Annotated in this window: 88 protein-coding genes and 1 tRNA gene (1 of these 89 running past the window's edge); 64 read left to right on the forward strand and 25 right to left on the reverse strand. The window is 61.9% G+C overall.

The annotated features are described in order from the left end of the window. Positions 1 to 277: 277 nt before the first annotated feature. Both ACKUG4_RS03640 and ACKUG4_RS03645 read right to left on the reverse strand, forming a co-directional pair. The gene (locus ACKUG4_RS03640) at positions 278 to 616 is read right to left on the reverse strand and encodes a hypothetical protein (RefSeq protein WP_039773037.1); all 339 of its coding nucleotides are present in this window, start codon (positions 614 to 616) and stop codon (positions 278 to 280) included. Between the two features lie 146 nt (positions 617 to 762). Continuing rightward, positions 763 to 17895, reverse strand: a complete 17133-nt coding sequence (locus tag ACKUG4_RS03645; protein ID WP_445433483.1) for a LapA family giant adhesin — start codon at positions 17893 to 17895, stop codon at positions 763 to 765. Between the two features lie 360 nt (positions 17896 to 18255). On the opposite strand from ACKUG4_RS03645, the gene ACKUG4_RS03650 reads away from it, so the two are divergent. The 12 genes from ACKUG4_RS03650 (at position 18256) to ACKUG4_RS03705 (ending at position 34067) form a co-directional block, all read left to right on the forward strand. Then, positions 18256 to 19608 carry a TolC family outer membrane protein gene (locus ACKUG4_RS03650; protein WP_011331849.1) on the forward strand — a complete coding sequence of 451 codons (1353 nt, stop codon included), beginning with the start codon at positions 18256 to 18258 and terminating at the stop codon, positions 19606 to 19608. 34 nt (positions 19609 to 19642) lie between these two features. Continuing rightward, positions 19643 to 21799, forward strand: a complete 2157-nt coding sequence (locus ACKUG4_RS03655; RefSeq protein ID WP_039773034.1) for a type I secretion system permease/ATPase — start codon at positions 19643 to 19645, stop codon at positions 21797 to 21799. Beyond that, positions 21789 to 23156: an HlyD family type I secretion periplasmic adaptor subunit gene (locus tag ACKUG4_RS03660; RefSeq protein WP_011331851.1), complete on the forward strand. Its 1368-nt coding sequence runs from the start codon at positions 21789 to 21791 to the stop codon at positions 23154 to 23156. The genes ACKUG4_RS03655 and ACKUG4_RS03660 overlap by 11 nt, the downstream gene beginning before the upstream one ends. 370 nt (positions 23157 to 23526) lie before the next feature. Beyond that, positions 23527 to 24423, forward strand: a complete 897-nt coding sequence (locus ACKUG4_RS03665) for a TauD/TfdA dioxygenase family protein (RefSeq protein WP_064592579.1) — start codon at positions 23527 to 23529, stop codon at positions 24421 to 24423. 18 nt (positions 24424 to 24441) lie between these two features. Further along, positions 24442 to 25467 carry an ABC transporter substrate-binding protein gene (locus ACKUG4_RS03670; RefSeq protein ID WP_007957722.1) on the forward strand — a complete coding sequence of 342 codons (1026 nt, stop codon included), beginning with the start codon at positions 24442 to 24444 and terminating at the stop codon, positions 25465 to 25467. Positions 25468 to 25472: 5 nt separating this feature from the next. Beyond that, complete coding sequence (locus ACKUG4_RS03675; protein WP_007957720.1) at positions 25473 to 26333, forward strand: ABC transporter ATP-binding protein; 861 nt, start codon at positions 25473 to 25475, stop codon at positions 26331 to 26333. 20 nt (positions 26334 to 26353) lie between these two features. Next, positions 26354 to 27220, forward strand: a complete 867-nt coding sequence (locus tag ACKUG4_RS03680; protein WP_011331855.1) for an ABC transporter permease — start codon at positions 26354 to 26356, stop codon at positions 27218 to 27220. Between the two features lie 58 nt (positions 27221 to 27278). Further along, positions 27279 to 28196: a LysR family transcriptional regulator gene (locus ACKUG4_RS03685; RefSeq protein ID WP_445433484.1), complete on the forward strand. Its 918-nt coding sequence runs from the start codon at positions 27279 to 27281 to the stop codon at positions 28194 to 28196. 102 nt (positions 28197 to 28298) lie between these two features. After that, positions 28299 to 29834, forward strand: a complete 1536-nt coding sequence (locus ACKUG4_RS03690; protein WP_445433485.1) for an MFS transporter — start codon at positions 28299 to 28301, stop codon at positions 29832 to 29834. Between the two features lie 18 nt (positions 29835 to 29852). Next, positions 29853 to 30923 carry an HlyD family secretion protein gene (locus ACKUG4_RS03695; RefSeq protein ID WP_085613328.1) on the forward strand — a complete coding sequence of 357 codons (1071 nt, stop codon included), beginning with the start codon at positions 29853 to 29855 and terminating at the stop codon, positions 30921 to 30923. Then, positions 30920 to 32431 carry an efflux transporter outer membrane subunit gene (locus ACKUG4_RS03700; RefSeq protein WP_445433486.1) on the forward strand — a complete coding sequence of 504 codons (1512 nt, stop codon included), beginning with the start codon at positions 30920 to 30922 and terminating at the stop codon, positions 32429 to 32431. Before ACKUG4_RS03695 ends, ACKUG4_RS03700 begins: the two co-directional genes overlap by 4 nt. Positions 32432 to 32486: 55 nt before the next feature. Further along, a complete protein-coding gene (locus ACKUG4_RS03705) occupies positions 32487 to 34067 on the forward strand; it encodes a glycosyltransferase family 39 protein (protein WP_445433487.1) in 1581 nt (526 codons plus the stop codon). Positions 34068 to 34111: 44 nt separating this feature from the next. Here the strand turns inward: ACKUG4_RS03705 and ACKUG4_RS03710 are convergent, their stop codons facing one another. Both ACKUG4_RS03710 and ACKUG4_RS03715 read right to left on the reverse strand, forming a co-directional pair. Next, a complete protein-coding gene (locus ACKUG4_RS03710) occupies positions 34112 to 34870 on the reverse strand; it encodes a slipin family protein (protein WP_039773021.1) in 759 nt (252 codons plus the stop codon). Positions 34871 to 34872: 2 nt separating this feature from the next. Continuing rightward, positions 34873 to 35400 carry an NfeD family protein gene (locus ACKUG4_RS03715; protein WP_445433488.1) on the reverse strand — a complete coding sequence of 176 codons (528 nt, stop codon included), beginning with the start codon at positions 35398 to 35400 and terminating at the stop codon, positions 34873 to 34875. Positions 35401 to 35597: 197 nt separating this feature from the next. On the opposite strand from ACKUG4_RS03715, the gene ACKUG4_RS03720 reads away from it, so the two are divergent. From ACKUG4_RS03720 to pgaD, 14 genes are all read left to right on the forward strand, one after another. Beyond that, a complete protein-coding gene (locus tag ACKUG4_RS03720) occupies positions 35598 to 36059 on the forward strand; it encodes an aminoacyl-tRNA deacylase (protein WP_007957669.1) in 462 nt (153 codons plus the stop codon). 129 nt (positions 36060 to 36188) lie between these two features. Then, a complete protein-coding gene (locus ACKUG4_RS03725; protein ID WP_085613325.1) occupies positions 36189 to 36434 on the forward strand; it encodes a DUF2789 domain-containing protein in 246 nt (81 codons plus the stop codon). Positions 36435 to 36522: 88 nt separating this feature from the next. Next, complete coding sequence (locus tag ACKUG4_RS03730; protein ID WP_445433489.1) at positions 36523 to 36768, forward strand: type II toxin-antitoxin system Phd/YefM family antitoxin; 246 nt, start codon at positions 36523 to 36525, stop codon at positions 36766 to 36768. Positions 36769 to 36889: 121 nt separating this feature from the next. Beyond that, positions 36890 to 37318, forward strand: coding sequence for a MarR family winged helix-turn-helix transcriptional regulator (locus ACKUG4_RS03735; RefSeq protein ID WP_039773010.1), 429 nt, complete (start codon positions 36890 to 36892; stop codon positions 37316 to 37318). Beyond that, on the forward strand, positions 37315 to 39378 hold the full coding sequence (locus ACKUG4_RS03740) for an FUSC family protein (protein WP_445433490.1): 2064 nt from the start codon (positions 37315 to 37317) through the stop codon (positions 39376 to 39378). The genes ACKUG4_RS03735 and ACKUG4_RS03740 overlap by 4 nt, the downstream gene beginning before the upstream one ends. After that, complete coding sequence (locus tag ACKUG4_RS03745; protein ID WP_064592598.1) at positions 39375 to 39584, forward strand: DUF1656 domain-containing protein; 210 nt, start codon at positions 39375 to 39377, stop codon at positions 39582 to 39584. Before ACKUG4_RS03740 ends, ACKUG4_RS03745 begins: the two co-directional genes overlap by 4 nt. Further along, the gene (locus tag ACKUG4_RS03750) at positions 39581 to 40468 is read left to right on the forward strand and encodes an efflux RND transporter periplasmic adaptor subunit (protein ID WP_064592600.1); all 888 of its coding nucleotides are present in this window, start codon (positions 39581 to 39583) and stop codon (positions 40466 to 40468) included. Before ACKUG4_RS03745 ends, ACKUG4_RS03750 begins: the two co-directional genes overlap by 4 nt. After that, on the forward strand, positions 40465 to 41907 hold the full coding sequence (locus ACKUG4_RS03755; protein WP_064382679.1) for an efflux transporter outer membrane subunit: 1443 nt from the start codon (positions 40465 to 40467) through the stop codon (positions 41905 to 41907). The genes ACKUG4_RS03750 and ACKUG4_RS03755 overlap by 4 nt, the downstream gene beginning before the upstream one ends. Before the next feature lie 93 nt (positions 41908 to 42000). Further along, positions 42001 to 42636: a hypothetical protein gene (locus tag ACKUG4_RS03760; protein WP_011331886.1), complete on the forward strand. Its 636-nt coding sequence runs from the start codon at positions 42001 to 42003 to the stop codon at positions 42634 to 42636. A gap of 199 nt (positions 42637 to 42835) precedes the next feature. Next, a complete protein-coding gene (locus ACKUG4_RS03765; RefSeq protein ID WP_445433491.1) occupies positions 42836 to 44341 on the forward strand; it encodes a YdgA family protein in 1506 nt (501 codons plus the stop codon). A gap of 256 nt (positions 44342 to 44597) precedes the next feature. Continuing rightward, positions 44598 to 47078 (forward strand): poly-beta-1,6 N-acetyl-D-glucosamine export porin PgaA, encoded by a 2481-nt coding sequence (gene pgaA, locus ACKUG4_RS03770; protein WP_445433492.1) that lies wholly within the window; start codon positions 44598 to 44600, stop codon positions 47076 to 47078. Positions 47079 to 47090: 12 nt separating this feature from the next. Continuing rightward, positions 47091 to 49088, forward strand: a complete 1998-nt coding sequence (gene pgaB / locus ACKUG4_RS03775; RefSeq protein WP_445433493.1) for a poly-beta-1,6-N-acetyl-D-glucosamine N-deacetylase PgaB — start codon at positions 47091 to 47093, stop codon at positions 49086 to 49088. 1 nt (position 49089) lies between these two features. Then, entirely contained in the window at positions 49090 to 50445 is a 1356-nt protein-coding gene (gene pgaC, locus ACKUG4_RS03780) for a poly-beta-1,6-N-acetyl-D-glucosamine synthase (RefSeq protein ID WP_064592607.1), read from the forward strand. After that, positions 50442 to 50975: a poly-beta-1,6-N-acetyl-D-glucosamine biosynthesis protein PgaD gene (gene pgaD / locus ACKUG4_RS03785; RefSeq protein WP_074689361.1), complete on the forward strand. Its 534-nt coding sequence runs from the start codon at positions 50442 to 50444 to the stop codon at positions 50973 to 50975. The genes pgaC and pgaD overlap by 4 nt, the downstream gene beginning before the upstream one ends. Here the strand turns inward: pgaD and ACKUG4_RS03790 are convergent. Further along, the gene (locus tag ACKUG4_RS03790) at positions 50968 to 52497 is read right to left on the reverse strand and encodes an FAD-dependent oxidoreductase (RefSeq protein WP_445433494.1); all 1530 of its coding nucleotides are present in this window, start codon (positions 52495 to 52497) and stop codon (positions 50968 to 50970) included. The genes pgaD and ACKUG4_RS03790 overlap by 8 nt on opposite strands. 139 nt (positions 52498 to 52636) lie before the next feature. Between ACKUG4_RS03790 and ACKUG4_RS03795 the strand changes: the two genes are divergently transcribed. The 5 genes from ACKUG4_RS03795 (at position 52637) to ACKUG4_RS03815 (ending at position 56478) form a co-directional block, all read left to right on the forward strand. Further along, entirely contained in the window at positions 52637 to 53197 is a 561-nt protein-coding gene (locus ACKUG4_RS03795) for a YbhB/YbcL family Raf kinase inhibitor-like protein (protein WP_064592611.1), read from the forward strand. Between the two features lie 89 nt (positions 53198 to 53286). After that, positions 53287 to 54978, forward strand: a complete 1692-nt coding sequence (locus ACKUG4_RS03800) for a vWA domain-containing protein (protein WP_445433495.1) — start codon at positions 53287 to 53289, stop codon at positions 54976 to 54978. 29 nt (positions 54979 to 55007) lie between these two features. After that, entirely contained in the window at positions 55008 to 55589 is a 582-nt protein-coding gene (locus ACKUG4_RS03805) for an RNA polymerase sigma factor (protein WP_039773061.1), read from the forward strand. Next, positions 55586 to 56188: a hypothetical protein gene (locus tag ACKUG4_RS03810; protein ID WP_445433496.1), complete on the forward strand. Its 603-nt coding sequence runs from the start codon at positions 55586 to 55588 to the stop codon at positions 56186 to 56188. Before ACKUG4_RS03805 ends, ACKUG4_RS03810 begins: the two co-directional genes overlap by 4 nt. 20 nt (positions 56189 to 56208) lie before the next feature. Beyond that, positions 56209 to 56478 carry a hypothetical protein gene (locus ACKUG4_RS03815; protein ID WP_445433497.1) on the forward strand — a complete coding sequence of 90 codons (270 nt, stop codon included), beginning with the start codon at positions 56209 to 56211 and terminating at the stop codon, positions 56476 to 56478. 67 nt (positions 56479 to 56545) lie between these two features. Here the strand turns inward: ACKUG4_RS03815 and ACKUG4_RS03820 are convergent. Next, positions 56546 to 56622: transfer RNA gene (locus ACKUG4_RS03820), tRNA-Arg, on the reverse strand. A 443-nt stretch (positions 56623 to 57065) separates the two neighbouring features. On the opposite strand from ACKUG4_RS03820, the gene gabD reads away from it, so the two are divergent. The 3 genes from gabD to ACKUG4_RS03835 all read left to right on the forward strand — a co-directional run bounded on the left by gabD (position 57066) and on the right by ACKUG4_RS03835 (position 61325). Continuing rightward, complete coding sequence (gene gabD, locus ACKUG4_RS03825) at positions 57066 to 58508, forward strand: NADP-dependent succinate-semialdehyde dehydrogenase (RefSeq protein WP_064592619.1); 1443 nt, start codon at positions 57066 to 57068, stop codon at positions 58506 to 58508. Between the two features lie 186 nt (positions 58509 to 58694). Continuing rightward, a complete protein-coding gene (gene gabT / locus ACKUG4_RS03830) occupies positions 58695 to 59972 on the forward strand; it encodes a 4-aminobutyrate--2-oxoglutarate transaminase (protein ID WP_007957613.1) in 1278 nt (425 codons plus the stop codon). A gap of 141 nt (positions 59973 to 60113) precedes the next feature. Continuing rightward, on the forward strand, positions 60114 to 61325 hold the full coding sequence (locus ACKUG4_RS03835; protein WP_163973818.1) for a response regulator: 1212 nt from the start codon (positions 60114 to 60116) through the stop codon (positions 61323 to 61325). 27 nt (positions 61326 to 61352) lie between these two features. Here ACKUG4_RS03835 and ACKUG4_RS03840 read toward each other — a convergent pair whose 3' ends face one another. Beyond that, entirely contained in the window at positions 61353 to 62342 is a 990-nt protein-coding gene (locus ACKUG4_RS03840) for a GGDEF domain-containing protein (protein ID WP_064592624.1), read from the reverse strand. 146 nt (positions 62343 to 62488) lie between these two features. Further along, positions 62489 to 63673: a delta-9 fatty acid desaturase DesA gene (gene desA / locus ACKUG4_RS03845; protein WP_039772978.1), complete on the reverse strand. Its 1185-nt coding sequence runs from the start codon at positions 63671 to 63673 to the stop codon at positions 62489 to 62491. 146 nt (positions 63674 to 63819) lie between these two features. On the opposite strand from desA, the gene dibA reads away from it, so the two are divergent. The 6 genes from dibA to ACKUG4_RS03875 all read left to right on the forward strand — a co-directional run bounded on the left by dibA (position 63820) and on the right by ACKUG4_RS03875 (position 70033). Continuing rightward, positions 63820 to 65739: a phosphodiesterase DibA gene (gene dibA / locus ACKUG4_RS03850; RefSeq protein WP_064592627.1), complete on the forward strand. Its 1920-nt coding sequence runs from the start codon at positions 63820 to 63822 to the stop codon at positions 65737 to 65739. Between the two features lie 190 nt (positions 65740 to 65929). Then, positions 65930 to 66112: a sulfur starvation response protein OscA gene (gene oscA / locus ACKUG4_RS03855; protein WP_039772974.1), complete on the forward strand. Its 183-nt coding sequence runs from the start codon at positions 65930 to 65932 to the stop codon at positions 66110 to 66112. A gap of 139 nt (positions 66113 to 66251) precedes the next feature. After that, a complete protein-coding gene (locus tag ACKUG4_RS03860) occupies positions 66252 to 67265 on the forward strand; it encodes a sulfate ABC transporter substrate-binding protein (protein ID WP_011331904.1) in 1014 nt (337 codons plus the stop codon). A 70-nt stretch (positions 67266 to 67335) separates the two neighbouring features. Then, on the forward strand, positions 67336 to 68154 hold the full coding sequence (cysT, locus tag ACKUG4_RS03865) for a sulfate ABC transporter permease subunit CysT (protein ID WP_007952818.1): 819 nt from the start codon (positions 67336 to 67338) through the stop codon (positions 68152 to 68154). A 13-nt stretch (positions 68155 to 68167) separates the two neighbouring features. After that, on the forward strand, positions 68168 to 69040 hold the full coding sequence (gene cysW, locus ACKUG4_RS03870; protein ID WP_011331905.1) for a sulfate ABC transporter permease subunit CysW: 873 nt from the start codon (positions 68168 to 68170) through the stop codon (positions 69038 to 69040). Positions 69041 to 69043: 3 nt separating this feature from the next. After that, positions 69044 to 70033: a sulfate/molybdate ABC transporter ATP-binding protein gene (locus ACKUG4_RS03875; RefSeq protein WP_064592629.1), complete on the forward strand. Its 990-nt coding sequence runs from the start codon at positions 69044 to 69046 to the stop codon at positions 70031 to 70033. Positions 70034 to 70156: 123 nt separating this feature from the next. Here ACKUG4_RS03875 and ACKUG4_RS03880 read toward each other — a convergent pair whose 3' ends face one another. Beyond that, positions 70157 to 70681: an Mpo1 family 2-hydroxy fatty acid dioxygenase gene (locus tag ACKUG4_RS03880; RefSeq protein ID WP_445433498.1), complete on the reverse strand. Its 525-nt coding sequence runs from the start codon at positions 70679 to 70681 to the stop codon at positions 70157 to 70159. A gap of 85 nt (positions 70682 to 70766) precedes the next feature. Between ACKUG4_RS03880 and ACKUG4_RS03885 the strand changes: the two genes are divergently transcribed. Beyond that, positions 70767 to 71450, forward strand: a complete 684-nt coding sequence (locus ACKUG4_RS03885; protein WP_445433499.1) for a Crp/Fnr family transcriptional regulator — start codon at positions 70767 to 70769, stop codon at positions 71448 to 71450. A gap of 124 nt (positions 71451 to 71574) precedes the next feature. On the opposite strand, the gene uraH is transcribed toward ACKUG4_RS03885, so the two are convergent. Both uraH and ACKUG4_RS03895 read right to left on the reverse strand, forming a co-directional pair. Continuing rightward, the gene (gene uraH, locus ACKUG4_RS03890) at positions 71575 to 71985 is read right to left on the reverse strand and encodes a hydroxyisourate hydrolase (RefSeq protein ID WP_445433500.1); all 411 of its coding nucleotides are present in this window, start codon (positions 71983 to 71985) and stop codon (positions 71575 to 71577) included. 16 nt (positions 71986 to 72001) lie between these two features. Next, positions 72002 to 72484: a GlcG/HbpS family heme-binding protein gene (locus ACKUG4_RS03895; RefSeq protein WP_445433501.1), complete on the reverse strand. Its 483-nt coding sequence runs from the start codon at positions 72482 to 72484 to the stop codon at positions 72002 to 72004. 136 nt (positions 72485 to 72620) lie between these two features. On the opposite strand from ACKUG4_RS03895, the gene ACKUG4_RS03900 reads away from it, so the two are divergent. The 3 genes from ACKUG4_RS03900 to ACKUG4_RS03910 are packed head-to-tail and all read left to right on the forward strand — an operon-like array spanning position 72621 to position 75919. Continuing rightward, positions 72621 to 73301 carry a heavy metal response regulator transcription factor gene (locus tag ACKUG4_RS03900; RefSeq protein ID WP_011331911.1) on the forward strand — a complete coding sequence of 227 codons (681 nt, stop codon included), beginning with the start codon at positions 72621 to 72623 and terminating at the stop codon, positions 73299 to 73301. Next, positions 73291 to 74703, forward strand: a complete 1413-nt coding sequence (locus ACKUG4_RS03905) for a heavy metal sensor histidine kinase (protein ID WP_064592651.1) — start codon at positions 73291 to 73293, stop codon at positions 74701 to 74703. Before ACKUG4_RS03900 ends, ACKUG4_RS03905 begins: the two co-directional genes overlap by 11 nt. Then, positions 74696 to 75919 carry a type II toxin-antitoxin system HipA family toxin gene (locus ACKUG4_RS03910; protein WP_445433502.1) on the forward strand — a complete coding sequence of 408 codons (1224 nt, stop codon included), beginning with the start codon at positions 74696 to 74698 and terminating at the stop codon, positions 75917 to 75919. The genes ACKUG4_RS03905 and ACKUG4_RS03910 overlap by 8 nt, the downstream gene beginning before the upstream one ends. Positions 75920 to 75934: 15 nt before the next feature. Here ACKUG4_RS03910 and ACKUG4_RS03915 read toward each other — a convergent pair whose 3' ends face one another. Then, the gene (locus tag ACKUG4_RS03915) at positions 75935 to 76939 is read right to left on the reverse strand and encodes an AraC family transcriptional regulator (RefSeq protein ID WP_445433503.1); all 1005 of its coding nucleotides are present in this window, start codon (positions 76937 to 76939) and stop codon (positions 75935 to 75937) included. A gap of 100 nt (positions 76940 to 77039) precedes the next feature. Here ACKUG4_RS03915 and ACKUG4_RS03920 point away from each other — a divergent pair, with 100 nt between their 5' ends. Further along, complete coding sequence (locus ACKUG4_RS03920; protein WP_445433504.1) at positions 77040 to 78113, forward strand: fatty acid desaturase; 1074 nt, start codon at positions 77040 to 77042, stop codon at positions 78111 to 78113. A 236-nt stretch (positions 78114 to 78349) separates the two neighbouring features. Here the strand turns inward: ACKUG4_RS03920 and ACKUG4_RS03925 are convergent, their stop codons facing one another. Genes ACKUG4_RS03925 through ACKUG4_RS03935 form a run of 3 tightly spaced genes read right to left on the reverse strand, consistent with a single transcriptional unit; the run spans position 78350 to position 82385 of the window. Then, on the reverse strand, positions 78350 to 79960 hold the full coding sequence (locus tag ACKUG4_RS03925; protein ID WP_064592659.1) for an arylsulfatase: 1611 nt from the start codon (positions 79958 to 79960) through the stop codon (positions 78350 to 78352). Between the two features lie 14 nt (positions 79961 to 79974). Next, entirely contained in the window at positions 79975 to 80790 is an 816-nt protein-coding gene (locus ACKUG4_RS03930) for an ABC transporter ATP-binding protein (protein WP_064592661.1), read from the reverse strand. Next, a complete protein-coding gene (locus ACKUG4_RS03935) occupies positions 80787 to 82385 on the reverse strand; it encodes an ABC transporter permease (RefSeq protein WP_445433505.1) in 1599 nt (532 codons plus the stop codon). The genes ACKUG4_RS03930 and ACKUG4_RS03935 overlap by 4 nt, the downstream gene beginning before the upstream one ends. 309 nt (positions 82386 to 82694) lie before the next feature. Here ACKUG4_RS03935 and ACKUG4_RS03940 point away from each other — a divergent pair, with 309 nt between their 5' ends. Continuing rightward, on the forward strand, positions 82695 to 83708 hold the full coding sequence (locus tag ACKUG4_RS03940; RefSeq protein ID WP_085647921.1) for an ABC transporter substrate-binding protein: 1014 nt from the start codon (positions 82695 to 82697) through the stop codon (positions 83706 to 83708). Between the two features lie 94 nt (positions 83709 to 83802). Here the strand turns inward: ACKUG4_RS03940 and ACKUG4_RS03945 are convergent, their stop codons facing one another. Then, the gene (locus ACKUG4_RS03945; RefSeq protein WP_445433506.1) at positions 83803 to 84723 is read right to left on the reverse strand and encodes a LysR family transcriptional regulator; all 921 of its coding nucleotides are present in this window, start codon (positions 84721 to 84723) and stop codon (positions 83803 to 83805) included. Between the two features lie 180 nt (positions 84724 to 84903). On the opposite strand from ACKUG4_RS03945, the gene ACKUG4_RS03950 reads away from it, so the two are divergent. Next, the gene (locus tag ACKUG4_RS03950) at positions 84904 to 85812 is read left to right on the forward strand and encodes a TauD/TfdA dioxygenase family protein (RefSeq protein WP_074689402.1); all 909 of its coding nucleotides are present in this window, start codon (positions 84904 to 84906) and stop codon (positions 85810 to 85812) included. Between the two features lie 223 nt (positions 85813 to 86035). Here ACKUG4_RS03950 and ACKUG4_RS03955 read toward each other — a convergent pair whose 3' ends face one another. Both ACKUG4_RS03955 and ACKUG4_RS03960 read right to left on the reverse strand, forming a co-directional pair. Further along, a complete protein-coding gene (locus tag ACKUG4_RS03955; protein WP_445433507.1) occupies positions 86036 to 87646 on the reverse strand; it encodes an alkaline phosphatase family protein in 1611 nt (536 codons plus the stop codon). Between the two features lie 190 nt (positions 87647 to 87836). After that, complete coding sequence (locus ACKUG4_RS03960) at positions 87837 to 88781, reverse strand: LysR family transcriptional regulator (protein WP_236188822.1); 945 nt, start codon at positions 88779 to 88781, stop codon at positions 87837 to 87839. Between the two features lie 165 nt (positions 88782 to 88946). Here ACKUG4_RS03960 and ACKUG4_RS03965 point away from each other — a divergent pair, with 165 nt between their 5' ends. The 13 genes from ACKUG4_RS03965 to ACKUG4_RS04025 all read left to right on the forward strand — a co-directional run bounded on the left by ACKUG4_RS03965 (position 88947) and on the right by ACKUG4_RS04025 (position 101875). After that, entirely contained in the window at positions 88947 to 91307 is a 2361-nt protein-coding gene (locus ACKUG4_RS03965; protein WP_074689406.1) for a TonB-dependent receptor, read from the forward strand. A 23-nt stretch (positions 91308 to 91330) separates the two neighbouring features. Then, positions 91331 to 92674 (forward strand): aryl-sulfate sulfotransferase, encoded by a 1344-nt coding sequence (locus ACKUG4_RS03970; protein WP_445433508.1) that lies wholly within the window; start codon positions 91331 to 91333, stop codon positions 92672 to 92674. 181 nt (positions 92675 to 92855) lie between these two features. Next, positions 92856 to 93182, forward strand: coding sequence for a hypothetical protein (locus ACKUG4_RS03975; RefSeq protein ID WP_039764506.1), 327 nt, complete (start codon positions 92856 to 92858; stop codon positions 93180 to 93182). Positions 93183 to 93562: 380 nt separating this feature from the next. Next, positions 93563 to 94375 carry an energy transducer TonB gene (locus tag ACKUG4_RS03980; RefSeq protein WP_236188818.1) on the forward strand — a complete coding sequence of 271 codons (813 nt, stop codon included), beginning with the start codon at positions 93563 to 93565 and terminating at the stop codon, positions 94373 to 94375. 45 nt (positions 94376 to 94420) lie between these two features. Then, on the forward strand, positions 94421 to 95146 hold the full coding sequence (locus ACKUG4_RS03985) for a MotA/TolQ/ExbB proton channel family protein (protein WP_011331927.1): 726 nt from the start codon (positions 94421 to 94423) through the stop codon (positions 95144 to 95146). A 1-nt stretch (position 95147) separates the two neighbouring features. Further along, on the forward strand, positions 95148 to 95549 hold the full coding sequence (locus ACKUG4_RS03990) for an ExbD/TolR family protein (protein WP_003220570.1): 402 nt from the start codon (positions 95148 to 95150) through the stop codon (positions 95547 to 95549). Positions 95550 to 95717: 168 nt separating this feature from the next. Then, positions 95718 to 96299: an alpha/beta hydrolase gene (locus ACKUG4_RS03995; RefSeq protein WP_007952774.1), complete on the forward strand. Its 582-nt coding sequence runs from the start codon at positions 95718 to 95720 to the stop codon at positions 96297 to 96299. Between the two features lie 56 nt (positions 96300 to 96355). Continuing rightward, on the forward strand, positions 96356 to 97288 hold the full coding sequence (locus ACKUG4_RS04000) for a sigma 54-interacting transcriptional regulator (RefSeq protein ID WP_064592681.1): 933 nt from the start codon (positions 96356 to 96358) through the stop codon (positions 97286 to 97288). Between the two features lie 164 nt (positions 97289 to 97452). Further along, positions 97453 to 98250, forward strand: coding sequence for a MetQ/NlpA family ABC transporter substrate-binding protein (locus ACKUG4_RS04005; protein ID WP_011331930.1), 798 nt, complete (start codon positions 97453 to 97455; stop codon positions 98248 to 98250). A 650-nt stretch (positions 98251 to 98900) separates the two neighbouring features. After that, positions 98901 to 99566 carry an amino acid ABC transporter permease gene (locus ACKUG4_RS04010; RefSeq protein WP_007918712.1) on the forward strand — a complete coding sequence of 222 codons (666 nt, stop codon included), beginning with the start codon at positions 98901 to 98903 and terminating at the stop codon, positions 99564 to 99566. Beyond that, the gene (locus ACKUG4_RS04015; protein ID WP_007952770.1) at positions 99547 to 100206 is read left to right on the forward strand and encodes an amino acid ABC transporter permease; all 660 of its coding nucleotides are present in this window, start codon (positions 99547 to 99549) and stop codon (positions 100204 to 100206) included. Before ACKUG4_RS04010 ends, ACKUG4_RS04015 begins: the two co-directional genes overlap by 20 nt. Next, positions 100203 to 101000 (forward strand): amino acid ABC transporter ATP-binding protein, encoded by a 798-nt coding sequence (locus tag ACKUG4_RS04020; protein WP_064592683.1) that lies wholly within the window; start codon positions 100203 to 100205, stop codon positions 100998 to 101000. Before ACKUG4_RS04015 ends, ACKUG4_RS04020 begins: the two co-directional genes overlap by 4 nt. Beyond that, positions 100997 to 101875 (forward strand): transporter substrate-binding domain-containing protein, encoded by an 879-nt coding sequence (locus ACKUG4_RS04025; RefSeq protein WP_011331934.1) that lies wholly within the window; start codon positions 100997 to 100999, stop codon positions 101873 to 101875. The genes ACKUG4_RS04020 and ACKUG4_RS04025 overlap by 4 nt, the downstream gene beginning before the upstream one ends. A gap of 245 nt (positions 101876 to 102120) precedes the next feature. Here ACKUG4_RS04025 and ACKUG4_RS04030 read toward each other — a convergent pair whose 3' ends face one another. Continuing rightward, on the reverse strand, positions 102121 to 103281 hold the full coding sequence (locus ACKUG4_RS04030; RefSeq protein WP_085647930.1) for an AAA family ATPase: 1161 nt from the start codon (positions 103279 to 103281) through the stop codon (positions 102121 to 102123). 144 nt (positions 103282 to 103425) lie between these two features. Between ACKUG4_RS04030 and ACKUG4_RS04035 the strand changes: the two genes are divergently transcribed. From ACKUG4_RS04035 to ACKUG4_RS04045, 3 genes are read left to right on the forward strand one after another with little or no spacing between them, the layout of a single operon-like run. Beyond that, complete coding sequence (locus tag ACKUG4_RS04035; RefSeq protein WP_011331936.1) at positions 103426 to 104529, forward strand: efflux RND transporter periplasmic adaptor subunit; 1104 nt, start codon at positions 103426 to 103428, stop codon at positions 104527 to 104529. Further along, on the forward strand, positions 104526 to 105590 hold the full coding sequence (locus tag ACKUG4_RS04040; RefSeq protein ID WP_445433509.1) for an efflux RND transporter periplasmic adaptor subunit: 1065 nt from the start codon (positions 104526 to 104528) through the stop codon (positions 105588 to 105590). Before ACKUG4_RS04035 ends, ACKUG4_RS04040 begins: the two co-directional genes overlap by 4 nt. Next, entirely contained in the window at positions 105587 to 108640 is a 3054-nt protein-coding gene (locus ACKUG4_RS04045) for an efflux RND transporter permease subunit (protein ID WP_085611215.1), read from the forward strand. Before ACKUG4_RS04040 ends, ACKUG4_RS04045 begins: the two co-directional genes overlap by 4 nt. Positions 108641 to 108666: 26 nt before the next feature. Here ACKUG4_RS04045 and ACKUG4_RS04050 read toward each other — a convergent pair whose 3' ends face one another. Further along, positions 108667 to 109296, reverse strand: a complete 630-nt coding sequence (locus ACKUG4_RS04050) for a class I SAM-dependent methyltransferase (protein WP_445433510.1) — start codon at positions 109294 to 109296, stop codon at positions 108667 to 108669. Positions 109297 to 109513: 217 nt separating this feature from the next. On the opposite strand from ACKUG4_RS04050, the gene ACKUG4_RS04055 reads away from it, so the two are divergent. Beyond that, positions 109514 to 110917: a hypothetical protein gene (locus ACKUG4_RS04055; protein WP_445433511.1), complete on the forward strand. Its 1404-nt coding sequence runs from the start codon at positions 109514 to 109516 to the stop codon at positions 110915 to 110917. Positions 110918 to 110947: 30 nt separating this feature from the next. Here the strand turns inward: ACKUG4_RS04055 and ACKUG4_RS04060 are convergent, their stop codons facing one another. From ACKUG4_RS04060 to ACKUG4_RS04080, 5 genes are all read right to left on the reverse strand, one after another. Continuing rightward, positions 110948 to 111592, reverse strand: coding sequence for a methionine ABC transporter permease (locus ACKUG4_RS04060; protein WP_007952752.1), 645 nt, complete (start codon positions 111590 to 111592; stop codon positions 110948 to 110950). After that, on the reverse strand, positions 111582 to 112706 hold the full coding sequence (locus ACKUG4_RS04065; protein WP_445433512.1) for a methionine ABC transporter ATP-binding protein: 1125 nt from the start codon (positions 112704 to 112706) through the stop codon (positions 111582 to 111584). The genes ACKUG4_RS04060 and ACKUG4_RS04065 overlap by 11 nt, the downstream gene beginning before the upstream one ends. 2 nt (positions 112707 to 112708) lie before the next feature. After that, on the reverse strand, positions 112709 to 113518 hold the full coding sequence (locus ACKUG4_RS04070) for a MetQ/NlpA family ABC transporter substrate-binding protein (RefSeq protein WP_007952748.1): 810 nt from the start codon (positions 113516 to 113518) through the stop codon (positions 112709 to 112711). A 67-nt stretch (positions 113519 to 113585) separates the two neighbouring features. Then, positions 113586 to 114938 (reverse strand): LLM class flavin-dependent oxidoreductase, encoded by a 1353-nt coding sequence (locus tag ACKUG4_RS04075; RefSeq protein WP_085611211.1) that lies wholly within the window; start codon positions 114936 to 114938, stop codon positions 113586 to 113588. Continuing rightward, a protein-coding gene (locus ACKUG4_RS04080; protein ID WP_064592705.1) for an SfnB family sulfur acquisition oxidoreductase crosses the window boundary here: on the reverse strand, positions 114938 to 115343 show its 3' portion. The gene runs 788 nt beyond the window's last position; only the last 406 of its 1194 coding nucleotides appear in the window; the start codon falls outside the window, past its right edge; it ends in the stop codon at positions 114938 to 114940. Before ACKUG4_RS04080 ends, ACKUG4_RS04075 begins: the two co-directional genes overlap by 1 nt.

Genomic DNA, 115343 nt, shown 5'->3' on the forward strand with positions numbered 1-115343 from the left:
GCACCTCCTGACCATGATTGATACCTGTAAACCATGTCCCCGGTCTCAAACGTAAAGGATGTACCCGGTCTTTACCCACCCTAGCCCTCTCCCGGAGGGAGAGGGGACCGACCGAGGTGTCTGGCGCTATCCATCGACCTGAAAAATCGAGTCGATTATGGATTCAGCGAAGCTCTTTCACGTCGGCGTACTACCCCAATATTCCACGGTCTGCTCCCTCTCCCTCCGGGAGAGGGCTGGGGTGAGGGCTGGCTTTTGATCTGTACTTACAGGCAAATCAGATCAACCCACCCTCATCCTCATCGATCAACTGACTCAATCCGCCCAGCGCTTCCCGAGCCTGGGTCCGGTCCATCAACTTGGCCTGGGCCGCCGGCGGCAGGTCGGTGACGCGGATCACGCCTTTCTGGGTCAGCACCTGAATCAGGTCGTCGAGTACCCGGATCATTTCCAGGTCGCTCTGCTTGAGCTGTTTGAGGCTGTTTTCCACCGCCTCGTTGGCGTACCAGGCCTGGATTTCGTGGTGGTCGGCCGGCAGCGTTTCCGTGGCCTCGGCGTAGGCCGCAGCTTCCACGCGAATCAACTGACCCTGCGCATCGCGTTGCACGTAAAACATTGAGCATCCCTCGGAAATGGACCAGCGTCATGCTGTCAGCAGCATAGCCAACTGCGCGCGAGTATGCGGTGCGCCGACGAAATCGTCACCGGTTCAAGCGCTGCAAACGTGACGGCCGCCCCAGTGGGGCGGCCGTTGTTCACGCATCAGCTGTTGTTGTGGTCGACCTTGATGGTCGGATCGCTGCCGGCAATCAGGTTGTGAATGTTGGCCGTGGACCAGTTGTTGCCTTCCAGTTTGATCGTCACGTCCGGTGTGGCGGCTGCGGCATCGCCCGAGTTGAACTTGCCGCCCGAGCTGACTTGCAGCGACGACACGCCGTCGACCGTGGTGATCTTCAGGAAGTTGTCGATGGTGCTGCCGGTCTCGCCCTGCAACAGGTCACGCAGGTCGATGCGGTCGCCTTCGCTGGCCTTGAAGTCCTTGATCACGTCGTTGCCGGTGTCGCCTGCCTTCCAGACGAAGGTGTCGGCACCGGAACCACCGATCAGGATGTCGTTGCCCTGACCGCCGATCAGCGTGTCGTTGCCGGTGCCGCCGAGCAGGATGTCATTGCCCTTGCCACCGTCGAGCAGGTCGTTGCCGCCCGAGCCGAACAGAATGTCATTGCCCGCGCCGCCCAGCAGCGTGTCGTTGCCGTCGTGGGCACCGGACACATCGAACGCCTGATAGTGCTCGGTGATGTACTGGTGCACGTTGCTGGTGGTGACTTTGCTGACGTCGACCCCGGTTTCCTTGGCCACGAACGCCTGCATTGCCTGATAACCCTCGCCGGCAATGCCGTTGAAGCTCACCAGGTCGCCGAACAGGATGTCGTTGCCGTCGCCACCGCTGACGGTGTCGTTGCCCGGCATCGTCGCTTCGGTGTGGCCGATGATCGAGTTGGCCAGGTCCTTCGGATCGATGTTGGTCTGCGGCGTCTTGTCCGAATCGTACGGTTTCAGGTCGTTGAGGCTGACACCACTGTTGATGCCGATGGCCTCCACATTCGACAAACCGTTGAGCAAGGCGAAACCGCTGCTGGCGTTATCGGTGGTCGTGGTCGTGGTGCTGCTGCCGTTGCCCGCCAGACTCGAGATCTCGTAGGTACCGTCACCCTGAGCGTGGATGGTACCCAGGCTGTTCCAGCTCCAGCTGCCGTTCTTGTACGTCTGCAATACCACGGCGCCGGCAGTGTTGATACTCAGGTAGTGGGTGTTGTCGATGTAGGTGCTGAAGCTGTCGCCCAGTTTGTAGTTGCTGGTCTTGACCACGTCATCGAGTTTCACATTGCCGTACAGCGTCGGGTTGGTCTGCTCGTTGCTCTGGTAATAGGTAGGCTGGCCGTCGGTGATGAAGTACGTAAGGTTCTTCGCCCCGGTGTTGGCCACCGCTTCAGCGCTCTGGAAGAAGTTCGCCGTGGCCTTGAACACGTCCTCGTAGTTGGTGCCGCCGCCGGACGACATCGAGTCCAGCACGGCCTTGAGCAAGGTCAGTGCGTTCGGGTCGTTGAGGTTCACCGACACCGACTTGTTGACCTGGGTGTCGAAGTCCACCAGGAAGATGTTCACCGTGCCGGAGTTGCTGCCCAGGCTCTGCTTGAGGGTGTTGAACACCGACGTCAGCGAGTCCTTGGCGGCGTTGATCGACGAGGCGCTCATACTGCCCGAGCTGTCGACCATGAACGCGATGTTGTAGTTGGTGCCCGGCACCACGGTCAGGCCGCCGATGTCGGCGACCATGATGTCGTTGCCGTCGGTGCCGGTGACGGTGTCGTCAGCCGAAGTGGCGACCACCGCGTTGTACACCGCTGGCACCACGGTGACCGGGATGGTCGCTGTGGTGCTGGCCGAGCCGCCTACCTGCTCGGTGGAGGTCGAGGTCACGGTCAGGTTGAACTGGCCGTTGTAGTAGGTCGGCGGGGTCACGGTCAGGGTGCCGAGGTTCCAGCCGGTGACGTTGGCGTCGCCGCTGGTGGCGGTCACGGTGAAGCTGTGGCCTGCGCCGTCGCTGAGCACCGAGCCGACCGGCGCACCGCTGATCTTGATGCTCAGGGTTTCCGAGCCGTCGGTGTCGGTCAGCGCGGTGCTGATCGACGACAGTTTCACCGTGGTGCCTTCGGCGCCGGTGTTGAGCTTGTAGCCGTCGTAATAGCCTTCGCCGTTGCTGCCGTGCAGATCGGAGACGGTTACGCCGGCATTCACCAGATCCTGCACGCCGGTGTAGATCGGCACGCCGGCACTGCTCAGGTCGATCGGTGTGCTGCCGTTGACCGACAGGTTGACGTCGTAGCTGCCCGGGCCGCTCTGGTTGTGGTGGTAGATGTCCAGGGTGTAGTAGCCGCTGGTGGTCGGGGTGAACGAACCGTTGAGGTTGCCGCCCGCGCCCCACGTCGTGGACGCCACGCTCTTGCCGCCGATGGTCACCAGCAGGCTGTCGTCACCGGTGCCGCTGAAGGTGTAGGTCTTGCCGGCTTCCAGATAAATCAGGCCCGAGGTTTTCGACGCAGTGCCGGCGGTTACGCTGCCGTCGGACTGCACGTTGTTCACGGTACCGCTGGTGTTCGGCTTGCCGGCACCGTCGATCACGTTTTTCAGGGTGGTCGAGTTGGCGCCGCTGCCGTCGGTGCCCAGGCCCGACAGACCGGTCCAGACTTCCTTGATCAGCCCGGTGGACTTCACGCTGTTGTCGGCCACCGACAGGGTCGGTGCATCCGCCACCGGGGTGATGTCGATCTTGATGGTGCCTGTGTTGCCCAGCAACTGGCCGTCGGTTGGCTGGAATTTGATCTGCGCGTAGTCGGCCTGATTGTTACCAACGCCAGTGCCACCGTAACCGTTCACACCCGACTCGTTGGCATCCGGCAGGAAGCGCAACTTGCCGGCGTCGATGTCAGCCTTGCTGAAGGTCTGGTTGGTGGCGACGTCTTTCCAGGTCGAGCCGTCCAGGTACTGCAGTTTGCCTTCGCCCGGCAGCTGGGTGATTTTCACGCCCAGGCTGCTGGCTGGGCTGTCGACGTCGCTGACGCCGAAGGTCGACCAGCCGAGGATCAGCGGGGTGTCTTCGGTGCCGGTGACGTTGACCGGTGCAGCGACCGGCGCATCGTTGACTGCCACCACGTTGACCGTGGTGGTCGCGGTGTTGGAGTAGTTACCGCCATCGGTCACGGTCACGGTGATGATCCGTGGCACGGTGCTCGGGTCTTCACTGCTGTTGGTGAAGCTGATGTTCTTGATGGCCTGCATGTAGTCGGCGAGCGTCGCGTTACCCGACAGGGTCAGGGTGACGGTGCCGTTGGTGCTGTTGGCGTTGATGGTAATGCCGTTGACGCTGTTGCCCAGGTTCAGCGCATCGCCGTCCTGACGGTTGGTCAGCACGACGGTGGCGCCGGTCAGCATGGTGCTGTCCGGGTCGGTGATCTTGATGTCGGTGTCGGCAATCGACACGCCTGCGCCCGGGGTGTTCTCGGTGAAGGTCACCTTGTAGTCGGCACCCGTTGCACCGCTGGAGTTGTTGGCGTCGAGGTCGATGACCGGCGGTGCATCGTTGTCGATGATCGAGGTGCTGACGCTGCCATTGGTGCTGCTGACCGCCAGGTTTTCGAAGTTGCCACCGGTGGCCGAGTCGATCTTGACCACGAAGTTTTCGGTGCCTTCGGTGATCTTGTCATCGATGGTGGCGACGTTGAACTGCGCACTGCTGGCCCCCGCCGGGATTTTCACGGTGTACACGCCGGTGAAGTCCGAACCGTCGGCGGCGGTGCCGCTGTAGACGATTTTCAGGGTGACTTCGGTTTGCGCCGGGTTGGTCAGGCTGACGGTGTAGGTTGCGGCCTGGCCTTCGGTCACCGAGGTGCTGCCGGTGATGCTGACGGTGGTGGTGTCGATGGTATCGGTGACGCTGGTCACGGCCGGTGTGTTGCTGGTCACCAGGTTTTCGAAATTGCCGCCGGTAGCGTTGGTGATCGTGGCCTGTACGTTGCCGGCGTCTTTGTAGACGTCATCGGCTGGCGCAGGAACGGTCACGGTGCCGGTGGTTTTGCCGGCTTCGATGGTGATCACCGAACCGTTGCTCAGGGTCACGGTCACTGGCGAGCCAGCGGCGTTGGTCAGAGTCGCGGTGTAAGTGATCGAGCCACCTTCGGCCACGGTGCCGGTCGCGCTGAGCGACAGGTTGGTGGTGTCGATGGTGTCGGTGACGGTGGTCGAGACCGGCGTCTTGTCGGCCACGAGGTTTTCGTAGTTGCCGCCAGAAACGTTGGTGATCGAGTTGGTCAGCGGTGTGTGGCCGGTCAACGCGTCGTTCGGCGCGGTAGTGGTGACGGTGCCGGTGGTTTTGCCGACTTCGATGGTGATCGACTGACCGTTGGCCAGGGTCACGGTCACAGGCGAGCCTGTCACTGGCGCGCCGACGGTCGCGGTGTAGACCACGTTGCCACCTTCGGCCGCCGTCGTGGTCGCGGTCAGCTTCACGGTGGTGGTGTCGATAGTGTCGGTGACGCTGGTCACGGCTGGTGTGGTGCTGGTGACCAGGTTCTCGAAGTTGCCGCCGGTGGCGGACTTGATCGTCGCCTGCACGTTGCCGGCGTCTTTGTAGACGTCGTCAGCTGGCGCAGGAACGGTCACGGTGCCCGTGGTTTTACCGGCTTCGATGGTGATCACCGAACCGTTGCTCAGGGTGACGGTCACTGGCGAGCCAGCGGCGTTGGTCAGGGTCGCGGTGTAGGTGATCGAGCCACCTTCAGCCACGGTGCCGGTCGCGCTGAGCGTCAGGTTGGTGGTGTCGACGGTGTCGGTCACGGTGGTGCTGACCGGGGTCTTGTCGGCCACCAGATTCTCGTAGTTACCGCCGCTCACGCCGGTGATCGCGTTGGTCAGCGGCGCATGGCCGTTGAGCGCATCGTTCGGCGCGGTGGTGGTCACGGTGCCCGTGGTCTTGCCGACTTCGATAGTGATCGACTGTCCGTTGGACAGGGTCACGGTCACAGGCGAGCCAGTCACTGGCGCACCTACGGTAGCGGTGTAGGTGACGGTGCCACCCTCGGCCGCTGTTGCGGTTGCGGTCAGCTTCACGGTGGTGGTGTCGATGGTGTCGCTGACGCTGGTCACGGCTGGCGTGGTGCTGGTTACCAGGTTCTCGAAGTTGCCACCGGTGGCGTTGGTGATCGTTGCCTGTACGTTGCCGGCGTCCTTGTAGACGTCATCGGCTGGCGCTGGAACGGTCACGGTGCCGGTGGTTTTACCCGCTTCGATGGTGATCACGGCGCCGTTCGACAAGGTCACGGTCACTGGCGAACCAGCAGCGTTGGTCAGGGTCGCGGTGTAGGTGATCGAGCCGCCTTCGGCCACGGTGCCGGTCGCGCTGAGCGACAGGTTGGTGGTATCGACGGTGTCGGTGACGGTGGTCGAAACCGGGGTTTTATCAGCCACCAGATTTTCGTAGTTACCACCGCTCACACCAGTGATCGCGTTGGTCAGCGGTGCATGACCGGTCAGCACGTCGTTCGGCGCGGTGGTGGTCACGGTGCCGGTGGTCTTGCCGACTTCGATGGTAATGCTCTGGCCGTTCGAAAGGTTCACGGTCACAGGCGAGCCAGTCACTGGCGCACCTACGGTAGCGGTGTAGGTGACGGTGCCGCCCTCGGCCGCTGTTGCGGTTGCGGTCAGCTTCACGGTGGTGGTGTCGATGGTGTCGGTAACGCTGGTCACCGCTGGTGTGGTGCTGGTGACCAGGTTTTCGAAGTTGCCGCCCGTGGCGTTGGTGATCGTGGCTTGCACGTTGCCGGCGTCTTTGTAGACGTCATCGGCTGGTGCTGGAACGGTCACGGTGCCGGTGGTTTTACCCGCTTCGATGGTGATCACGGCGCCGTTCGACAAGGTCACGGTCACTGGCGAACCAGCAGCGTTGGTCAGGGTCGCGGTGTAGGTGATCGAGCCGCCTTCGGCCACGGTGCCGGTCGCGCTGAGCGACAGGTTGGTGGTATCGACGGTGTCGGTGACGGTAGTCGAAACCGGGGTTTTATCAGCCACCAGATTTTCGTAGTTACCGCCGCTCACACCAGTGATCGCGTTGGTCAGCGGTGCATGACCGGTCAGCACGTCGTTCGGCGCGGTAGTGGTCACGGTGCCGGTGGTCTTGCCGACTTCGATGGTAATGCTCTGGCCGTTCGACAGGTTCACGGTCACAGGCGAGCCAGTCACTGGCGCACCTACGGTAGCGGTGTAGGTGACGGTGCCGCCCTCGGCCGCTGTTGCGGTTGCGGTCAGCTTCACGGTGGTGGTGTCGATGGTGTCGGTAACGCTGGTCACCGCTGGTGTGGTGCTGGTGACCAGGTTCTCAAAGTTGCCGCCAGTCGCGTTGGTGATCGTGGCTTGCACGTTGCCGGCGTCTTTGTAGACGTCATCGGCTGGCGCGGCGACGGTCACGGTGCCCGTGGTTTTACCGGCCTCGATGGTGATCACGGCGCCATTGCTCAAGGTCACGGTCACCGGGGTGCCCGCAGCGTTGGTCAGTGTGGCGGTGTAGATGATCGAACCGCCCTCGGCAACCGAATTGGTGGCGCTGAGGGTCAGGTTGGTGGTGTCGACCGTGTCGGTGACGGTGGTCGAGACCGGCGTTTTGTCGGCCACGAGGTTTTCGTAGTTCCCGCCAGTCACGCCGGTGATCGCGTTGGTCAACGGCGTGTGGCCGGTCAGCGCATCGTTCGGTGCGGTGGTGGTGACAGTGCCGGTGGTTTTGCCCACCTCGATGGTGATCGACTGACCGTTGGACAGGGTCACGGTGACTGGCGAACCGGTCACAGGAGCGCCCACGGTGGCGGTGTAAGTGACAGTGCCGCCTTCAGCCGCCGACTCGGTGGCGGTGAGTTTCACCGTGGTGGTGTCGATGGTGTCGGTGACCTGGGTCACGGCCGGAACAGTGCTCGGAACAAGGTTCTCGAAGTTGCCACCGGTGGCGGTCGAAATGGTCGCCTCGACTTTGCCGGCGTCTTTGTAGACGTCGTCCTTCGGCGCGTCGACGGTCACGGTGCCGGTGGTTTTGCCGGCTTCGATGGTGATCACCGCGCCGTTCGACAAGGTCACCGTCACTGGCGAGCCAGCGGCGTTGGTCAGGGTCGCGGTGTAGATGATCGAACCGCCCTCGGCAACCGAATTGGTGGCGCTGAGGGTCAGGTTGGTGGTGTCGACCGTGTCGGTGACGGTGGTCGAGACCGGCGTTTTGTCGGCCACGAGGTTTTCGTAGTTCCCGCCAGTCACGCCAGTGATCGCGTTGGTCAGCGGTGTGTGACCGTTCAACGCATCGTTCGGCGCGGTGGTGGTGACGGTGCCGGTGGTTTTGCCGACCTCGATGGTGATCGACTGACCATTGGCCAGGGTCACGGTCACAGGCGAACCGGTCACCGGTGCGCCAACAGTCGCGGTGTAAGTAACGGTGCCGCCCTCAGCCGCCGACTCGGTCGCAGTCAGTTTGACCGTGGTGGTGTCGATGGTGTCGGTGACCTGGGTCACGGCCGGAACAGTGCTCGGAACAAGGTTCTCGAAGTTGCCACCGGTGGCGGTCGAAATGGTCGCCTCGACTTTGCCGGCATCTTTGTAGACGTCGTCTTTCGGTGCATCGACGGTCACGGTGCCGGTGGTTTTGCCGGCCTCGATAGTGATGACCGCGCCGTTGCTCAAGGTCACGGTCACCGGAGTGCCCGCAGCGTTGGTCAGTGTGGCGGTGTAAGTGATCGAACCACCCTCGGCTACCGAATTGGTGGCGCTCAGGGTCAGGTTGGTGGTGTCGACGGTGTCGGTCACGGTGGTGCTGACCGGCGTTTTGTCGGCCACGAGGTTTTCGTAGTTGCCGCCAGACACGCCAGTGATCGAGTTGGTCAGCGGCGTATGGCCGTTGAGTGCATCGTTCGGCGCGGTGGTGGTGACGGTACCGGTGGTTTTACCGACCTCGATGGTGATCGACTGACCATTGGCCAGGGTTACGGTCACAGGCGAGCCAGTCACTGGCGCGCCAACAGTCGCGGTGTAAGTGACGGTGCCACCTTCAGCGGCCGTTTCGGAAGCGGTCAGCTTCACGGTCGTCGTGTCGACGGTATCGGTGACTTCCGTTACGGCTGGAACGGTGCTCGGAACCAGGTTCTCGAAGTTGCCACCGGTTGCGTCCTTGATGGTCACTTCGACCTTGCCGGCGTCTTTGTAGACGTCATCGGCTGGCGCGGCAACGGTCACGGTGCCGGTGGTCTTACCGGCTTCGATGGTGATGACAGCGCCATTGCTCAAGGTCACGGTCAGCGGGGTGCCGGCCGGGTTGGTCAGGGTCGCGGTGTAAACGATCGAGCCGCCTTCGGCCACGCTGTCGGTCGCGGTCAGCGACAGATTGGTGGTGTCGACGGTGTCGGTGACGGTGGTCGAAACCGGGGTTTTGTCAGCTACGAGGTTTTCGTAGTTACCGCCGCTCACGCCAGTGATCGCGTTGGTCAACGGCGTGTGGCCGTTCAACGCATCGTTTGGCGCAGTGGTGGTCACGGTGCCAGTGGTTTTACCCACTTCGATGGTGATCGACTGACCGTTGGCCAGAGTCACGGTCACAGGCGAACCAGTCACTGGCGCGCCAACAGTCGCGGTGTAAGTAACGGTGCCACCTTCAGCCGCCGACTCGGTGGCGGTGAGTTTCACCGTAGTGGTGTCGATGGTGTCGGTGACTTCGGTCACGGCCGGAACCGTGCTCGGCACCAGATTCTCGAAGTTGCCACCGGTGGCGGTCGAAATGGTTGCTTCAACTTTGCCCGCATCTTTGTAGACGTCGTCTTTCGGTGCGTCGACGGTCACGGTGCCGGTGGTTTTGCCGGCCTCGATGGTGATCACGGCGCCGTTCGACAAGGTCACGGTCACCGGAGTGCCGGCCGGATTGGTCAGGGTCACGGTGTAAACGATCGAACCACCCTCGGCTACCGAGCCAGTTGCGCTCAGGGTCAGGTTGGTGGTGTCGACGGTGTCAGTCACGGTAGTGCTGACCGGGGTTTTGTCAGCCACGAGGTTTTCGTAGTTACCGCCAGTCACGCCAGTGATCGCGTTGGTCAGCGGCGCATGGCCGTTGAGCGCATCGTTCGGCGCGGTGGTGGTCACGGTACCCGTGGTTTTACCGACTTCGATGGTGATCGACTGACCATTGGCCAGGGTCACGGTCACAGGCGAACCGGTGACAGGCGCACCGACAGTCGCGGTGTAAGTAACGGTGCCGCCTTCCGCCGCCGACTCGGTCGCGGTCAGTTTCACCGTGGTGGTGTCGATGGTGTCGGTGACGTTGGTCACGGCCGGAACGGTGCTTGGCACCAGGTTCTCGAAACCACCGCCAGTAGCGGTCGAAATGGTTGCCTCGACTTTGCCGGCGTCTTTGTAGACGTCGTCTTTCGGTGCATCGACGGTCACGGTGCCGGTGGTTTTACCGGCCTCGATAGTAATGACGGCACCGTTCGACAGGGTCACGGTCACTGGGGTGCCGGCCGGGTTGGTCAGGGTCGCGGTGTAAGTGATCGAACCGCCCTCGGCCACCGAATCGGTGGCCGTCAGGTTCAGGTTGGTCGTGTCGACAGTGTCCGAAACCGAGGTATTTGCCGGTTTGCCGTCGACCGCCAGGTTTTCGTAATTGCCACCGGTGGCCTTGTCGATGGTCACGCTCAGCGAGCTGCCGCCCGCCAACGGGCTGTTCGGCGCGACGAAATTCACGGTGCCGGTGGTTTCGCCGACGGCGATGGTGATGGTCTGGCCGTTGGACAGGGTCACGACGAGCGGCGAACCGGTCACTGGCGCCGTCACGGTCGCGGTGTAGACCACGGTTTCGCCTTCGGCGACGTTGGCGGTGGCGGTCAGCGACACGGTGGACGTGTCGATGGTGTCATTGACGGTGGTGACCGCCGGGGCGGTGCTGGTGACCAGGTTCTCGAAGTTGCCACCGGTGGTGGTCGAAATGGTCGTCTCGACTTTGCCGGCGTCCTTGTAGACGTCGTCCTTCGGTGCATCGACGGTCACGGTGCCGGAGGTTTTACCGGCCTCGATGGTGATCACTGCGCCGTTGCTCAAGGTCACGGTCACCGGAGTCCCGGCGGCGTTGGTCAGGGTCGCGGTGTAGGTAATCTGGCCACCTTCGTTGACTTCCGGCGTGGCGCTCAGGGTCAGGTTGGTGGTGTCGACGGTGTCGGTCACGGTGGTGCTGACCGGCGTTTTGTCGGCCACCAGATTTTCGTAGTTACCGCCGCTCACACCGGTGATTGCGTTGGTCAGCGGTGTGTGACCGTTCAACGCATCGTTCGGCGCCGTGGTGGTGATGGTACCGGTGGTTTTGCCGACTTCGATGGTGATCGACTGACCATTGGCCAGTGTCACGGTCACAGGCGAGCCAGTCACCGGAGCGCCGACGGTGGCGGTGTAAGTGACAGTGCCACCTTCAGCCGCCGACTCGGTCGCAGTCAGTTTGACCGTGGTGGTGTCGATGGTGTCAGTGACTTCTGTAACGGCCGGAACAGTGCTCGGCACCAGATTCTCGAAGTTGCCACCGGTTGCATCTTTGATGGTCACTTCGACTTTGCCGGCGTCCTTGTAGACGTCGTCTTTCGGCGCATCGACGGTCACGGTGCCGGTGGTTTTGCCGGCCTCGATAGTGATGACCGCGCCGTTGCTCAAGGTCACGGTCACCGGGGTGCCCGCAGCGTTGGTCAGTGTGGCGGTGTAAGTGATCGAACCACCCTCGGCTACCGAATTGGTGGCGCTCAGGGTCAGGTTGGTGGTGTCGACGGTGTCGGTCACGGTGGTGCTGACCGGCGTTTTGTCGGCCACGAGGTTTTCGTAGTTGCCGCCAGACACGCCAGTGATCGAGTTGGTCAGCGGCGTATGGCCGTTGAGTGCATCGTTCGGCGCGGTGGTGGTGACGGTACCCGTGGTTTTACCGACCTCGATGGTGATCGACTGACCATTGGCCAGGGTCACGGTCACAGGCGAGCCGGTGACAGGTGCGCCAACAGTGGCGGTGTAAGTAACGGTGCCGCCCTCAGCCGCCGACTCGGTCGCAGTCAGTTTCACCGTGGTAGTGTCGATGGTGTCAGTGACTTCGGTAACGGCCGGAACAGTGCTCGGCACCAGGTTCTCGAAGTTGCCGCCAGTTGCATCCTTGATGGTCACTTCGACCTTGCCGGCGTCTTTGTAGACGTCATCCTTCGGCGCATCGACGGTCACGGTGCCGGTGGTTTTGCCCGCTTCGATGGTGATGACGGAGCCGTTGCTCAACGTCACGGTCACTGGAGTGCCGGCCGGGTTGGTCAGGGTGGCGGTGTAGGTGATCGAGCCACCTTCGGCCACGGTGCCGGTCGCAGTCAGCGTCAGGTTGGTGGTGTCGACGGTGTCAGTCACGGTGGTGCTGACCGGAGTCTTGTCGGCCACCAGATTTTCGTAATTGCCGCCGCTCACACCGGTGATCGCGTTGGTCAGCGGAGTGTGACCGTTCAACGCGTCATTCGGCGCATTAGTGGTGATGGTGCCAGTGGTTTTGCCGACTTCGATGGTGATCGACTGACCATTGGCCAGGGTCACGGTCACAGGCGAACCCGTCACTGGCGCGCCAACGGTGGCGGTGTAAGTGACGGTGCCGCCTTCAGCTGCCGATTCGGTTGCAGTCAGTTTGACCGTGGTGGTGTCGATGGTGTCAGTGACGTCGGTAACGGCCGGAGCAGTGCTTGGCACCAGGTTCTCGAAGTTGCCGCCAGTTGCATCCTTGATGGTGACTTCGACTTTGCCGGCGTCCTTGTAGACGTCGTCTTTCGGCGCATCGACAGTCACGGTGCCGGTGGTCTTACCGGCCTCGATGGTGATGACGGAGCCGTTGCTCAGCGTCACGGTGACTGGCGTGCCGGCAGGGTTGGTCAGCGTTGCGGTGTAAACGATCGAGCCGCCTTCGGCCACGGAACCTGTCGCGCTGAGGGTCAGGTTGGTCGTGTCGACGGTGTCGGTGACGGTGGTCGAAACCGGGGTCTTGTCGGCCACCAGATTTTCGTAGTTACCTCCAGACACGCCAGTAATCGAGTTGCTCAGCGGGGTGTGACCGTTCAACGCATCGTTCGGCGCGGTGGTGGTGATGGTGCCGGTGGTCTTGCCGACTTCGATGGTGATGGTCTGACCGTTGGCCAGAGTCACGGTGACCGGCGAGCCAGTCACCGGAGCGCCAACAGTTGCGGTGTAGGTGACAGTGCCGCCCTCAGCCACCGACGTATCGGCGCTCAGCTTCACGGTCGACGTATCGATGGTGTCAGTCACTTCAGTGACGGCCGGAACAGTGCTCGGCACCAGATTCTCGAAGTTGCCGCCGGACGCATCCTTGATGGTCACTTCGACTTTGCCGGCGTCTTTGTAGACGTCATCGGCCGGAGCCGGAACGGTCACGGTGCCGGTGGTTTTACCCGCTTCAATGGTGATCACCGAGCCGTTGCTCAGGGTCACGGTCACTGGCGTGCCAGCCGGATTGGTCAGCGTGGCGGTGTAAACGATCGAACCGCCTTCGGCCACGGAACCTGTAGCGCTCAAGGTCAGGTTGGTGGTGTCGACGGTGTCGGTGACTGAGGTCACGGCCGGCGTCTTGTCGGCGACCAGGTTTTCGTAATTGCCGCCGCTGGTGCCGTCGATCTTCACGCTCAGCGTGTTGCCGCCGGCCAGTGCATCGTTCGGTGCGGTGTAGTTGACGCTGGCGCTGCTGGCGCCGACCGGGATGGTGATGGTCTGGCCGTTGGACAGGGTCACGACCACCGGCGAGCCGGTCACCGGTGCGGTGACGGAGGCGGTGTAAACCACCACGCCGCCTTCAACGGTGCTGGCCGTGGCGCTCAGGGAAACGGTGCTGGTATCGATGGTGTCGGTGACGTCGGTCACCGCCGGGGTCTTGTCGACCACCAGGTTTTCAAAGTTGCCGCCGGTGGTCTTGGTGATGCTGGCATCGACTTTGCCGGCGTCCTTGTACACGTCGTCGCCCGGTGCGGCGACGGTGATGGTGCCGGTGCTCGCGCCTTTGGCGATGTTGATCACCGCGCCGTTGCTCAGGGTCACGGTCATGGCCGTGCCGGCCGGGTTGGTCAGGGTCGCGGTGTAGACGATCGAACCGCCCTCGGCGACCGAACCGGTGGCGCTCAGGCTGATATTGGTGGTGTCGACGGTGTCGGTAACCTTGGTCACCACAGCCGTACGGTTGGCATCGACCTGTTCGAAGTTGCCGCCGCTGTGGCTGGCAATCGCGGTCTGCACCTTGCCGCCATCGATGTAAGGCGTGTTGGCCGGCGCAGGGAAATTCACCGAACCGCTGGTGGCACCGGCGGCGATGTTGATGACCGCGCCGTTGGCCAGGGTCACGGTCATGGCGGTGCCGGCCGGGTTGCTCAGGGTCGCGGTGTAGGTGATCTGGCCACCTTCGCTGACGGTGTCGCTGGCGCTCAGGGTCAGCGTGGTCTTGTCGATGGTGTCGTTGACCGTGGTGCTGACCGGCGTCTTGCTGACGTCGAGCTTCTCGAAGTTGCCACCGCTGGCATCGGTCATGGTCACGGTGAGCTTGCTGACATCCTTGTAGACGTCATCGCTCGGCGCCGGGATGGTCACCGAACCGCTGGTCTTGCCGGCCTCGATAACGATGGTCTGGCCGTTGCTCAGGTTGACGGTCACCGGCGTCTGCGCGGCGTTGGTCAGGGTCGCGGTGTAAGTGATCGACGTGCCTTCGAGCACATAGCTTTCGGCGCTGAGGGTCAGGTGCGTGGTGTTGATGGTGTCGGCGACGTTGGTCACCGCTGGCGTCGGGTTGGCCACCAGGTTTTCGAAATTGCCGCCGGAAGTGTCCTTGATGGTCACTTCGACTTTGCCGGCGTCTTTATAGACGTCATCGGCCGGGGCTGGAACGGTCACGGTGCCGGTGGTTTTACCGGCTTCGATGGTGATGACGGAGCCGTTGCTCAACGTCACGGTTACCGGGGTGCCGGCCGGATTGGTCAGGGTCGCGGTGTAGACGATCTGCCCGCCCTCGTTGACGTTGCCGGTGGCGGTCAGCGATACGGTGGTGGTGTCGACGGTGTCGGTGATGGTGGTGCTGACCGGCGTTTTGTCGGCCACGAGGTTTTCGTAGTTACCGCCGCTCACACCGGTGATCGAGTTGGTCAGCGGTGCATGGCCGGCCAGTACGTCGTTCGGCGCCGTGGTAGTCACGGTGCCGGTGGTTTTGCCGACTTCGATGGTGATCGCCTGACCGTTGGCCAGGGTCACAACCACAGGCGAGCCGGTTACCGGGGCGCCCACCGTCGCGGTGTAAGTAACGGTACCGCCTTCCGCCGCCGACTCGGTCGCGGTCAGTTTGACGGTCGAGGTGTCGATGGTATCGGTGACCTGGGTCACGGCCGGCGCAGTGCTTGGCACCAGGTTTTCGAAGTTGCCACCGGTTGCGCCGGTGATGGTCGCTTCGACTTTGCCGGCATCCTTGTAGACGTCATCGGCAGGCGCTGGAACGGTCACGGTGCCGGTGGTCTTGCCGGCTTCGATGGTGATGACCGCGCCGTTGCTCAAGGTCACGGTCACCGGCGTGCCGGCCGGATTTGTCAGCGTCGCGGTGTAGATGATCGAGCCGCCCTCGGCCACGGAATCGGTGGCGCTCAGGGTCAGGTTGGTGGTGTCGACGGTGTCAGTGACGGTGGTCGAAACCGGAGTCTTGTCGGCGACCAGATTCTCGTAGTTGCCGCCGCTCACGCCGGTGATCGCGTTGGTCAGCGGTGCGTTGCCGGCCAATGCGTCGTTCGGTGCGGTGGTGGTCACGGTGCCGGTGGTCTTGCCCACTTCAATCGTGATGCTTTGGCCGTTGGCCAGGGTCACGGTGACCGGCGAGCCAGTTACGGGCGCTCCAACTGTCGCGGTGTAAGTGACGGTGCCGCCCTCGGCCGCCGACTCGGTAGCGGTCAGTTTGACGGTGGTGGTGTCGACGGTATCGGTCACGTCGGTGACGGCCGGAACGGTGCTTGGCACCAGGTTCTCGAAGTTGCCGCCGGTGGCGTCCTTGATGGTCACTTCGACTTTGCCGGCGTCTTTATAGACGTCATCGGCAGGCGCCGGAACGGTCACGGTGCCAGTGGTTTTACCCGCTTCGATGGTGATGACGGAGCCGTTGCTCAACGTCACGGTCACCGGGGTGCCCGCAGGATTGGTCAGGGTCGCGGTGTAAACAATCGAACCGCCCTCGGCGACAGTGCCGGTGGCGCTAAGGGTCAGGTTGGTGGTGTCGGAAACGTCGGTAACCGTGGTCGAAACCGGGGTCTTGTCGGCCACCAGATTTTCGTAATTACCGCCGGAAACGCCGGTGATCGAGTTGGTCAGCGGTGCGTTGCCAGCCAATGCGTCGTTCGGCGCGGTGGTGGTCACGGTGCCGGTGGTTTTGCCCACTTCGATGGTGATGGTCTGACCGTTGGCCAAAGTGACAGTCACCGGCGAACCGGTGACTGGTGCGCCAACCGTTGCGGTATAAGTAACGGTGCCGCCTTCTGCAACCGAAGTATCAGCCGTCAGTTTGACCGTCGACGTGTCGACGGTGTCAGTCACTTCGGTGACAGCGGGAACAGTGCTTGGCACCAGATTCTCGAAGTTGCCGCCGGTGGCGTCCTTGATGGTGACTTCGACCTTGCCCGCGTCTTTGTAGACGTCATCGGCCGGCGCCGGAACGGTCACGGTGCCGGTGGTTTTACCGGCCTCGATGGTGATGACGGAGCCGTTGCTCAACGTCACGGTCACCGGGGTGCCGGCCGGATTGGTCAGGGTTGCGGTGTAGACGATCGAGCCGCCTTCCGCCACGGAACCGGTGGCGCTCAGCGACAGGTTGGTGGTGTCGATGGAGTCGGTGACGGTAGTAGTCGCTGGCGTCGTGTTCGGCACCAGATTCTCGAAATTGCCGCCGGTAGCGCCGGTAATCGTGGTGCTGACGGTGCCGCCGTTGTTGTAGACGTCATTCGGCGCGGTCGGCACGTTGACGCTGCCGGTGGTCTGGCCGGCGCCGATAGTGATGGTCGAACCGTTCGACAGGGTGACGGTCACCGGCGTCTGCGCCGGGTTGGTCAGGGTTGCGGTGTAGGTGATCTGGCCACCTTCGACCACGGTGCCGGTGGCGGTCAGAGTCAGATTGGTCGTGTCGACCGAATCGACGATCGTGGTAACGGCCGGTGTCGGGTTCGGCACCAGGTTTTCGAAGTTGCCGCCCGTGGCACCGGTGATGGTGGTGGTGACGGTGCTGCCGTTGTTATAGACGTCATTCGGTGCGGTCGGCACGTTGACGGTGCCGGTGGTCTGGCCGGCGCCGATAGTGATGGTCGAGCCGTTGGACAGGGTCACGGTCACCGGCGTCTGCGCCGGGTTGGTCAGGGTCGCGGTGTAGGTGATCTGACCGCCTTCGGTCACGCTCGGGCCCGCCGTCAGGGTCACGGTGGTGGTGTCGATGGTGTCGGTGACCTGGGTCGTGGCCGGGGTGGTCGGCGGGGTCACGGTGATGCCGTTGCCGCCGGTGGTGCCGGTGACGGTCACGTCGATCTGGGTCGGGTCGTTATAAACAGTGTCGTTCGGCGCCAGGGGCACGTTGACGGTGCCGGTGGTGGAACCGGCCGGAATCACGATCACCGCACCGTTGGACAGGGTGATGGTCAGGTCGGTCAGCGGCGCCTGGGTCAGCGTTGCGGTGTACACCAGCACGCCGCCGGCTTCGGTGATGCTCGGCGTGGCGCTGAGGCTCAGGGTCGATTCGCGCAGGGCATTGGCGTTGGTGTCGGTGGTCTGGCCGCCGGTGATGTTCTGCGCGGCCTGGCCGGCAGCGTTGATGCCCGCAGTCGGGAAACCGATGGTTGGGTCGACGCGGCCGGCGGTCGCATCGAGCATCACGAAGCTGTGACCGCCGCCGGCGGCACCGCCAGTCCCCGCGGCGCTCGGGCCGGCAGCGGTGGCATCAAGAGCGGTGGTCGGGTCGACGCCCGCGGCGATGGCTTGTTGCAGTTCTTCTACCGACGGCGCGGCTTGCGCGGTGGCTTCGGCCAGGTCGGTGCTGGAGTCCGGGGTATCGGCGCTCCACTGAGTGTCACGGCCCAGATCGATCGTGCGGCCATCGGCCAGTTCCAGGGACACGGCGCCGGAAACGCCGGTGTCGACCTGATCGCCGGCAAACAGCCGGTCGCCTTCAACGAGTACGCGACGGACGCCCTCTGGGGACACCACGAAAACCTGACCGACAATGCTTTTGACGATGGCAACAACACTGCTCATTGAAGACTCTCCGGGTGTCACGTTCAGTTGACTTCCATAGACCTGATGGCTGTCTGCGCCGATTCAGTCTGGACGTACTTTTAAAAAAAAGATGAAGCAAAGTTGACGCTGCTGCTCGTCAATATTTTGGCTAGATTCTTTCGCTATTAACTTTATGCCAAACTATTGACCTTCTGGGTGCCATCCTAAACAATCGTCCCAGTAATGTCACATTGATATTTATGCGGCGACCTGCCCTTCAGCGTGTGATCCAGTTCCGGTTTTAAACTTTCCGACATACGGTCATTCCGGTTGCCATCTTCCGACGCAGCTCACCAATTTGCTGTGATTCAAGACAAGAAGTTCTGGGAAATCTTTACCATGCGTTCGCACCTGTTCAAGGCTCTACCCTTCGCTCTCGCCGCCTCTTTCGTACAAGCACAATCCTTACCAGAAGCCATGCAGCAGGCGCTGGATGTCCATCCGGAAATCCAGGCAGGGGTCAACAGTCGGCTGGCCGCGGATTATCAATTAAAGGCTGCAAAAGGTGGATACCTGCCCAAGGTCGATCTGCTGGGCGGTTATGGTCGTGAAGGCACCGACAGCGTGACCACCCGCGCCAATGGTGGCGGCAATCACTGGGAAACCCTGAACCGCAGCGAGTCAAGTTTACGTCTGTCGCAAATGGTTTTTGACGGTTTTGCGACGTCCAGCGAAGTCGGGCGTCAACAAGCCACCGTCAACTCCCGCGCGTATTCCCTGCTCGGCACTTCCGAACGCACCGCGCTGACCGTGGCCCAGGTTTATCTGGATGTGCTGACCCGTCGCGAATTCGTGCGTCTGGCCGAAGAAAACCTCAAAAGTCACCAACGCATCTACGACCAGATCCAGCTGCGCACCCAGCGCGGCGTCGGCAGCGGGGCCGACCTCGATCAGGCCGAAGCGCGGATGGCCCAGGCCCGCAACAACCTGATCACCGAGCAGACCAACCTCGCCGATTCGGAAACCAACTTCCTCAGCGCTGTCGGCCAGATGCCCGATCAGTTGGAGCGTCCGGCGCCGTTCATGGCGATGATGCCGGCCAACCTGAATGAAGCGCGCCAGCAGATGCTGGAAAACAGCCCGATCCTGCGTTCGGCCGAGTCCGATATCGCCGCGGCCGAGAAGCAATACGAGACTGCCAAGTCGACCTTCTACCCGCGCTTCGACGCCGAGCTGGGCCGCACTGCCGACAACGACCTCGACGGCCAGAACGGTCACAACAACGAATGGCAGGCCATGTTGCGCATGCGCTTCAACCTGTATTCGGGCGGCAGCAACAAGGCGGATCTGGAATCCAAGTCCTACCTGTCGAACCAGGCGCTGGATATCCGCAACAACGCCTTGCGCCAATTGAATGAAGAACTGGGCCTGGCCTGGAACGCCCTGAACAACGCCAACGCCCAGGTGCCGATCGCTCAGCAGTACGTTGATCACAGCACCTCGGTGCGCACTGCTTATCAGCGCCAGTTCAGCCTCGGCGAACGGACCCTGCTGGATTTGCTCGACAGCGAAAACGAGCTGTTCACCGCTTCGCGGCGTCTGGCTGAAATCAAAAACATTCAGTTATTTACTCAGTATCGAATCAAGGCGACCATGGGCGAATTGCTCAAGAGCCAGGGAGTGGTCGCACCCTTGGCATCCGTTGTGCAGAACGACGTGAAGCCCAAGGTCCAGCTGCCTGGGATGAATTGAGTTGTCCCTTTTCAACTGCTAAAGAGTGTCGAGCGTGGAATCAGAAGTCAGTCGAGTTCATCTCAGTCATGATCCACGCGCGTTGCACGACGATCCGTTACTGGATGGTCTGCTCGCTCTTTGCATGCTCCACCAGAAACCTGCCAGCGCGGCGATGCTGACCACCGGCCTGCCGTTGCCCAAACAACGCCTGAGTGTCGAGCTGCTGCCCCGTGCAGCGGCGCGCGCCGGGCTGCAAGGGCGGGTGCTGCAGCGCAAGCTTGAAGAAATTCCGGCGATTGCCATGCCGGCGCTGTTGCTGCTCAAGGATGGCCGCAGTGCCGTCCTGCTCGGCTGGCAGGGTGAGAATGAAGCACGGGTGCTGCTCAGCGAAAGCGACGGCGGCGAATCCCTGGTCAGCCGCGAGCTGCTGGCCGACGACTACACCGGCAAAGTGTTCTTCGCCCAACCCCAGCACAAATTCGACGTCAACCACGGCACGCTGATCCCGCGTGCGCGCTCGTGGTTTCGCGACACCCTCAAGCGTTCGCGCTGGCTGTACGCCGACGCCATCGCCGCCAGTTTCCTGATCAACATCATCGCCATGGCTGCGCCGCTGTTCGTGATGAACGTCTACGACCGCGTGGTACCGAACCAGGCCGAAGCGACCCTGTGGGTGCTCGCGCTGGGCATCACCGGCGCCTATCTGTTCGACCTGATCCTCAAGAGCCTGCGCAGCCTGTGCCTGGATCTGGCCGGCAAGAAAACCGACCTGATCATCTCCGCCACGCTGTTCGAACGCATCGTCGGCATGGCCATGAAATACCGCCCGGCGCGGGTCGGCAGCTTTGCCCAGAACATTCATGAGTTCCAGAGCCTGCGCGACTTCCTCGCCTCGCTGACCCTGACCAGCCTGATCGACCTGCCGTTCACCATCCTGATCTTCATCGTCATCGCGATTCTCGGCGGGCATCTGGTGTGGATTCCGGTGCTGGCCTTCCCGATTGCGCTGCTGATCGGCTATGCCTTGCAGAAACCGCTGGTGGCAACCATGGAACGCACCATGGCCCTCGGCGCCGAGCGTCAGTCGAGCCTGATCGAAACCCTCGCCGGCCTCGACGCGGTGAAGGTCAACAACGCCGAAAGCGAACGCCAATATCAGTGGGAGCAAACCATCGGCACCCTCAGCCGCCTCGAGCTGCGGGTGAAAATGCTCTCCGGTCTGGCGATGAACATCACCCTGCTGATCCAGCAATTGGCCGGGGTGATCATGATCGTCTTCGGCGTGTACCAGATCATCGCCGGCAACCTGAGCATGGGCGGCCTGATCGCCTGCTACATGCTCAGTGGCCGCGCCCTCAGCCCGCTGGCGTCGCTGTCCGGTCTGCTGACCCGTTACCAGCAGGCGCGGGTGACCATGACTTCGGTCGACCAGATGATGGAGCTGCCGCAAGAGCGCAATTTCGAAGAGCGCCCGCTGAGCCGCAAGGTGCTGCAAGGCGCGATCGAATGCCGCCAGCTCAGCTTCACCTACCCGGAACAACAGAACCCGGCGCTGAAGAACATCAACCTGGTGATCCGTCCCGGCGAGAAGATCGGCATCATCGGTCGCAGCGGCTCGGGCAAAAGTTCGCTGGCGAAATTGCTGGTCGGCCTCTATCAGCCGGATGACGGCGCATTGCTGGTGGACGGCGTCGACATCCGCCAGATCGACGTCAGCGAGCTGCGCTACAACATCGGCTACGTGCCGCAGGACATCCAGCTGCTGGCCGGCACCCTGCGCGACAACCTGATTTCCGGCGCTCGTTACGTCGAAGACGAACTTGTCCTGCAGGCCGCTGAACTGGCCGGCGTCCACGAATTCGCCCGACTGCACCCGCAGGGTTATGAGCTGCAAGTCGGCGAGCGCGGGCAGAACCTGTCCGGTGGCCAGCGCCAGAACGTCGCGCTGGCCCGGGCGCTGTTGCTCAATCCGCCGATTCTGTTGCTCGACGAACCGACCAGCGCCATGGACAACACCGGCGAAGAACGCCTCAAGCAACGCCTCGCGGCGGTGGTGGAAAACAAGACCGTGGTGCTGGTGACGCACCGGGCATCGCTGCTGTCGCTGGTCGATCGCCTGCTGGTGGTCGACCGTGGGCAGATTCTCGCCGACGGCCCGAAAGCGGCCGTCATGGAAGCGTTGAAGAAGGGGCAGATCAGTGTTGCTTAAGTCGGGTTTCAAGGATTCGATCCGCCGCTACTTCAAGGGCTCGGCATCGCTGCAGGGCCAGCCGCTGCCAGAGGTCAACAAGGCCTTGATCGAGGACGCGCCGCGCGTGGTGCGGCTGACGATCTGGGCGATCATCGGTTTCTTCGTGTTCCTGATGCTGTGGGCCAACTTCGCCGTCATCGACGAAGTGACCAAGGGCGACGGCAAGGCGATTCCCTCGTCGAAGATCCAGAAAATCCAGAACCTCGAGGGCGGGATCGTCTCCGAGCTGTTCGTCAAGGAAGGCCAGATCGTCGAGGCCGGCGCGCCGCTGGTGCGTCTGGATGACACGCGTTTCGCCTCCAACGTCGGTGAAACCGAGGCTGATCGCCTGTCGATGCTGCTGCGGGTCGAGCGCCTGAGCGCCGAGGTCGATGACCGGCCGCTGAATTTCCCCGAGGACGTGCTCAAAGCCGTGCCGGGTCAGGCCAAGAGCGAAGAGTCGTTGTACATCAGCCGTCGCCAGCAACTGCACGACGAGGTCGGTGGCCTGCAGGAGCAGTTGATCCAGCGCCAGCAGGAGCTGCGCGAATTCACCTCGAAGCAGGCGCAATACCGCCAGCAACTCGGCCTGCAACGCCAGGAAATCAACATGTCCGAGCCGCTGGTGGCCCAGGGCGCGGTATCGCCGGTGGAAGTGCTGCGACTCAAGCGTGCCGAAGTGGAAACCCGTGGTCAGCTCGACGCCACCACCCTGGCGATCCCGCGCGCCGAATCGGCGATCAAGGAAGTACAGCGCAAGATCGACGAGACCCGCGGCAAATTCCGCAGCGAAGCCCTGACTCAGTTGAACGAGGCGCGCACCGACCTGAACAAGGCCCAGGCCACCGGCAAGGCGCTGGAAGACCGGGTCAGCCGTACGCTCGTCACCTCGCCGGTGCGAGGTATCGTCAACAAGATGCTGGTCAACACCATCGGCGGCGTGATCCAGCCGGGCAGTGACCTGCTGGAAATCGTACCGCTGGACGACACCTTGCTGGTCGAAGCGAAGATCCGCCCACAGGACATCGCGTTCCTGCATCCGGGCCAGGAGGCCACGGTGAAGTTCACCGCGTATGACTACACCATCTACGGTGGCCTGAAGGCCAAACTTGAGCAGATCGGCGCCGACACCATCACCGATGAAGACAAGAAAACCACCTACTACGTCATCAAGCTGCGCACCGAACGCAGCCATCTCGGCACTGACGAGAAGCCGTTGCTGATCATCCCGGGGATGGTGGCGTCGGTGGACATCATCACCGGCAAGAAGACCGTGCTGAGCTATCTGCTCAAGCCGATCATCCGGGCGCGGGCCGAGGCGTTGCACGAGCGTTGATTCTATTCGAGGCTGATGGCCTCATCGCGAGCAGGCTCGCTCCCACATTCGATCTGAGTCGAACACAGATTTTGCGTTTACTGGAGATCAAGTGTGGGAGCGAGCCTGCTCGCGAGGCGTCTGTCGGAACAACACATTCCGTCCAGAAGTGACACAAATGGTCACTCACCATCCAGTCTATTCCTAAGCATTCGCCATATCGTTATTCGTTAACAGTATTTAAATTCCGCTTCTTATAGCTATAAAGTCAGCCTCCTGCGTACCTGCCGACCAATCGGCGCGCCGCACGACACGAACCAACACGCAATCCAGCGTGAGTTTCTGATCGACGCGCGCGCCATCGAGCGCGCCGTGCGTGGGAGATTGATTGATGTCCGCAGCTACTGCTACCCCAAGCGCCGCGACTGCCGCGCCGCAAACCTTCGAAGTCCGCCCGTTCAGCGGTGCCGTCGGCGCCGAGATCATCGGCCTCGATCTGACCCGTCCGGTCAACGATGAAGACTTCGCCCGCATCCACCGCGCGCACCTCGATCACCACGTCGTGGTGTTCCGCGACCAGCGCATCACCCCGCAACAGCAGATCGACTTCAGCCGCCGCTTCGGCGTGTTGCAGATCCACGTGCTCAAGCAGTTCCTGCTGGCCAATCACCCGGAAATCCTCATCGTTTCCAACATCGTCGAAAACGGCCAGAACATCGGCCTCGGCGATGCCGGCAAGTTCTGGCACTCGGACCTTTCCTATAAAGAACTGCCGAGCCTCGGCTCGATGCTGCACGCCCAGGAACTACCGTCCGAAGGCGGCGACACCCTGTTCGCCGACATGCACAAAGCCTGGGACAGCCTGCCCGACGCGCTGCGCAAAGCCGTTGAAGGCCGCTCGGCTGCGCATTCCTACACCGCGCGCTACAGCGAAACCAAATTCGAAGGCAACTGGCGCCCGACCCTGACCCCGGAGCAACTGGCCCAGGTCGCCGAGGTCGTGCACCCGGTGGTCCGCACCCATCCGGAAAACGGCCGCAAGGCGTTGTTCGTCAGCGAAGGCTTTACCACCCGCATCGTCGGCCTGCCGGAAGACGAGAGCAAACAGCTGCTCGACGAGCTCTACGCCCACAGCGTGCTGCCGCAGAACATCTATCGCCATCAATGGCAGCCCCACGACATGGTGTTCTGGGACAACCGCTCGCTGATCCACCTTGCCGCCGGTTGCCCTGCGCACCTGCGCCGCAAGTTGTATCGCACCACCATTCAGGGCGATGCGCCTTTCTGATTTGCCGGAGATCCGATCATGTCCAAACGTCTTCCATTCGCACCGCTGGCGGCGGCCATCGGCCTCGGTTTCAGCCTGATCGCCGGCAGCCTGGTGGCGCCGACCGTGGCCCACGCCGAAGGTGAGATCCGCATCGCCGAGCAGTTCGGCATTGTTTATCTGTTGCTCAACGTGGTGCGCGATCAGGGACTGATCGAGAAGTACGGCAAGCAGGAAGGGCTCGACATCAAGGTCGACTGGACCCAGCTGTCCGGCGGCGCGGCGGTCAACGATGCGTTGCTCTCCGGCTCCATCGACATTGCCGGCGCCGGTGTCGGGCCGTTGCTGACGATCTGGGATCGCACCCACGGCAAGCAGAACGTCAAAGCCGTGGCCTCGTTGGGCAACTTCCCGTACTACCTGGTCAGCAACAACCCCAAGGTCAAAACCATCGCTGACTTCACCGAGAAGGACCGCATCGCGGTGCCGGCGGTGGGCGTTTCGGTGCAGTCGCGCTTCCTGCAATACGCGGCGGCCAAACAGTGGGGCGACAAGGAATTCAATCGCCTCGACAAGTACACCATCGCCGTTCCGCACCCGGACGCCACCGCCGCGTTGATTGCCGGCGGCACCGAACTGACCGGGCATTTCTCCAACCCGCCGTTCCAGGATCAGGCGCTGGAGAATCCGAACGTCCACGTCGTGCTTAATTCCTATGACGTACTCGGCCCGAATTCGCCGACCGTGCTGTTCGCCACCGAGAAATTCCGCAACGAGAACCCGAAAACCTACAAGGCATTCGTCGAAGCGCTGACCGAAGCCGCACAGTTTGCGCAGAACGATAAAGGCGCGGCGGCCGATACATACATCCGTGTGACCAAGGCCAAGATCGACCGCGCAGCGTTGCTGAAAATCATCGACAACCCGCAATTCGAATTCAGCGTCACGCCGAAAAACACCTACCCGCTCGCCGAATTCCTCTACCGCGTCGGCGCGATCAAGAACAAACCCGAATCGTGGAAGGACTACTTCTTCCAGGACGCCAAACCGTTGCAGGGGAGCTGATCGACATGAACGCCCCTTTGCAAGGCCACGCGGCCAGCAACCCGATCGCCACTGCGCAAGCGCTGTTGGCGGTCGATCAGGTCAGCCTCGAATACCGCACGCCGCAGCGCGTCGTGCGGGCCACCCATCAGGTCAGCTTCGAAGTCGATCAACAGGATCGCTTCGTGCTGCTCGGTCCTTCCGGCTGCGGTAAATCCACCTTGCTCAAAGCCGTCGCCGGGTTCATTGCACCGTGCGAGGGCGAGATCCGTCTGCAGGGCCAGCGGGTCGACGCGCCGGGACCGGACCGGATCGTGGTGTTTCAGGAGTTCGATCAACTGCCACCGTGGAAAACCGTCAAACAGAACGTGATGTTTCCGCTGCTGGCTTCGCGCACGCTGAAGAAAAAGGAAGCCGAGGAGCGTGCGCTGCACTATCTGGAAAAGGTCGGTCTGGCCGCTTTCGCCGATGCCTATCCGCACACCTTGTCCGGCGGCATGAAAGCGCGGGTGGCGATTGCCCGGGCGCTGGCGATGCAGCCGAAAATCCTGCTGATGGACGAGCCGTTCGCCGCGCTGGATGCCCTGACCCGACGCAAGATGCAGGAGGAATTGCTGCTGCTCTGGGAGGAGGTGCGGTTCACCTTGCTGTTCGTCACCCACTCGATTGAAGAAGCGCTGGTGGTGGGCAATCGGATCCTGCTGTTGTCGCCGCATCCGGGCCGGGTGAGGGCGGAAGTGCACAGTCATCAATACGATTTGCACAGCCTCGGCGGTGTAGCGTTTCAGGAATCGGCGCGGCGCATTCACCGGTTGCTGTTCGATGAAGGACAGTCGCCGGAAACCGAGCGCGAACTGGATTTCACCGATATCCGCATCGCTTATTGAGCCGCCTGGAGGATTGCCCGATGAGCCATTCATCATCCGTACGTCAAGAATTCGAAAACGATCTGCAACCGCTGACCAGCGTCCCGGTGGAGCGCGAGCTGCCGCTCGGCCAGCGCCTGTGGCAACAGGGCTGGCTGCGCAAAAGCGTGATCCTGATTTTGCTCGCCGTGCTCTGGGAGGTTGTGGCCCGGGTGCAGAACAACGACCTGCTGCTGCCGAGCTTCTTGCAGACCAGTCACGCGCTGTATGACGGCCTGCTCAGCGGCGAACTGCTGGGCAAGGTGTGGATCTCGCTGGTGGTGCTGATCAAGGGTTACCTGATCGGCATTGTCCTGGCCTTCGCCCTGACCACGCTGGCGGTTTCGACCCAGGTTGGTCGGGACTTGCTCAGCACCCTGACCTCGATGTTCAACCCGCTGCCGGCGATTGCCCTGTTGCCGCTGGCGTTGCTGTGGTTCGGCCTGGGCCAGAACAGCCTGATTTTCGTGCTGGTGCATTCGGTGCTGTGGGCGTTGGCGTTGAACACTTACGCCGGGTTTCTCGGCGTCTCGGAAACCCTGCGCATGGCCGGGCGCAACTACGGTTTGAAGGGCATGCGCTTCGTGCTGTTCATCCTGATTCCGGCAGCGCTGCCATCGATCCTCGCCGGGCTGAAAATCGGCTGGGCCTTCGCCTGGCGCACCCTGATCGCCGCCGAGCTGGTGTTCGGTGCCACCAGCGGTAAGGGTGGTTTGGGCTGGTACATCTTCCAGAACCGCAATGAGTTGTACACCGACAAGGTGTTTGCCGGTCTGGCGGTGGTGATCCTCATCGGTTTGCTGGTGGAGAACCTGGTGTTCGACACGCTGGAGCGGGTGACGGTGAAGCGCTGGGGGATGCAGCGCTGATTTTCTGATCTGCTAGCATTGCGTGCGAATCAATCCTGATCAGTCACGAGTGCTCAGCATGCAACTCCCGGACATGAACCTGTTGGTCGCCCTCGACACTTTGCTCGACGAGGGCAGTGTGGTCGGCGCCGCGCGGCGGATGAACCTCAGCCCGGCGGCCATGAGCCGCACCCTGACGCGGATTCGCGAAGCCATTGGCGATCCGATTCTGGTGCGCGCCGGTCGCGGTCTGGTGCCGACGCCCAAGGCCCTGGAGCTGCGCGAGCAGGTGCGCGATGTGGTCGAGCAGGCGGCGTTGCTGTTTCGCTCGGCCGATGCCGTGGAGCTGGGCACGTTGCGCCGGCGCTTCAGCATTCGTGCCAACGATTTTTTCGTCGGGGTGTACGGCGGCAAGCTGTTCGACACCCTCGATCAACTGGCGCCGCACTGTGAGCTGCGCTTCGTGCCCGAGGGTGACGGTGACGATGAAGCCCTGCGCGAAGGGCGGATCGATCTGAGCGTGAGCAACACACGCCCGGTGACGCCGGAAGTCAAAGTGCAGAACCTGTTTTCCACCCACTTTGTCGGTCTGGTGCGCGAGGATCATCCGCTGCTGGATGGCGAGATCACGGCCGAACGTTACGCCGGTTTTTCCCACATCAGCATGTCCCGCCGGGGCATCGCCCGTGGGCCCATCGACACCGCTTTGAATGCCCTGGGGCTGGAGCGGCGGGTGGCAGTGATTGCGCCGAGTTTCCACGCGGCGATGTTTGCCCTGCCAGACTCTGACCTGATCCTGCCAGTGCCCAAGGAAGCGCTGCTCAGCGTGCGGCGGCTGGGCTTGAAGCTGCGCTCGTTCAATCTTCCGGTCCCGTTGCCGACCCTGATGCTGACCCAGGCTTGGCACCCGCGTTTCGACAAGGATCCGGCCCACCGCTGGCTGCGTGAAACCCTCAAGACTTGCTGCGACGAAACCTGGCTGGCGGCGCAGCCCTGACGATTGCGTCTGGCGCACTTATAAGCTGCCAATAAGTCAATTTTCGTCAGCACTAAGCCCTACTAACATGCTCCGGTATTTTTCCCTCCGGAGTTTGCTTGCATGACATCCCTGACGGTCACGGCGCCGATCGCCGCAACCGCTCCGATGGCAGCCGCGCCACCGGTGTTCGGGGCGCGGATCATCATCGGTCTGGTCGGCGTGCTGCTGGCGGTGCTGGTGTCGGGTCTCAACGAGATGGTGACCAAGGTCGCCCTGGCCGACATTCGTGGCGCCCTGAGCATCGGCTACGACGAAGGCACCTGGCTGGTCGCCGGCTACACCGCGACCTCGGTGGCGGCCATGGCATTCGCGCCGTGGTGCTCGGTGACCTTTTCCCTGCGTCGCTTCACCCTGTGCGCCATCGGCGTGTTCACCCTGCTCGGGGTGCTCTGTCCGTTCGCCCCGAACTACGAAAGCCTGTTGCTGATGCGCATCCTGCAAGGCCTGGCTGGCGGCGCGTTGCCGCCGATGCTGATGACCGTCGCGCTGCGATTCCTGCCGGCCAACATCAAGCTTTACGGTCTGGCCGGTTACGCCCTGACCGCGACGTTCGGCCCCGGTCTCGGCACGCCGCTGGCGGGGTTGTGGACCGAGTACGTCGGCTGGCAATGGACGTTCTGGCAAATCATCGTGCCGTGCCTGATTGCCATGGCGATGGTTGCCTGGGGCATTCCACAGGATCCGCTGCGCCTGGAGCGCCTCAAGTCGTTCAACTGGAAAGGCCTGCTGCTGGGCTTTCCGGCGATCTGCATGCTGGTGATCGGCCTGTTGCAGGGCAATCGCCTGGACTGGTTCGAATCCAACCTGATCTGCGCTTTGCTCGGCGCCGGTTCGCTGTTGCTGGTGGCGTTTCTGATCAATGAATGGTCGCAGCCAATCCCGTTTTTCAAGTTGCAGATGCTCGGCATCCGCAACCTGTCGTTCGCCCTGATGACATTGGCCGGCGTGCTGGTGGTGCTGCTGGCGGTGGTGCTGATTCCATCGAGTTATCTGGCTCAGGTGCAGGGTTACCGGCCGGTACAGACCGCGCCGATCATGCTGATCGCGGCGTTGCCGCAGTTGATCGCGCTGCCGCTGGTGGCGGCGCTGTGCAACCTGCGCTGGGTCGATTGCCGCTGGGTGCTCGGCGTCGGTTTGAGCATGTTGACCCTGTCGTGCCTGGGCGGCTCGCAACTGACCTCGGAATGGATTCGCGACGATTTCTACGTCCTGCAATGGCTGCAGATTTTCGGCCAGCCGATGGCGGTGCTGCCGCTGTTGATGTTGTCGACCGGCAGCATCCAGCCCCAGGACGGGCCGTTCGCCTCGGCCTGGTTCAACACCGTGAAAGGCTTGGCGGCGGTGGTCGCCACCGGCGTGATCGAAGCACTGACCACGGCGCGCCTGCATTTTCACTCGACGATGCTGGTCGATCGCCTCGGCAACTCACCGCTGGCCGCAAGCAATGACCCCGGCCTCGCCCATCGTCTGCACGAACAGGCGGTGGTGCTGACTTCCTCGGATCTTTATCTGTGCATGGCCGGCGTCGCGGTGGCGCTGATCCTGCTGATTTTCTGGCTGCCGACGCGGATCTTTCCGCCGCGCGCGCCGACCTGACTGGAACAGAAGGTTTTTATGACGACTCAAGCAAAGCAAAAACTCGCGGTGGCCGTAGCCGCTGCGCTGGCGGTTGGTGTGCTGGTGTATCTGGCGATGCCCGGCCTGTTCGGCAAACGCACCCAGCAGAACACCAACGATGCGTTCGTCTCTGCCGACTTCACCCTGGTGGTGCCGCGTGTGGCCGGATTCATCAAAGAGGTGCTGGTGGAAGACAACCAGCAGGTCAAGGCCGGGCAATTGCTGGCGCTGATCGATGACCGCGACCTGCGCGCCGCCGCCGAAGCCGCCGATGCGCAAACCCTGGTCGCCCGCGCTCAATTGCAGAACGCCAAGGCCACGCTGGAGCGCCAAACTTCGGTGATCGCTCAGGCGCAGGCGTCGGTGGTTTCGGCCAAGGCTGAAATGGCTTTCGCCCAGCAGGAATTGAACCGCTACAACCACTTGGCCGGCGTCGGTGCCGGCACCGTGCAGAACGCGCAGCAGGCGCGCACCCGGATTGATCAGGCTTCTGCGCGGCTGGACACGGCCACCGCGAAACTGGCGGCGGAACGTAAGCAGGTCGAGATTCTGACGGCGCAGCGCGATGCCGCCGAAGGCAGTTTGAAGCACGCTCAGGCCGCGCTGGAAATCGCCAGTTTCGAGCTGTCCTACACGCGCATCACCGCGCCCCAGGACGGCATGATCGGCGAGCGCGCCGTACGGGTCGGCGCCTATGTGACGCCGGGCAGCAAACTGCTGGCGGTGGTGCCGCTGAAACAGGCCTATGTGGTCGCCAACTTCCAGGAAACCCAGCTCACCGACGTGCAGCCGGGGCAGGACGTGGTCGTGCGGGTCGACAGCCTCGGCGGCGAAGCCCTCACCGGCCGTGTCGAAAGCATCGCCCCGGCTACCGGCGTGACCTTCGCGGCGGTCAAACCGGACAACGCCACCGGCAACTTCACCAAAGTTGTGCAGCGGATTCCGGTGAAGGTCCTGTTGGATCCGGGCCAGCCGCTGGCCGAACGGCTGCGAGTGGGGATGTCGGTAGAGGCGAGCATCGACACCGAAAGCTCGGCCACCTCGGTGCGTGAGGTGACGCAGCGATGAAGCGCTTTCAGTCCATGACGGTTGTCCTGAGTCTGTCGGCGTTGGCGGCGTGCACCGTCGGCCCGGACTTCCAGAAACCCGAAGCCACCCGGATTGCCGAGTGGGCAAAACCGTCAAAAAGTGCCCCCAGCCAGGCCGTCAGCGAACCGTTGAACGAGCGCTGGTGGGAAGTCTTTCACGACGCACAGCTCTCGGCCCTGACTCAGCGCGCCTTGCGCAGCAACCTCGACCTGCAACTGGCCAGCAGCCGCCTGCAACAAAGCCGCGCTGCCCGTCAGGTGATCAGCGCCGACCGCTATCCGACGACCGCCGCCACCGGCAGCTACGCCCGCAAACGCAACAGCGGCGAAGGCTTGAACGACCCGTCCGGGCACAACGGCGATTCCGCCTTCAACCTGTGGGATGCCGGTTTCTCCGCCTCCTGGGAACTGGACTTCTGGGGCCGTGTGCGCCGGGAAACCGAAGCGGCCGATGCCAATCTCGAAGTCGCGGAAAACGACCGTCGCGGTGTGCTGCTGGCGGTGCTCGCGGACACCGCGCAGAACTACATCCAGCTGCGTGGTGTGCAGAACACCCGCGCGGTCACCGAGCAGAACCTCGACGTGGCGCGGCACAGCCTGAAGCTCTCGCAACTGCGCCTCAACGATGGCGTGGCCACCGATCTCGACGTCGCCGAAGCCGCCGCGCAGGTGGCGGCCATCGAATCGCGCCTGCCGGCGCTGGAGCAACGTCAGGCGCAACTGATCAACGCCATCAGCCTGTTGATGGGCGAACCGCCACAGGCCTTGGCTCAAGAGTTATCCACAGACGCGCCGGTGCCGCAGTCGCCATTGACCGTCGCCATCGGCCTGCCGTCGCAACTGGCCGAACGCCGCCCGGACATTCGCCAGGCCGAAGCCCGGTTGCATGCCGCCACCGCCAACATCGGCGTGGCCAAGGGCGATTTCTATCCGCGCATCACCCTGTCCGGCAACCTCGGCTCGCAAGCCATGCAACTCAGCGATTTCGGTTCCTGGGGCTCTCGCGCCTTCGGCATCGGCCCGCAGTTCAGCCTGCCGCTGTTCGACGGCGGCCGCTTGCGCGGCATGCTGCAACTGCGCGAAGCCCAGCAGCAGGAAGCGGCGATCGGTTATCAACAGACCGTCCTGCGCGCCTGGCACGAAATCGACGACCAGTTGACCGCCTACAACGCCAGCCAGCGCCGCCGCGACAGCCTCGCCGAAGCCGTGCGCCAGAACCAGATCGCCCTGCGCACCGCGCAACAGCAATACGTCGAAGGCGTGGTCGACTTCGTCAACGTCCTCACCGTGCAAGGCGCACTGCTCGCCACCCAGGAACAATGGGTGGAAAGCTCCACCGGCGTTTCACTGGCGATGGTCGGGCTGTACCGGGCGCTGGGTGGGGGATGGGAGTCGGTGTACCCAGACGAGAACCGGACCGCCGTGTTGCCGGGTGTCGCGAAAGCGCCAGCCGGCGTCGACGATTCTGCTGTGGCTGACCTAAAGTGATGAGCAGGTTGGCGCGTCATACTCTCGTGGCGCAACGGCGCGGCAAGAGGAAACAATGGCGGTTAACAGAGTCACGCCAATGGGCGACACGCAAGATCCCTTTGCCGCACCCGGCTCCTGGTTCGGCAGTCTGCGCTGGGTGCGCTGGGTAAAACACCATTGGCTGTGGCCGATCCTCGCGCTGGCGGCGTTCGTGCGTTTTTATGACCTGACGGCGGCGGCGATCTGGGGCGATGAAGGGTCCAGTCTGCTGTTGGCGCGCTATCCGTTGAGCGAAATCTGGAAGCACGCAGCCTTCGATGTGCATCCGCCGCTGTACTTCATACTGCTGCATGGCTGGATCGAGCTGTTCGGTGACGGCATCTTCGCGATCCGCTGCCTGAGTGCGCTGGCCGGCATCGCGGCGGTCGGGTTGGGCGTCTGGCTGGTGGATCGCCTGGCCACACGCCGGGCCGCCTTCATCGCCGGTCTGTTGCTGGCGCTGCTGCCGACAGCGGTGCGCTACAGCCAGGAAGTGCGCATGTACGCGTTGCTCGGAGGACTGTTGCTCGCCGCGAGCCTGGCGCTGGTTTACTGGATCAGGCGCCCCCAGCGAAACCGCTATCTGGTGATTTACGCGTTGTTGATGAGCGCGGCCTTCTACACCCACTACTTCGCCGTTCTCGCGGTTTTGTGTCACTGGCTCTACCTGATCGCGATCCGCGTACAGCGCGGTTATCGATTCCGCCATATCCAGCGTTGGAACTGGTGGCTGGCGAACCTGGCCATCGTCGTGCTGTACCTGCCCTGGCTGCCCAATCTGTTCGACTTGATGCAGCACATGGAACAGCTCAGGGCCGGCGGCGATGTCGGCTGGGAGCCGGCCGTCACCTTGAGTTCGCTGCCGTCGATGATCTGGTCGTGGTTGATTCAGGACGATGGCGATACGTTACCGCTGCTGACGTTCGCAGCGTTGCCCCTGGCATTGCTGGCACTGGCGGCTGTCGCGGTGATGCGCGATCGCAGCGTGTCGCGCGGCAGTATGCTGTTGGCGCTGTACACCGGACTGCCGCTGCTGCTGGTATTTGCGGTGTCGTTCATCACGCCGGTCTTCGTCGAGCGCTATTTGACGGCGTACGCCCTGGGGTTGCCGATGCTGGCGGCGTTGGCCATTGACCGTTTGTACAGCCACGCACGGTTGCTCGCTTTGGCGGTGTTGTTCTCACTGATCGGCGTGGAACTGCTCGGCGTGAACAACAACGCCACCGTCGACAGCGATGATCAGTTCGACCGCGTGGTGAACTACGTCAATCGGCATTTCCTGCCGGGCGATCGTATCGTCACCAGCGACATGCTCTGGTACTTGAGCTACGTCTATTACGACCGCAGCGGTGCGCAGGTGCGCCTCTTTACTCCGCCGACAGCAGACGGCCGTTCGACACAACCGAATGAGTACGGCTTCGGCACACTGGTGAGCCGCGACGTCTATCTGGACAGCCTCGCACAATTGCCGGGGCATGGACGGGTCTGGCTGGTCGGGACGTTCGGCGCTGCGGAAGAATTCTCACCCTTACCCGCCACCTGGCAGCCCGGCGCCGAAGTCCATGCCGGCGGCGCCAACGCACGCCTGTTCATCCCCCAGCCACCACTCGACTAAAGCCGCACCTCTATAGACGCCGCTGCCGACTGCGAGCTTTTGCCTCAGGATTTACCTGACAAATCTGCCATGCCCTTGAGCAGTTCGATCGGCAACGGAAAGACGATGGTCGAGCTCTTGTCGCCGGCAATCGAACTCAAGGTCTGCATGTAGCGCAGTTGCATGGCGCCGGGCTGGCGACCGAGCATTTCGGCGGCCTGCATGAGTTTTTCCGAGGCCTGCAATTCGCCTTCGGCGTGGATCACCTTGGCGCGCCGTTCCCGCTCGGCTTCGGCCTGCTTGGCGATGGCGCGCACCATCGATTCGTTGAGATCGACGTGCTTGATCTCGACATTGGCGACCTTGATTCCCCAGGCGTCGGTCTGGGCGTCGAGCACTTGCTGGATGTCGATGTTCAGGCGTTCGCGTTCGGCCAGCAGTTCGTCCAGCTCATGTTTGCCGAGCACCGCGCGCAGGGTGGTCTGGGCCAGTTGGCTGGTGGCCATGAGGAAGTCTTCGACCTGGATGATCGCTTTCTGCGGGTCGAGCACGCGGAAGTACAGCACCGCGTTGACCTTCACCGACACGTTGTCGCGGGTGATCACGTCCTGCGGCGGCACGTCGAGGACGATGGTTCGCAGATCGACCCGGACCATTTGCTGCACCACCGGAATCAGCAGGATCAGCCCCGGCCCTTTGACCTGCCAGAAGCGTCCGAGCTGGAACACCACGCCGCGTTCGTATTCGCGCAGGATGCGGAACGTCGAGCCGGCCAGGGCGATCAGCAACAGCAGCAGCGCGACAAAACCGATTTGCAGACCCATGATCACTCTCCGAGCGGTGCCGCGTCAGTCGCGGCCACTTGCAGCAACAGACCCTTGCGCCCGACCACCCGCACCGGTTGCCCGGTGTGCAGCGGTGTGGCGCTCAGCACCTGCCAGCGTTCTCCTTGCAACTGCACCCAGCCGTTGCGGCTGTCTTCCGGTTGCACCACCGTCACCGCCGTGACACTGCCGAGCAGGCCGGCATCGCCGCTGACCGGTTGGCGCGGTCGGGTTTTCAGGGCGCGGACCAGCAGCGCGATCAGCAACAGGGCGCTGACCAGGCCGAGGCCGATCATCATCGGTACCGGCAGTTCGGCGTTGCTCAGGATCAGCGCGCCGATCACAAACATGACGATGCCGCCGAGGCCGATCACCCCGTAGTTGGGCAGCGCGGCTTCGGCGATCAGAAACGCGATGCCCAGGGTGATCAGCCACAGACCGACCGGGCTGACAGCGGTAAACGGGGTGTCTGCCGCAACCACCGATTCACTCAGCAGCAACAGGGCAAACGCACAGCAACGGATGTTCACGTGACCCTCCGCGAGAGTCAGGGGTTGTTCTTACAGTCTAGTTGAGGCTGTGGCTGGATGAATTTTGATCAATTCTCCCCGCCCCGCCAGTGGGCGGATTTCCCGGTGTGCGCGGCCGACGGGACTAGACTTTGAAGGACAGCCACAGCGTTTCATTACCGTCCGCCGCGCAGCGTCGGCGGGCACCGAGGTGCATCATGCGTATGGCCAAGAAAGTGCAGAGCAGCCTCAACCGGGCGCAATGCGAATATGACATCGTCACCCACCCGCACTCGTCCAGCAGCCTGGAAACGGCGCGGGTCTCCGGGATTGCCGCAGAACGGGTGGCCAAATCGGTGATCCTGGACGACCGTCACGGGCACTACCTGATGGCGGTGCTGCCCGCCAGCCGACACCTGGACTTGAGCAAGGTGCGCAGCAGCGGCGAATGGCAAATCACCCGCGAAAGCAATCTGGCGCACATTTTCGACGACTGCGAACGCGGCGCCGTACCGCCACTGGGCGATTCCTATGGCCTGGACATGGTCATCGACCCGCTGCTGACCCGGCAGAAAGACATCTACCTGGAAGCCGGCAACCACAACAACCTGCTGCACATGAGCATGCCCGAGTTCCTGAAAATGGTGCCGCATGCGCAGGTGCGGGAGTTGAGTCAGTAGCTTTTTTAGCGTCTGTGCCGACGCCAATCGCGAGCAAGCCCGCTCCCACAGGTTCTGCGCTAAACCTGTGGGAGCGGGCTTGCTCGCGAAAAATCTTTCACACCCTATAAATCTCGCAGGAGTTCCGACATGGAAAACCCGACGCACAGCCTCCCATCCCTGTTCAAGCAACTCGGCCTGGACAACGACCCGGTCAGCATCGACCAGTTCATCGCCACCCATTCCCCGCTCAAACCCGAACTGCACCTGTGCGACGCGTTTTTCTGGAGCGAGAGCCAGGCGGATTTCCTGCGGGACGAGATTCTCGATGATGCGGATTGGGCAGAGGTGGTGGATCAGCTGGATGTGATGTTGAGGAAGGGGCGGGGCGCTTAGTCAGCGTAAAATTTCGTCACAGGATATCCTCAATCGCCCTCTCTATCTGGGGTAGCTTCCGATTTCAAAGAAGACTGGAAGCTGAAAAATGCAAAGATTCCCCCCGGTAAAAATGATCAGTGTCGAGGCTTTTAAAGAAAATTTTGATGCGGTAATCGAGGACGTCAAATATGAGCCAGTCGTTTTACAAAAGCACAGTCAAGTTTTAGCTGTCCTGCTTTCCGCATCATTGTATGAGGCGGTTATTGAACGGCTGGACGATCAGTATTTGGCGTTGATCATTCACTCGCGACGCAATGAAATTGGAAAACCCATCGAGCTGGATCAACTGTAAAAAACCTTCGAGGAGATTTGTTTCAAAACTTGACTGAATTTCCCCTCCAATGCGATATTGATAGTTAGCAAACTAACAGTGTGTGCATTCCCTCGTGCCGAATAACCTCGACGCTCTCCAGATGAACATCAGCAGTGCCATGGTGGTGGCCGCCAGGCATTGGCGGAAGATCTGCCAGACCACGCTGGTCAACTATGGAATTTCCGAAGCCTGCGCCGTCCCGTTGTTGATGATCGGGCGGTTGGGCGAGGGTGTGCGCCAGGTGCAGGTGGCGCAGGCGGCGGGGATGGAGTCGCCGTCGCTGGTGCGCCTGCTCGATCAGTTGTGTCACGCCGGGTTTGTCTGCCGCACCGAAGATGCCCAGGACCGTCGCGCCAAATGCCTGAGCCTGACCGACGCCGGCCGTGAGCTGGTGCAAGCGGTGGAGGCGCAACTGGTACGTCTGCGTCATGAAGTGCTCGAAGGCATCGACCAGCGCGATCTGGAGGCTACGCTTCGAGTACTGAGAGCTTTTGAGGCGGCCACTCCGCCAACGGTGATCAATCCGTGAACGGGTTCTTTTCCGGCATGCCCCCGGCGCGGGACTGGTTCTACGGGGTCCGCACGTTTGCGGCCTCGATGACCGCGCTGTACATCGCCTTGCTCATGCAGATGCCGCGTCCGTACTGGGCGATGGCCACGGTGTACATCGTTTCCAGCCCTTTCCTCGGCCCGACCAGTTCCAAGGCGTTGTATCGGGCGATCGGCACGTTTCTCGGTGCGGCGGCGGCGGTGTTGTTCGTGCCGATGTTCGTCCAGAGCCCGTATGTGCTGGTGGTGGTCATCGCCTTGTGGACGGGTATTCTGCTGTTTCTGTCCCTGCATTTGCGCACCGCCAACAACTACGCGCTGATGCTGGCCGGCTACACCTTGCCGTTGATCGCCCTGCCGGTGGTGGATAACCCGCTGGCGGTGTGGGACGTGGCCGAGTCGCGGACCGAGGAAATCTTTCTCGGCATCGCCGTAGCGGCGGTGGTCGGCGCAATGTTCTGGCCACGACGCCTGGCGCCGGTGTTCAACGACGCCGTGGGCAAATGGTTCGCCGACGCCACGACCTACAGCCTGAAATTCCTCAGCCGCGACGTGCAGCCCGAAGAGGTCGCAGCCCTGCGCATGGCCATGGTCGGCAGTTTCAACAGCCTGGAGTTGATGATCGGCCAGTTGCCGCACGAAGGTGCGCGGCCGCAAACCGTACGCAACACCAAGGAACTGCGCGGCCGGATGATTCACCTGCTGCCGGTGATCGATGCCCTCGAAGATTCGCTTTACGCCCTCGAAAGGCGCACGCCCGAGCTGGTGGAAAAGTTCGCACCACTGCTCACCGCGACTCGCGAATGGCTCGGCCACAAAGACGCCGATCTCGACCGCTGGCAAGCCCTGCGGGATCAGCTCGAAGCGCTGCAACCGAGCGCCGAAGCCCTGGAAGATCGCAAACAGTTGCTGTTTTCCAACGCGCTGTATCGCCTCGGCGAGTTCATCGATCTTTGGCAGGACTGCCGCAGCCTGCAGGACGCGATTCTGTGCGAACGTCAGGACAGCTGGCGCGCGGTCTATCGCCACTGGCGCCTTGGGCGTCTGACGCCATTCATCGACCGCGGGCTGATGCTGTATTCGGTGGCCTCGACCATTCTGGCGATCATCGTTGCCTCGGTGTTGTGGATCCTGCTGGGCTGGACCGACGGCGGCAGCGCGGTGATTCTGGCGGCGGTGTCATGCAGCTTCTTCGCCTCGATGGACGACCCGGCGCCGCAGATTTACCGGTTCTTTTTCTGGACCGGAATGTCGGTGCTGTTTGCCAGTCTGTACCTGTTTCTGGTACTGCCGAACCTGCATGACTTTCCGATGCTGGTGCTGGCGTTCGCGGTGCCGTTCATCTGTGTCGGCACCCTGACGGTGCAGCCACGCTTCTACCTCGGCATGCTGCTGACGCTGGTCAACACCTCGTCGTTCATCAGCATTTCCGGTGCTTACGACGCGGACTTCTTTGCCTTCGTCAATTCCAACCTGGCGGGCCCGATTGGGTTGTTGTTCGCGTTTATCTGGACCCTGATCGCCCGGCCGTTCGGCGCCGAACTGGCGGCCAAGCGCCTGACCCGTTTCAGCTGGAAAGACATCGTCAGCATGACCGAACCCGCGAACCTCGCCGAACACCGGCAACTGGGTGTGCAACTGCTCGACCGTCTGATGCAGCACCTGCCGCGTCTGGCGCTGACCGGGCAGGACACCGGCATCGCCATGCGCGAAGTGCGCGTAGGGCTGAACCTGCTCGACCTGCTCGCCTACACACCGCGAGTGACGGGCGCGCCGAACGCGTTGCTCAAGCAAGTGGTGGCAGAGGTCGGCGAGTATTTCCGGGCCTGCCTCAAGGCCGGCGAACGCCTGCCGGCGCCAAGCGCCTTGCTGATGACCATGGATCGCACCCGCCGTGCGCTCAACGGCCACGGCGATGAAGAAACCCGGCTCAATCTGTTGCACGCCTTGAGCGGTTTGCGCCTGGCGCTGTTGCCCGGCGTGGAATTCGTTTCCAACGCAGAGCCCGAAGAACCGCTGCCCGAAGGAGCGCCCCTATGATCGGTGATCTGGATATCAGCGGCATTTTCCTGCCGACCCTGCTGGTGTTGATGGGCATCACTTATGTGTTGTTTGTGTTGGTACACGGCGTGCTCACACGCCTGCATTTCTACCGTCTGGTCTGGCACCGGGCATTGTTCAACGTGGCTCTCTACGCCTTGATGCTGTACGGCGTGGATTCACTCAGTCGATACCTGATGACATGAAAAAACCGTTTCTGACCCTCGGTCGCGTCGTCCTGACGCTGCTGATCGTGACTTTCGCCGTCGTCGTGGTCTGGCGCATGGTGATGTATTACATGTTCGCGCCCTGGACCCGCGACGGCCACATTCGCGCCGACATCGTGCAGATCGCCCCGGACGTGTCCGGGCTGATCCAGCAGGTCGAAGTGAAAGACAACCAGTTGGTGAAGCGCGGCCAGGTGCTGTTCAGCATCGACCAGGACCGTTTCAAACTGGCGCTGCGCCAGGCCAGGGCGGCGGTCGCCGATCGCGAAGAAACCCTGGCTCAGGCGCAGCGTGAAGCCAAGCGTAACCGTGGTCTGGGCAATCTGGTGCCGGCCGAACAGCTGGAAGAAAGCCTGTCGAAAGTGGCCCGCGCGCAATCGGCCCTGGCCGAAGCGCTGGTGGCGGTGGACAGCGCTCAGCTCAACCTCGATCGCTCGGTGATCCGCAGCCCGGTGGACGGCTACGTCAACGACCGTGCGCCACGCTCGCAGGAATTCGTCACCGCCGGGCGTCCGGTGTTGTCGGTGGTCGACAGCAATTCGTTCCACATCGACGGCTATTTCGAAGAAACCAAACTCGACGGCATCCACATTGGGCAATCGGTGGATATCCGCGTGATCGGCGACCGCGCCCGCTTGCGCGGACATGTCGAAAGCATCGTCGCCGGTATCGAAGACCGCGACCGTTCGAGCGGCAGCAACCTGCTGCCCAACGTCAATCCGGCGTTCAGTTGGGTGCGTCTGGCGCAACGGATCCCGGTGCGCATTGCCTTCGACGACGTACCGGATGATTTCCGCATGATCGCCGGGCGTACCGCCACTGTGTCGATCATCGACGATCAACCGCAGGAGCCCGCCAAATGAGCAGGGCTCTGATGATCGCCGGTTTGGGCATGATGCTGTCGGCCTGCTCGATGGTCGGGCCGGACTACCACGTGCCCGAAGACGCGGCGATCCAGCGCAAGGATTTCCAGGGCGACCTGGCGGTGGCCGGCAAACCGGTGGTGTCGGCCCCGGTGCCGGCGGACTGGTGGCGGCTGTACCAGGATCCGCGTCTGGATCAACTGGTGCAGCAGGCCATGGCGTCCAACACCGATCTGCGAGTGGCGGCGGCGAACTTGTCGCGGGCCCGTGCGCAGGTCGATGAAGCCGAAGCGGCCGGTGGCTGGAGCGGCGGCGTGAAGATGGGCGCGCAACGCTTGCAGGAATCCGGCGAGGCGTTCCTGCTGCCGGAGAAAGTGCCGGTGGCCAACATCGGCGATATCGGCATCAGTGCGTCCTATCAGTTCGATCTGTGGGGCACGTTGCAACGCGGGATCGAAGCGGCGAAGGCCAACGCCGACGCGACCCAGGCCGCGGCCGATACCGCGCGCATCACTCTGGTCGCCGACGTGGTGCGGGCCTACACCCAGGTCTGCGCGGCCAACGAAGAACGGGAAATCGCCCAGCATTCCCTCGACCTGCAATCCCAGAGCACCACCCTGATCCAGCGCCTGCGCGATGCCGGGCGTGGCGACGAAACCCAGGTCACCCGTTCGCAGACCCAATTCAAATCCCTGCGCGCCGACATGCCGCGTTATGAGGCGGCGCGGCAGGCCGGGTTGTTCCGGCTGTCGATGCTGCTGGCCAAGCCTGTCGATCAACTGCCGGCCGGCACCGCGACCTGTGCCGAGCTGCCGAAAATCGCGCAACTGGTGCCAGTCGGTGACGGCGCCGCGCTGCTCAAGCGTCGGCCGGACATCCGCCAGGCCGAGCGGCGTCTGGCGGCCGCGACCGCCGGGATCGGCATCGCCACCGGCGAGCTGTACCCGGACATCAGTTTCGGCGCGACGATCGGCACCGTCGGCATTCTGGATAACCTTGGCAAACCCTCCACCAACCGCTGGGGCTTCGGCCCGTCGCTGAGCTGGAGCGTGCCGACCAACGGCGCCCGGGCCCGCATCCGTGAAGCCGAAGCCACGACCCAGGGCGCGCTGGCGCATTTCGACGGCGTGGTGCTCAACGCCATCCGTGAAACCCAGACCGGCCTGTCCCAGTACTCCGCGCTGCTGCAACGCCGCGATGCACTGGCCGATGCCGAGCAGTCGGCGAAACTGGCGGCGGATCAGACACACCGCTTCTTCCAGGCCGGCCGCGAGTCGTTCCTCGCCGACCTGCAGGCCACCCGCACCTACACCGATGTCACCGCGCAACTGGCCGCCGCCAACACCCAGGTTGCCATGAGCCAGATCGATTTGTTCCTCGCCCTGGGCGGCGGTTGGGAAAGCGGACGAACGCAAGCCTCGAGCGCCAGCAAACCCTGAGGCCGTTGCTATGCTTTGAAGTATTGAAAGGGCGCCCCGAACCAGGCGCCTTTTCAGTGCACATCGCTAGCGCAGGTCTAGGGGAAACCAATAATGAAAAACCCTTACGCTCTTGGCTTCTGGTGCGCCCTGGTAGCCCTGGTGCTGCTGTCGGCCACCTACTTCTACGGCATCATGCTGGCCCACCAGATCGACAAGGCAATGGTCTTTCTCGACAGCACCGTGGCGCTGATCGCGGTCATGGCGATCGTGGTCGTGGCGTCGGCGCTGGTGCAGACCCAGCGACTCAAAAAACGCCAGCTTGAGCAAAGCAAGACGCTGCTGCTGATCTGGGACACCAAAGTCGCGCTGCGCAAAGTCGAAACCGTATTCGACCGCTACTTCTGGGGAGGCTACTGGCAGCCGGGGCGTACCTTCGCCGAAGTCATGGGCGAGCTCACCGGCACGCCGCTGGAAAAAAGCCTCGAAGCCCTGAAAAAACAATGTCTGGCCCTCGACCGACAAGTCGCCGGCGACGGCTGGCACTGGCTCAACAACGCCCGCGAACTGTCGGACGTCGCCACAGCCATGGCCCGCGAGCGTTATCAACTGGATTTCTGCGACCCACGCAGCGACGGGCCGGGCGGAGCGGTGATCGACCGGGATTTCGAAGTGCTGGTGTACACCTGGACCGCGCGGCTGAAAAGCTTCGACCATCAGCTGGACGAGATCGAGGTTCAATACTCCTGAGCCCGAAAAGATCGCCGAACCCGGCGATCTTTTTGTTTGTCCATGTCTTGTCGACATTCTTTAACCTTTAAACATTGGGCTGCCAGGCGCACCCGGTGCTAATCTCCACCGCTAAATTCAGCGGAGTCGCGCCACGGCCCGGTCACGGGTTCAGGGAAGACGACCACACTTTCAGCCACGGAAATCGATCAGGTCATTCATGAATAAATCAGCAGGCGTGCTTCTCGGAATTGTTGTGGCCATTGGCGCCATCAGCGTAGGCGGGGCCTGGTACACCGGCACCAAAATCGAAGGCGTGCTGAACAACGCCGTCGCCAATGCCAACAGCGAGTTGCAGACCGCCATGGCCGGCTCCAACGGCAGTGCGTCGCTGGAACTGGTATCGCTGGAGCGCAACACCTTCAGCAGCACCGCGCACTATCGCCTCAAGGGCGAGGGTGAAATGTTCGGCGAAGCGCCGGTCGAGCTGCTGTTCGTCGACCACATCGAACACGGCCCGCTGCCGTTCTCGCGTCTGGTGTCGCTGAAATGGCTGCCGGTCATGGCCACCAGTCACTTCGAGCTGGAAAAGACCCCGATCACCGAAAAATGGTTTGCCGCCACCAAGGGCGCGGCGCCGCTCAAAGGTGTGGTCAACATCGGCTACGACCAGTCCACCACCGGCAACCTCGAACTGCTGCCACTGGAAACCGCGCTGGATGACAAGTCGAACCTGAAGTTTTCCGGCTTGAACATGGATATTTCCGCCAGCGCCCAGGCCCAGAAGGTCAAGGCCGACGGCTACATGGACAGCCTGCGCCTGACCACGGTCGCCGAAGACCAGACCCCGGTGCAGATCGAACTCAATGGCCTGACCCTGGCCAGCAACCTCGCCAAGAGTACCTACGGCTATTACACCGGCGAGAACACCCTGGAGCTGACCAGCAGCAAGACCACCTTCGGCGCCAAGCAGTCGGTGCTGGGCGTGAAGAACTTCGAAATGAAGAACCGTACCGAAGAGAACGGCAGCAACGCCTCCGGCCGTGCCGACTACAAGGTCGCTGAAGTGACTCTCAACGACAAGAAGATCGGTTCGGCCAACCTGGCCATGAGCCTGAAGAACCTCGACATCCCGTCGGCCATGTCGCTGATGCAGATCTATCAGACCAAGCTGCAGCCTTACGAAAAAGCTGCTGCCGAAGCCACCGCCGCCGGCCTGCCGGCACCGGAGCTGAACCTGACCGAGGCCGAGTCGACCCAGGTCAAGGCCGACCTGCAGAAACTGCTGGCCGCCGGGCCGCAACTGGCGCTGGAAGACCTGTCGCTGAAAACCGCCAACGGCGAAAGCCGGGCGAATCTGGTGCTTGATCTGACCAAGCCTGCATCGATGGACCTGCCACCGGATCAACTGGGCAAACAGTTGATCGCGCTGCTGGACATCAATGTGTTGGTGTCCAAGCCGATGCTGGTCGACCTGCTCAGCGTGCAGGCGCAAATCGATGGCCAGACCGATGCCAAGGCCATCGTCGACCAGGCCAGCGCTGGCGCCGACATGTTTGCCGGCATGGCCGTCGGTTCGCAGCTGGCGACCCTGGATGGCACCAACGTTGTCACCAAGCTGCATTACGCCGCCAATCAGGTTGAATTCAACGGCCAGAAGATGACCGTCGAGCAGTTCGTGGGCTTCCTGATGAGCAAGTTCGGCAGTATCGAACAGCCTCAGTAAACGCCTCGCGCGTCACCGAAACGCCCGGCCTCTGCACCCGCAGACGCCGGGCGTTTTGCTGTCTGGCATCCGGGTCAACGGTCAGCCGGGGCCAGTCCTCGTCACGAATCTGAACAATTATTGTGTTCTGAATATTGATCTACGCTTGCGTGCAAGACTGCTTGGATAGCTTGGCCAGGTGATCTACTTGGCCTCCGTTACGAATTGGGCAAGGGGGGGCACTGCTACCCGGCTGGCCATGTAAGGATGCTGACGAATGCCGCGTATTGATGGTCCTGTATTACATCGTGGTTTACGCCCTTTGTTTCGAGTCGCGCTGTGCAGCCAGTTGCTCTGGCCGGCGTTCGCGTTCGCCGCCACGGCCTACGATCAAATGGTGCTCGACGCCCGGGCCGGGCATTACACACCCGCGCTGACCGTTTTGCGTCAGGTGCCGCCGGCCCAGGCCACCACCGGCCAGGTCAGCGATCACCTGCAAATCGCCGGTTGGGCCGGACTTGATGCGGAAGTGGTGCAGGTCTACGAGACCCAGGGTCGTGGCCGCGCACTGCCGGTTCAGGCGCTGACCGCCACCGCCCGGGCCTACCGCAACCTCAAGCGCTGGGATCAGGCGATCCAGGTCTACAACCAGGCCCTGACCCTGGAGCCGGACAACGCCGACCTGCAACTCGGTCTCGCGCTGACCCAGGCCGACTCCGGCAAGCCTGACGAAGGGGTGATCCGCGCCCGTTCGCTGGTCGCCGCCAAACCCGATGATCCTGCTCGCCGACTGGCGCTGGGCTACGCCTTGAGTCGCGCCGGCAAGCCGTACGACGCGCTGTTCGAATACGACCAGGCCTTCATGCGCGCCGGCAACAAACCCGAGGTCGCCCGCGAATACGTGGTCGCCCTGCAAAAGGCGCGTCTGCCGGAGCCGGCGCTGCGGCTTGCCAGGCAGCGTCCGGGGTTGATCGATCCCGTCACCTTGCGTCGACTGGAAGGTGATCTGGCCGCCGAACGCGTGCGCCTGGCCGAACTGGCCACCCGCAGCGAAAAAGAACGCTACGTGATCGCCGACCGCGCCCTGGCCGACTACGACCAGTTGCTCGCCACCTGGACCCCGGACGCCAGCGCCCACGATGACGTGACCCGCTGGCGCATCGACCGCATGGGCGCACTCAAGGCCCGGGCGCGCACCGCCGAAGTCATCAGCGAATACCAGAAGCTGCAAGCCGAAGGCGTGAAGATCCCGACCTACGCCCTGCGCTGGGTGGCGGCGTCCTATCTGGATCAGCGCCAGCCGGAAATCGCCACCGATCTTTACCGTCAGGTGCTGGCGGCGCCGGACGCCGATGTCGGCGACCGACTCGAAGACACCACGGCGCTGTATTACTCGCTTCTGGAAAGCGACCGCGCCGAAGAGGCGCGCAAGGTTGCTGAGGATCAGGCCAAGGCGCAGAAGCCGCGTGTCGAACTCAAGGGCTTGCCGATCGGCAACCCCAACGACGAATGGATGGACGCCCAGCAACTGGCGGCACAGGCCGGCACCTATGGCTCCGACCTGCCTCACGGTGAAGAGCGTTTGCAGACCCTGGTGGATCAGGCACCGGGCAACATCGGCCTGCGCCTGGCCCAGGCCGATCTGTACCTGGCCCGCAACTGGCCGCGCCGCGCGGAAAACCAGCTCAAGGAAACCGAAAGCATCGCGCCGCGCGACATGGGCCTGGAAGTCGCGCAGGCCCGCACCGCCATGGACCTCCAGGAATGGCGGCAGATGGATGCGCTGACCGATGACGTGGTGGCGCGTTTCCCCGACAACCGTCAGGTCCAGCGTCTGGCCCGTGAACGTGAAGTGCACGACATGTCCGAGCTGCGCGTCGAGGCCTACGGCGGCAAGGCCAACGGCGGCAGCGGTGGCGATGCCGGCGCGGTCTCCGGCAGCCGGGATTTCGGTATCCAGACCACCCTTTACAGCCCGCCGATCGATGAAGACTGGCGAGTGTTCGCCGGGGCCGGATACGCCACTGGCGATTTTGCCGAGGGCACCGGCCACCACCGCTTCCAGCGTGTCGGCCTGGAGCGTCGCACCCGCGACATGACCCTCGAAGCCGAAGTGTCGAATCATTCCTACGGTTTCGGCGACAAGCAGGGCGCGCGTCTGGCGATTGCCCGGGATATCAACGACCACTGGCAATACGGCGGCAGCCTTGAATACCTCTCGGCCGAAACCCCGCTGCGGGCATTGAACAGCGACATCAAGGCCAACGGCGGCAGCGGTTTCATCCGTTGGCGCGGCAACGAGAGCCGCGAGTGGCGGCTGGCGGTCAGCCCGTCGCACTTCAGCGACGGCAACAACCGCGTCGAAGCCTTGCTGACCGGAAAAGAGGGCGTCTACAGCGCGCCGAACCTGCAAGTCGATGCGGGCCTGGAAGTGGGCACCAGCCACAACTCAAAGTCCGATGACGTGCCGTACTTCAACCCGAAGTCGGACTTCAGCGTCATGCCGCTGCTCAACGTCAATCACGTGCTGTACCACCGCTACGAAACCGCCTGGAGCCAGCAGTTCCAGGCCGGAGCGGGCACTTACAGCCAGCGTGATCACGGCACCGGCGGCATGGCATTGCTCGGTTACGGCCAGCGCTACGCCTGGAACGACGTGTTCGAGGTGGGCGGTTTGTTCAGCGTGATCAACCGGCCCTACGACGGTGACCGGGAAACCGATCTGCGTCTGCTCGTCGACCTCACTTTCCGCTTCTAGAAGAGTTTGAAGATGCCTTTGATTTCGCGTTTCTTCCTTCTGCTGGGAGTGCTGCTGGTCAGCGCCTGCGCCCAGCAAGCCCCGGCCTTTGCGCCGCCGTCCGAGCGACCGCTGGCAGCCAATGAAAAGCCCTGGCCGAAAAACCACGTGCTGGGCATTGCCTACCACGATGTCGAAGATCGTGACCCCGATCAGGCGGTGGTGGCGGTGCGTACCGAGCGCCTGCTCGAACAGCTCGCCTGGCTGCGGGAGAACAACTACAAACCGGTGACGGTCGACCAGATCATGGCCGCGCGCCAAGGCGGGCCGGAACTGCCGCCCAAGGCAATCCTGCTCAGCTTCGACGACGGTTACTCAAGCTTCTACACCCGAGTGTTGCCGGTATTGCGCGCCTACAACTGGCATGCGCTGCTGGCGCCGGTCGGTACCTGGATCGATACGCCGCTGAACCAACCGGTGGATTTCGCCGGCACGCCGCGTCCGCGCTCGGACTTCCTGACCTGGGCTCAGGTGCGGGAAATCTCGCAATCGGGCCTGGTGGAAATCGCCGCCCACACCGATGCCAATCACAAAGGCATTCTCGCCAATCCGCAAGGCAACCTGCAGCCGGCGGCCGCGACCCGACGCTACGATCCGGTGAGCAAGCGCTACGAATCCGAAGCCGATTTCCAGGCGCGGATCCGCGCCGACGTGCAAGCGATCTCGGAGAAAATCCGCAAGAACACCGGTAAGAAACCGCGCGTCTGGGTCTGGCCTTACGGCACGGCGGACGGCACGTCGCTGACCGTGGTCAGCGAAGAGGGCTATGAAATGGCCCTGACCCTCGATGACGGCCTCGATGCCCTCGACAACCTGATGAGCGGGCCGCGTTTCCTGGTGGCTTCCGACCCTGACGGCGAGCACTTCGCCAACAGCGTGGTCGGCGTGCAATCGGATTTCACCATGCGCGTGGTCCACGTCGATCTGGACAACGTCTACGACCCGGACCCGGCGCAGCAGGAAATCAACCTCGGCAAACTGATCCAGCGCATGGCCGACATGGGCGCCAACACCGTGTTCCTGCAAGCCTTCGCCGATCCGAAGGGCGATGGGCTGGTGCATTCGCTGTACTTCCCCAACCGTCATCTGCCGATGCGCGCCGACCTGTTCGACCGCGTCGCCTGGCAATTGCGTACCCGGGCTCACGTGAAGGTCTTCGCGTGGATGCCGGTGCTGAGTTTCGAGCTGGATTCGAAGTTGCCACGGGTGACGCGCTGGGATCCGAAGACCGGCACGACCGCGGTCGACCCGGATCAATACAAACGCCTGTCGCCGTTCGATCCCGAAGTGCGGCGGATCATCGGCGAGATCTACGAAGACGTGGCACGCCTGACTTCGGTCGACGGCATTCTCTACCACGACGACGCAGTGCTTTCGGACTTCGAAGACGCCAGCCCGCAGGCACTGAAGGCTTACGCCGCCCAAGGCTTGCCGGGCTCGATCGCCGCCCTGCGTGACGATCCGGCAGCGATGCAGCGCTGGACGCGGTTCAAGAGCCGTTACCTGATCGACTTCACCAACGAACTCACCGCCAAGGTGCGCGCGATTCGTGGCCCGCAAGTGCTCACCGCACGCAACATCTTCGCCGAGCCGGTGCTCAATCCGCACAGCGAAGCGTGGTTCGCGCAGAACCTCGACGACTTCCTCGGGACCTACGACTGGACGGCGCCGATGGCCATGCCGCTCATGGAAAAACAGACCCATGCGCAATCCGGCCCGTGGCTCGAAGAGCTGGTGGCGAAGATCAAACAGCGCCCTGGTGCGCTGGACCGCACGGTGTTCGAACTGCAAGCCCGAGACTGGACGAAAAAGGACCAGGCCGACATCGACGGCGCACAACTGGCCGACTGGATGAGCCGCCTCAAGCGTCAGGGCGCCACCAGTTTCGGCTACTACCCGGACAACTTCCTCGAGAACCTGCCGGACCTGAAAACCGTGCGGCCTGCGCTCTCCAACAAATGGAACCCATGACATGCTGGATAGACTGCTGGCCCTGCTTGTTCTGGCGATCGTCCTCGGCGTCCCGCTGGGGCTGATCTTCCTGGTCACCGGGCAATTCCTGATGGACTTCGTGTTCTTCTACCCGCTGTTCATGTCCGGGTTGTGGATTTCCGGTGGCCTGTATTTCTGGCTGCACTGGGAACGGCACTGGCCGTGGAAGGACGACACCCTGCCGCCACCGCTGGAAGGCGAACCGCTGATTTCGATCCTGATCCCTTGCTACAACGAGGGCGACAACGCCGCCGACACCATCCACGCGGCGCTGGCGCAGCATTACCCGAACATCGAAGTCATCGCGATCAATGACGGCTCCAAGGACAACACCGCGCAAGTGCTGGATGCGCTGGCCAAGGAAGACCCACGGCTGCGGGTGCTGCACCTGGCGGAAAACCAGGGCAAGGCCGTGGCCCTGCGCATGGGCGCCATCGCTGCGCGCAGCGAATATCTGGTGTGCATCGACGGTGACGCGCTGCTGGCGCCGAACACCGCCGCTTACCTTGTGGCGCCGATGCTCGACAACGCACGACTGGGTGCGGTGACCGGCAACCCACGGATCCGCACACGTTCGACTCTGGTCGGGCGGGTTCAGGTCGGCGAGTTCTCGTCGATCATCGGGCTGATCAAGCGCACCCAGCGGGTGTTCGGGCGGATCTTTACGGTGTCGGGTGTGATCGTCGCGTTCCGCCGCACCGCGCTGAACCGGGTTGGCTACTGGAGCCCGGACATGATCACCGAAGACATCGACATCAGCTGGAAGCTGCAACTGGACCACTGGAGCATTTTCTACGAGCCCCGTGCCCTGTGCTGGATCCTGATGCCGGAAACCCTGCGCGGTCTGTGGAAACAGCGTCTGCGCTGGGCCCAGGGCGGCGCCGAAGTGCTGTTCAAGAACATTCGCGGGATCTGGCAGTACCGCCACCGTTACCTGTGGCCGCTGCTGTTCGAATACTGCCTGTCGACCGGTTGGGCGTTCACCTTCCTGTTGTCGGTGATCTTCTGGGCCGTCGGCAAGTTCGTGGTCATGCCTGAAGCCATTGCGGTCGATCACCTGATGCCCCCGGCGTTCACCGGTCTGCTGCTGGCGTTTGTCTGCCTGGTGCAGTTCGCGGTCAGCATCATCATTGACCGTCGTTACGAGCCGGGCCTGGGCAAGACCATGTTCTGGGTGGTCTGGTATCCGATTGCGTTCTGGTTCGTCAGCCTGCTGACCACGCTGGTCAGTTTCCCCAAAGTCTTGTTCGGCCAACACCAGAAGCGTGCGCGCTGGGTCAGTCCCGACCGGGGTATCAAGCCGCTCGGGGACGATGAAGAGGAGGTTATCAAATGAAAATCATCCGAACCCGCCAACGGCCGTTTCTGGTGGTGGTCGATGCGTTCTTCACCGTGCTGGCCTGGATCGGCCTGCTGTATCTGCTGGCGCGCGGTCTATGGCCGCTGATCGAGACCCACGAAGGCGGGCCGCGCATCGACAATTCGGCGTTCGAAGCCCTTGGCACCTTGCAGATTTACCTGTGGGTGGCGCTGGTCAACGCGGTGATCCTGATCGGCTGGGCGCGCTATCAGCAACGCAAGAGCCGAAGCTTCGCCCAGCGCCGCCTGCCGTCCCCGGTGGTCGACGATGAAGGGCTGAGCCGCAGCTTCAAATTGTGTGACGAGCGCTTTCAGAAATTGCGCGGCCCGGGCGTGATGACCATCCACAACGATCAGGACGGCGACGTCAGCCATGTGGTGCCGCATCTGTGGCCGGTTCAGCCGCAAGAGCTGCCACCACCGCTGGCCCCGCTGGAGCATCCTCGGGTGATATTTCTGCACGCCGAGGACGACGACAACCGCGAGCCGCTGAACCGGATCACCTGACGGCGCGAATCAGCCGCCAGGCTTCATCCATCGGCAGCGGTTGTTTCATGCGCTCGGCCAGCAGCGCCATCGCCCGTTCCTGCTCACAGGCCACCGCCGCCGCCACCACGCCTTTGTTCCCGAACAGCCCGATAAACGGTGGCTGTTCGGGTTCGCCGATAAATTCGACCGCATCCCACGCCTCGGCGTGACCGAGATAGTCGTAGTTGCGGCCGAAATGCCAGGTCCAGAAATACGGCACGTCGAGGTAATGCTCGTCGCCACCGAGCAGGTTGGCGGCGGCGATCCACGCGTGCTGCTGGGCCAGGCGCCAGTGTTCGATGCGTTGTGGTTTGCCGTTCAACGGGAAGGTGGCGATATCGCCAATCGCCCACAGGTCGTCAGCCACGCGCAGGCTGGCATCGACCAACAGTGATTGATCGTCCTCGCGCGGCAGGTCGCCGAAGGCTTCGGTGGCCGGATGCACGCCGATTCCCGCCAACACCAGATCCGCCGACAGGCGCAGGCCGTTGTCGAGCAACACCGCCTCGACCTTGCCGTCGCCGGTGATCTCCCTGGCTTCGTGATCGGTGATGAATTTCACGCCGTGTTCTTCATGCAGTGCCCGGATCGCCTTGCCCACGGCTTCACCGAATTGCGCCGCGAAGGGAATCTCGTGACGCGCCAGCACCGTCACCTCGAGACCGTGCTGGCGCAGGGCCGAGGCGCATTCGAGCGCAATGAAACTGTCACCGATGATCACCGCGCGCTGGCCCGGCTGGGCGGCGTCCATGATGGATTGCGCCTGGGCTTTGCAGCGCAGGACAAATACTTGAGGCAGGTCGGCGCCGGGTAGTTCCAGCGTGTTCGGCGTTGCGCCGGTGGCCAGCACCGCCGCGCTGTAATGCAGTGTGCGGCCATCGCTCAGGTGAAGGGTTTTGGTATCGGCATCGAGCCCTGTGACCTCGCCTGAAACCCGGTTGATGTGCTGTTCGCGGTAAAAATCGTCATCGCGCAGGGGCGGGGTTTCCGCCGACGGCATTTCCCCGGACAGCACGAATTTGCTCAGCACCGTTCGGTCGTAGCCGGCGTCCGGCTCGCGGTCGATCAGCACGATTCGCCCGCCGAAGCCTTTTTCCCGCAGGGCGGCGGCGCAGGCCGTTCCCCCGGCACCGGCGCCGACGATCACAAAGGTGCGCGGGTCGTCCTGCGGCGGGGTGTGCGGATCCGGCAGCGGCTGGTCATCGACCCACACCTCGTCGCCGCGCAGTTCCAGCGGATAACGCTTGAGGCTGTCCAGCGCCGGTGGCTCGCACAACGCGCCATCTTCGGCACGAAAAGCTGCCTTGTGCCACGGGCAGATCAGCCGGCCGTGGCACAACGCTCCTTCCGCCAGCGGCGCGCCGGCGTGCGGGCATTGCCCCTGAAAGGCACGCAACTGGCCGGCGGCGCGCAGCAGGACGATCTTGCAGTCGCCGATTTGCACCTCCAGCCCACGGTCTTCAGGCACATCGGCGAAACGGGCGACACGGTGCAGGGTCATGGTCGTGCTCCTCACAGGCATTTCTCATACGAGTTTGGGCCGCATTGCGAGGTTCAGCCATTTGCCACTGCCACGGCACGAACGGTACGGCTATAGTTTGCAGGCCGACGAAGGCCCAACTGCACAAGGTGCTCCCGGAATGACCCGATTGACCTCTCTCAACCCTTGGCTGGCGGCCGTTGCCGTCGCCCTTTGCGTGCAGTTTCCGGCGCAGGCCCAGGAGCGTTTCACCCTCAGCATTCCCGGCGTGTCGGATAACCGCCTGTTCACCTCGGCGGCGGCCAGCGATGCGGCCGGCTGCGGCGGCAAGAACCAGTCGCCGGCCCTGAGCTGGAACGCCGGCCCGAGCGGAACCCTGAGCTACGCCATCGTCATGCACGATCCGGACGGCCAGAAAGGCGCGGGTGTCGATCACTGGATTCACTACGGCATCAAGGCCACGACCCGGCAGATTGCCGCCGGCGTTGGCGCCAAATCGGCCCTTGAAGGCGTCGGTGGCACCAACAGCAAAGGCACCACCAGCTACGTCGGCCCGTGCCCACCGGTGGGCGACAGCGCGCACCACTACATCATCCAGATCTACGCCCTGGATCTGGCCCCGGACGCCTTGCCCGCCGGCCTGACCCGCGCCCAGCTGATGGAAAAAATCAAAGGCCACGTGCTGCGCAACAGCAGTGCGGTGCGGCGTTATCACCGCTGAAAAAAATTTTTGGCGAGGTTTAACCCGAACGCAAAGGGCTGCCCGTCTCAGGGGATGAATGGATCAATTCTTCCCCGAGGTCAGCCCCCATGTCCCTTCCTTCCACGCTTCTGCGCCCCCTTGCTGCCAGTGTGTTGCTGGTGGTTGCCGGTTGCGGCGTTTCCTCCAGCCCGGAAACCACCGTCATGCCACCTCCGGCGCAGACTGAACTGAAATCTTCCGTGCAGCCCGAAGTGGTCATGGCCGACAGCGCGATGGCCAAACGCAGTGTACGGGCGGCGCCGATCGCCAGTTTTGCACCGCTGCCGGCCGCTGAAAGTTATCCACAGGGCTATCGCGACGAACAGCGCGAGCAGTACGCCAAGCTGGCCGACAACCCGATCCACAGCGTCGCCGAAACCCCGGTCTCGACCTTTAGCGCCGATGTCGACACCGGCGCCTACGCCAACGTGCGGCGACTGCTCAATCAGGGTCGACTGCCGCCGGAAGGCGCGGTGCGCCTGGAAGAGATGGTCAATTACTTTCCCTACGACTACGCGCTGCCGAGCGATGGCTCGCCTTTCGGCGTGACCACCGAACTGGCCGCTTCACCGTGGAACCCGCACACCCGCTTGCTGCGCATCGGCATCAAGGCCTCCGACCGCGCGGTGGCGGAACTGGCCCCGGCCAATCTGGTATTTCTGGTGGATGTCTCCGGCTCGATGGACCGCCCCGAAGGCTTGCCGCGGGTCAAAAGCACCCTGAAGTTGCTGGTCGATCAATTGCGCGAGCAGGATCGGGTTTCGCTGGTGGTGTATGCCGGCGAATCCAGAGTGGTGCTGGAGCCGACTTCCGGACGTGAAAAAACGAAAATTCGCACAGCCATCGAGCAATTGACCGCTGGCGGCTCGACTGCGGGTGCTTCAGGCATCGAGCTGGCTTACCAGATGGCGCAGCAGGCGTTCATCCCCAACGGCATCAACCGCATCCTGTTGGCCACCGACGGTGACTTCAATGTCGGCATCAGCGACTTCGACAGCCTGAAACAAATGGCTGTGGATAAACGCAAGACCGGCATATCCCTGACCACCCTGGGTTTCGGTGTGGATAACTACAATGAACACCTGATGGAACAACTGGCCGATGCCGGTGACGGCAACTACGCCTACATCGACAACCTGCGCGAAGCGCGCAAGGTGCTGGTGGATCAACTCGGTTCGACACTCGCCGTGGTGGCGAAAAACGTCAAGTTGCAGGTCGAGTTCAACCCGGCGCAGGTCAGCGAATACCGCCTGCTCGGTTACGAGAACCGCGCGTTGAAGCGTGAGGATTTCAGCAATGACAAGGTCGATGCCGGTGAAATCGGTGCGGGCCATACGGTGACGGCGTTGTATGAAATTGTCCCAACAGGCGAGAAGGGCTGGCTGGAACCGCTGCGTTACGGAAAAACCGATGCTGTGGTTTCCGAGAAGAAAGGAGAATTGGCAATGCTGCGCGTGCGATATCAAAAGCCTGAGGGAGGGAAAAGTCTGCTGATCGAGCGGCCGATTGCCAGTCAGGTTGCGTCCGCCAGTGAAGACCTGCGCTTTGCTGCCGCCGTCGCCGCGTTTTCCCAGCAACTCAAGGACGGCCGCTACACCGGCGAATTCAGCCTCAAGGACACCGAAGCCCTGGCCCGAGGTGCACGCGGCGATGACCGCTTCGGCCTGCGCAACGAGTTCGTGCAACTGGTGGAACTGGCGCAGAGCCTGCGTACGTCCACGGCCTCCAACGCAATGTCCACCGAGCGACGGATTGAATAGTGAGCCGCCTCAAAGGCTTCATCACCCAGCTGTTTGCTTCTGCAGACAGCCTTGAGGCCAGCAGCGACGAATCGCTGCTGGCCCGTTATCGCGAGGGTGACGGCAAGGCGTTCGAGATCCTGTACGCTCGTCATCGGCAGAGTCTTTACCGGTTTCTGCTCGGTTTGAGCGGCAAACCGGAACTGGCCGACGAGGTTTTTCAGGAGACCTGGCTGAGCCTGATCCGCAGTGCCAGTCAGCCACAAGGCCGGGCGACCTTTCGTACATGGTTGTTCCAGATTGCCCGCAATCGCCTGATCGACCACTGGCGCAAACACGGCGCCCGGCAACCGCTGCATGACAGCTACGACGAGCAATTTCACGCCGTCAGCGACGACGCCTCCGATCCCGAACAACTGCTCAACCTCAGCCGCGACAGCCAGCGCCTGGAGAGCGCCCTGCAATCCTTGCCCGCCGACCAGCGCGAAGTGTTCCTGCTGCGCGCCCATGGCGACCTCGACCTGGCGCAAATCGCCAGCCTCACCGAAACACCGCTGGAAACCGTCAAGAGCCGCTTGCGCTACGCCCAGCAAAAACTGCGTCGGCTGCTGGCCGAGGAGGTACTGACATGACGGACGCCCGCCCGACACCCGAAGAGCAAGTGCTCAAGCATGTGCGCGAACAGCACAACGCCGAGCCGCCGGCGCATCTCGATGCGCTGATCCTCAACGCCGCCCACCGTGAGACTCCGGCACCACGGCAAAACCTGTGGCAACGCTGGCTCAAGGCCTGCCAGAAGCCGCGCTACCAAGTGGCTTTTGCCAGTCTGGTCGGCATCGCGCTGATGCTGTCGCTGGTGCAGCGTGCGCCGGAACCCGTGGCTCAATTCGATTTCGCCCCTGATGCCAAACCGGCCGCGCCTGGGGTCCGCCAGGAGGCCCGATCGCTGTCGGCTCCTGCCGGCGCACTTTCCGCGCCAGCTCCCGCGCCGATGGCGGAAATGGCCGCGCCGATGCAGAGCGAATCGATCAGCGCCGACACGGCGGACGAAGCCAAGGTCAGCAAGCGCGCCGCCGCCCCGGTCAACGGTCTCGACGCGCAACTGCGCGAAGTCCTGCGCCTGCGCGAGTCCGGCCAGTCGCAAGCGGCCGACAGCCTGTTCAACAACCTGCACAAGCGCTATCCGAACGTGAATCTCGACCTGCGGCTGGAAAAAATCCGCAAGAACTGACTGTATCAGCCATCCGCCATTTGGCATTGACCCGCAAAAACGCGCACTATCGGGTCATTGCCGATGCGCTGGAGGATGCCGTGGCCCAAAAAATCGACCGCATCGCCCAAATGCTCAACTGCCCGGTCAAGGGTGAGGAACTGCGGCGGGCAGTGACAGAGAGTCGCAAGGAGTTTCTTCTGGCCAAACAGACCGAAGAGGATCTGGAGGACGACGTTCTCGATGATGACTTGATCGAGGACGAAGAAGACGATGATGAATATGACGAGTTTGACTGGACGACGGAGTGAGTCGCCAGCCAGCAGATACAAAAAAGCCCCGGACCATCACAGTCCGGGGCTTTCTCGTTTAAATCAATGGCGCACCAGGCGGGATTCGAACCCACGACCCCTGCCTTCGGAGGGCAGTACTCTATCCAGCTGAGCTACTGGTGCAGCGGGCGACATCATACCTAGGTCGGCTCGGGGCGTCCATGCCGGGTTTTGGCGTGGTTTGTCAGTGCAAGTGTCGGTTTGAAAACCCTGCATTCCATAAAGCTGTAACGTCCTGCAAAAGGCTCGCTTGGCGCTTTGGAGAGGCTGATCTATGGTTTCCCTGCAACCGGGGCTCCTTGTACGTTGATCTGAAATGTTCAGCAATTGCGGCGTTTTTGTTCTTTTTTTCGAACGCCCTATTGTCCTTCAACCCCTTTGAACCTAGGATTCGTTTGAGATTTCAAACGCTCCTGATCCAGGTGCTGAGCCGCACGCGTTTCGAGTCGTGCGCTATTCATGTGCCAGCCCGGTGAATGATTTCCCTGACGGCAGCCTTGCGAGGCGCCTTTCTACAATCATAATTTTGCTCCGCGCCTTGCGCGGTGCTGTTAAGGAAAGCCGACATGCAGCTTAAAGACACCCAGTTGTTCCGCCAGCAAGCCTTCATCGATGGCGCATGGGTCGACGCGGACAACGGTCAGACGATCAAGGTCAACAACCCGGCCACTGGCGAGATTCTGGGCACCGTACCGAAGATGGGCGCTGCCGAAACCCGCCGCGCCATCGAAGCCGCCGACAAGGCGCTGCCGGCCTGGCGTGCACTGACCGCCAAGGAGCGTGCAGGCAAACTGCGTCGCTGGTTCGAACTGATGATCGAGCACCAGGACGACCTCGCTCGCCTGATGACCCTCGAGCAAGGCAAACCACTGGCCGAAGCCAAGGGCGAAATCGTCTACGCCGCTTCGTTCATCGAATGGTTCGCCGAAGAAGCCAAGCGCATTTACGGCGACGTGATTCCTGGCCACCAGCCGGACAAGCGCCTGATCGTGATCAAACAACCGATCGGCGTGACCGCTGCCATCACCCCGTGGAACTTCCCGGCGGCGATGATCACTCGTAAGGCAGGTCCTGCGCTGGCCGCCGGTTGCACCATGGTGCTCAAGCCGGCTTCGCAAACGCCGTTCTCCGCATTCGCTCTGGCCGAACTGGCCCAGCGCGCCGGCATCCCTAAAGGTGTGTTCAGCGTGGTCTCCGGCAGCGCCGGCGATATCGGCAGCGAGCTGACCAGCAACCCGATCGTGCGCAAACTGTCCTTCACCGGCTCGACCGAAATCGGTCGTCAGCTGATGTCGGAATGCGCCAAGGACATCAAGAAAGTCTCCCTGGAACTGGGCGGCAACGCGCCGTTCATCGTGTTCGACGACGCGGATCTGGATAAGGCCGTCGAAGGCGCGATCATTTCCAAGTACCGCAACAACGGCCAGACCTGCGTCTGCGCCAACCGTCTGTACATTCAGGATTCGGTCTACGACGCGTTCGCCGAGAAGCTGAAAGTGGCAGTCGCCAAGCTGAAGATCGGCAACGGTCTGGAAGAAGGCACCACCACCGGCCCGCTGATCGACGAGAAAGCCGTGGCCAAGGTGCAAGAGCACATCGCTGACGCCGTGAGCAAAGGCGCGACCGTTCTGGCCGGTGGCAAGCCGATGGAAGGCAACTTCTTCGAGCCGACCATCCTGACCAACGTGCCGAAAGACGCGGCGGTGGCCAAGGAAGAAACCTTCGGTCCGCTGGCGCCGCTGTTCCGCTTCAAAGACGAAGCCGAAGTGATCGCGATGTCGAACGACACCGAGTTCGGTCTGGCCTCGTACTTCTACGCTCGCGACCTGGGCCGTGTGTTCCGTGTGGCTGAAGCCCTGGAATACGGCATGGTCGGCGTCAACACCGGGCTGATCTCCAACGAAGTCGCGCCGTTCGGCGGCATCAAGGCCTCGGGCCTGGGTCGTGAAGGCTCCAAGTACGGCATCGAAGATTACCTGGAAATCAAATACCTCTGCCTGGGCATCTAAGCCTCGGTAGAAGATCGCTGTAAACGCAAAGGGCACGAGAGCGCTGTCCCTTTGCGTCGTTTCAAACCGGAATTTTCTCTGCGGCCGGGAACGCCGTGCCAGTCGATCATCGCATGCTGCCACCGCCGATTCCTCCCGCTTTATCCTTGAACCACGCCGCCCGATGAGCGGCGAATGAGGACTGTAATGAGCAAGACTAACGCTGAACTGATGGCCCGTCGTACCGCAGCTGTTCCACGTGGTGTTGGCCAGATTCACCCGATCTTCGCCGAGTCCGCGAAGAACGCGACAGTGACCGACGTTGAAGGTCGTGAATTCATCGACTTCGCCGGCGGTATCGCCGTACTGAACACCGGCCACGTGCACCCGAAAATCATCGCCGCCGTGACCGAGCAGCTGAACAAGCTGACCCACACCTGCTTCCAGGTTCTGGCTTACGAGCCGTACGTCGAGCTGTGCGAGAAAATCAACGCTCGCGTACCGGGCGACTTCGCCAAGAAAACCCTGCTGGTGACCACCGGCTCCGAAGCCGTTGAAAACGCCGTCAAGATCGCCCGTGCCGCCACTGGCCGCGCTGGCGTGATCGCCTTCACCGGCGCTTACCACGGTCGCACCATGATGACCCTGGGCCTGACCGGTAAAGTCGTGCCTTACTCGGCCGGCATGGGCCTGATGCCAGGCGGCATCTTCCGCGCGCTGTACCCGAACGAACTGCACGGCGTGAGCATCGACGACTCGATCGCTTCCATCGAACGCATCTTCAAGAACGACGCCGAGCCGAAAGACATCGCCGCGATCATCATCGAGCCTGTGCAGGGTGAAGGTGGTTTCTACGTTGCGCCGAAAGAATTCATGAAGCGTCTGCGTGCCCTGTGCGACCAGCACGGCATCCTGCTGATCGCTGACGAAGTGCAGACCGGCGCTGGCCGTACCGGCACCTTCTTCGCCATGGAACAGATGGGCGTTGCTGCCGACCTGACCACCTTCGCCAAATCCATCGCTGGCGGCTTCCCGCTGGCCGGTGTGTGCGGCAAGGCCGAATACATGGACGCCATCGCGCCAGGCGGCCTGGGCGGCACCTACGCCGGTAGCCCGATCGCTTGCGCCGCGGCCCTGGCCGTGATGGAAGTGTTCGAAGAAGAAAAACTGCTGGACCGCTGCAAGGCTGTCGGCGAGCGTCTGGTTACCGGCCTGAAAGCCATCCAGGCCAAGTACCCGGTGATCGGCGAAGTCCGTGCCCTGGGCGCCATGATCGCGGTCGAGCTGTTCGAAAACGGCGACAGCCACAAGCCAAACCCGACCGCCGTCGCGGCTGTCGTGGCCAAGGCGCGTGACAAGGGCCTGATCCTGCTGTCCTGCGGCACCTACGGCAACGTGCTGCGCGTCCTGGTACCGCTGACCTCGCCGGACGAGCAACTGGACAAAGGCCTGGCGATCATCGAAGAGTGCTTCTCGGAGCTGTAATCCGTAGCACCGTGTGATCGGATCGACAAAAAACCCGCTTCGGCGGGTTTTTTCATGCCTGGAGAAACACTTGCGCGGTTTTCAGGTTGTACCGAAACGCCAGCATTGGCTAAGGTTCAAGCATTGCAAGGGAGGGCGAGCATGACGGCCGTCGATTTACCCGCTGTACCGAGAGTCCTGATTGCCGAGGCCGACCCGTGGTCTCGTGACCTGCTCAAACAAGTGTTGCTAAATGTGCGCTGCGATGCGCGGCTGGATCTGTGCGCCGATGGCCAGGAGGCAATGACGCTGCTCAGCGAAGTGCCCTATGACCTGGCGATCGTCGACTGGGAGTTGCCCGGCGTCGATGGCTTGAACGTGTTGCGCAGCGTGCGCCAGCGCAAACGCAACCCGCCGCTGCCGTTCATTCTGATGAGCAGTCGCAACGACAGCGCCAGCGTGCGCGAAGCCTTGCCGCTGGCGCCGACCGCCTACCTGGCCAAACCCCTGAACATGGAAAGCCTGACCGAGCGTTTGCAGGGACTGCTGCTGAACGCCGGCGAAGAAGTGTTCTGTGAAGTACCGGCCCTGGCGCCGGGCATGACATTGTCGGTGTTCCTCGAACGCCGCCGCGAGCAGGCCGACGGCGCGCCGCTGATGACCGACGTGCAGGTGGCGGTCAAGCGCAGCCTCAATCCCAACGGCCTGGATCTGAAGCTGCTGGAAGAGGAAATTCGCACCGACCCGCAGATCACCGCCGTGTTGATCGCCGCCGCCAACAGCGCCGCCCAGCACCACGGTGCGCCAGTGCAGACCCTGGCCCAGGCGCTGCATCGTCTGGGCACCGGTCAAAGCATGAACCTGATCCTTGGTTTGGCACTCAAGCGCAGCGCCCGGCTCAGCGACCCGTGTCTGGCCGACTACGCCGAGCGCTATTGGGGCCTGTCGCTGCACACCGCCGAGTACGCCCGCACGCTGGCGCGGCTGCTCGATCTGGATCAGGAGCGCTGCTATTGCGCCGGGATGCTCCACCGCCTCGGTGATCTGGCGTTGTTGCGTTGTCTGCAGGAGTGGAAGCAGGCTGGCGGCGAGCTGGATGAGCTGGAGGAAGTCGGCGATGCGCTGGCCGAATTCGGTGCGGCGTATGGCTCGGCGCTGCGCACTCGCTGGCGTTTGCCGTTGGAGCTGCGCGAGCTGATTGCCTCGGTCTACCAGCTCGGTGGCGGGGTGTATTCCCGCGAGGCACTGGTGATGAACATGGCGGCGCAGATGGCGCGGCTGACCGAGCATGAAGGCGTCGAGGAACTGGCGAAGAGCCGCACGGCGCGCTTGCTTAAAATCGGCTTGCCGGAGCTGATACGGATGCGCAAATAGCGGTTTGATTGCGCATCCAGTCTTGAATCAGGCGGAAATGATCCGGTTCTTGCCCTGGCGCTTGGCCTCGTACATCGCCGCGTCTGCGCGGGCGAACAGGGTGTCGAGGCTTTCATCTTCCGGGGTGAGGCTGGTCAGGCCCTGGCTGACGGTGATACCGAACGTCTGTTCACCATGGTTGAAACTCAGCCGCTGGATTTCCCGTTGTAGCCGTTCGGCCACCTGCATCGCCATGTCCGGCGCACAGCCCGGGAAAACCGCAGCGAATTCCTCACCGCCAATCCGTCCGAACAGGTCTCCCCGGCGCAATGATGCTCGCCCGCATTCGGCGATCCGTTGCAGCACGTTGTCGCCCTCCGGGTGGCCGTAGGTGTCGTTGATCACTTTGAAGTCATCGATGTCCAGCAGCAGGAATGCCATTTGCGCGCCTTGCAGGCGGGCTTGTTCAAATTCCCGGTGGGCGCATTCGAAGAAGTGTCGGCGATTGCTGCTCTGGGTCAGTACGTCGGTGGTGGCCAGGCGTTGCAGCTCGGTTTCCATTTGCTTCTTGTCGGTGATGTCTTCGGCGATGCCGACGATGATCACCGGTTGCCCCGGTTCGTCCTGACGATTGATGAAGCACTTGTCGCTGACCCAGCGAACCTGGCCGTCGGCGGCGATGATCCGGTATTCGCGGTCTTCCACGGCGCCTTTGTGCAGCACTTCGGCGAGGCTGCGTTCGGCGTATTCCAGATCATCCGGGTAGATGCTGTCGCGCCACTGGTTGTAGTCGGCCAGCAACAGGCCGGCGGAACGACCGAAGATTCGCTCGTAAGCGGGGCTGACGTACAACACCTGACGGGTTTCCCAGTTGAAGGCCCAAAGCACGGCGTTGACGCTGACCAGCAGTGAACTGAACAGCTGCTCGCGTTCGCTGAGCCGGGCGACTTCGCCCTGGGCGTGCATCAATGCCATCAGGGTTTGCGCGGCCTCGGGCCACTGGGGAGGGGATGAGTCTTTTTGATTGTTGTTGACCATCGACACGAATCTCAAAGGGCGTGCCGAACAATCGACAACGGCCACGGGAAAACCCGCCGGGGGTGGCGAAGTGTCTTTGAGATAGGGGATCGACGGTGAAGTTCCGAAGGGTGCGCACGGGAACCGGGCGCACCGATCAACGGCACTCAGGCGGCGACAGGGCGCAGCGAGTAGGTTTTCAACTGGTCAGCGAATTCGCGCAGGGACTGGATGCCGCTGGCCTCGGCCTCGTGTACCCATTCCTTGATGGCGGCGAGCATGTCGTGGCCATTTGCGCTGGTCTTGACCCAGATCTGCTGCAGGGCCAGACGTTTCTCGTAGATTACCTTCAGCGCCTGGCTGTGCTCGAGCATGTTCTGGATGCGCGCGTGGTGGCGATCTTCCAGCAGGCTGGTTTCCCGCGAGAGCAGGCGTTTGGCCCGGTGGAACTGGTGGCGTACCGAATGATCGACCTTGGCCAGTTCCTGCTTGACCAGTGGCCCGATCACCAGCTTGCGGTACTGGGCCATGATCTGGAAGCGGTTGTTGAGGATCGCCATGGCGGTGTCCATGTCCAGGCTGCCCTTGCCTTCGACGCGGTGGGCGATCGGCGCGACCCGCTGCACTTTGGCCAGACGCAGGAAGCTGAAGACCTGGATCCACGCCCAGCCGAGGTCGAACTCCCACTTCTTGACCGACAGCTTGGCCGAATTGGGGTAGGTGTGATGGTTGTTGTGCAGTTCTTCGCCGCCGATCAGGATGCCCCACGGCACCAGATTGGTCGCCGCGTCGCGGCATTCGAAGTTGCGGTAGCCAACGGCATGGCCCAGACCGTTGACCACACCGGCCGCCCAGACCGGAATCCACATCATCTGGATCGCCCAGATGGTGATGCCGATGGTGCCGAACAGCAGCAGGTCGACGACGGCCATGATCGCCACGCCCAGCAGCCGGTAGCGGCTGTAGAGGTTGCGCTCGATCCAGTCTTCGGGGCAGTTCTTGCCGTAGATGCGCAGGGTTTCCGGGTTCTGCGCTTCTTCGCGGTACAGCTCGGCACCTTTGCGCAGGACGGTGGACAGACCCTTGACGACCGGGCTGTGCGGGTCGTCTTCGGTTTCGCATTTGGCGTGGTGTTTGCGGTGGATGGCAGTCCACTCGCGGGTGTTCTGCGCCGTGGTCAGCCACAGCCAGAAACGGAAGAAATGCTTCAGCCCGGCATTCAGCTCCAGGGAGCGATGGGCCGAGTAGCGGTGCAAGTAGACCGTGACGGCAACGATCGTCACGTGGGTCATCACCAGGGTGACGGCGACCAGCGACCAGGCCGACAAGCCAAGAAAACCTTCGTACCACATAGGCTATAGGGCCCTCGATAAAGAAAAAACAGCCGTTGCATTATCACCAAGCACACAGATAAAACCAGTCGCCCTTTCAGATAAGAGATGGCTGGATGTTTCTTGACCTATAATCCCGACATTTTTGTAGGGACATGGACGGCCGAATGTCTGCCACTTACCGCGATGCCTTGCGTGCAGCGCTGCTTTACCTGGTCCTTGCCGTGGTCTGGCTGCAAGGTACTGGTTATTTATTGAACAGTTTCTTCGATAGCTCTGACGAGTTGCTGCGCTGGCAACTGATCAACGGCTACCTGTTCGTGGCGCTCAGCGCCGGGTTGATCTTCCTGGCCCGGGCGCGGCTGTTCGAATGCCTGGGCATCGGCGCCCGATTGCGTGAACGCCAGGCGGATCGCGAACGCCTGCGTCAGGCCGCTGCGGTATTCGATTGCACCCGCGAAGGCGTGCTGGTCACGGACCGGCAGGGGCTGATCGTGCACGTCAATCGCGCCTTCATGGAAATCACCGGTTATCAGCGCGATGAAGTCATCGGCCAGCAGCCCAGCCTGTTCAAGTCCGGGCATCATCCGCCGGGGTTCTATCAAGCGATGTTCGCTTCTTTACAGGCGCGGGACGAATGGAGCGGCGAGATCTGGAACCGGCGCAAGAGCGGTGAAATCTACCCGCAATGGCAGACGATCCGGGTCATTCGTGACGATGACAACCGGCTCAGCCATTACGTCGCGGTGTTTTCCGACATCAGCGCGATCAAGGATTCCGAGCACGAACTCAAGCACCTGGCCCACCACGATCCGCTGACCGACCTGCCCAACCGCCTGCTGTTCAGCGACCGCGCCGAACAGGCGCTGGCGTCGGCGCAGACCCACAAGCGCGGCTGCGCGCTGCTGATGATTGATCTGGACCATTTCAAACTGATCAACGACAGCCTCGGCCACACCATCGGTGACCGTTTGCTCAAGGCCGTCGCCGCGCGTTTGCAGGGGTTGTTCGGGCCGGGCATCACCCTGGCGCGGCTGGGCGGCGATGAATTCGCGGTTCTGCTGGAAAGTTGTCCACAGCCGGCACAGGCGGCAGCGCTGGCTCAGCGTATTCTCGATGCGCTCAAGGAGCCGTTCTGCCTCGACGGCCATGAACTGTTCATCAACGCCAGCCTCGGCATCAGCCTGTTTCCCAGCGATGCACTGAGCGCCGAACAGCTGTTGCGCAACGCCGATGCGGCGCTGTTCAAGGCCAAGAGCAGCGGCCGCAATGGCTACGCGCTGTACACCGAAGAGCTCACGGCTCACGCCCAGCAGCGGGTCGAAATCGCCTTCGAGTTGCGCCGCGCACTGGAGCAGCAGGAACTGCGGGTCTACTACCAACCGGTGCACGACCTGCAAACCAGTCGCCTGATCGGCGTCGAGGCGCTGGTGCGCTGGGAGCATCCGCAGCGAGGCCTGGTGTCGCCGGCGGAGTTCATCCCGATTGCCGAGCGTACCGGGCTGATCTCGGAAATCGACGCCTGGGTCATGCAGCAGGCCTGCCGGCAGATGTGCCAATGGCAGCAGGCCGGGGTGGTGCTGTCGTTTGTCGCGGTGAACGTGTCCTCGCGGTTATTCGCTCGCCGCGAGTTGTATCAGCAGGTGGCGCAGGTGCTGCACGAGACCGGCCTGGATCCGGCCTATCTTGAGCTGGAAGTCACCGAAAGCGCGGTGATGGACGATCCGGAAGTCGCGCTGGAACAGATGCACCGTCTGCGCGAACTGGGCATTCGTCTGGCCATCGATGACTTTGGCACCGGTTATTCGTCGCTGCTGCGGCTCAAGCGCCTGCCGGTGCAGAAGCTCAAGATCGATCAGGGTTTCGTCGCCGGCCTGCCGTGGGACGAGGACGATGCGGCGATTGTCCGGGTGATCATCGCCCTGGCCCGCAGCATGGGCATGCAGGTGCATGCCGAGGGCATCGAGCAGGTGGAACAGGCGGCGTTCCTGCTGGAGCAGGCCTGTGATCTGGGGCAGGGCTACTGGTTTGGGCGGCCGGTCCCGGAAGCGCAAGTCGACTGGAACCGGGCGCCCTTGATCGGTTGATGACGGCGTACGGCGGGTTTGCCGGCGGGCAAATCCGCCGCAAACCCTTGCTGCATCACATAATGTTTTCCAGTTATATAAACATTCTTAAATAGTCTTTTTAAGAATATCCGCGCCTCTCTTATATTGCTCCCACGCCGAACGCAGTGCCGCCCACTGCCAGGCATATCCCATACAAAGGAGCAGCACCATGAGCGCATCCCTGCGTAGCGTTGACGGTCAGGACGAAAGCACCATCCTGCGTGAAATCCAGAGCGCCTTGCGCGACCTGCGTTTCGGCGCGGTGGAAATCACTGTGCATAACGCCCAAGTGGTCCAGATCGAACGCAAAGAGAAATTCCGCTTGCAGCAACCGGGCAACAAACCGAGCTGAACCCAGAAAGATTCCAGCCTGCGCCCGCTCTTGCCGGGGATCAATGCAAGAGTGGGCGCAGGCGGTGATCTTTACAGGCAACCCGATTTTCGCAATCCATAAGAAAAAGCCACCACCAAGAATTCCAGGAGCTTTCACCATGTCGTCGATTCGCCGTTACGCTTTGGCCGCCCTGGCCAGTGCTGTGTTTGCCGGTTCCGCGGTTGCCAAGGATTACGAACTGCTCAACGTGTCGTATGACCCGACACGCGAGCTGTATCAGGATTACAACGCCGAGTTCGTGAAGTACTGGCAGTCGGAGCACGCCGGCGACACCGTGAAAATCCAGCAATCCCACGGCGGTTCGGGCAAGCAGGGCCGTGCGGTGATCGACGGTCTGCGCGCCGACGTCGTGACCCTGGCCCTGGCCGGCGACATCGATGAAATCGCCAAGCTCGGCAAGACCCTGCCGGCCGACTGGCAGAAGCGTCTGCCGGACGCCAGCACTCCTTACACCTCGACCATCGTGTTCCTGGTGCGCAAGGGCAACCCGAAAGGCATCAAGGACTGGGGCGATCTGATCAAGAATGACGTCTCGGTGATCACCCCGAACCCGAAAACCTCCGGCGGTGCACGCTGGAACTTCCTCGCGGCGTGGGCCTACGGCCTGAAAGCCAACGGCGGCAACGAAGCGAAAGCCAAGGAATACGTACAAACCCTGTTCAAACACGTACCGGTTCTGGACACCGGCGCCCGTGGCTCGACCATCACCTTCGTCAACAACGGTCAGGGTGACGTGTTGCTGGCCTGGGAAAACGAAGCCTTCCTGGCGCTGAAAGAAGACGGCGGCAAGGACAAGTTCGACATCGTCGTGCCTTCGCTGTCGATCCTCGCCGAACCACCAGTGGCCGTGGTCGACAAGAACGCCGAGAAGAAGGGCAACGAGCAGATCGCCGAGGCCTACCTCAAGCACCTGTACAGCCCGGCCGGTCAGGAAATCGCGGCGAAGAACTTCTACCGCCCGCGTGACAAGGACGTGGCTGCCAAGTACGCCCAGCAGTTCCCGAAACTGGAACTGGTGACCATTGACAAGGACTTCGGCGGCTGGAAAACCGCACAGCCGAAATTCTTCAACGACGGTGGCGTGTTCGACCAGATCTATCAGGCGCAGTAAGTTTCAATAGCCTAAAACGAGCCCCGGATTTATGTTCGGGGCTTTGCGCGTTCTCAAACCAAGGACTTTTATGTCGCGTCGTATCTCCCCCGTCATACCCGGCTTCGGGCTGACGCTGGGCTACACCTTGGTGTACCTCAGCCTGATTGTGCTTATCCCGCTGGCGGCGATGTTCGTCCACGCCGCCCAACTCACCTGGGATCAGTTCTGGACGATCATCTCCGCGCCCCGCGTGCTCGCCGCATTGAAGCTGAGCTTCGGCACCGCACTGTGCGCCGCGATCATCAACGGCATCATCGGCACGTTGCTGGCCTGGGTGCTGGTGCGCTACACGTTCCCGGGGCGCAAGGTGATCGACGCGATGATCGATCTGCCATTCGCCCTGCCGACCGCCGTGGCCGGTATTGCGCTGACGGCGCTGTACACCCCGACCGGACTGGTCGGGCAGTTCGCCGCCGACCTCGGTTTCAAGATCGCCTACACCCCACTCGGAATCACCCTGGCGCTGACCTTCGTGACGCTGCCGTTCGTGGTGCGCACGGTGCAGCCGGTGCTGGCCGACATCCCGCGTGAAGTCGAAGAAGCGGCGGCATGCCTCGGTGCCAAACCGTTGCAGGTGTTCCGTCACATTCTGCTGCCGGCGCTGTTGCCGGCCTGGCTGACCGGTTTCGCCCTGGCGTTCGCCCGTGGCGTCGGCGAGTACGGTTCGGTGATATTCATCGCCGGCAACATGCCGATGAAAACCGAGATCCTGCCGCTGCTGATCATGGTCAAGCTCGACCAGTACGATTACACCGGCGCTACCTCCATCGGCGTGTTGATGCTGGTGGTTTCCTTCGTCCTGTTGCTGCTGATCAACTTGCTGCAGCGGCGCATCGAAACCCCATAAGGAGGCGCGAACCATGTCCCAATCGTCTATTGCGGCCGCTTCCTCGGCCAACGCCGCCCGCCGTGGCAGCGCCACTTCGCGGCGGATCCTGATCGGCCTCGGCTGGCTGATTTTCTTCCTGTTTCTGCTGCTGCCGCTGTTCATCGTGGTGTCGCAGGGATTGAAGAACGGCCTCGGCGCATTCTTCACTGCGATCTTTGAACCGGATGCCTTGTCGGCGCTGAAACTCACCGTGATCGCGGTGCTGGTGTCGGTGCCGCTGAACCTGGTGTTCGGTGTCAGCGCCGCGTGGTGCGTGAGCAAGTACTCGTTCCGCGGCAAGAGCATGCTGGTGACGCTGATCGACCTGCCGTTCTCGGTATCGCCGGTGATCGCAGGTTTAGTCTACGTGCTGATGTTCGGCGCCCAGGGCCTGTTCGGGCCGTGGCTGCAGGATCACGACATCCAGATCGTCTTCGCCCTGCCGGGCATCGTGCTGGCGACGATCTTCGTCACCGTGCCGTTCGTGGCCCGTGAGCTGATCCCGCTGATGCAGGAACAAGGCACTCAGGAAGAGGAAGCCGCGCGCCTGCTCGGCGCCAATGGCTGGCAGATGTTCTGGCACGTGACCGTCCCCAACATCAAATGGGGCCTGATCTATGGTGTGGTGCTGTGTACTGCGCGGGCCATGGGTGAGTTCGGTGCGGTGTCGGTGGTTTCCGGGCACATTCGCGGGGTGACCAACACCTTGCCGCTGCACGTCGAGATCCTCTACAACGAATACAACCACGTGGCCGCGTTCGCTGTGGCGAGCCTGTTGCTGATCCTGGCGCTCTTCATCCTGCTGCTCAAGCAGTGGAGCGAAAACCGTATCAACCGCCTGCGCGCCAGCGCCGCGGAGGAATAATTCATGTCGATCGAAGTGCGTAACGTCAGCAAGAATTTCAATGCGTTCAAGGCGCTGGACAACATCAGCCTGGACATCCACAGCGGTGAACTGGTGGCGCTGCTCGGCCCGTCCGGCTGCGGCAAGACCACCCTGCTGCGCATCATTGCCGGTCTGGAAACCCCGGATAACGGCAACATCGTGTTCCACGGCGAGGACGTGTCCGGCCACGACGTGCGGGATCGCAACGTCGGTTTCGTGTTCCAGCACTACGCCCTGTTCCGCCACATGACCGTGTTCGACAACGTCGCGTTCGGCCTGCGCATGAAACCGAAAAACCAGCGCCCGAACGAAAGCCAGATCGCGACCAAGGTTCACGAGCTGCTGAACATGGTGCAACTGGACTGGCTGTCGGATCGTTATCCGGAGCAACTGTCCGGCGGCCAGCGTCAGCGTATCGCCCTGGCCCGCGCCCTGGCGGTAGAGCCGAAAGTGCTGCTGCTCGACGAGCCGTTCGGTGCTCTCGACGCCAAGGTGCGCAAAGAGCTGCGCCGCTGGCTGGCGCGCCTGCACGAAGACATCAACCTGACCTCGGTGTTCGTCACCCACGACCAGGAAGAGGCGATGGAAGTGGCTGACCGCATCGTGGTGATGAACAAGGGCGTGATCGAGCAGATCGGCTCACCGGGCGACGTCTACGAAAACCCGGCCAGCGATTTCGTCTATCACTTCCTCGGCGATTCGAACCGTCTGCATCTGGGCGATGACAACCACGTGCTGTTCCGCCCGCACGAAGTGTCGCTGTCGCGGCATGAACTGGAGGATCACCACGCCGCCGAAGTCCGCGATATCCGGCCGCTGGGTGCGACCACGCGGGTGACGTTGAAGGTTGAGGGCCAGGCTGATCTGATCGAGGCGGAAGTGGTGAAAGACCACGATAGCCTGACCGGGTTGGCCAAGGGTGAGACGTTGTTCTTCAAGCCGAAGGTCTGGCAGAAAGTCGCCAGCCTTTGATCTCGCTCGTTCCCACGCTCTGCGTGGGAACGCCGCTATGGACGCTCCGCGTCCACAGTGACGCGGAGCGTCACGGTATGCATTCCCACGCAGAGCGTGGGAACGACCGAGCCGGGCAGTGGTTCAGACCGCCGCACGATTCGGATTGACCCGCACCACACCCGCTCGCGCCTCGATCTGCTCTTTCAGCTCATGCCGCATCCCGAGCATGAACGCCAGTTCGGCCACCACAAACAGCGGCCCGACAATCAACCCGCTCAAGTCATCGACAAACGCCGGTTTGCGCCCTTCATAGTGGTGCCCGACAAACTGGATCACCCAGCCAATCACAAACATCGCCAGACCGCTGCTGAGCCAGACCATGGTGCTCTGCTGCGCCAATACATGCCCGGCCCAGACCGACAGCCCCATCAACACGGTCATCAACACCCCGAGTTTCAGCTCCAGGCGCAGGTAAAACCATGCCGAAGCAAGGGCGGCAATCACCGCCGGGGAAATCCACAAACTGCCCACCGACCATTCCGGCCGCGACAACAGCACGGCCACCGCCACCACAATCAGCGGAATCCCGATAAAGTGGCTGGCGATGTTGCGCGGGTCACGGTGGTAAGCGGCGTATTGACTCAAATGATCGACGAGGCTTTTCATTGTTGTTCCTCCTGTAGGGTGATCGAATCATGCCCCGGGTTCACGGCTCGCTCTGTCAGGCAGGCGACAATCTTTCGGAGAACGCATGGATAAGGTCTGGCGCGATCGCCTGCTGACCGGGCAATGGTTCAGTCATCTGCCCTCGTCCTTTCAGGATAGTCTGCTGGCGGCGGCCCGGGAGCGGCGGCTGACGACGGGGCAGCGGCTGTTCCAGCGCGGCGATGCGCCGTGCGGGCTGTACGCGGTGCTCGACGGCGCGGTACGCATCGGCGCGGTCAGCGAGCAGGGCAAGGAGGCGTTGCTGAGTCTGGTGGAGGCGCCGCACTGGTTCGGCGAAATCTGCCTGTTCGACGGGCAGCCGCGCACCCACGATGCCTACGCGGTCGGGCCCTGCACGCTGCTGAACATTCCCCAGGCCACACTGCTGCAACTGCTCGATGAGCGCCCCGTTTACTGGCGACATCTGGCGTTGTTGATGAGCCACAAACTGCGCCTGACCTTCATCAACCTCGAACAGCTGAGCCTGCTGCCGGCCCCGGCACGTCTGGCTCATCGCTTGCTGATGATCGCCGAGGGCTATGGCGAACTGGACCCGCCGCGCCGCGTGCTGCAACTGCCTCAGGAGCAGTTGGCGTCGATGCTGTCGCTGTCGCGGCAGACCACCAACCAGATCCTCAAGGAGTTGCAGGGGCAGGGGATTATCGGCTTGAGTTATGGCGAGATCGAAATCCTCGACGCTGTGCGACTGCGCGCGCTGGCGACCCTCTAAAAGACACCGACAATCTCTTGTGGGAGCTAGCCTGCTAGCGATTGCGGTCGATTAGCCAACATAGAGGTGGCTCACAGATCTAATCGCTAGCAGGCTAGCTCCCACAAGGAGTCTTGCGACCTTCTTATGAACCGCGATAAGTGGAGAAACCATAAGGGCTGAGCAGCAGCGGAATGTGATAGTGCTGGTCCGTCTGCTTCACTTGAAAAATCACCGGAATCTCCGGAAAAAACGTCTCGTGCTTCGCCTTCTCGAAGTACTCGCCAGTCTTGAACACCACCCGATACTCACCGGCCACGAACGGTTTGTTCGCCGGGAACAGTTCGGCGATCCGTCCCTGTTCATTGGTGGTGCCCTGCGCCAGTGGCTGCCAGTCCTGGCCGACATGACGTTCCAGCGTCACGTTGATGCCCGGCGACGGCAGGCCGTTTTCCAGATTGAGTACGTGTACGCTCAGCGGGTTGCCGGCGGCCAGCGCCAGGCTCGAAAAGGCGCTCAATCCAAGCGCGGTGAAAGTCATGCGCAGTGGGGTCATGGTGATGTTCCTCGGTTCAAGTACGGTTGATGGACAGGCCGACGATTTCGGCGGCCTTGATTGCGCAGGTTTCGTCCTGTTCGCCACCGCCGGAACCGGCCACGCCCATGGCGCCGACCAGTTCTTTCCCGGCAAACAACGGGATGCCGCCGCCGAGTAACAGCAACTCATCGAGGGTGTTGAGGTTGGCGGTTTCCGGGTTGTTGCGGGCGCGCTCGGCGAACAGTCGAGTCGGGGTTTTCGTCGACAGCGCGGTGTAGGCCTTGCGTTGGCTGGCGGCGGTGTTGTGCGGGCCGATACCGTCGCCGCGCAAGGTCACCAACAAGTTGCCGCCACGGTCGAGCACCGACACCGTGCCGGTGCAGTTTTCCAGCGCTGTGTCGGCCAGCAGCCGAGCAGTTTTCAGATCGAGATCGGCGTGACGGGGCAGCTCAGGCGCGGCGATTGCGGCGGTGCCGAAGCTGATTGCCAGGCTGGCGATCAAGTATTTAGCGGTCATGGGCAGGCTCCTGAAGCGAAGGCCACCACCTTATCCGCCGGACCCCGTCGAAACCTCGTCAGTCGGATTACAAGTTTGTAATGGGCAACACGGTCGAAGGAGCCTAGCCTGTGTCTCTGATCAATCGAGGTGTGCCATGCGTTTGCTGGTCGTAGAAGATGAAGCCAAAACCGCGAACTTCATCGCCAAAGGGCTGGGAGAGTCGGGTTTTGCCGTGGACGTGGCGCTGAATGGCCTCGACGGTCGCTACTTTATTGAGCAGCAGGAATATGACCTGATCATCCTCGACGTGATGCTGCCGGGCCTCAACGGCTGGCAACTGCTGCAGCTGATCCGCCAGCGCGGCGCCACGCCGGTGCTGTTCCTGACGGCGAAGGACGCCATCGAAGACCGCGTGCGCGGCCTCGAACTGGGGGCCGATGACTATTTGCTCAAGCCGTTCGCCTTCGCCGAATTGCTGGCGCGGGTGCGCACGTTGTTGCGGCGCGGCCCCCTGCGTGAAGCCGAGTCGTACAACATCGCCGATCTGGAAATCGACGTGCTGCGCCGCCGGGTCAGCCGGGGCGGCCAGCGCATCGCCCTGACCAACAAGGAATTCGCCCTGCTGCATCTGCTCGCCAGCCGTCAGGGTGAAGTGCTGTCGCGCACGCTGATCGCCTCGCAGGTGTGGAACCTGAATTTCGACAGCGACACCAACATGGTCGAAGTCGCGGTGCGCCGGCTGCGTTCGAAAGTCGATGATCCGTACATGCCCAAGCTGATCCATACCGTGCGCGGGGTCGGCTATCAACTCGAAGCGCCCGACGATGCGCGCTAGATCCATCGCCTGGCGCCTGGCCCTGGCGTTCGCCGCCGTCTGTGCGTTGGTACTCAGCGCGATTGGCGTGTTTCTGTATCGCTCGCTGGCCTCGGAAATCGCCTGGCGCGACGACATGGCGTTGCTCGGTCGTCTGGAACAGGTGCGCGCGCTGCTCGCCGACAGCGACAGCCTCGACGCCTTGCAGGCGCGGCCACGGCTGTACCAGAACATGCTGGGCAACCTCGACAGTCTGCTGCTGGTGCAACGCGCGGACGGCTCGAATGTGATCACGATCAACCCTCGCCAACGCGCACTGCCGCCCGTGCAGGCCATCCCCCGGGATCAACCGCCGCAACGCCGCGATGTGCTGACCTGGCAGGCGGCGGACGGTGTCGAGCTGGCCCTGTTGTCAGGTCAGGCCCAAGGGCCGAACGGTGAAGCGCTGATCGTGATCGCCGGCAAGGTCTTGAGCGAACGCGAGCAGATGCTCGGCAGCTATCGCCTGCGCTTGTATCTGGCCGTCGGACTGGGTGCCGTGCTCGCCTTCACGCTGGGCCTGGTGCTGTTGCGCCGAGGTTTGCGGCCTCTGCGCAAGCTGAGTGAAGCACTGCGCGGCATCGACCTGCGCAGCCTCGACCAACGCGTTCCCACCGCCGGCACGCCGGCGGAATTGCTGGAGCCGGTACACGCGTTGAACGGCATGCTCGTACGGCTGGACGACGGCTTCCAGCGCCTCTCACAGTTTTCCGCCGACCTCGCCCACGAAATCCGCACGCCCCTGCACACTTTGCTCGCGAGCAACGGCCAGGCACTGAATTACCCGCGCAGCAGCGCCGAGTATCAGGAAGTGCTGGCGTCGAACATGGAAGAATTCGAACGGCTCAAGCGCATGGCCGAGAACCTGATGTTTCTCGCCCGCGCCGAGCAGGCTGAGCGAGCGCTCGATCTGCGCACGCTGGAGCTGCACCAAATCGGCGAAGAGTTATGCGACTACTTCGAAGCCCTGGCCGACGACCGCGGAATCCGTCTGGAAAACACGTTCAGCGGAGAATTGCTGGCGGATCAGCAACTGCTGCAACGCGCCTTGGGCAACCTGTTGGCCAACGCCGTACGCCATGCTGATGCCGGCTCGGTCATCAGCCTGCGCCGACGCGATGAGCCAGGCCTGTGCTGGCTGCAAGTGCACAACCTCGGCCCGGTGATCGCGGATGAGCATCTGGGCAAACTGTTCGACCGCTTCTACCGCGTCGACCCGTCCCGCGCGGAGCGGGGAGACTCCGGCGGATTGGGACTGGCAATCGTGCAGTCGATCATGCAATTGCATGGTGGGCGGGTGCGGGTGAGTAGTGAAGTTGAGGGAACAGTTTTTGAGCTTGGTTTCCCTCTTGAGGTACCGAGGAGGGTGAATTCTCATGATTGATTTGATTCGGAGTTTGGAAATCACCGTCGCCGGTAGCTCCGTAGGGACACTCGTTCGTGGGCAGTCCGGCATGGAGAGCGTGTTCAGATACTGTGAGGGCGTGAACGCTGAGAATGCTGTTTCGCTAACGATGTCAGCTCGGATGGAAAACTACGGCTGGGAGCGAGGTGTTCATCCGATTTTCGAGATGAATTTGCCAGAAGGGGTATTGCGCGATGAATTGATTCGACGCTTCGGCGAAGCAGTTCGTGACTTCGATGCTTTTGCGTTGCTGGCAATAGTGGGTTCAAGTCAGCTAGGACGGCTGGCAGTAGCCTGCGAATCGGTCACAGATCATCAGCCCGAAACGTTATTGTCCGATCTTTTGATACATGACGGCGTTCATGGCTTGTTTGACAATCTGTTGCACAAACATGGCCAGTATTCCGGTGTTTCAGGCGTGCAGCCTAAGGTGTTGGTACGCGATGGTGTGACAGCCGCTCTTTACCCGATTCACCGAGGCTCCACACATCTGGTCAAAGCCTTCCGTCCCGAAGAGTTTCCTGAGCTGGCGACCAACGAGTACTTCTGTATGCGCGCCGCAGCGCTTAGCGGACTTGAAGTGCCAAAGTTTGAATTGAGTGAGCAGGGCAAGTTTCTGGTGGTCGAGCGTTTTGACCTGACTGAGCATGGCTATCTGGGTTTCGAGGACTTTTGCGTACTCAATGGCTGGCCTTCCAGAGCCAAATACGATGGTTCTTACGAAGGCGCTGCCCGACAGATCAAAGCCTTTGTTTCCCCTGCGCTGTTGAGTCAGGCGCTGGAAGCTTTTTTCAAGATCGTAGCGCTGTCAGCGGGACTGAAAAACGGCGATGCGCATCTGAAGAACTTCGGTGTTCTGTATGACCATTGCGGCGCGGAAGCTTCGATCCGGCTGGCCCCGGCTTACGACATCATCACCACATCGGTTTACATCAGGAACGACAGCCTGGCCTTGCTGTTGGGCGGGTCGAAGGCATGGCCCAAGTACAAGGCGCTGATGCGCTTCGGCCGTACGGCGTGCAATCTCACTGAAGGCCGGTGCAATGAACTACTGCAGCAGGTTGTTCATGGCATGCAGACGGCGATGGCGGAAATGCTTGAGCATTGCCGAACCCATCAGTCGTTCGCCGAGGTAGGTACGGCAATGATCGAGCAGTGGGAGTCCGGGATTGAGCGCAGTCTGACCAAGGGTTGAGCGACCCATTTGCGCTCAGCGCAACTGATCCCGAAACTGCCCCGGCGTCATCCCGGTCCAGCGTTTGAACGCACGGCTGAAGCTGCTGGTATCGGCAAATCCCAACAGGTAACTGACCTCGCTCAGCGAGCATTGCGGATCGCGCAGGTGCAGCAGTGCGAGGTTTTCGCGGCTTTCATTCAGCAGGGTGTCGAAGCGGCAACCCTCGTCCGCCAGATGCCGTTGCAGGCTGCGCAGGCTCAGGTGCAGGGCCTGGGCGATGCGTTCGGCGCTGGGTTCGCCTTCGGGCAGTTGTTCTTCGATGGCGTCGCGTACCTTGCGCTCCCAGGTCAGCGGTTTGAGCTGGGCGAGGGTGCGTTTGAGCACCGCTTCGTTGTGCTCGGCCAGTTCCGGGTTGGCGTCGTCGAGGTGACTGTCGAAGTCGGTGAGGGCGAATTCGATCCGGTCTTCTTCGGCGGAAAAGTGCACCGGCGAGCGGAACACCTTGTGCCATTGATGCGCATCGACCGGTTCCGGGCGACGCAGGTACACCGCCAATGGTGCGTAGTCGCGACCCAGGCGATTGCGGCAGGTGCGCACGTAGATGGCGGCAAAGGCGTCGATGGCTTCGAAGGCCGGGGCCGGATTGCCGGCCGGGATTTTCAGGCGAAAGCGGTAGCGGTCCTCGGTGCGGGTCAGCTCCAGTTCCAGCGCGTCGCTGACCACCTGGTGATAACGCACGATCCGCTCGAACACTTCCCGCAGGCTGCCGCTGGCCACCAACGCATAGCCCAGTGCGTGAAAGGTCGTGGGGCTGACGAACCGCGACACCCGCAAGCCGATTGCCGGATCGCCGCTGACCTGCACCGCGATTTCCCACAGGCGCGTGGTGGCGGACAACGGATAGCGGGCGTTCGGGTCATCCATCAGTTGCGGATCGAGCCCGGCCTGCTGGCACAGGGCAGTGCTGTCCAGCCCCAGCGCGTCGAGTTGCTTGCGCAGGGCACGGGTCCAGCTGGCGAGAGAAGTCGGTTCCTTCATGCTGATTGGCGCTTCCGGTCAACAGGTTGGCGTTCTCGGCTACCGCGTTTGGAGTCCGCGCGGGGCAGGATGCGAACATCAATAACCAGAGGATGGAAGCATGGACCGTACTTCTGCAAGTCCCCAGCGACACAATGCTGCCCAGCGATCAGCGCATATTCGCGAAGTGGTGCTGGCCAAGGGCGTGGAGCTGCGCGAGCGCTACCCGATTCTCAAGCATCAGGATGCACTCGGCGCCGGGATTCTCGCCTTTGCCCTGGCCGGAATGATCGGTTCGGCGGCGCTGTATATCAGCGGGCACATGGCGTGGTGGGCGTGTCTGCTACTCAACGCGTTTTTCGCTTCGCTGACCCATGAGCTAGAGCACGACCTGATCCACAGCATGTATTTCCGCAAACAGCGCGTGCCGCACAACCTGATGATGGGCCTGGTGTGGCTGGCGCGGCCGAGCACGATCAACCCGTGGATTCGCCGCCATCTGCACCTCAATCATCACAAGGTGTCCGGCACTGAAACCGACATGGAAGAACGGGCGATCACCAACGGCGAGCCTTGGGGTTTTGCGCGGTTGCTGATGGTCGGTGACAACGTGATGTCGGCATTCATCCGCATGCTCCGGGCCAAGACCTGGGCGCACAAGTTCAGCATCATCAAGCGCACGCTGAAGGTCTACGCGCCGCTGGCGCTGGTGCATTGGGGGGCGTGGTATGTGTTTCTCGGATTCCATGCGGCCAATGGCGTCGCTTACTTGATGGGCTCGCCGATTGAATGGTCGGCGACCACGCTTTCAGTGATGCAGGTGATCGACATCGCCGCCGTGGTGATCATTGGCCCGAACGTGTTGCGTACGTTTTGCCTGCACTTCATCAGCTCCAACATGCATTACTACGGGGATGTGGAACCGGGCAATGTGCTGCAGCAATGTCAGGTGCTGAATCCTTGGTGGCTGTGGCCGTTGCAGGCGTTCTGCTTCAACTTCGGCAGCAGTCACGGGATTCATCATTTTGTGGTGAAGGAGCCGTTTTACATCCGTCAGCTGACGGTGCCGGTGGCGCATAAGGTGATGCGGGAGATGGGGGTTCGGTTTAACGATTTCGGGACGTTCGGGCGGGCGAACCGGTTTGTTCGCAAGGAGAATGAAGGGTTGGCGGGTAAGGCGATCGAGGTGAACTGACTTTGTGTTTTCGGCTGGAGATCCAGCCCTCACCCTAACCCTCTCCCGGAGGGAGAGGGGACTGATTGGGGGATATTCGGGAGATACACCGACTTGAAAGTGCTTTACCGAATCCACAATCAACTCGGTTTCTCAGGTCGATGTATAGCGAAAGACACCTCGGTCAGCTCCCTCTCCCTCCGGGCGGTCCGACGTTTCGGGAGGGCTGGGGTGAGGGAGGGCTTTTGATCCTGCCCTCAATCCGGCTGAAACGGCGACTCACTCAAAATCACGCCGGTCTCCTCCACATACCGCTGCCAATGCTCGATCAGCGCTTCAAGCTTCTGCGGCTGACTCGACGCCAGGTCATGAATCTCCCCCGGATCACTCCCGAGATCGTAAAGCTGCCAGGTCGCCGGCCCCACCGGCCCGGGAATCCACACCGCCTTCCACTGTCCCTGCCGAATCGCCCGGCGTCCGAACAGTTCCCAACCGGTGACGGTGTGTTCGTCATGCACCTGCGCTGTCTCGCCGGACAAAAAGCCCAGCCACGATTTCCCGCGCAACGGCGCCACCGGTTTGCCGTGCCATTGCTTGCCCGGATGGCGCACGCCGGCCAGATCGAGGATGGTCGGCGTGATGTCCATCACCGTGCCGAAACCATGGCTGATCTGTCCCTTCAGCGGCAGTTGCGGATAGTGCAGCAGCGCCGGAACGCGAATGCCGCCCTCGGTGGTGAACGCCTTGAACAGGCGTGACGGCGCAGTCGCCACCTGCGCCCAGTTCGGCCCGTACCAGACATAGGAATTGGCGCGGCCGATGTTGTCGAGGCTGTTGTCGTAATGCTGGCTCAGATACGTCATCAGCTCCGGGCCGAATTTCGGAAAGGCTTCCAGCAGCGCACCTTCGGCACCGTTGTCGGACATGAACAGGATGAAGGTGTTGTCGAGCTGGCCCTGCTGACGCAGGTAGTCGACGACGCGGCCGATGTTCCAGTCCATGCGCTCGACCATCGCGGCGTAGACTTCCATCGCCCGGGCGGAAATGCGTTTTTGTTCATCGCTCAGCGCGTCCCATTGCGCGGTCAGCTGGATCAGCGGGTGCGGTTCGACATCCGGTTCGATCAGTCCCAGCGACTTGAGCTTTTCCAGACGCTCGAGGCGCAAGACTTCGGGGCCCGCGTCGTAGCGGCCACGGTATTTTTCGACGATGTCGGCGGGCGCCTGCAACGGCCAGTGCGGTGCGGAAAATGGCAGGTAGGCGAAGAACGGTCGGCTCTGGTCGCGCTCCTTGAGGTACTGCAACAGCTTGTCGCCGAACGCGTCGGAGGAATAGAAATCCTTGGGCAATTCGTCGATGAACGTGTCGTCCTCGATGTACAGCGCCGGGGTGGATTTCAGCAGGCCTGGTGTGTGCTCATCGTAGGTCGGTTCGAAGCCGTAGTGGTTGGCCGCGCCGGGAAGCAGCGAGAACGAACGCTCGAAACCACGGGCGTGGGGCGCCAGTTCGGCGGTCAGGCCCAGGTGCCATTTGCCGCTCATCAACGTCTGGTAACCGGCCTCGCGCAGCAACTCTGGCAACGCGACGACCCGATCGTTGAGGTAACCCTCGTAACCCGGTTTGCCGATCAGCTCCGGGGTCAGTGCTTCGGCCATGGTGCCGATGCCGGCGATGTGGTGGTCGGTGCCGGTGAGCAGCATCGAGCGGGTCGGCGAGCAGGTCGGTGCGGTGTGAAAATCGGTCAGGCGCAGGCCATTGTTGGCCAGGGCATCGAGGTTCGGCGTGGCGATTTCCCCGCCGAACGCGCCGATGTCGGAAAAACCGAGGTCATCGGCCAGAATCACCAGAAAGTTGGGACGTTGCGGCATCGACAGGCTCCTGTTCAGCAGGCAATAAACGACAGCGGCAGATCGCGGATCTGCACCGGTGCGCTCGGTTGGTAATGGTCGTCACTGGTCAGTTCATGCAGCAGTTCTTCGCGCAGCTGATGGAAGTCGAAACTGCTGCGCTGGCGCGGATGGGGCAGGGCGATGTCCACCACCCGCTTGATCCGGCCGGGGCGCGGTTCCATCACCACTACGCGGTCGGCGAGGAAAATCGCTTCCTCGACATCGTGGGTGACCAGAATCGTGGTGATCTTTGCCCGCTCGCGAATCGCCAGCAGTTCGTCCTGCATCTGCTGGCGGGTGAGCGCGTCGAGGGCGCCGAAGGGTTCGTCGAGCAGCAGGATCCGTGGGCTTGCCACCAGCCCGCGAGCAATCGCCACGCGCTGGGCCATGCCGCCGGAGAGTTGATGCGGGTAGGCGCGGGTGAAGTCGCGCAGGCCCACCAGCTCGATGAAATCGTTGATGCGTTGCTGCTTTTCGGAGGCAGCCAGCGGTTCGTTCACCAGGCCCAGGCCGATGTTGTCGGCTACGGTCAGCCACGGGAACAAACGGTGTTCCTGAAACACGATGCCGCGCTCGCCGCCGATGCCGCTGACGGCTTTGCCGTCGACGCTGATCTGCCCGCGAAACTGCGTGTCGAGGCCCACCAGCAAGCGCAGCAAAGTGGATTTGCCACAGCCGCTGGAGCCGACGATGGCGACGAATTCGCCCTCGGCGATGTCGAGGTTGAATTCGCGAATCGCTTCCAGTTCGAAACCGTCGACGTCGAAGGATTTGCCTACATGGTTGAAGCTGACAATCGGTGCGTTCATGCGTGTCTCCAGCGGGTGGCGCGGATTTCCAGGCGTTGGCCAATGAGGTTGAGCAGGGCGCCGGTGAGGCCGACCAGCAGCATCCCGGCCATGATCAGGTCCATGCGCAGCAGTTGTTGGGCGCCGATCATCTGGCTGCCGATGCCGCCGTTGGACGGCATGAAATATTCGGCGCCGATGGTGCCGAGCCAGGCGTAGATCAGGCTCAGGCGCAGGCCGGCGAAAATCCCCGGTGCGGCGCCCGGCAATACCAGTCGACGCAGGCGCTGAGTGAGGCTCAGGCGCAGCACCTGCGCGGCTTCGTTGAGTTGCGGCGAGAGGTTGGCGACGCTGCGTTGGGTCGCGACAAACAACGGAAAGAACGCGGCCAGGGCGACGAACACCCATTTCGCCAGTTCGCCCAGACCGAACCACGCGGTGAGCAGCGGCACCCAGGCGAAAATCGCGATCTGGCGCAGGGCGGCGAGGGTCGGGCCGAGTACGCGTTCGCTGGTGCGTGACAGACCCAGCAGCAAACCCAGCACGAGGCCGAGGCCGCCGCCAATCAACAAGCCGCCGAGGGTGCGGCCCAGGCTCAGTGCCATGCCGGAGATCAACGTGCCGTCGAGCAATCCGTTTTTGGTTGCCTCAAGCACAACCCATGGGCTGACCAGAATGTTGGCATCGATCCATTGCTGGTCGACCGCCAGTTGCCACAACGCAAACAGCGCCAGTGGCAGCAGCCATGGCTGCACGCGCTGCCAGCCTTCGTAGCGTGGGCCGCGACGAATTTCCGCCGTGGCCGGGTGCGGCCAGTGCACCAGTTTTTTGTCCAGCAGACCGATGCCGCGATCCATCGCCACGCCGATCAGGCCGATTACGACGATGCACACGAAGACGATGTCGAGCATGAACAGCTGTCGCGCCCAGACCATCAGGTAACCGATGCCTTCGCTGGAGGCCAGCAGCTCGACGGCGAGCAACGAGGTCCAGCCAGCGGCCAGCGCCAGACGCACGCCAGCCATGAACGCCGGGAGGGCGGCGGGCAGCACCAGTCGGCGGATCAACAGTCGTGGCGGCAAACGTAAAACAGCGGCGGCTTCGCGCAGCTTGGGTTGCGCATCGCGCACGCCGACCAGCGTATGCAAGGTCACCGGCACCACGATGGCCTTGATCAGCACCACCAGTTTCAGCGTTTCGCCGATGCCGAAAAACACCATGAACAACGGAATCCACGCCAGCGTGGGCACCTGGGCCAGGCCGGCGAACGTCGGGAAGATCAGGCGTTCGAGGCGACGGCTGAAGCCCAGCGCCGCGCCGAGCACCGCGCCGGCGCTAACACCCGCCAGCAGTCCCCAGAACAACCGTTGCAGGCTGATCCACAAATGACTCCACAACTCGCCCTGGGACAGCTCGATCGCGCTGCTCCACACCAGTGAAGGCGCGGGCAGGATCTGTTCGCTCATCCATTGATTGCGCGCCGCCAGCCACCACAGGGCGAACAGGGAGAGGGGCAGCAGCCACGGCAGCACACGCTGGCCAAGGCTTGGCCATGAGCGCAGTGCTTTCAGCGGTGGTGCGGGCAGCGGCAGGCTGAGCAGGGATTGTCGGGCCATGGTGACCTCCGTTGTCGGGTTGCAGGCAGGCCTGCCTTCATGGAAGTGCGGTATGCAAATTTGATATATAAAAATTCAATTCAATGCTATTGGGAGATAAGCCAGACCATTTAAGGCCTCCAGCCCATGCGCATCCAATGCATTCGGAGAATATTTTCGATGCTCTGCATGCATATCGATCTACAGGCCCTGTGGACTCTTGCTTAGCGTTTAAAGCTATAAAAATGTGCTTTTTAAGTATTTAAACGTTGATACGGAATGTGCCTACTTTCGGCTCCTCAACGCCCGTCGTGATCAGGAGCCGTACCCATGAACCTTCCCTTCAAACGTGTCATCAGTCTGTTTGCCGCGCCGGCGCTGGCGGGTCTGCTGGCGTTCTCTGCCCAGGCCGACGAGCTCAAGGAAATCAGGATTGCCGTGCCTGATCTGAGCGCGGGTACTCAACACAGCGGCGGGGGCATCGTGGACGTGCTGCGCGATCAGCAGATCTTCGAAAAGGCCTTCGCCGATCAAGGCATCAAGATTCAGTGGAGCTTCTTCAAGGGCGCTGGACCGGTGATCAACGAAGCGTTCGCCAATGGCCAAGTGGATCTGGCCTATCTCGGAGATCTGGCGGCCATCATCGGCAAGTCCAACGGACTGGATACGCGCCTGCTCAGCGCCAGCGCTCGGGGTGTTAAGCAATATCTCGGCGTGGTGCCGGGCTCGGGGATCAAGACGCTGCAGGATCTCAAAGGCAAGCGCGTAGCGATCTTCCGGGGAACTGCGACCCAGTTGTCGTTCGATGCGGCGCTGGCCAGCGTCGGTTTGAGCGAGAAGGACGTGAAGGTGATCAACCTCGATTTCAACGCAGCGGTAGCGGCGCTGGCGGCGAAGCAGATCGATGCGTCGTGGGGCAGTTCCGGGCTGACCGCGTTGCAGGCCAAAGGCCTGGCCGAGTTGCCGCTTAACACCAAAGACCTTGGCGGCGCCGGCAGTGTGCAGTCGGTGCTGGTGGGGACTGGCAAGTTTGTCGATGGGCATCCGGAAGCCGTGGCAAAACTGCTCAAGGCGCAGCAACAGGCAGTGGAGTGGTTGACGCAGGACAGCAACAAGGACGCCTATGTGCAGCTTGTGTCGGGGCTGGCGAGCTATCCACCGGTGATCCTCACCCAGGATCTGAAGGATCAGAACCTGAGCGAAGTGTTCCCGTCGACACTGGATCCGCTGTTCCTTCAGAACCTGCAGGGCAAGGTGGACCTGGCGGCGCAGCAGAAGCTGATTCGCAAGCCGTTCAAGGTCAACGAGTGGGTGGCGCCAGAGCTGGCGGCTGCGAAGCTTTGAATTTTTAGCGCCAGAACAGACCTCATCGCCAGCAGGCTGGCTCCCACAATTGGATGCATTTCATGTGGGAGCCAGCCTGCTGGCGATGACGACCTCAAACCGCGACGCTGATTTCCTGTTTATCCACTGCCTCCAACGTCTCAATCATCGCCCGCGCTGCCGGCGACAGCCGGAATCCCGTCCGGCTCACAATCCCGCACCGCGCATTCATGCTCTCCAGGTTCTGCGGCAGATTGCGCCAGTGCAGCAGCGCCAGCGAGCCCTGGGCAATATCCTCGACGAACGCCTCTTCAGTACCGACGCCGATCGCGTTGGATTGCAGCACCACTTTCACCAGCGCCGGAAAGTGCTCGGTCTCGATGGTCGGCGAAAAGTCGATCCGTCCGCTGAGATTCGCCAGCAATTTGCGAATGCCCGGCGGGATCAGCGTGGTCGCCAGCGGATAGTCGAACATGTCGTTGGTCGACAGGCTTTCCTTGGCCAGCAGCGGATGCCCCGGCCGGCAGAAAAACACCCCGCGCTTGGGCGTCAGCGGCTGGGTCTGGAAGTTCGGGTCGGACTCGAAATGGCGAATGTCGGCGATAAAGAATTCGATCTCCTCGCGGCTCAGGGCGCGGCTGAGCTTTTCCCAGTTATCCACCTGAAAGCAGGTACGTACTTTCGGGTGCGCATTGATGAATTGCGCCACCGCGTCCGGCACCAGTTTCACCGCCGGCGCCGGGCCGCAACCGAAGTGCAGTTCGCCGGCATCGAGCTTGGTCATCTGCGTCACCTCGGCGCTGAGCAATGCCGCGCCTTGCACCAGGGTCAGGGCGTGTTGCAGCACCACCTGGCCTTCGGGCGTGGGGCGCAGATCCTTGTTGCCGCGATCCACCAGCACGCAGCCGAACTCCTGCTCCAGCCCTTGAATGCTGCGGCTGAACGCCGGTTGAGTGATGCCCATGGCGTCGGCCGCGCGGACAAAACTGCGGTGTTCGTTGAGGGCGATGAAGTAGCGCAACTGGCGAAGATCCATATGCTTTTCCGGCATCCTAAAAATAGCTCGAAGGCATTTGCGACGAGGTTGCTTGAGGTTTTAAATGCAAGCTCTTATTCCGTCAACGAAGCATGTGAATATCTATTAGATGTAAATGGAATATAGATAGAGCGTTGTTTCGCTGCCGTCCAACCGCAAGCAGTCGATGAGGGTCTACCCATGAGCAATGCCGCACTCGCTGTAAAACCCGCTGTCCACACGCTGGACATTCATCCGGTGGCCGGTCGTATCGGCGCCGAAATCCGTGGCGTGCAGCTGTCCGGTGAGCTGGATGCCGCGACGGTTGAAGCCATTCAACAGGCGCTGATCCAGTACAAGGTGGTGTTCTTTCGCGAGCAGACCCAGCTCGACGATCAACGTCAGGAAGCCTTCGCGCATCTGCTCGGCGAGCCCGTAGCGCATCCGACCGTGCCGTCCCGCGAGGGCACCCGTTATCTGCTGGAACTCGACGGCGCCGAAGGGCAGCGCGCCAACTCCTGGCACACCGACGTAACCTTCGTCGATGCCTACCCGAAAGCCTCGATCCTGCGCTCGGTGGTGGCCCCGGCGTTCGGCGGCGACACCCTGTGGGCGAACACCGCGACCGCGTACAACGAACTGCCGACCGAGTTGCGCGAGCTGGCGGACAAACTGGTGGCTGTGCACAGCAACGAATACGACTACGCCGCCGTGAAGCCGGACGTGTCGGCGGAGAAGCTCGAGCGCTATCGCAAGATCTTCACCTCGACCGTCTACGAGACCGAGCACCCGGTGGTGCGTGTGCACCCGATCAGCGGCGAAAAGAGCCTGCTGCTGGGGCATTTCGTCAAACGCATCAAGGGCTATTCCCAGGCCGATTCGGCGCACCTGTTCGGCTTGCTGCAGAGCCATGTGATCCGCCAGGAGAACGTCGTGCGCTGGCGCTGGAAGGCCGGTGATGTGGCGATCTGGGATAACCGTTCGACGCAGCATTATGCGATTGATGATTACGGCACTCAGGATCGTGTGGTGCGTCGGGTGACGCTCAAAGGCGAAGTACCGGTCGGGGCGAATGGGCAGCGTAGCCAGACCATCAAAGGGCGTGAGTAAGAGCAGAAGATCAAAAGCCCCTCACCCCCCGCCCTCTCCCGGAGGGAGAGGGAGCTGACCGAGGTGTCTGGCGCTATACGTCGACCTGAAGGATCAAGTCGATTATGGATTCAGCAAAGCTCATACAGGTCAGCGTAAATCATCAATATCCCGCGATCGGTTCCCTCTCCCTCCGGGAGAGGGTTAGGGTGAGGGGGCTCTTGCTCTTGCCTTCGCTTGATCTCTACCAAACGCCAATCTGAACGAGCTTCTCGGTCTCGGGTTCGCCATAGCGAAACCGCTGCCCGCGCAAATCAATCTCCTGATGACTGATCGTCGTGCGGCGCTTCAACCCGCGCACCCATTCGAACAGATACCCCGCATGCTCCTCGCGCACCGCCGCATACGCCGGGTCCGCGCCCAGATCCTGCAGCTCCTGCGGGTCATTCAACAGATCAAAAAGCTGCGGTCGGAAGCCGTCATACGCCAGGTATTTCCAGCGCTCGCTGCGCACCATGGTCATGCGGCAACGGTCGATCGGCTGGCTCAGTCGTTCCCGTGCCGGGGCCTGGAAGGCGTAGTCGTATTCGCTGATCGCATAGCGACGCCAGTCAGGGTTTTCACCATGCAGCAGTGGAATCAGCGAGCGACCTTCCAGGCGATGCTCCGCCCCCGTCACGCCCAGCGCTTCGAGAAAGGTCGGCACGCCGTCGATGGTTTCCGCCAGGCGTTCATCCACCGTGCCCCGTGTGACATCCGCTGCCGCACGCGGGTCGCGCACGATCAATGGCACGCCCACCGCTTGTTCCAGCAAAAACTCCTTCTCGCCCAGCCAGTGATCGCCCAGGAAGTCGCCGTGATCGCTGGTGAACACGATCAGCGTGTCCTCCCAGCGGCCGTTGCTTTGCAGGAAATCGAACAGCCGCCCCAACTGATCATCGACCTGTTTGACCAGGCCCATGTACGTCGGGATCACGTTCAGTCGTACCGGATCTTTGGAGAAATTCAGGCTTTCCTCATGCTGGCAAAAGGCCTGATAGACCGGGTGGTCGCTTGGAGAGGCATTACGTACCGGTTTGAGAATCGATTTCGTACTGTACAAGGTGTGGTACGGCGCCGGTACGATGTAGGGCCAGTGGGGTTTGATATAGGACAGGTGCAAAAACCACGGTTTTTCACCTTGCTCACCGATGAAGTCGATGGCCCGATTTGTAGTGTAGACAGTCTCTGAATGTTGCTCGGGAATTCGCGCCGGCAAATGGGCATTGCGCATTTTCCAGCCGCTGAGGATTTCTCCGTTGTCCCCTTCGGCCGCGTTGGCCCAGTCATGCCAGGGGTTACGCCCTTCGAAACCCTGCTCGCGCAGGTAGTGGGTGTATGGCGCGGATTCGCGTTTGTCATCGAACAGCGGGTCGTCGGGAAAGATGCCGTCGTGACGAAAGTACGGCTCGAAGCCGACTTCGTTCAGCACTTCGGCCTGGGCGCTTTCCGGGTTGATCGACAACCGCTGCAAGGCATCCACGTTAGCCGTGGCGTGGGTCTTGCCGACCAGCGCAGTACGAATGCCGTGGGGTCTCAGGTAATCGCCGATGGTCAGTTCTTCAAGCGGCAGCGGCACGGCGTTCCACGCCACTTGATGACTGCTGACATAGCGCCCGGTGTAGGCCGACATCCGCGACGGCCCACAAATCGTGCCTTGGGTGTAGGCACGGCTAAAGCGCACGCCGGCCGCAGCCAAGCGATCGATGTTCGGGGTGTGCAGGTGCGGGTGGCCGTAGCAGGACAGGTAATCGCGGCGCAGTTGATCGCACATGATGTACAGCACATTGCGCACGGGGTTTTGCGGGTTGGACATGGGGTTCACCAGTCAGGAAGACAGGCGAGGTTTTTCGCTTTCGGCGAGGGTGTTCGGCAAGTGCATTCGGGGAATGGGTTTCATGCAGGAAATGCATCGGCGCCTGCACAGGCCTCTTCGCGAGCAAGCCCGCTCCCACAGGAGTACGCGTTTCAAATGTGGGAGCGGGCTTGCTCGCGAAGGCGGAGTGTCAGACGGCAAAATTCTCCAGTGAACACACTTCTTCATCCACCGCATCAATCGCCTTGATCTGCTCGATCATCGCCTCGGCCAACGGTGATAACCGATACCCGGCGCGGCTGACGATTCCATAACGGGTGTAAAGCTCCTCCAGATCATCCGCCAACCCTTCGACCTTCAAACACACCAACTCACCCCGGGCCTGATGCAGTGCATCCGAATAGGCGCCAACGATGCCGATCGCATCGGAGCGCAACACCACGCCGAGCAGGCTGGCGCTGTTCTCGCACTCCACATTCGGAATGAAATCCGGGCGGCCACTGAGGTCGACGATGACCTTGCGCAGATTCGGCGGGCGAATGCTGACGGCCAGTGGATAACTCATCAATTGCTCGGCCGTGACCCGATCCGATGCGGCCAGCGGATGCCCGGCGCGGCAGCAGAAATGCCATTTGCGTGGTCGCAAGCGGTGGGTCAGATAATCCGGGTCCGCCTCGAAGTGCCGAGTGTCGGCGACGAAGAATTCGAACTCCTCGCTCAGCAGTCGCTTGCTCAGGCTCTGCCAGTCATCGACCTGGTAATGCACCCGCGCTTTCGGGTAGCGGCCGATGAAGCTGCCGATCGCGCGCGGGATCAATCCCGCTGCCGGTGCCGGGCCACAACCGAAGCGCAATTCCCCCGCCTCCAGCCCGTTGAACTGGCTGATCTCGTTGGCCATCTGCTGCGCGCCGCTGACCAGTCGCCGCGCGTGTTCAAGCAGCACTTGGCCCTGTTTGGTCGGCGGCAATTCCTTGCGCCCGCGATCCACCAACTGGCAACCGACGCTGTGCTCCAGCGCCTGAATGCTGCGGCTGAACGCCGACTGCGACAGGTTCACCGCCTGCGCGCCGGCGACGAAGCTGCGTTGTTCGGCAAGGGCGATGAAGTGTCTGAGTTGGCGCAAGTCGATATGCATTTTTCACATAAAAAATATCCGGGAAATGCATTGGATATGCATTAGGTCGACTCCTTATAAAGGCAATCTCTTATGCAGTAAATCTTTGTAAAAACATAAATAAATAACTTAAAAGAATATGCGGCACGGAAGATGTCTGCGTGTCTTTTGACCAGGAGCAGTCCCATGAGTCCGTTGAACCTCGCTTCACCGCCGCCGCCACGACGGCTCAAACGTCTGCCTCTGGCCCTGTTGCTGGCGGGGAGTGCCAGTTGGACTCACGGCTACGCCGCTGAGACAGAAACTCCCGCGCCGGCACCGACAGGCAAGACCGCGACCGCCACGTCGCAACTGGAAACCGTGACCGTCACCACCCGCCGCCGCGAAGAAAGTTCTCAGGACGTGCCGACGCCCATGAGCGTGGTCAGCGGCCAGACTCTGGAGACGCAAAGGGTCTACCGGATTCAGGATCTGCAGCAACTGGTGCCCAGCGTCAACGTCGCCTACATGCATGCGCGCCAGTCCAGCGTGTCGATCCGGGGCCTGGGCAACAACCCGGCCAGCGATGGTCTGGAAGGCAGCGTCGGGCTGTACATCGACAACGTTTATCTGGGTCGCCCGGGGATGGCGGTGTTCGACCTGATGGACATCGAACAACTTGAAGTCCTGCGCGGGCCGCAGGGTACGTTGTTCGGCAAGAACACCACCGCCGGGGTGATCAATATCAGCACCCGTGCGCCGAGTTTTACCCCGGAGCGCAGCATCGAGACGTCGGTCGGCGAGGACGGTTATTTCCAGACCAAGGGCACGCTTTCCGGGCCGCTCAACGATCAGTTGGCCGGACGCATCTCTGCCTATCGCACCCGCAGCGACGGTGACATCAAGAACGAATTCAACGGCCATGATTTGAATGGCGGCTCCCGCGACGGCTTCCGGGCGCAACTGCTGTTCAAGCCCAACGAGAATTTCAACCTGCGCTGGATCGGTGATTACAACGAAGAGGATTCCAGCGCCGGCACCCGCGTGCTGTACAACACCGGGCCGACCATCAATGGCGTCAATCTCTACTCGGCCCGCGCCGCCGCTGCCGGCGCGACGCTGGTCAACGGCTCGCACCGCAAGGTCAATCTGGACAACGACCAGCACGTCACCGTCCATCAGGGCGGCACATCGGTGGAGGCCAACTGGACCCTGCCGAGCGACTTCACCCTGACCTCGGTCAGCTCCTACCGTTTCTGGAATTTCACCCCGCGCAACGACGATGGCCTCAATGTGCCGGCGACCTACAACGCCGGGGTGTCGGTGGAAGACAAGCAGTACTCCCAGGAATTTCGTCTGGCATCGCCCAAGGGCGAGTTCTTCGATTACGTCCTCGGCGCTTATTACTTCGGCTCGGATCTGGACAACAAATCCTTCGCCTATTACGGCCCGCAGGCAGACATCTGGAACGGCACGCCACGGGGCGCGCTGGCCAACGTCAACAGCGTCGGCCGTGGCCATATCAAGACCGACAGTTTCGCGTTGTTCGCCCAAGGCACCTGGCACCTGACCCCACGTCTGGATTTCACCGCCGGGGTGCGTGGCACTTATGAAGAGAAGAACGCCTGGGTCAATCGTGATGCGCCGGTCGGTGGCGCCGCTGTCACGGGTGCCGCCGCCACCGCGCGACGCGGCCGCACCGGCGCCTACGATTCCGGCGACCTGAATCAGTACAGCTCCAGCCCGTCCGGATTGCTCAACCTCAGCTATCGCTTCACCGACGATCTGCTCGGCTACGCCACGTTGTCTCACGGCGAGAAATCCGGCGGAGTCAACCTCGTGGTGGGTTCGGCACCGACCGCCGGCGCCGACTCTTTGCTGATCGGCACCGAGCGCGCCAATAACGCCGAACTCGGCTTCAAGAGCACGCTGTGGGATCGGCGTTTGCAGCTCAACGCCAACGTGTTCTGGACTCAGGTCAACGCCTACCAGACCAACGCCTACGACGACGTCAACCGTGTGCAATACCTGACCAACGCCGGCTCGGTGCGCTCGCGCGGGGTGGAATTCGAAAGCACCCTGATCCCGCTGCGCGGCCTGACGCTGAACTTCAACGGCTCGTACAACGACGTCAGCTATCTCTCCTACAAGGACGCGCCGTGCCCACCTGAAGTCAGCCAGGCACCGGGTGCTCCGGCCTCTTGCGACCTCAGCGGCCATCAGGTGGTCGGCGCCTCGAAATGGATCGGCAATGCCAACGGCAAGTACGAATGGAATCTGGATAACGGTCTGCAACCTTACGTCACCGGCAGCTACGCGTTCCGCTCCAAAGCGGTGGGCACGGTCGAAGATTCCGACTACGGCCAGATCCCGAGTTACGCAGTGGTCAATCTCTCCACCGGCCTGCGCGGCGATTTCAATCAGGGTCAGTGGGATGTCTCGCTGTGGCTGAAAAACGCCTTCGACAAAACCTACTACACGACCCTGTGGACCGGTGGCAACGGCGGCTATGAAGGTCTGCTCGGCACGCCGCGCACCCTCGGCGTCACCGGTCGCTACGACTTCTGATCGACCCTTCAAGGAGCTGCATCATGTTGCGCATCAAAACCGCTTTACCGGTGTTGTTGTCCGGCGCAGTGCTCAGTGCCGGGGCACTCGCCGCGCCCAGCGTCTACCCCACCGGCGTCACCCGTTACGACCCGGCCAAGGCCTTCAATCAATATGTGATCTTCAGCGGTGCCGACAAGCAGACGCACCTGATCGACATGAACGGCAACGAGGTGAAGAACTGGCCGCAGTCGGGTTTCCCGTCGGCGATCATCGACCCGCAACTGGTCGGGGGCGAGCGCGGCCATGTGTTGCTGCAACTGAGCGAAAAGGATCCGGGCAAGCTCGGCTCCGCCGGTAACGGCCTCGGCAATCAGAGCGTCGGTGAACTGGACTGGAATGGCAAAGTCGTCTGGCAGTGGGGCGACAAGGCCCCCGGTGGGGCGGCGCAACAGCATCACGATCAGCGTCGCCTGAGCAACGGCAACACCGTGGTGCTGGCGAACAAGGTGCACCAGGTCAAAGGCTTCAAAGTGCCCGAGGTGATTGACGATGCGATCTATGAAGTCAGCCCCGCCGGCGAGGTGAAATGGCAGTGGCTGGCGTCGGATCACTTGAACGAATTCGGCTTCACCGCCGAGCAGTTGAAGCTGGTTCGCGCCAGTGAAAATCCGGATTACCTGCACATCAACAACCTCAGCCTGGTCGGGCCGAACAAGTGGTTCGATGCCGGCGATAAGCGCTTCAACCCGGACAACCTGCTGATCGATTCGCGCAACGCCAACTTCATCGCGATCATCGACAAACACAGCGGCAAGGTGGTCTGGCGTCTGGGGCCGAATCTGCCGCTGGCCAATCCGAAAACCGCGCAGAAAATCCCGCGCCCGGTGGACCAGTTCGTCGGCCAGCATGACGCGCACATCATCCCGGCCGGACTGCCCGGCGCGGGCAATTTGCTGGTGTTCGACAACCAGGGTTCGGCGGGGTACCCGAACGTCACGCTGGGGCTGATTTCCGGTTCGCGGGTGCTGGAGATCGACCCGGTGAAGAATGAAATCGTCTGGCAGTACAGCGCGGCGAATTCGAAGCAGCCGGGGTGGGCGTTCTACAGCTCGTTCATCAGCAGCGCACGGCGCTTGCCCAACGGAAACACGCTGATCGATGAAGGCATGAACGGGCGGTTTTTCCAGGTGACGGCCAGCGGTGAAAATGTCTGGGAATACGTCAGCCCTTATCTGGGCAAGGCACCGGGCAGCGACGCGATCAGCAACTGGGTCTATCGAGCCCTTCCTGTAAGTTATGACTGGGTGCCGGCAGGAACGCCGCGCTCGGAAACGGCAGTGGTTGCGCCGGCCATTGGTGTGCAACAAATCAATGCCAGTCGTTAGTTATTAAGAGTCTTCCGAATCGAAATAAGTTATGAGCGACATGAATAGTGCATATAGCAATTTCGTTGAAAAATCGCGTGGACAATAAATGAATGTCCAACCATCCTGAGTGTCGTGAGTTTCCAGGAGGAAACTTGCTCTCATCGGAAGACACTTATCCAACGATAAAGGAAATCTCGTTATGTCGAGCATTAATGGCACTTATGTAAATGCCAACTCTGGCGCCAAGCTGGTTATCACCGACGGTAATGATTCCAATGGCAGCTTCAGCGGCACCCTCAGCCAGGGTGGCGTGAATTACGACATCCGTTACGGGAACTATCACTTCCAGAACAGTACCGGCAACCCGACCACAATCGCGGTGCTGGCTCAGAACGGAAATAGTGGTTATCAGACCTGGACGCTGTTTTCGCCTGATCACAACTACGCGAAACTCCGGGCTACCGGCTCCCGCGTGAACTTCGATGGTGAAGTTGTGAACTTGGGTGGTGAGTTTCTGAAGCAATAAGAAATTCCGTAAATCGAAGGCCGATGCATTAAACATGCATCGGCCTTTTTGTTGGCCTTTTAAAAAGTCCGTCAACTATCACCTTGGAATTAGTTGTCACTGGATCCCGGGTCATCGATAACCCGATGCCTTGGATGAATACTTTTTATGCCGGGAAAGCATGTCGATTTCGGTGAATCGCTGGAAGCCTTGCGGGCCGTGGCTTTGGCGGAAATGACTGTTTCATATATTCCATAAACGTCTATTCATAACATGAAAGATTACTTTCGGAGATAAGCCGCTGGCCCAATGATTGACCCATCGATCACGCCGTGGGGGATTCAACAAGCGGCGAATCGGCTAAGCGAAAAAAACGCAAAGAGACCGCAGGGAGTAAATCAATGGGCAATGTCCAGACCGCCGCCAGCGCACAGGAGGTGCTGTGGCGCCAGGCGCCGAGCGGCGAGTTGGTCGATCTCGGCCGGCCCCATCGCGTGCCGTTGGGGCAGCTGCGTTTGCAGCGCGCCCCCAAGGGCATTCTGAGCCGCCGCGAAACGATTCTGCTCGGCGTTCTGGCGCTGGTGGTGCACGGCGCGGTGATCTACTGGATCAACCGGCATCCGACGCCGGCGCTGCCGATCGTGCCGCCGGAAATTCCACCGATGACCATCGAGTTTTCGCGCCCGGCGCCACCGGCACCACCTGTAGTTGTGCCGCCGCCACCGGCGCCTGTGGTCGAGCCTCCGCCGCCGGTGGAAGACGAATTGGCAACCAAGCCGCCACCGAAGCCGAAGCCGATCCCCAAACCGAAACCGGTGGCCAAACCCGTACCGAAACCTGCGCCAAAAGCGGTCGAGCAACCACCGGCGCCGCCACAACCGGCCGCCCCGGTCGCCGCGCCAGCGCCACCTGCACCACCGGCGCCTGCTCCGGTGACGCCGGCCTCGGCCAACGCCGCGTACCTGAAGAACCCGGCGCCGGAATATCCGTCGCTGGCCCAGCGTCGCGGTTGGGAAGGCACGGTGTTGCTGCGGGTGCACGTGTTGGCCAGCGGCAAACCGGGCGAGATCCAGATTCAGAAAAGCAGTGGCCGGCAACAACTCGACGACGCGGCGCTGGACGCCGTGAAGCGCTGGAGCTTCGTGCCGGCCAAGCAGGGTGATGTCGCCCAGGACGGCTGGGTCAGCGTACCCATCGATTTCAAGATTCATTAAACCGAAACCAATTTCGCGCTAAACGTTTACACGAGGGAACACATCATGACGTTACTGGCATCTCCACTGGAATCCATCGAAAGCGCGGTGATCTGGCTGCTGGTGGTCTTCTCTGTCGCTACCTGGGGCCTGGCATTGCTCAAGGCTGTGCAGTTCGGCCGGTTGAAGGCGCAGGACCGCAAATTTCACAAGCGCTTCTGGGCGGCGTCGAGTCTGGACTCCGCCGCCGAGTTGAGCGAAACCCAGCCCGGCGCGGCAGCGCGGGTGGCACAGGCCGGTTATGCGGCGATACAAGTGGGCGAGGCGCCGCAGGCCAATGACCTGAGCCAGGCGATCAACCATCAGGATCGCCTCGAACGTGCCTTGCGTCAGCAGATCGTTCGCGAGCGGCGTTCGCTGGAAACCGGTCTGGCGGTGGTCGCGAGTATTGGCAGCACCTCGCCGTTCATTGGTCTGTTCGGCACGGTGTGGGGAATCATGGAAGCGTTGAAAGGCATCAGCGCGGCGGGCTCGGCGAGCCTGGAAACGGTCGCAGGACCGATCGGTGCAGCGCTGGTCGCCACTGGTGTGGGGATCGCGGTCGCGGTGCCGGCGGTGCTGGTTTACAACTACTTTTTGCGTCGTCTGAAACTGACGGCGGCGGACCTGGACGACTTTGCCCACGACTTCTACAGCCTGGCGCAAAAAAGCTCGTTCCGCGTGCTGATCCACCCGACCGCGCACAAGGCTGCGGCCCAGGGCAACGCAACAAAAGTGAAGGAGGCGTCCTGATATGGCCTTCTCCACGCAAGACAGCGACGAGGTGCTGAGCGAGATCAACGTGACGCCGCTGGTGGACGTGATGCTGGTGCTGCTGGTGGTGTTCATCGTCACCGCGCCGCTTTTGACCAACGCGATACCGATCAACCTGCCGAAGACCGAAGCGGTGGCGCCGGTCGAGCAGAAAGACCCGTTGGTGGTGAGCATCGACGGTGCGGGAAAACTGTTTATCAACAAGGACGAAATCCAGCCGGATCTGCTGGAGTTCAACCTCAAATCGGCCAAGGCCAAGGACCCGGAAGTGCGCGTGCAATTGCAGGCCGACGACGGGGTGAATTACGGCGAAGTGGCGAGAGCCATGGCTTCGATTGAGCGGGCGGGCATCACCAAGCTGTCGGTGATCACTGCACGATAAGGGTTTCACGTTTTTCCGGGGCCGTCTCCTTGGCAGGGTGCGGCCCCTTTTTTGTCTCTTGCTTAATATGCTTTTCAGGTCTTAATAAATAGCTTCTTATTCCTTAACGAATATAAATCCCATCCCTATACTCGTTCAGGAACAGACACGACGCAGGAGAGCTCCCCCATGCGCAACGAATCAATCCGCTATCTGATTGTGCCGGGCTGGCAAGGATCGCCAGAAGATCATTGGCAAACCCACTGGCAGAACAGCCTGCCCAACAGCGCGCGGGTGGAGCAGGCCGACTGGCTGACGCCGCGTCGTGAAGACTGGGTCGCGGCGCTGGCCGAGGCGATTGCCGCCGACAGCTCGCCGGTGATTCTGATCGCGCACAGCCTGGGTTGCATCACCGTGGCGCACTGGGCGGCCACCGCGCCGCTGCATCATTTGCGTCAAGTGCGCGGGGCATTGCTGGTGGCGCCGGCAGATGTCGAGCGCCCGGCCTGCGTGCCGGCGCTGCGCAATTTCGCGCCGATCCCGACCGATCTGCTGCCCTTCCCGAGCCAGGTCGTCAGCTCCGACAACGACGCCGCCGTCAGTGCGCCGCGTGCGCTGGAGCTCGCGCGCAACTGGGGCGCCGAGGCGGGGATTCTCGCCGGCGCCGGCCATATCAACGTGAAGTCCGGACATCAACGCTGGGAGCAGGGATTCGCTTATCTGTATCGCCTGCAAAACCGCATGGAACACCACGCCCGGCGCCGTGCCTGATCACTTTTATTTTTTCAACGCCCCCGTCTCCCGGCGATTTGGGGCGGGAGTCTGCCATGAGTTTTGAAACCTTTGGCCAGCCGTTGCTGACCTTTCCCGATGCGGAAAAAAGTCCCCTGAGCATCCGCGCCAAGGCGCTGGTGTTCGTCGATCCACGCTCGCGCCAGTTGCGCGAAGAAATGGCCCAACTCGCACCGCGCTCGATCTCGGTGTTGATTCGCGGCGAGACCGGCACCGGCAAGGAATTGCTCGCCCGCCACATTCACCGCGCCAGTGATCGCAGCGGCTTGTTTGTCTCGGTCAATTGCGGGGCGATCAGCCCGACCTACGCCGATGCGGAGTTGTTCGGCTACGCCGCCGGCAGCTACAGCGGTTCGGCCAGCAGTCGCGCCGGCTGGTTCGGATCGGCCAACGGCGGCACCTTGTACCTGGACGAGATCGGCGACCTGCCGCTGCCGATCCAGATCAAATTGCTTTCCGCCCTGGAAAACCACGAAGTCACCCGCGTCGGTGCGCATCAACCAAGCCCGGTGGACGTGCGCCTGGTTGCGGCGACCAGCATCGATCTGGCCCAAGCGGTGGCGGCGGGGAAATTCCACGAGCGGCTTTATCACTATCTCAGCGAAGGGCATCTGGAACTGCCGGCATTGCGTGCGCGGGTCGGCGACATTCTGTCGCTGGCCGAGTACTTCCTCGGCATCTACAGCCAGCGTCTGGATCTGCCGGTGCCGCTGATCAGCGAAGCGGCGCAGCAGGTGCTGGAACAACACAGCTGGCCGGGCAATACCCGGGAGCTGGAAAACGTCATTCACTTTGCGCTGCTGGTGAGCACCGGCGACGAAATCCTGCCGGAGCACCTGAACCTGCCCGAGGTGTCTGGGCCGCTGGTTCAGATCGAACGTCAGGTGGCGAGCGTGAGCCTCAACGGCACTGCCGACGAACGTAAGGCATTGAAAGAATTGCTGTTGAGCCTGAGCGAGGCGTTGTAACCATTTTGTTCAACATGAACAAAATGGAATATGAAGCTGAATAAACGTTATTGTCCGGGAATAAAAAATCCCGGTATTGTCCGCTTCACGCCAGCAGTAGCACATCGCTGGCACACGTATTAATGCCGTCGTCGATGACGACCGATTTTCGATAAGGACACTGCATGAAAAAGGTTCTGTTGTTTACCGCATTGGCGGCTGCTCTGACTGCTTCCCTGGCCCAGGCCGGCGAGAAACTGGTGGTTGCCGCGACGCCGGTGCCGCACGCCGAAATCCTCGAGCTGATCAAGCCGACCCTCGCCAAAGAAGGCGTGGATCTGGAAATCAAGGTCTTCACCGACTACGTACAGCCGAACGTACAGGTGGGCGAGAAGCGTCTGGACGCCAACTACTTCCAGACCAAGCCTTACCTGGACAGCTTCAACGCCGGCAAATACAAGGATGACAAGGCCAAGTACCTGGTGACCGTGCAAGGCGTGCACGTTGAACCGTTCGGTGGCTACTCGAGCAAGTACAAGACCCTGGCTGAACTGCCGGACGGCGCCACCATCGCCATTCCGAACGAAGGCAGCAACAGCGGTCGCGCTCTGATCCTGCTGCAGAAGGCTGGCCTGATCGAACTGAAAGATCCGAAGAACGCCCTGGCCACGCCGAAAGACATCGCCAAGAACCCGCACAACTTCAAGTTCAAGGAACTGGAGTCGGCCCTGCTGCCGCGTGTTCTGAAAGAAGTCGACCTGGACATGATCAACACCAACTACGCGCTGGAAGCCAAGCTGAACCCGACCAAGGACGCCCTGGTGATCGAAGGCGCGGATTCGCCTTACGTGAACTTCCTGGTTGCCCGTGAAGACAACAAGAACAGCGACGCCATCAAGAAACTGGCCGCTGCCCTGACCAGCCCTGAAGTCAAAGCGTTCATCGAGAAGAAGTACAACGGCGCGGTACTGCCGGCGTTCTGATCCGACGCAGCAGCAACCCCCTTCAAGGTTGAAAAAAAACGCCGATGACCAGCGATGGTCATCGGCGTTTTTGTGTGTGCTTCAAAAGCCCCCTCACCCTAACCCTCTCCCGGGGGGAGAGGGGACTGACCGTGGGATGCTTGGGAATTACGCCGACCTGAAAGTGTTGTACCGAATCCATAATCGACGCGAACTTTCAGGTCGATGTATAACGCGAGACACCTCGGTCGGCTCCCTCTCCCTCCGGGAGAGGGCTGGGGTGAGGGGGCTCTTGATCTCAGGCCATTCCGGTTTTCAGCGCCCTGCGCAAAGCCACCAGCCATTTCACGAAATCCTGCGGGTCCGGTCGCTGCGGCACTTTTACGTCCATGTTCTCTTCCTTGTTATGAGTTCGGCCGGGGAGTCTGGCCAAAAGCTGTTCGTCCTTGGAGGGCTTTCATGAAAAAAAGATCCGTCCTACAGCGAAAGGAAAAATAGCCTTCTTATTCTGTCGGGGCAAACCCGCAGGATAGTTTTTTGCGTGATATCAATATGCTTTAACGGTATTTAAATTCTTTTTCTTATACCTTTAAAGTCGGTGCCTGCCGGACAGTTACCCGCTGTCCATGGACTGCACCACCGCCGCTTACCGAGCGGCGTCAGGATGTTTCATGACCTTCGATTACGCATTTATCCTCAGCACCCTGCCGGCGTTTCTCAAGGCCGTGGGCGTGACGCTGCAGGTCGGTTTGATCGCCATTGGCACCTCACTGCTGGTGGCGCTGCTCAATGCGACGATTCTGGTATTCCGCACGCCTTACCTGCAAAAACTGGTCGGGCTGTATGTGGAGCTGGCGCGCAACACACCGCTGCTGATCCAGCTGTTCTTCGTCTACTTCGCGTTGCCGGCGCTGGGGATCAAGGTTTCCGGTTTCACTGCCGCGATCATCACCATGACGTTTCTCGGCGGCGCCTACCTCACCGAAGTGCTGCGCGCCGGCGTCGATGCGGTGCCCCAGGCGCAGCTTGAGTCCGGTCGCTCCATCGGTTTGTCCCACGGCCAGTTGCTGCGCTACGTGATCCTGCCGCAGGCGGGAATCCTCAGCCTGCCGTCGCTGTTCGCCAATTTCATTTTTCTGCTCAAGGAGACCACCGTGGTCTCGGCCGTGGCGGTGCCGGAAATTCTCTACACCACCAAGAGCTACATCGCGCTCTACTACAAAACCTACGAAATGCTCGCCGTGCTGACGCTGATCTGCGTGCTGCTGTTCCTGCCGCTGTCGCTGCTGTTGAGCCGTCTGGAAAGGAGGCTCCAGCATGGCCAGTTCGGGTCTTGAACTGCTCTGGGTGTCGTTGCCGCAACTGGCCAAAGGCGCTGGGCAAACCCTGTCGATCTCGTTCCTCAGCATCGCCATCAGCACCGTCGGCGGCGTGCTTTACGGTGTGCTGCGCACGCTCAACGTGACGTGGCTGAACGCGCTGCTGCGGATCTATCTGGAGCTGTTCCGGGCGATCCCGGTGCTGGTCTGGTTGTACCTGCTGTTTTTCGGCCTGCCGATTTTCTTCGGCCTGAGCTTGCCGAGTTTCTGGTGCGCGGTGCTGGTGCTGTCGCTGTGGGGCGCCAGTGAGGTCGGCGAAGTGGCGCGCGGTGCGCTGCATTCGTTGCCGCGCGGGCAGCGTGAAGCGGGGCTGTCGATCGGCCTGAACGCGGCGCAGCTCTACGGCTACGTGCTGTTGCCCCAGGCGCTGAAACGCATGACGCCGCCGACCATCAACGTCTACACGCGGATCATCAAGACCAGTTCGCTGGCGGTGCTGATTGGCGTGGTGGATGTGATCAAGGTCGGTCAGCAGATCATCGAGCGCACCTACGAATCGGTGCTGATCTACGGCGCGCTGTTCCTGTTTTTCTTTTTCATCTGCTACCCGCTGTCGGCCGCCTCGCGCGTGCTGGAGCGGCGCTGGACGCAAGCATGAGCGCATTGATCGAGTTTCAGGGTTTCAACAAATTCTTCGGCGAACAGCAGGTGCTCAAGGGCATCGACCTGCAAGTGAAATCCGGCGAAGTCATCGTCATCCTCGGCCCCAGCGGCTGCGGCAAAAGCACCTTGCTGCGCTGCCTCAACGGTCTGGAAACCGCCCACAGCGGTCACCTGAAATTCGCCGGCCGTGAATTGCTGGACAAGGCCACCGACTGGCGCGAAGTGCGTCAGCAGATCGGCATGGTGTTCCAGAGTTATCACCTGTTCCCGCACATGAGCGTGCTCGACAACCTGCTGCTCGGCCCGCTGAAAGTGCAAAAACGCGAACGCCGCGAAGCACAGCAACAAGCCGAAGCGTTGCTCGCGCGCGTCGGCCTGGCGGACAAGCGCGACGCCTTCCCGCGCCAGCTCTCCGGCGGCCAGCAGCAACGCATCGCCATCGTCCGCTCGTTGTGCATGAACCCGCGGGTCATGCTCTTCGACGAAGTCACCGCCGCCCTTGATCCGGAGATGGTCAAGGAAGTGCTGGAAGTGATTCAGGGCCTGGCCCGCGAAGGCATGACCCTGTTGATCGTCACCCACGAAATGGCCTTCGCCCGCGCGGTGGCCGATCGCATCGTGTTCATGGATGGCGGGCGCATCCTTGAACAGAACCCGCCCGAGCTTTTCTTTACGAACCCGCAAACCGCACGCGCGCAGCAGTTCCTGGAGAAGTTCTCCTACGTCGAAGCGCTGACTTCAACGACTTCGCCCACAACGTCTCAAACCAAGGAACTGGAACTGCCATGAAAACTGCCAAAGCCTTATTCGCACTACCGCTGATCAGCCTCGCGCTGCTGGCCGGCTGCAACAAGACCGAAGAACCGGCCAAGCCGAAAGTCGCCAGCGAAAGCACCGCGCCGGCCGGTTACCTGGACAAGATCAAGGCCCGCGACAAACTGATCGTCGGCGTATTCACCGACAAGCCGCCGTTCGGTTTCGTCAACGAAGCGGGGCGTTACGTCGGCTTCGATACCGATATCGGCCGTCAATTCGCCAAGGATCTGCTGGGCGACGAAAACAAGGTCGAGTTCGTGGCCGTGGAGCCGGCGAGCCGCATTCCGTTCCTGCAAAGCGACAAGGTCGACCTGATCCTCGCCAACATGACCGTGACCCCGGAGCGCAAGGAAGCGGTGGAATTCACCAACCCGAACCTGAAGGTCGCGGTGCAGGCGCTGGTGCCGCAGGGCAGCGAAGTGAAGAAGCTGGATGACCTGGCGACCCGCACCACCATCGTCACCACCGGCACTACCGCCGATATCTGGCTGACCAAAAACCATCCGGACTGGAAACTGCTGAAGTTCGAGAAAAACTCCGAGTCCCTGCAAGCTCTGGCCAACGGCCGTGGCGATGCCTACGCGCAGGACAATCTGGTGCTGTTCAGCTGGGCCAAGCAGAACCCGGGCTACCGTGTGCTGGACGAAAAACTTGGCGCCGAAGCGCCGATTGCGCCGGCGGTTAAGAAGGGCAACATCGAATTGCGCGATTGGGTGAACGCGGAGTTGGCCAAGCTGGGGGAAGAGAAATACCTGCTCAAGCTGTATGACCAATATGTGCGTAAGGAGCTGAGTGATGACACCAAGCCTGAGAGCGTGATTGTTGAGGGTGGGAAGTGGCAGGGCTGATTGCCTGACAGGTCGGCGGTGAGGATGCAGAGCAACCCCTCACCCCAGCCCTCCCGAAACGTCGGACCGCCCGGAGGGAGAGGGAGCCGACCGAGGTGTTTTGAGAGTTACATCGACCTGAGACACCGAGTCGATTATGGATTCACAGAAGCACTTTCAGGTCGGCGTAACTCTTGAGCATCCCCCGATCGGTCCCCTCTCACCCCGGGAGAGGGCTAGGGTGAGGGGCTCTTCAACTGACACACCTAATCAGGCCAGTTCCACGCCGGCTCATCCAGAACCCTCTGCCCGACGATCCCCGTCTGGCCGAGGGTTTTTTCCAGCACGATGCAATTGCATTCCGGGTCTTCCTGCAACGCCGAAATCAATCGTCGGGCGTGGGACACCACCCACACCTGACACTGCTCCGACACCCGGATGATCAGGCGCGCCAGCGCCGGCAGCAGATCTGGGTGCAGGCTGGTTTCCGGTTCGTTCAGCACCATCAGCGACGGCGGGCGTGGCGTCAGCAGCGCGGCGACCAGCAGCAGATAACGCAACGTGCCATCCGACAGTTCCGCTGCCGACAACGGCCGCAACAACCCTTCCTGAAAGAACTCGATGGCGAAGCGGCCGCCCGCCAGCGGTGCGATGTTCAGCCGTGCGCCGGGAAAGGCGTCGCTGATCGCCGCCTGCAACGCCTCGGGATCGCCGATCTCGCGGATGGTCTGCAACGCAGCCGCCAGATCGCGGCCATCGTGATGCAGCACCGGCGTGCGCGTACCCAGTTGCGGCTGGCGCACCGGGGCGTCGGCGTCACTGCGAAAGTGATCGTAGAAGCGCCAGCGGCGGATGAACTCGCGCATCTGGAACACCTCCGGCGAGGTGCGCAGGCTGCCGACCTGATCGAACAGGCTGTCGAAGTTTGGCGTGTGCTGGGCCAACACATCCCAGCTGCGACCCTCACGGGTGCGGATCATCGGCCCGTCGCGATCCACCAGCAGACTGGCCGGACGATAGAGCGGCCCGGCCCAGATGCATTCCTTTTTGATTTCCGGGTCGAGGGAAAAGAACGAAAGGCTAGGCTCCGGCAAGCCCAGGGCGATCGAATAGCTGAAATCTTCCCCGGCAAAGCCCAGGCGCAGGCGTTTCACACCCTGGCGCACGGTGGACTGGATCGGCACCTCGCCGTTGCGCATGCGCCGGCTGATGGTTTCCGGCCCGGCCCAGAACGTCGAGTCGAGACCACCCTCACGGGCCAGCGCATTGACCACGCCGCCCTGAGCGGTTTCCGCGAGCAACCGCAGCGCCCGGTACAGGTTGGATTTGCCGCTGCCGTTGGGGCCGGTGATCAGGTTCAGACGGCCCAGCGGAATCACCAATTTATTGATCGAGCGGTAATTGGCCACCGCGAGGGTCTTGAGCATGAAAATCCTTCCTGGGTGCCCCGAAATCCGGGTCAGGATACTCCCTGCACAGAAATGCATATATCGGCCGGACGAAGGTTGAACCCTGTTCTAAGCTCACAGTCGTATCGTCACTTGCACGTTCGTACACAGGAAGGAGTCTGCATGGCGAGTCCCGGATTGAAAACAGCGGTCATGCTGAGTCTGTTCGCTTTGTTGAGCGCGTGCGGCGAGAAAAAGGCCCCCGCCGAATACCTGCCCCGGGTCTTCGTGCAGGAGGTGAACCCCGCCAATTACGCCGCCGCCGTGACCCTCACCGGCGATGTTCAGGCCCGCGTGCAGACCGAACTGTCGTTCCGGGTCGGCGGCAAGATCATCCAGCGCATGGTCGATGTCGGTGACCGCGTCTCGGCCAAGCAAGTGCTGGCCAAGCTCGATCCGAAGGATTTGCAGACCAACGTCGATTCCGCCCAGGCTCAGGTAGTGGCCGAGCAGGCGCGGGTCAAACAGAGCGCCGCCGCGTTCGTCCGCCAGCAGAAACTGTTGCCCAAGGGCTACACCAGCCAGAGCGAATACGATTCCGCGCAGGCCGCCTTGCGCAGCAGCCAGAGTGCCTTGAGCGCAGCGCAGGCGCAGTTGGCCAACGCCAAGGATCAATTGAGCTATACCGCGCTGATCGCCGATGCGCCGGGCGTCATCACTGAGCGTCAGGCCGAAGTCGGTCAGGTGGTTCAGGCCACGGCGCCGATATTCAGTCTGGCCCGGGACGGTGACCGCGACGCCGTGTTCAACGTTTACGAATCCCTGCTGGCCGAGCGGCCGGCGGAGCGTTCGATCGTCGTCAGCCTGCTCGACAACCCCGCCATCAAGACCACCGGCACCGTGCGCGAAATCACCCCGGCGGTGTCCGCGCAGTCCGGCACGGTGCAGGTCAAGGTCAGCCTCGACAGCCTGCCGCAGGGGATGCAGCTGGGCTCGGTGGTGAGCGCCACGGCCAAGGGCACCGGCAAGTCGGCCGTTGAATTACCGTGGTCGGCGCTGACCAAGAACGTCAGCGATCCGGCGGTGTGGATGGTCGACGACAAAGGTGAAGCGCAGTTGCACAATGTCACCGTCAGCCGCTACCTGATCGGCAAGGTCATCATCAGCGAGGGCCTCAAGGGCGGGGAAAAAGTCATTGTCGCGGGTGGGCAGTTGCTGCATCCGGGCATGAAGGTCGAAATAGCCGAAAACACCTACAAGGATCTGCAACCGGGAGCACAGCCATGAAGCGTCTGGGGCTGTTATCCATTGGTGTGTTGCTGGCCGCCTGTTCGAAAAGCGAGCCACCGCCGGAGCCGGTACGGCCGGTGTTGTCGGTCAAGGTCGAAGCGTTGAGCGAGGAAAACCTCGGGCGTTTCGCCGGCAGCATTCAGGCACGCTATGAAAGCAACACCGGTTTTCGTGTCGGCGGGCGCATTGCCAGCCGCAACGTCGATGTCGGCACCGAGGTTCAGAAGGGCACGCTGCTCGCCACCCTCGATCCGTCCGACCAGCAGAACCAGCTGCGTTCGGCCCAGGGCGATCTGGCCAGGGTTCAGGCACAGCTGATCAACGCCCAGGCCAACGCCCGCCGTCAGCAAGCGCTGTTCGACCGGGGCGTGGGGGCGCAGGCGCAACTGGACATTGCCATGACGGACCTGAAGACCACCCAAGCCTCGCTGGATCAGGCGCGGGCGGCGGTCAACCAGAGCAAGGATCAACTCGATTACACCCAGCTACGCTCGGACCACAAGGCGGTGGTCACCGCGTGGAATGCCGAGGCTGGGCAAGTGGTGACGGCGGGCCAGCAGGTGGTGACCCTGGCGCAACCGGACATCAAGGAAGCCGTGATCGATCTGCCGGACACCCTGGTCGATGAGATCCCGTCCGACGTGGTGTTTCTGGTGGCCGGGCAGCTCGACCCGAGCATCAACACCACAGCCACCCTGCGCGAGATCGAACCCCAGGCACAAAGTGCCACGCGCACCCGCCGCGCACGATTGACCCTGGCCAATACGCCCGACGGCTTCCGCCTCGGCACGGCGATCAGCGTCACCCTCAGCTCGGCGATCAAACCGCGTATCGAATTGCCCGTCACAGCGTTGCAAGAGGTCGATGGCAAGCTGCGGATCTGGGTCATCGACACCCAAAGCAAAACCGTCAACCCGCGCGACGTCAGCGTGATCAGCCGTAACGACAGCAGCGTGGTGCTCGCGGGTGGCGTGAAGAACGGCGAGCGCGTGGTCAGCGCCGGCGTCAACAGTCTCAAACCCGGACAATCCGTAAAACTTGACGAGGACAGTCAATGAAAGGCTCTTTCAATCTCTCCGAATGGGCCCTCAAGCATCAGTCTTTCGTCTGGTATCTGATGTTCGTCGCATTGCTCATGGGGGTGTTCTCCTACTTCAATCTGGGGCGCGAGGAAGACCCGTCGTTCACCATCAAGACCATGGTGATCCAGACCAAATGGCCGGGCGCGACCCAGGAAGAAACCCTCAAGCAGGTCACCGACCGCATCGAGAAAAAACTCGAAGAACTCGATTCCCTCGACTATGTGAAAAGCTACACGCGCCCCGGCGAATCGACGGTCTACGTGTACCTGCGCGATACCACCAGCGCCAAGGACATTCCGGAAATCTGGTACCAGGTGCGCAAGAAGATCGACGACATTCGCGGGCAGTTTCCTCAAGGTATTCAGGGGCCGGGATTCAACGACGAGTTCGGTGACGTGTTCGGCTCGGTGTACGCCTTCACTGCCGACGGCCTGACCATGCGCCAGTTGCGCGATTACGTGGAACAGGCGCGGGCCGAGATCCGCAATGTCCCGGGGCTGGGCAAGATCGAAATGATCGGCCAGCAGGACGAAGTGATTTACCTGAACTTCTCCACCCGCAAACTGGCGGCGCTGGGCATCGATCAGCGTCAGGTGGTGCAGAGCCTGCAATCGCAGAACGCCGTGACTCCGGCCGGTGTGATCGAGGCGGGCCCGGAGCGGATTTCTGTGCGGACTTCGGGCCAGTTCGCTTCGGAGAAAGACCTGGCCGAGGTCAATCTCAAGCTCAACGACCGCTTCTATCGCCTGGCAGATGTTGCCGACATCACTCGCGGTTACACCGATCCGGCCACGCCGGAATTCCGCTTCGACGGCAAGCCGGCGATCGGTCTGGCGATTGCCATGCAGAAGGGCGGCAACGTTCAGGAATTCGGCAAAGCACTGCACAAGCGCATCGATGAACTGACCGCGGATCTGCCGGTTGGCGTGGGTGTGCACACGGTGTCCGATCAGGCCGTGGTGGTGGAGGAGGCCGTTGGCGGCTTCACCAGTGCCTTGTTCGAAGCGGTGGTGATCGTGCTGGTGGTCAGCTTCATCAGTCTCGGCGTGCGCGCCGGGCTGGTGGTGGCGTGCTCGATCCCGCTGGTGCTGGCGATGGTATTTGTGTTCATGGAATACAGCGGCATCACCATGCAGAGGATTTCCCTCGGCGCTCTGATCATTGCCCTCGGCCTGTTGGTGGACGATGCGATGATCACCGTGGAAATGATGGTCACGCGCCTGGAAATGGGCGAGAGCAAGGAGGAGGCTGCGACGTTCGCCTACACCTCGACCGCGTTCCCGATGCTCACCGGTACGCTGGTGACGGTCGCCGGTTTCGTCCCCATCGGCCTCAACGCCAGTTCTGCCGGCGAGTACACCTACACGCTGTTCGCGGTGATTGCCGTGGCGATGATCGTGTCCTGGATCGTTGCGGTGTTTTTCGCCCCGGTGATCGGTGTGCACATTCTCAGCACCAACGTGAAAGCCCATGAGGCTGAACCGGGGCGCGTTGGCCGTGCATTCAACGGCGGTTTGCTGTGGTGCATGCGTAATCGCTGGTGGGCCATCGGCATCACCGTGCTGTTGTTTGTGCTGGCGGTGTTCTGCATGCGTTTTGTGCAGAATCAGTTCTTCCCGTCCTCGGATCGACCGGAAATCCTGGTCGACCTCAACCTGCCGCAAAACGCCTCGATCGACGAGACCCGCAAGGCCGTCGACAAGCTCGAGGCCACGCTCAAGGGCGACGCGGACATCGTGCGCTGGAGCACCTACATCGGTCAGGGCGCGATCCGTTTCTACCTGCCACTCGACCAGCAATTGCAGAACCCGTACTACGCGCAACTGGTGATCGTCAGCAAAGACTTTGAAGCCCGCGAGGCCTTGAGCCAACGCCTGCGCGAACGGCTGCACAAGGATTTCGTCGGCATCGGCAGCTACGTGCAGGCGCTGGAAATGGGCCCGCCGGTGGGGCGTCCGATCCAGTACCGGATCAGCGGCAAGGACATTGATCAGGTGCGCAAGCACGCCATCGACCTGGCGACTGAACTGGACAAGAACGAGCACATCGGCGAGATCATTTACGACTGGAACGAGCCGGGCAAAGTCCTGCGCATCGACATCGCCCAGGACAAGGCGCGCCAGCTCGGGCTGTCGTCCGAAGACGTGGCGAACCTGATGAACAGCATCGTCAGTGGCGCGCCGCTGACCCAGGTCAACGACGACATCTACCTGATCAACGTGGTCGGTCGGGCGGTGAGTTCGGAACGCGGTACGCCGGAAACCCTGCAGAACCTGCAGATCGTCACGCCCAACGGCACGTCGATCCCCTTGCTGGCCTTCGCCACGGTTCGTTATGAGCTGGAGCAGCCGCTGGTGTGGCGTCGTGACCGCTTGCCGACCATCACCATCAAGGCGTCGGTGCGTGACGAAATTCAGCCGACCGACCTGGTGAAACTGTTGAAGCCGTCCATCGACGCGTTCGCCGAAAAACTGCCCGTTGGCTACAAGGTCGCCACCGGCGGTACGGTCGAGGAGAGTGGCAAGGCCCAAGGACCGATTGCGAAAGTGCTGCCGTTGATGCTGTTCTTGATGGCGACGTTCCTGATGATCCAGCTGCACAGCGTGCAGAAGCTGTTCCTTGTGGCCAGTGTCGCGCCGCTGGGGTTGATCGGCGTGGTGCTGGCGCTGGTGCCGACCGGTACGCCGATGGGCTTCGTGGCGATCCTCGGGATTCTGGCCTTGATCGGCATCATCATCCGCAACTCGGTGATCCTTGTGACCCAGATCGACGAGTTCGAGCGCAAAGGCTATGCGCCGTGGGATGCGGTGGTGGAAGCCACCGAGCATCGACGTCGCCCGATCCTGCTGACCGCCGCCGCGGCGAGCATGGGCATGATCCCGATCGCCCGGGAAGTGTTCTGGGGGCCGATGGCCTACGCGATGATCGGCGGGATCGTGATTGCAACCCTGCTGACGCTGCTGTTTCTGCCGGCGCTGTATGTCGCCTGGTACAAGATTCGCGAGCCGAAGAAAGAGGCGCAGTAAGGCGAGCGCCTTGCGCTCATCGCCAACTACACGGCTTTGCGCCAGACACTCGCCAGCCAGGGCTGCTGCTCACGCGGCAGCCCCGCCGGCCGGTAGTAATGCTCAAGTTCCACGAACCCGGCAGCGGTCAACAATCCGCGCCAGGCTTCAAGATCGTGATACGAGCCATAACGCGGCCCGTTCCAGCCCTCACGGTTATCCCCGTGCGGGTTGGAGCTGAACAACACGCCGCCCGGCTTCAATGTCCCGTGCAGCTGCTTCAGGACCCTTGGCAACTCCTGCAACGGCACATGAAACAGCACCGCATTGGCGAAGATGCCGTCGAAGCGTTCTGCCGGCAGATCCAGCTTCAGAAAGTCCTGACACCACACTTCACAACCACTGTCGTCCCGCGCCATCTGCGCGAATTTTTCCGCGCCGTCGAGGCCGACGGCGACGTGTCCCATCCGGGTGAATGTCTGCAAATCCCGCCCCGGCCCGCAGCCGAAATCGAGAATGGAAAACGGCGCGTCACCCTGGATGTGCCGCAACAGGGCGTCGATGTTCTGGCTGACATCGTGATCGCGGGTGCCTTCACGAAAACCCTCGGCCACCGAGTTGTAGTGGCCGAGGGTGGTAGAGGTGATCTGTTCAAGATCGGTGGGGGTCTGCTTCATGGTCGTCATGGGCTGAAAGGAAGATCGGCAGACTATAAGCGCTTTCGCGGTTCAGAGGATCCAGATCCGGACAAAGCACAAAAAGCCGGCTCAAGTGCAATACATATTTACCGCACCTGACCGTTCCCGATCGGTTGCAATAGCGCCCACGCGATAGACAACTAGCGCGATGTCTGCCCGATTTTTTCAGGGGGATTTACTCAACAAGGATTTTTTCATGGGCAATACTCGAAAAACCTCCACCACGTCCTCCAGCCACAGCCTGGCAGACGCCATTGCACTGCGTAAAAGATCCGGTGCTGACTTTCCCGAGTACGAACCTGCGCACAAGAGTTTTCGGGACATGGATCAAACGGATGTGGAGGCCGTTCCCCAACCGGATATGCCAGACGCCGCAGTCATTGTTTCATCCCTGCCGACCGCCGAGATCCTGTCGGGTCGTTTCGGGGGCAGGACGCTTGCGGACTATCGCCTGAAAGCGCCGGCCACCCTGCCTGTGCCTGATGCCCTGGGGTTGAGGGTTATCAAGGGGCGCACGTTCGTCGATGTCGCCCCCGGCGAGATTGTCCAGGTTCGGCAAACCGCAGCAGATGGTGAATATCGCGCGACCTTGATGTCCGAGTGGACGGCTTCGGGACCGGTCTTGTTCTTCGATCCGCACAGCAAGATATGGTCGCCGGAACGGGCTCGGTCATCCGGCAACGCAGGCAATGTCATCGATATCGACATCGATGAGCTCATCCGCAATATCAGGAAAGATTCGGAAAAGCACAGTCGGGTCCACACCGGTATTGATGACGCGATCGAGCACGAGACAGCAAAGGAAGCCACGCTGACTGCACGGGGGCTGAAGCAGTTTTCACCGGAGCAGGCCGCATTGATTCGCACGGAGTTGCGAGTGGTCGAAAGCGTTTTCGCTGATGCCGTTCACGCCGTTGGCTTGAAATACGACGGTGCCAGCGCGGTTTACGAAAGTTTTTTTGGCGCAGATCACCAGGCCGTGGCGCAGCAGTTCTCTGACTCGGTGGCGCGAGGTCTTGCGCTTTCCAGGGAGTACCAAGGGACCTGGGGCGAGGAAAAATTCTTCGCAGTGGAGACTGAAAACAACAGCGCCGCCTGGATGTACAAGAAGGATTTTCATGGCCGGTTCTTCCTCAACCGCAAGTACATGCAGCAGGAGATTCTAGGCATGTCCCTGGGCCATGAAATGCTGCACACCAACCGCATCGACCGCTTCAGGACCATCGGTCCCAACGCCGCGGATTTCTTCTATCTGGGTGACAGCCAGCGTGGTTTGCTGAGTCTGGACCCGCTGACCGTCTACGACATTCCGGAGCGCAGCGTTTCCGAAGTGATAATGCGCGGTGGATTGACAGTCGAGTACGTGAACGCTTTTACGGACGATCACGACAACCTGCTGTTCGGGATCAGTGATTATCTGGGGATCGGCGACGATCTGGATCTTCAGACGGCGGTCGGCCTGTTCAATGCAAATCCGGCGCTGCGCGCGCATTTGGCCGCGAACAACGCCGACAGCATTGTTTACGCGGCAAAAAGCATGCAGGCGCTGCATCGAAGCAAAACGGAATACGCGTGGCTCGACAGCCTGATCGATGATTGATGCCGGGGAGGGCAGCGCTCATCGATTGTTCTAGCGCTTGTTCAGCCCCCGCGCCAGACGATCGCCGCCCAGCTGAATCAGCGCCACCAGTGCCACCAGCAGCACGATCACGGTCAGCATGATCTGGCTGTCGAAGCGCTGATAGCCGTAGCGATAGGCGATGTCACCCAGACCGCCGGCGCCAATCGCTCCGGCCATCGCCGATGAGTTGATCATTGTCACCAGGGTGATGGTGAAACCGCCGACAATCCCCGGCAGCGCCTCGGGCAGCAGCACATGCCAGACGATATGCCAGCGCCGGCAGCCCATGGCCTGCGCGGCTTCGATCAGGCCGTAGTCGACTTCACGCAGGCTCACCTCGGCGATACGCGCGAAGAACGGCGTGGCCGCAATGGTCAACGGCACGACCGCCGCCCACACGCCGTAGGTGGTGCCGACGATCAGTCGGGTGAACGGAATCAGCGCGACCATCAGGATCAGGAACGGGATCGAGCGAAACAGGTTCACGAACGCACCCAACGCGCGATTGAGCACCGGTGCTTCGTAGATCCCGCCCTTGTCGCTGGTGACCAGAATCACCGCCATCGGAATCCCCGCCAGCAGTGCGATCAGCGACGAAACGCCGACCATCAGAAACGTGTCGATAAAACCCTGCAGCAAGCGATCAAACCACATAACCCAGCACCTCCGTGCGTTGTGCCCATTGCCCGGCGCGCTCACGCAATTGCTCGGCATTCAACTGCGAACCCGCGACCGCCAGCAGCAGTTGCCCGAGTGCGTGGCCCTGAATCCGTTCCACGCCGCCTTGCAGCAATTTCACCCGGCCACCGAGCGCGGCGAAGAGTGCGGCCAGATCCGGTTCGTCCTGTTGGCTGCCAGTGAACTGCAAACGCAGCACCACGGCCGCATCGGACGACGAAGGTTGCGCCTGCAAACGGCTTTGCAATTCTTCGGGCAAGGCGTGTTGCAGCGGCGCGAGCAAAGTCTGGCTGACCTCGTGCTGCGGATTGCCGAACACTTCCCAGACCGGGCCCTGCTCGACGATGCGGCCGTGTTCGAGCACGACGACGCGATCGCAGATCTCCCGGATTACTGCCATCTCGTGAGTGATCAGCACGATGGTCAGGCCCAGGCGTTTGTTGATTTCGCGCAGCAGGCCGAGGATCGACTGGGTGGTTTCCGGATCCAGTGCCGAAGTGGCTTCGTCACACAGCAGAATGTCCGGGTCATGCACCAGCGCGCGGGCGATGCCGACACGCTGCTTCTGCCCGCCGGACAGCTGCGCCGGATACGCCTTGTGCTTGGCTTGCAGGCCCACCAGTTCCAGCAGTTCGCGAACCTTCTTCTCCCGTTGTTCTTTCGGGACACCGGCGACTTTCAGCGGCAGTTCGACGTTCTGCCACACCGTTTTCGCCGACATCAGATTGAAGTGCTGGAAGATCATGCCGATCCGCCGCCGCAGGGCGACGAGGCGATCCTCGTCGTACTCGCCGATGTCCACCTGATCGATCAGCACCCGGCCCGAGGTCGGTTGTTCGAGGCGGTTGATGGTGCGGATCAGCGACGACTTGCCGGCGCCGCTGCGGCCGATGATGCCGAACACTTCACCGCGCTGGATCGCCAGGTCGATGCCTTGCAGGGCGGCGACCGGGCCTTGTTTGCCGTCGTAGGTCTTGCCGAGCCCGACGAAACGCACATGGGCGCGGTTCAGTTCGGGATGCAGTTCGGTGCGCTGTGCCAGCGCGGGTGGCTCTGGAAGATCCAGTCGCCGTTGGATGGCCGCGGTCATCCTCAGCTTTCCCAACCGGCCTGGTACAGCTTGCCGTGGGCTTTATCCAGCGCGGCGCGAACAGCCGGCGAATGCTGGTAGATGTCGACGAACTTGATCAGGCGCGGGTCGGTCTTGCTCTTCGGCTGGATCACGAACTGGATCACGTATTCCTTGTGATCGAGGCCGTCGAACAACAACGCGGAGCCGGCGTCGAAAGTCTTCGCCAGACGGATGTAGGCCGGGTAGCCCTGGACCAGATCGGCGTCATCGTAGGCGCGCACCAGTTGCACGGCTTCGACCTGGAGGATCTTGATCTTCTTCGGGTTGGCGACGATATCGTCTTCGGTGGCCTTGTAGCCGACCCCTGGCTTGAGGGTGATCAGACCGGCCTTGGCCAACAGTTGCAGGCCGCGTCCGCTGTTGATCGGATCGTTGGCGATGGCGACGCTGGCGCCTTCCGGCAGCTCGTCGAAGCTTTTGTATTTCTTCGAGTACAGGCCGACGTTGTTGATGATCCCTGGCGCAAACGGCACGAGGTCGAAACCGGAGGCAGCCTTGGCGTTTTCCAGGAACGGGATGTGCTGGAAGTAGTTCACGTCGATATCACCGGCGGCGAGGCTGACGTTCGGCGCGATCCAGTCGGTGAATTCCACCAGCTCGACTTTCAGGCCTTGTTTGGAGGCCTCTTCGACGGCGGCTTCCAGCGGAATCGCGAAGGCGGCGGTAGTGCCGATTTTCAACGGGGCATCTGCGGCGAACACCGCCGAGCTGAACAGGCCGAAGGCCAGGGCCAGTGCTTTGACTGGGTGGGACAGGAGCTTCTTGGTCATGGTGGTTTTCCAGTCAGTGAAATTAGCCTGATTCCCACGCAGAGCGTGGGAAGGATGAGTGCCGGGGTTAGTGTCGGTAGTGGGCGCCGGTGTGTTGCGGCGGCAGGTGCGCTTCGCCGTGAAACAGTTTTTCCCGCAGGCTGCCGGTGTCGTACGCGGTCTTGTACGAGCCGCGCCGTTGCAGTTCCGGAATCACCAGATCGATGAAATCCACATAGCTTTCCGGGGTGACGATGCGGGTCAGGTTGAAGCCGTCGAGGCCGGTTTCGGCGATCCACGATTCCAGTTCATCCGCCACTTGTTGCGGCGAGCCGACCACCGTGATGTAGCGCCCGCCCAGAGCGTGCTGATCGAGCAATTTGCGCCGGGTCCAGTCGTTGTTCTGCAGGTTCTTGGTGGCGGACTGGATCGCGTTGCTCTTCACGTACTGGATCGGTTCGTCGATTTCGTACTGGGAAAAGTCGATGCCAGTGGACGCCGAAAAATGCGCCACACCGGCTTCGGCGCTGGCGTAGCTCAGGTATTCGGCATGCTTGGCCCAGGCCGCTTCCTCGGTCTCGCCGACGATCACGTTCAAGCCCATGAACACCTTGATGTCCTCAGGATTGCGACCTGCTTCGACGGCGCTGGCGCGGACCTTGTCCACCTGCACCTTGGTCGACGGTTTGTTCTGGCCGCTGATGAACACGCACTCGGCATGCCGCCCGGCGAACAGCAAACCGCGATCCGAACTGCCGGCCTGGAACAGTACCGGCGTGCGCTGCGGCGACGGCTCGCACAGGTGATAACCCTCGACCTGATAGAACTCGCCCTTGTGTTCGACCTTATGCACCTTGTCCGGCTGCGCGTAGATCCGCTGCTGCGGATCGTTGAGCACCGCGCCGTTTTCCCAGCTGCCTTCCCAGAGTTTGTAGAGCACTTCGAGGTACTCGTCGGCCTGGTCGTAACGCCGGTCATGTTCGACCTGTTCACTGAGGCCCATGGCCTTGGCGGCGCTGTCCAGATAACCGGTGACGATGTTCCAGCCCACCCGTCCACGGCTCAGATGATCGAGGGTCGACATGCGACGGGCGAACAGATACGGCGGCTCGTAGGTGAGGTTGGCGGTCAGGCCGAAACCGAGGTTTTTGGTCACCGCGGACATCGCCGATACCAGCAGCAGCGGATCGTTGACCGGCAGCTGGATCGACTCTTTCAGGGTGACGTCCACCGAGTTTTGATAAACGTCGTACACGCCGACGATGTCAGCGATGAACAGCCCGTCGAACAGCCCCCGCTCCAGCAGTTGCGCCAGTTCGGTCCAGTATTCGATGGTCTTGTATCGGGTCGAGGTGTCGCGCGGATGCGTCCACAACCCGTGGTTGATGTGGCCGATGCAATTCATGTTGAACGCATTGAGCAGGATCTTTTTCTTGCTCATTAGATGGTCCCTCGCAGCGGAGGGTTTTCATCGTTGAGGTAGTAATTGCCCACCGCGTGATATTTCCAGCGCACCGGGTCGTGCAGCGTATGTACCCGGGCGTTGCGCCAGTGACGGTCGAGGCCATGCTCGCTCAGGGTGGCCTGGCTGCCGGCCAGCTCGAACAGGGTGCTGCCGGCGGCCAAGGAGATTTCGGTGCTGATCGCCCGTGCTTCGGCGACCGCAATCGAAGCCGCTGCAACCGTCTCGGCGTTGGTCTCGGCCTGGGCCGCGTCGAGGAATTCGCCGGCGCGTTCGAGCAGCGCTTCGGTGGCGTGCAGGCGAATACTCAGGTGGCCGAAGCTCTTGAGAGTCAGCGGGTCTTCGGTGGCCTTGTCGTTGCCCGAATCGATCCATGGACGGGTC

This window comes from Candidatus Pseudomonas auctus, from assembly GCF_048654275.1.
GTDB lineage: Bacteria > Pseudomonadota > Gammaproteobacteria > Pseudomonadales > Pseudomonadaceae > Aquipseudomonas > Aquipseudomonas pharyngis.

Excerpts from the sequence above, each read along its gene's own strand:
- ACKUG4_RS03730 (WP_445433489.1), top strand. The coding sequence starts at position 36,523 with ATGCAAAGATTCCCCCCGGTAAAAATGATCAGTGTCGAGGCTTTTAAA.
- ACKUG4_RS03860 (WP_011331904.1), top strand. The coding sequence starts at position 66,252 with ATGTCGTCGATTCGCCGTTACGCTTTGGCCGCCCTGGCCAGTGCTGTG.
- ACKUG4_RS03725 (WP_085613325.1), top strand. The coding sequence starts at position 36,189 with ATGGAAAACCCGACGCACAGCCTCCCATCCCTGTTCAAGCAACTCGGC.
- ACKUG4_RS04050 (WP_445433510.1), bottom strand. The coding sequence starts at position 109,296 with ATGAAGCAGACCCCCACCGATCTTGAACAGATCACCTCTACCACCCTC.
- ACKUG4_RS03745 (WP_064592598.1), top strand. The coding sequence starts at position 39,375 with ATGATCGGTGATCTGGATATCAGCGGCATTTTCCTGCCGACCCTGCTG.
- ACKUG4_RS03925 (WP_064592659.1), bottom strand. The coding sequence starts at position 79,960 with ATGCCGCAACGTCCCAACTTTCTGGTGATTCTGGCCGATGACCTCGGT.
- ACKUG4_RS03985 (WP_011331927.1), top strand. The coding sequence starts at position 94,421 with ATGACGTTACTGGCATCTCCACTGGAATCCATCGAAAGCGCGGTGATC.
- ACKUG4_RS03705 (WP_445433487.1), top strand. The coding sequence starts at position 32,487 with ATGGCGGTTAACAGAGTCACGCCAATGGGCGACACGCAAGATCCCTTT.
- pgaB (WP_445433493.1), top strand. The coding sequence starts at position 47,091 with ATGCCTTTGATTTCGCGTTTCTTCCTTCTGCTGGGAGTGCTGCTGGTC.
- ACKUG4_RS03940 (WP_085647921.1), top strand. The coding sequence starts at position 82,695 with ATGAACCTTCCCTTCAAACGTGTCATCAGTCTGTTTGCCGCGCCGGCG.
- ACKUG4_RS03895 (WP_445433501.1), bottom strand. The coding sequence starts at position 72,484 with ATGACCGCTAAATACTTGATCGCCAGCCTGGCAATCAGCTTCGGCACC.
- ACKUG4_RS03640 (WP_039773037.1), bottom strand. The coding sequence starts at position 616 with ATGTTTTACGTGCAACGCGATGCGCAGGGTCAGTTGATTCGCGTGGAA.
- ACKUG4_RS04020 (WP_064592683.1), top strand. The coding sequence starts at position 100,203 with ATGAGCGCATTGATCGAGTTTCAGGGTTTCAACAAATTCTTCGGCGAA.
- ACKUG4_RS03970 (WP_445433508.1), top strand. The coding sequence starts at position 91,331 with ATGTTGCGCATCAAAACCGCTTTACCGGTGTTGTTGTCCGGCGCAGTG.
- ACKUG4_RS04015 (WP_007952770.1), top strand. The coding sequence starts at position 99,547 with ATGGCCAGTTCGGGTCTTGAACTGCTCTGGGTGTCGTTGCCGCAACTG.
- ACKUG4_RS03885 (WP_445433499.1), top strand. The coding sequence starts at position 70,767 with ATGGATAAGGTCTGGCGCGATCGCCTGCTGACCGGGCAATGGTTCAGT.
- ACKUG4_RS03965 (WP_074689406.1), top strand. The coding sequence starts at position 88,947 with ATGAGTCCGTTGAACCTCGCTTCACCGCCGCCGCCACGACGGCTCAAA.
- ACKUG4_RS04055 (WP_445433511.1), top strand. The coding sequence starts at position 109,514 with ATGGGCAATACTCGAAAAACCTCCACCACGTCCTCCAGCCACAGCCTG.
- ACKUG4_RS03935 (WP_445433505.1), bottom strand. The coding sequence starts at position 82,385 with ATGGCCCGACAATCCCTGCTCAGCCTGCCGCTGCCCGCACCACCGCTG.
- ACKUG4_RS03695 (WP_085613328.1), top strand. The coding sequence starts at position 29,853 with ATGACGACTCAAGCAAAGCAAAAACTCGCGGTGGCCGTAGCCGCTGCG.
- ACKUG4_RS03645 (WP_445433483.1), bottom strand. The coding sequence starts at position 17,895 with ATGAGCAGTGTTGTTGCCATCGTCAAAAGCATTGTCGGTCAGGTTTTC.
- ACKUG4_RS03950 (WP_074689402.1), top strand. The coding sequence starts at position 84,904 with ATGAGCAATGCCGCACTCGCTGTAAAACCCGCTGTCCACACGCTGGAC.
- gabD (WP_064592619.1), top strand. The coding sequence starts at position 57,066 with ATGCAGCTTAAAGACACCCAGTTGTTCCGCCAGCAAGCCTTCATCGAT.
- ACKUG4_RS03810 (WP_445433496.1), top strand. The coding sequence starts at position 55,586 with ATGACGGACGCCCGCCCGACACCCGAAGAGCAAGTGCTCAAGCATGTG.
- ACKUG4_RS04025 (WP_011331934.1), top strand. The coding sequence starts at position 100,997 with ATGAAAACTGCCAAAGCCTTATTCGCACTACCGCTGATCAGCCTCGCG.
- ACKUG4_RS03980 (WP_236188818.1), top strand. The coding sequence starts at position 93,563 with ATGGGCAATGTCCAGACCGCCGCCAGCGCACAGGAGGTGCTGTGGCGC.
- ACKUG4_RS03665 (WP_064592579.1), top strand. The coding sequence starts at position 23,527 with ATGTCCGCAGCTACTGCTACCCCAAGCGCCGCGACTGCCGCGCCGCAA.
- ACKUG4_RS03690 (WP_445433485.1), top strand. The coding sequence starts at position 28,299 with ATGACATCCCTGACGGTCACGGCGCCGATCGCCGCAACCGCTCCGATG.
- ACKUG4_RS03960 (WP_236188822.1), bottom strand. The coding sequence starts at position 88,781 with ATGCATATCGACTTGCGCCAACTCAGACACTTCATCGCCCTTGCCGAA.
- ACKUG4_RS03765 (WP_445433491.1), top strand. The coding sequence starts at position 42,836 with ATGAATAAATCAGCAGGCGTGCTTCTCGGAATTGTTGTGGCCATTGGC.
- ACKUG4_RS03800 (WP_445433495.1), top strand. The coding sequence starts at position 53,287 with ATGTCCCTTCCTTCCACGCTTCTGCGCCCCCTTGCTGCCAGTGTGTTG.
- ACKUG4_RS03880 (WP_445433498.1), bottom strand. The coding sequence starts at position 70,681 with ATGAAAAGCCTCGTCGATCATTTGAGTCAATACGCCGCTTACCACCGT.
- ACKUG4_RS03945 (WP_445433506.1), bottom strand. The coding sequence starts at position 84,723 with ATGGATCTTCGCCAGTTGCGCTACTTCATCGCCCTCAACGAACACCGC.
- ACKUG4_RS03720 (WP_007957669.1), top strand. The coding sequence starts at position 35,598 with ATGCGTATGGCCAAGAAAGTGCAGAGCAGCCTCAACCGGGCGCAATGC.
- ACKUG4_RS03990 (WP_003220570.1), top strand. The coding sequence starts at position 95,148 with ATGGCCTTCTCCACGCAAGACAGCGACGAGGTGCTGAGCGAGATCAAC.
- ACKUG4_RS03675 (WP_007957720.1), top strand. The coding sequence starts at position 25,473 with ATGAACGCCCCTTTGCAAGGCCACGCGGCCAGCAACCCGATCGCCACT.
- ACKUG4_RS04010 (WP_007918712.1), top strand. The coding sequence starts at position 98,901 with ATGACCTTCGATTACGCATTTATCCTCAGCACCCTGCCGGCGTTTCTC.
- ACKUG4_RS04065 (WP_445433512.1), bottom strand. The coding sequence starts at position 112,706 with ATGACCGCGGCCATCCAACGGCGACTGGATCTTCCAGAGCCACCCGCG.
- pgaA (WP_445433492.1), top strand. The coding sequence starts at position 44,598 with ATGCCGCGTATTGATGGTCCTGTATTACATCGTGGTTTACGCCCTTTG.
- cysT (WP_007952818.1), top strand. The coding sequence starts at position 67,336 with ATGTCGCGTCGTATCTCCCCCGTCATACCCGGCTTCGGGCTGACGCTG.
- ACKUG4_RS03910 (WP_445433502.1), top strand. The coding sequence starts at position 74,696 with ATGATTGATTTGATTCGGAGTTTGGAAATCACCGTCGCCGGTAGCTCC.
- ACKUG4_RS03710 (WP_039773021.1), bottom strand. The coding sequence starts at position 34,870 with ATGGGTCTGCAAATCGGTTTTGTCGCGCTGCTGCTGTTGCTGATCGCC.
- ACKUG4_RS03700 (WP_445433486.1), top strand. The coding sequence starts at position 30,920 with ATGAAGCGCTTTCAGTCCATGACGGTTGTCCTGAGTCTGTCGGCGTTG.
- ACKUG4_RS03790 (WP_445433494.1), bottom strand. The coding sequence starts at position 52,497 with ATGACCCTGCACCGTGTCGCCCGTTTCGCCGATGTGCCTGAAGACCGT.
- ACKUG4_RS03650 (WP_011331849.1), top strand. The coding sequence starts at position 18,256 with ATGCGTTCGCACCTGTTCAAGGCTCTACCCTTCGCTCTCGCCGCCTCT.
- ACKUG4_RS04075 (WP_085611211.1), bottom strand. The coding sequence starts at position 114,938 with ATGAGCAAGAAAAAGATCCTGCTCAATGCGTTCAACATGAATTGCATC.
- gabT (WP_007957613.1), top strand. The coding sequence starts at position 58,695 with ATGAGCAAGACTAACGCTGAACTGATGGCCCGTCGTACCGCAGCTGTT.
- ACKUG4_RS03975 (WP_039764506.1), top strand. The coding sequence starts at position 92,856 with ATGTCGAGCATTAATGGCACTTATGTAAATGCCAACTCTGGCGCCAAG.
- ACKUG4_RS04005 (WP_011331930.1), top strand. The coding sequence starts at position 97,453 with ATGAAAAAGGTTCTGTTGTTTACCGCATTGGCGGCTGCTCTGACTGCT.
- ACKUG4_RS03670 (WP_007957722.1), top strand. The coding sequence starts at position 24,442 with ATGTCCAAACGTCTTCCATTCGCACCGCTGGCGGCGGCCATCGGCCTC.
- ACKUG4_RS03905 (WP_064592651.1), top strand. The coding sequence starts at position 73,291 with ATGCGCGCTAGATCCATCGCCTGGCGCCTGGCCCTGGCGTTCGCCGCC.
- desA (WP_039772978.1), bottom strand. The coding sequence starts at position 63,673 with ATGTGGTACGAAGGTTTTCTTGGCTTGTCGGCCTGGTCGCTGGTCGCC.
- pgaC (WP_064592607.1), top strand. The coding sequence starts at position 49,090 with ATGCTGGATAGACTGCTGGCCCTGCTTGTTCTGGCGATCGTCCTCGGC.
- ACKUG4_RS03750 (WP_064592600.1), top strand. The coding sequence starts at position 39,581 with ATGAAAAAACCGTTTCTGACCCTCGGTCGCGTCGTCCTGACGCTGCTG.
- ACKUG4_RS03955 (WP_445433507.1), bottom strand. The coding sequence starts at position 87,646 with ATGTCCAACCCGCAAAACCCCGTGCGCAATGTGCTGTACATCATGTGC.
- ACKUG4_RS04045 (WP_085611215.1), top strand. The coding sequence starts at position 105,587 with ATGAAAGGCTCTTTCAATCTCTCCGAATGGGCCCTCAAGCATCAGTCT.
- cysW (WP_011331905.1), top strand. The coding sequence starts at position 68,168 with ATGTCCCAATCGTCTATTGCGGCCGCTTCCTCGGCCAACGCCGCCCGC.
- ACKUG4_RS04040 (WP_445433509.1), top strand. The coding sequence starts at position 104,526 with ATGAAGCGTCTGGGGCTGTTATCCATTGGTGTGTTGCTGGCCGCCTGT.
- ACKUG4_RS03900 (WP_011331911.1), top strand. The coding sequence starts at position 72,621 with ATGCGTTTGCTGGTCGTAGAAGATGAAGCCAAAACCGCGAACTTCATC.
- ACKUG4_RS03755 (WP_064382679.1), top strand. The coding sequence starts at position 40,465 with ATGAGCAGGGCTCTGATGATCGCCGGTTTGGGCATGATGCTGTCGGCC.
- oscA (WP_039772974.1), top strand. The coding sequence starts at position 65,930 with ATGAGCGCATCCCTGCGTAGCGTTGACGGTCAGGACGAAAGCACCATC.
- ACKUG4_RS03875 (WP_064592629.1), top strand. The coding sequence starts at position 69,044 with ATGTCGATCGAAGTGCGTAACGTCAGCAAGAATTTCAATGCGTTCAAG.
- ACKUG4_RS04000 (WP_064592681.1), top strand. The coding sequence starts at position 96,356 with ATGAGTTTTGAAACCTTTGGCCAGCCGTTGCTGACCTTTCCCGATGCG.
- ACKUG4_RS04070 (WP_007952748.1), bottom strand. The coding sequence starts at position 113,518 with ATGACCAAGAAGCTCCTGTCCCACCCAGTCAAAGCACTGGCCCTGGCC.
- ACKUG4_RS04030 (WP_085647930.1), bottom strand. The coding sequence starts at position 103,281 with ATGCTCAAGACCCTCGCGGTGGCCAATTACCGCTCGATCAATAAATTG.
- ACKUG4_RS03920 (WP_445433504.1), top strand. The coding sequence starts at position 77,040 with ATGGACCGTACTTCTGCAAGTCCCCAGCGACACAATGCTGCCCAGCGA.
- ACKUG4_RS03840 (WP_064592624.1), bottom strand. The coding sequence starts at position 62,342 with ATGGTCAACAACAATCAAAAAGACTCATCCCCTCCCCAGTGGCCCGAG.
- ACKUG4_RS03680 (WP_011331855.1), top strand. The coding sequence starts at position 26,354 with ATGAGCCATTCATCATCCGTACGTCAAGAATTCGAAAACGATCTGCAA.
- dibA (WP_064592627.1), top strand. The coding sequence starts at position 63,820 with ATGTCTGCCACTTACCGCGATGCCTTGCGTGCAGCGCTGCTTTACCTG.
- ACKUG4_RS03835 (WP_163973818.1), top strand. The coding sequence starts at position 60,114 with ATGACGGCCGTCGATTTACCCGCTGTACCGAGAGTCCTGATTGCCGAG.
- ACKUG4_RS03995 (WP_007952774.1), top strand. The coding sequence starts at position 95,718 with ATGCGCAACGAATCAATCCGCTATCTGATTGTGCCGGGCTGGCAAGGA.
- uraH (WP_445433500.1), bottom strand. The coding sequence starts at position 71,985 with ATGACCCCACTGCGCATGACTTTCACCGCGCTTGGATTGAGCGCCTTT.
- ACKUG4_RS03795 (WP_064592611.1), top strand. The coding sequence starts at position 52,637 with ATGACCCGATTGACCTCTCTCAACCCTTGGCTGGCGGCCGTTGCCGTC.
- pgaD (WP_074689361.1), top strand. The coding sequence starts at position 50,442 with ATGAAAATCATCCGAACCCGCCAACGGCCGTTTCTGGTGGTGGTCGAT.
- ACKUG4_RS03685 (WP_445433484.1), top strand. The coding sequence starts at position 27,279 with ATGCAACTCCCGGACATGAACCTGTTGGTCGCCCTCGACACTTTGCTC.
- ACKUG4_RS04060 (WP_007952752.1), bottom strand. The coding sequence starts at position 111,592 with ATGTGGTTTGATCGCTTGCTGCAGGGTTTTATCGACACGTTTCTGATG.
- ACKUG4_RS03735 (WP_039773010.1), top strand. The coding sequence starts at position 36,890 with ATGAACATCAGCAGTGCCATGGTGGTGGCCGCCAGGCATTGGCGGAAG.
- ACKUG4_RS04035 (WP_011331936.1), top strand. The coding sequence starts at position 103,426 with ATGGCGAGTCCCGGATTGAAAACAGCGGTCATGCTGAGTCTGTTCGCT.
- ACKUG4_RS03760 (WP_011331886.1), top strand. The coding sequence starts at position 42,001 with ATGAAAAACCCTTACGCTCTTGGCTTCTGGTGCGCCCTGGTAGCCCTG.
- ACKUG4_RS03915 (WP_445433503.1), bottom strand. The coding sequence starts at position 76,939 with ATGAAGGAACCGACTTCTCTCGCCAGCTGGACCCGTGCCCTGCGCAAG.
- ACKUG4_RS03930 (WP_064592661.1), bottom strand. The coding sequence starts at position 80,790 with ATGAACGCACCGATTGTCAGCTTCAACCATGTAGGCAAATCCTTCGAC.